Consider the following 82786-nt stretch of genomic DNA (forward strand, 5'->3'; position numbering starts at 1 on the left):
GGAAAGAGGTGAACGCACCGAGCGCCACCGGCAAGCCATCCAGCGGGTTCTTCACCACCAGGCCGACGCCGTTGGCGGCGATCAGCAGCAGAAACAGCCCGATGCCGATGCCGGTGCCATGCGCCACGCCCATCGGCAGGTTGCGCAGGATCCAGGCGCGGATGCCGGTGACCGAGATAATGGTAAACAGCACGCCCATCAGGAACACCGCGCCCAGCGCCACCGGAATGCTGATGTGCTGGCCCAGCACCAGGCTGAAGGCGGTAAAGGCGGTCAACGAGATCGCACAGCCGATGGCCATCGGCAGGTTAGCCCACAGCCCCATCAACAGCGACCCCAGACCGGCCACCAGGCAGGTGGAGACAAACACCGCCGCCGGCGGGAAACCCGCTTTGCCCAGCATGCTCGGCACCACAATCACCGAGTACACCATCGCCAGGAAGGTGGTCAGCCCCGCCACCACCTCCTGACGCACGCTGCTGCCGCGCGCGGAAATTTTAAAATAGCCATCAAGCCCGCCGGTTGGTTTTGCGGCGTGGTTCGCTTGAGAGTTCGACATAGGTTACTTCCCCTGTGTTTCATGAATCGGCCCGTCACAGCAGGCCTGTAATCTCGCCCGCGCCCGATCGCCACGTAATCGTTTACGTCACGTTCCGCATCCCTGCCCTTATGCCACACCGCCAACGGCGATGCGCACCCAGGCAAACGTTTAACTCGCAGCGCGCGGTACGGGTGATTTATGGTGGTTTATTCAAGGCAAACGATTATCCTGCCTTCCCTAGCGTCTAATCAACTAAAGATCGCGGCAATTTATGCAGAAAACGGCGGGAATGGCTTCTGCGCGAAAAGACGGGGCGATCCGGCGCCCCTGCCGACCTGCTTCACGGCGAGCTTATTGCGCCTGCACCGCCGCGGGATCCATATACATCAATTCCCAGATATGGCCGTCCAGGTCCTGAAATCCGTGGCCGTACATCACGCCATAGTCCCGCGGCGGATGATAGGTATTGCCGCCGCCGGCGATTGCCTTGCGCACCAGTTCGTCCACCGCCGCCCGGCTGGGTTGCGACAGGCACACCAACACTTCGGTGGCCTGTTTGGCGTCGCCGATCGGGTTCGGGGTAAACATCCTGAATTTGTCGTGGGTCAGCAGCATCACGTAAATCGTGTCGCTGACCACCATGCAGGCGGCGGTATCGTCGGTAAATTGCGGGTTGAAGCTGAAGCCAAGCTGGGTGAAAAACGCCATTGAGGCGGGCAGATCGCGTACGGGCAGGTTAACGAAGATTTGCGTAGCCATGGGCTACCTCCGATGAAGAATGACCCCATCGAGTATAGCCCATCCGCTTAACTCAGCAGGTCGTAAGGACCGCCCTGCTCCAATGCCCGCTGGTAGGCGGGCCGGGCGTGAATGCGCTGCAGGAAGCCGCGCAGTTTCGGGCAATCATCCAACGCGCCGCGCGCCGCCATCGCCTCCAGCGGGAAGCTCATCTGAATATCCGCCGCGCTGAAGTCGTTGCCAACGAACCAGCTGCCCTTATTCAGGTGCTGTTCGAGGAATTCGCAGTGCGGCGCGATCTGCTTGTCGAGGTATTCCCGCTGCACGCCTTTGCCGATCGCACCGGCCACCGGCCGCAGCAGCCAGGGGATCGGCGGCTGGCCGAGACGGCTGAACACCAGCTTCATCACCAACAGCGGCATCAGCGATCCTTCGGCGTAGTGCAGCCAGTAGCGGTATTGCTGACGCGCGTGGAAGTCGGTTGGCATAAACATGCCCTGTGCGTCGTAGGCTTCCTGCAAGTATTCGATAATGGCGCCGGATTCCGCCAGCGTCAGATCGCCATCGACGATCACCGGCGATTTGCCCAACGGGTGGATCTTTTTCAGCGCCGGCGGCGCCAGCATGGTGTTGGGATCGCGCTCGTAGCGCTGCACCTGATAGGGCACGCCCAGCTCTTCCAGAAACCACAGAATGCGCTGCGACCGCGAGTGATTGAGATGATGAACGATGATCATGACGACGCTCCTGTCCGCTGCCACACCAGTTCGCCAACCTGCACGCCGTTGCCGAGCTGCAGCGGCACCGTGCGCAACGTCAGCCGATCAGCGTTAAAGGCGTAAAAACGCACCTGACGGCTGCCTATCCAATTGGGGAACGAGCAGCCTTCAACCTGATGCACCACCCGTTGCTCGCTTTCTTCCACCTGATAACGGCCGAAGTAGCAAATCATATTGATGAAGGCGGCACGGATCTCCCGCTCGGATCCCTGCGCCAAATCGTCGGCGACGAAACGCGGCCGCACGGCGCTGTATAGCTGCGCCGCCATCGTGCCGTTGGCCTCATAGTGGATGCGCCCCAACACCTGCTCGCCCAGCGGGTAATTCAGCTCGCCGTTCTGGTTTTTGAACGCCGACGACACCAACGCCCAACTGCCGATAAACGCATTCATCGTCATGACGCTTCTCCGGTTAAGGATCGTCTGTAAAGGGTAGTGGCGATTGTTGCCCCGCGCCAGCGGATGAAAAATAATCAATTTATTTGACAGAGATACTCAAAACTCTCCGATTTTTTATTCACATCCGGTGCACTAGTATTTAACACATCGAGAGACAACGGGCTCTCACCTAACAAACACTCTGAGGAACGTATCATGAAAAACGTCAAAATTTTTGCAACCGCTGCGCTGCTGGCTACCGCTTCTTTCGCTACCTTCGCCGCTGACCTGCCTTCCAGCCAACCTGCTGCAGACGCCCAGAAGATCGGCGTCGTCACCGTGAGCGGCGCCGCTAACCTGAGCGCGCTGGAAAGCGAACTGGCCAGCAAAGCCGCCGCGTCGGGCGCCAGCGCCTACCGCATCGTCGCCGCCGGTGGTCAGAACAAACTGTACGGCACCGCAGAAATCTTCAACTGATCGTCGGACAGCCAACCGACGGAAGAAAGAAGCCCCGCAAGGGGCTTTTCTCGTTTTAGCGGGCGTCGAAGCGCGCCGCCAACTTCTGCAGGCGGAACTGTTCGGTGATGAAATCGACAAACACCCGGGTTTTGGTCGGTAAGAATTTGGTGGTGGGAAAATAGAGATACACGCTGCCGCGATCGACATACCAGCCCGGCAGAACCCGCACCAGACGGCCGTTTTCCAGATAAGGCGCCGCATTCGGCATGCCGATCAGCGCGATGCCCAATCCCATTTCCGCCGCCCGCGCCGCCGCTTCCGGTTCATTGACCGTCATGCTGACCGTCATCCCCGGCGCACGCTGCTCATTCTGGGCATTTCGCAGCGGCTGGTGGCGAATGCGCCCGGTCTGCGGCGAACGGATGAAAATCCCGGCGTGTTGCGCCAGTTGCTCCGGTTCCGTCAACGGCGGCCGCTGCCGCAAGTATTCTGCCGAAGCGACCAATACGCCATGCGCAGGCGCCAGCTCGCGAGCAATCATCCCCTGCGCCAACTCGATGCCGCCGCCCAGCGCAGCGTCAAAGTTCTCACCGATCAGATCCACCTGGCGATTGTCGAAATGCCAGTCCGGTACAATCGCCGGGTACTGCGTCAAAAACATCGGCAGCATCGGCAACACGAAGTGCAGGCCGAAGGCGGTGCCCATGCTGACCTTCAAGCCGCCGGCCGCCGCGCCGCCGCCGCTGCTCAACCCCTTCAATGCACACTGGATCGATTGCAACCCGCCGCTCACCTCACTGAGAAAACGCTCGCCTGCTTCGGTGAGGATCAACTTGCGGGTATTGCGTTGAAACAGCCGCACGCCGACCACCGCCTCCAGCCGGGTGACATTCTTGCTTACCGCCGCCGGGCTGAGGCCCAGCTTGCGGCCGGCGGCGGAGAAACTGCCGTTTTCCGCGCTGCTGACGAAGCACTCCAGATGTCCCAGCATGCTTTTTCCTTATGGATTTTAAACTAATGGTTTTAACTGATTATAGCTCTTTGTGGCTAGTGGCCGTGCAAGCGATCTCCGATACTGAATGCCGACACTTTACCCTCATCCACTCTGGAGAAATAACATGACCACAGCACTCCCACTGCAAGGCAAAGTCGCATTCGTTCAGGGCGGTTCCCGCGGCATCGGCGCCGCCATCGTGAAACGCTTGGCGAGCGAGGGCGCCGCCGTCGCCTTTACCTACGCCGCCTCGGCAGATCGCGCCGAAGCGGTGGCGAGCGCCGTTACCGCCGCCGGCGGCAAAGCCCTCGCCATCAAGGCCGACAGCGCCGATGCTGCGGCGTTGCAGCAGGCGGTTCGCCAGGCGGTGAGTCACTTCGGCAACTTGGATATTCTGGTGAACAACGCCGGGGTATTTACGCTGGGCGGCACCGAGGAACTGGCGCTGGACGACCTGGATCGCATGCTGGCGGTCAACGTACGCAGCGTATTCGTCGCCAGCCAGGAGGCGGCGCGCCACATGAACGACGGCGGCCGTATCATCCACATCGGCAGCACCAACGCCGAGCGCGTACCGTTCGGCGGCGCGGCGGTGTACGCGATGAGCAAATCGGCGCTGGTCGGGTTGACCAAGGGCATGGCGCGCGATCTCGGCCCACGCGGCATCACCGTCAATAACGTGCAGCCCGGCCCGGTGGACACCGAAATGAACCCGGACGCCGGCGAGTTCGCCGATCAGCTCAAGCAGCTGATGGCGATCGGCCGTTACGGCAAAGATGAAGAAATCGCCGGTTTCGTCGCCTACCTGGCGGGCCCGCAGGCGGGTTATATCACCGGCGCTAGTCTGAGCATCGACGGCGGCTTCTCGGCGTAGCGCTCAAAGCCCCGCAAGGGGCTTTTTTTTCATTCGCTCCCCGACGAGCGCTTCTCACCTCGCACGGCATATTCGGCCTTGAAAGACAATAATAGAATTAGTTTATGCGCAAAAATGGAATAGTTTATTGACGATTCTGTTATTTATTCACCAGGCCGACGTCTTTATCCTTCGCTCCATCGTGTCGTACCGGACACCCTTATTTTTCGAACCTTCGAACACAGGATAAAGATATGAAAACCATGACCACCGTTATTTCACTCGCTCTGTTTTCCATGCTGTCGTTTAACGCCGCGGCAGAAAGCGTGACCGCAACCGGCAGAACACTGGATTCCACCGAAGCCCTCATCGCTAAAAAAGCGCAAGAAGCCGGCGCAAGCGGCTACAAAATTACCAGCGCCTACATGGGCAATTTCGTCACCATGAGTGCAGAACTGAAAAAATAATGCGTTTAGTGAATAACGCCGTGCATACGGCGTTATTCATTACCGCATGATTAAGGAAATCATCGCCGGGCGCCTTTTTAAAAATTACGCTAGCGTACCCAGTACACAGAAAAAATGAGCCGTTCCCTCACCGGTTATTATTCGGCGGCCTCACGCCGCCAATTTCCGGAGGCTCACTTTCATTCGCCCTGCAATACTCCGTTATAAGGATGAGTCACTGATGAAATCATTGTATCGCCTCTCCCTCTTGCTGCCCTTGCTGGCCGCAGTGCCCACGCACGCCGCAGAATCCGCCGCGCAGTCGTCAGACTGGTATCCTTCCGTTTACGGCGCAAAAGACGAAATCGGCGCGGCCAACCTGCTCACGCCTGAGGTCGTATTACAGTCCGTGCAGTTGGTAAAACAAGGCAAGACATTGCCATTGGCGGTGCCCGTCGATAAAGATTTCCCGGCGTTCCGCCACCGCAGCTTCCGCTTATATAATATTCAGCCTGGTCAGCAGGATGGTAAAACGCTTGGCCCAAATAAATTCACCTTTAATGATGAATTGGTGAATGCCTGGACCGGCGTCGGCACTCAGTTGAATGGCATTGGCCATATCGGCATCGACAATGTTTATTATAACGGCAATAAGGCGGCGGATTTCGTCACCGTAGATGGCGTGAAAAAATTGGGCGTGGAAAAAGTGCCGCCCATGGTCACACGCGGCGTCGTACTCGATATGACGGCTTATTATAATAAAGCGATCGTTCCGGGCGGCACCGAATTTTCCGTTGCGGATATTCAAGCGGTGCTTAAAAAGCAGGGCATCAGTTTACGCAAAGGCGACGTTGTCTTGTTCAATACCGGCTGGCTGGAGCTGATTGGCAAAGACAATAAAAAGTTCCTGGAAGTTGAACCGGGCATCGGCATGGAAGCGGCGAAATGGTTGGCCGACCAAGGCATCGTGGCCTTCGGCGGTGATACCTGGGCCTCCGAAGTTTACCCTAACCCGAAAAATGACGAAGAGTTCCCGGTCAACCAGTACCTGCTGGCCAAACGCGGCGTCTATAACCTGGAGCTGATCGACAGCCGCCCGCTGGTGCGCACGAAAACCTGGGAATTCCTGTTCGTGCTGGGGCAACCGCTGTATGTCGGTTCAACCCAGGTCAATATCAACCCGGTAGCAATTTACTGATTGGCGACACCGCCGCAGAAAATCAGCGGCTAACGAACACAAAAAACCCCGCCTGAGCGGGGTTTTTTTAGCGCTGTTGCCAGGCTTAGAACGGGATATCGTCGTCGAAATCCATTGGTGGTTCGTTGCTGGTCGCCGGTGCGCTGTTCTGCGCCGGGCGAGACTGCTGCTGGCCGCCGCTGAACTGGTTGCCGCCCTGTGGCTGCTGAGGCTGGCCCCAACCGCCCTGGCCGCCGGCAGATTGACCGGCCGGTGCACCGCCGCCCTGACGGCCGCCCAGCATCTGCATGGTGCCGCCGACGTTAACCACGATCTCGGTGGTGTAGCGATCCTGGCCGCTCTGATCCTGCCATTTACGGGTCTGCAGGGAGCCTTCGATGTAGACCTGAGAGCCTTTACGCAGGTATTCACCCGCCACTTCGGCCAGTTTGCCGAACAGCACAACGCGGTGCCACTCGGTCTTCTCTTTCTGTTCGCCGGTCGCCTTGTCACGCCAGCTTTCGGAGGTCGCCAGGGTAATGTTGGCCACTGCGCCGCCGTTCGGCATGTAACGGACTTCTGGATCCTGACCCAGATTCCCGACCAGAATTACTTTGTTTACGCCTCTGCTGGCCATGAGCACTTCTCCCGATGATTGATTTCTACACAGTATAAACGCGTCAGTTTACCACGCTGAGTACGAAACCACACCCGTGTTGATAAGTGCGAATTGCATTCCAGAATTGTCTTTTCGATCGACCTTGTTGCATTCGCATACTGGATATTCATTCAGGTTTTTTTGTGTCATAATTATGCGTTTCGACCTGGCTGTGCCGGTTTTTTGCGAGATCCATCACAAAATCCCCCGCAAAAATCGCGACAGGCGCGGTGTATCATCAAGACGGGAAGTGTAAATGGACAATATCGAAGTTCGTGGTGCTCGAACCCATAATCTGAAAAACATCAACCTGATCATCCCGCGTGACAAACTGATCGTCGTCACCGGCCTGTCCGGTTCCGGCAAGTCTTCGCTGGCTTTCGATACGCTGTATGCCGAAGGGCAGCGGCGTTATGTCGAATCACTCTCTGCCTATGCGCGCCAGTTCCTGTCGCTGATGGAAAAACCGGACGTCGATCATATCGAAGGCCTGTCGCCGGCGATCTCCATCGAGCAGAAATCCACCTCGCACAACCCGCGCTCCACGGTCGGCACCATTACCGAGATCCATGACTACCTGCGCCTGCTGTTCGCCCGCGTCGGCGAGCCGCGCTGCCCGGATCACCATGTGCCGCTGGCGGCGCAGACCGTCAGCCAGATGGTCGACAACGTGCTGAGCCAGCCGGAAGGCAAGCGCCTGATGCTGCTGGCGCCGGTGGTGAAAGACCGCAAGGGCGAGCACACCAAAACGCTGGAAAACCTGGCCGCCCAGGGCTATATCCGCGCGCGCATCGACGGCGAAGTGTGCGATCTGTCCGATCCGCCGAAGCTGGAGCTGCAGAAGAAACACACCATCGAAGTGGTGGTCGATCGCTTCAAGGTGCGCGACGACATGGCGCAGCGCCTGGCCGAATCGTTCGAAACCGCGCTGGAGCTGTCCGGCGGCACCGCGGTGGTGGCGGATATGGACGACGAAAAAGCGGACGAGCTGCTGTTCTCCGCCAACTTCGCCTGCCCGATCTGCGGCTACAGCATGCGCGAGCTGGAACCGCGCCTGTTTTCCTTCAACAACCCGGCCGGCGCCTGCCCGACCTGCGACGGCCTGGGCGTGCAGCAGTTCTTCGATCCGGATCGCGTGGTGCAAAACCCCGAGCTGTCGCTGGCCGGCGGCGCGATCCGCGGCTGGGATCGCCGCAACTTCTATTACTTCCAGATGCTGCGCTCGCTGGCGGAGCACTATGAGTTCGACGTCGAAGCGCCATTCAACACCCTGAGCGCCAACGTGCAGAAGGCGGTGCTGAGCGGCTCCGGCAAAGAGTCGATCGAGTTCAAATACATCAACGATCGCGGTGATACCACCGTGCGCCGCCATCCGTTCGAAGGCGTGCTGCACAACATGGAGCGCCGCTATAAAGAGACCGAGTCCAGCGCGGTGCGCGAAGAGCTGGCGAAGTTCATCAGCAACCGGCCGTGCGCCTCGTGCCACGGCACTCGCCTGCGTGAAGAAGCGCGCAACGTGTTTGTCGAAGACACCACGCTGCCGGAGATCTCCGATCTGAGCATCGGCCATGCGATGACCTTCTTCCAGAACATGAAGCTCAGCGGCCAGCGCGCCAAAATCGCCGAGAAAGTGCTGAAAGAGATCGGCGACCGCCTGAAATTCCTGGTGAACGTCGGCCTGAACTACCTGTCACTGTCTCGCTCGGCGGAAACGCTCTCCGGCGGCGAAGCGCAGCGTATCCGCCTCGCCAGCCAGATTGGCGCCGGCCTGGTGGGCGTGATGTACGTGCTGGATGAGCCGTCGATCGGCCTGCACCAGCGCGACAACGAGCGCCTGCTGGAAACGCTGATCCACCTGCGCAACCTCGGCAACACGGTGATCGTGGTGGAGCATGACGAAGACGCCATCCGCGCCGCCGATCACGTGATCGACATCGGCCCCGGCGCCGGCGTACACGGCGGCCAGGTGGTGGCGGAAGGCACCGTCGACGACATCATGGCGCAGCCGGAATCGCTGACCGGCCAGTTCCTCAGTGGCAAGCGCGAGATCGCCATCCCCGCGCAGCGCGTGCAGGCCGATCCGACCAAGGTGCTGAAGCTGAGCGGCGCGCGCGGCAACAACCTGAAAGACGTGACGCTGACGCTGCCGGTCGGTCTGTTTACCTGCATCACCGGCGTGTCCGGCTCCGGCAAATCGACGCTGATCAACGATACGCTGTTCCCGATCGCCCAGCGCCAGCTCAACGGCGCCACCATCGCCGAACCGGCGCCGTTCCGCGAAGTGACCGGCCTGGAACATTTCGACAAGGTGATCGACATCGATCAGAGCCCGATCGGCCGCACACCGCGCTCCAACCCGGCCACCTACACCGGTATCTTCACCCCGGTGCGCGAGCTGTTCGCCGGCGTGCCGGAATCGCGCAGCCGCGGTTACACGCCGGGCCGCTTCAGCTTCAACGTCAAGGGCGGGCGCTGTGAAGCCTGCCAGGGCGACGGGGTGATCAAGGTCGAGATGCACTTCCTGCCGGACATCTACGTGCCGTGCGACCAGTGCAAGGGCAAACGTTATAACCGCGAAACGCTGGAAGTGAAGTACAAGGGCAAGAGCATCCACGAAGTGCTGGAGATGACCATCGAAGAAGCGCGCGATTTCTTCGACGCGGTGCCGGCGCTGGCGCGCAAGCTGCAGACCCTGATGGATGTCGGCCTGTCCTACATCCGCCTCGGCCAGTCGGCCACCACGCTCTCCGGCGGTGAAGCGCAGCGCGTCAAGCTGGCGCGCGAACTGTCGAAGCGCGGCACCGGCCAAACGCTGTATATCCTCGACGAACCGACCACCGGTCTGCACTTCGCCGATATCCAACAGCTGCTGGCGGTGCTGCATCAGCTGCGCGATCAGGGCAACACCATCGTGGTCATCGAGCATAACCTGGATGTGATCAAGACCGCCGACTGGATCGTCGATCTGGGGCCGGAAGGCGGCAGCGGCGGTGGCGAGATCCTGGTCGCCGGCACGCCGGAAACGGTCGCCGACTGCGAGCAATCGCACACCGCACGCTTCCTGAAGCCGCTGTTGAACCAGTAATGTCGCCGGCGTGCGGGCCGTCGTTCAGGCGGTCCGCACGCTGCCCCGTTTCCCCGCAATCGAACAGAAACAGGCAAGATTTCGACATTTTCAGGCATTTCCCTCCGCGCTCACCGCTTCTATCATCAATGTTCCCTCGGCGGCCGCCCTGTCTGATTCAGGCCGCGTCTCGCCGGCACTTCGCTGCCGGTCAAACGTTGTCCCCCCTACATTGATAACTGGAGCGACCATGAACATTACCCATGCCTATGCCGCGCATGACGCGAAGTCTGCGCTGGTGCCTTTCGATTACCAGCCGCGCGCCCTGCGCGACCACGATGTGCAAATTCAGGTGTTGTTCTGCGGCGTCTGCCACTCGGATCTGCACCAGGCGCGCAATGAATGGAGCAATACGATTTACCCGGTGGTGCCGGGCCACGAAATCGTCGGCCGCGTTAGCGCCGTCGGCGACCATGTCTCGCGTTACCGGATCGGCGATCTGGTCGGCGTCGGTTGCATGGTGGATTCCTGCCGCAGCTGCCCGAGCTGCGATGAGGGGCTGGAACAGTATTGCGAGAACGGCTTTACCGGCACCTATAACGGCCAGGATCGCCACACCGGCGCCGTGACCTACGGCGGCTACTCCACCAATCTGGTGGTGGATCAGGACTTCGTGCTGCGCGTGCCGGAAAACCTCGATCCGGCCGGCGTCGCGCCGCTGCTGTGCGCCGGCATCACCACCTATTCGCCGCTGCGCCAGTGGGGCGCGGGGCCAGGCAAAAAGGTCGGCATCGTCGGGCTCGGCGGGCTGGGGCACATGGGCGTCAAACTGGCGCGGGCGATGGGCGCGCATGTGGTGCTGTTCACCACCTCGCCGTCGAAAATCGAAGACGCCAAGCGCCTCGGCGCCCATGAAGTGGTGATTTCGCGCAACCCGGATGAGATGGCGCAGCACGTCAACAGCTTCGACTTCATCCTCAACACGGTAGCGGCTCAGCACGATCTGAACCCGTTTCTCAACTTGCTGCGCCGCGACGGCACCCTGACGCTGGTCGGCGCGCCGGAGCACGATCATCCGTCACCGCAGGTGTTCAACCTGATCATGAAGCGCCGCCGCATCGCCGGTTCGCTGATCGGCGGCATCGCGGAAACGCAAGAGATGCTGGACTTCTGCGGGCAGCACGGCATCACGTCGGATATCGAGCTGATCCCGATGCAGCAAATTAATGAGGCCTATGAACGCATGCTGAAAAGCGACGTGAAGTACCGCTTCGTGGTGGATATCGACTCGCTGCGCGCCTGATGACGGCGGGCGCCCGGCGGCGCCCGTTTTTTTATAGCTGCTTGATGATCCTGGCCGGGTTGCCGCCCACCACGCAATTGGCCGGCACGTCTTTGGTCACCACCGCGCCGGAGGCCACGACCGCATTATCGCCGATGGTCACTCCCGGATTGATCACCGCGCGCCCGCCGATCCACACGTTGTCGCCAATCCTGACACTCTTACCGAACTCCGCCCCGCCGACGCGAGTCTCGGCGTCCAGCGGATGGGTGGCGGTATAGATATGCACGCCCGGCGCCAGCAGGCAGTTGTCGCCGATATGCACCTCGCATACGTCGAGGATCACGCAGTCGAAGTTGGCATAGAAGTTCTTGCCGAGATAGATGTTATAGCCGTAGTCGCAGCGGAAGGTCGGCTCGATGGTGCCGCCCTGATAGCGGCCCAGCAACTCACCCAGCCATTGTTTGCGCAGCTCGCCCTCTTCCGGCGAAGAGTAGTTATAGCGATGCGTTAGCTGGCGTGCGCGCCGGCGTTCGCTGCGCAGCAGTTCATCGCCGGCGTCGTACAGTTCCCCGGCGATCATCTTGCGCTTTTCTTCGCTCATGGCCATGTCGGCCTCCTTCATCCGCGTGTCTTGAATGCCCAAGCGTAGCTGTTTTAGTGCCGCAATAAAAAGGGAACGTTCCCAAACCCAGGTCGCGATCACGCTTTAACATGAAAAAAACAGAAGAAAAACGGGCGGCGCCGCCGCCCGGCAATCAGGCACGCAGTTCCTGGCGCACGTGTTCGGGCAGGCCGTCCACCACCAGCTGATAGGAGCTGTCGATCAGCGTGTAAAACTGCGAGTTCGGCAGATTGCCGTCGAGAAACACCGTATTCCAGTGCGCCTTGTTCAGACCGTCGCAGGCGACGATCTCCGGATGGTGTTCACGCAGGCTTTCCGCCAGCTCCGGGCTGGACTTGACCGCCAGCGCCGGCCGCCCTTCGACCTCGCACACCATGGCGAACATCACGTCGCCCACCTTGATCTGGCTGGCCTGCCACTGGTTCTGGTCGCTCTGCTCCGCGCCCGGCTTCGCCATGCAGTACTCCAGCAATGCGCTGTTATTCATTGGGTTATTCCCCCTGTAACGTGGCCACAATACGGCGTGCTCCGCCGTGGATGCGGTGCTCTCCCAGCCAGATGCCCTGCCATGTGCCCAACATCAGCCGCCCGTGCCTGACGGGCAGCGTCAAGGAAGCGCCCAGCAGCGAGGATTTGATGTGCGCCGGCATGTCGTCCGGCCCTTCGTAGTCATGCTGATAGGGTGCGTTTTCCGGCACCTGACGCAGGAAATGCTGCTCCATATCGGCTCGCACCGTGGGATCGCAGTTCTCGTTGAGCGTCAGCGAGGCCGAGGTGTGCTGCAGCAACAGATGCAGCAGGCCGGTTTGCAGGCGGTGTAAGTGGGTTAACTGGTTGACTATCTCGTCGGTAACCAGATGAAAGCCACGCGCTTTTGCGCTGAGGATTAGCGTTTGCTGATGCCACATGAGTGAGCGCCCCTCAATCAGTATATTCTCTCTCCGGTTTGCGGCAACTTCGGCGGCGCGCCGGCAATAAAAAAGGAGCGATATCGCTATCGCTCCCGATCAACGTCCGTTCAGACTAACAGGCGTTACTGCACCGCGGCAAACGCCTCGGCCACCTGACGCACGTTGTTGTGGTTCAGGCCGGCCACGCACATGCGGCCGCTGTGGATCAGGTAGACGCCGAACTCTTCACGCAAGCGATCGACCTGCGCCGCGCTGAAGCCGGTGTAGCTGAACATGCCGCGCTGCGCCAACAGGTAATCAAAGTTGCGCTGCGGCAGCGCGCTCTTCAGGGTGTCCACCAGCGCGTGACGCATCTCGAGAATGCGGCTGCGCATGCTCTCCACCTCGTCCAGCCACTGGGTTTTGAGCTGGGCGTCGTTCAGCACCTTGGCCACCAGCTGCGCGCCGAAGTTCGGCGGGCTTGAGTAGTTGCGGCGCACGGTGGCCTTCAGCTGGCCCAGCACGCGCCCGGCCGCCTCTTCGCTTTCGCACACCACCGACAGGCCGCCGACGCGCTCGCCGTACAGCGAGAAGATCTTCGAGAACGAGTTGCTCACCAGGCACGGCAAACCGGCCGCCGCGATGGCGCGAATGGCGTAGGCGTCCTGCTCCATGCCGCCGCCGAAGCCCTGATAGGCGATGTCGAGGAACGGAATGATTTCACGTTCGGCGATCACCTTGACCACTTCATCCCACTGGGCGGGGGTCAGGTCGGAACCGGTCGGGTTGTGGCAGCATGGGTGCAGCAGCGCGATGCTGTGCTTCGGCAGCTGTTTCAGCGCGGCGAGCATGGCGTCGAACTTCACGCCCAGGCTTTCGCTGTCGAAATACGGATAGGTATTCACTTTAAAACCGGCGCCGCTGAAGATGGCGACGTGGTTTTCCCAGGTCGGATCGCTGACCCACACCTGCGAATCCGGGAAATAGCTTTTCAGGAAGTCGGCGCCCACTTTCAACGCGCCGGAACCGCCGACGGTCTGAATGGTGGCGATGCGCCCCTGCTGCAACATCGGGTGCTGCGCGCCGAACAGCAGCTGCTGGATGGCGGAACGGTAAGACTGCAGCCCTTCCATCGGCAGGTATACCGAGGCGCCATGCTCGACGCTGTTCAACTGCGCTTGCGCCGCGGCGACCGCCCGCATCTGCGGAATGATGCCCTGCGCATCGTAGTACAGGCCGATGCTCAGGTTCACCTTGTGCGCGCGCGGGTCTTGTTTGAATTTTTCCATCAGCGACAGAATGGGATCGCCGGCATAGGCGTCAACGTTCTGGAACACGGGGTTTTTCTCCTGGTTTATTGTGGTTTTGGGCACAGCGTTACGTTCCTAATATAGACGGAAAAGCGCATTCGGTTTTAGCTTTATCTCGCCACCGGCAATAAACCGTTTTCCTTGATGCGATTGAGCACCACCGCCGTTTTGATATGCGCCACGCTTTTGTGCGGCGACAGCGTCTGGCTGATGAATTCGCTCAGCGCCGGCAGGTCCGCCACCGCCACTTTGAGCAGGTAATCGGCGTCGCCGGTGGTCTTGTAAGCGTCCAGGATCGCGTCCACTTCCTCCAGCATCTGATGAAAGCTGTCGATCTGCTCCTGCGCGTGCGTGATCAGGCTGACTTCGATCAGCCCCACCAGCCCCAGGCCGACCGCCTCTGGCGCCAGCCGCGCGTGGTAACCGCGGATCAGCTGCGCCTGCTCCAGGCTGATGCGCCGCCGCGAACATTGGGAGGCGGAGAGCCCCACCAGCTCGCTCAGCTCCTGATTGGTCAGACGGCCGTTGGCCTGTAACAGCGTCAGGATTTTCATATCAAAATCGTCAATGTTGTACATAGCCACCTGTAAACTGTGTTAATAAATGTTGACGTTACAGCCTACCAGTTTTTTTACCGTTGCCGACGTCACACCCTGGCGCTTAAATCGCGTACAGCAGCAACGCCCGGCGTTTTCTCCGGTAAGCGGCATAAAAAACGGCTAACTCATGCAGGCAAACGACAATTAACGGCGAAGTAACGCATAAAACCACGAATGTATAAAAAGGACGCCAGATGAAAAAGTTACTCCCTCTCGCGCTGCTGCTCGCCGCCGGCAGCGCCGGCGCACAATCCCACCTGGACAAAGTGCTGCAGCAAAAGACCCTGGAGGTCTGCACCACCGGCGACTACAAGCCCTACACCTTCCTCAAGGAAGACGGCGGCTATGAAGGCATCGATATCGACATGGCGGAATCGCTGGCGAAGAGCCTGGGCGCCAAGGTGAAGTGGGTGAAAACCAGCTGGAAAACCCTGACGCCGGACTTCGTCTCCGGCAAGTGCGACATCGCCATGGGCGGCATCTCCGTCACGCTGGAGCGACAAAAACAGGTGTTCTTCGCCGACAAGCTGGATACCGACGGCAAAATTCCGCTGGTGCGCTGCACCGACGTGAAGAAATACCGCACGATAGAACAGATCAACAAACCGTCGGTGCGCCTGCTGGAACCGGCGGGCGGCACCAACGAAGCCTTCGTGCACGCCTATCTGCCAAAAGCCAAGCTGACGCTGACGCACGACAACATGAGCATTTTCCAGCAGCTGGTGGATCGCAAGGCGGACGTGATGATCACCGACGCCTCCGAGGCACTGTATCAGCAGAAGCGTTATCCGAAGCTGTGCGCGGTGAATCCGACCAAGCCGATGCAGTACGGCGAGAAGGCTTACATGCTGCCGCGCGACGATCTGAGCTGGAAACTGTATGTGGATCAGTGGCTGCACCTGGCCAAGGCGACCGGCGAGTATCAGAAAATTATCGACAAGTGGTTGGCGGTAAAGAAGTAACGCGCTGAGAAACGGGGCCGACGCGCGTCGGCCCCTGCGGCGCATCAGTCGCCGATGTATTCCATCGCCACGCGCTGCGTGAGCTTGGTGATCAGTTCATAAGCGCTGATGCCGGTACAGGCGGCGATACGCTCGACCGGCAACGCCGGCCCCCACAGCACTGCTTCATCCCCCACCTTATCGGCGGCGTCCGGCCCGAGATCGACCGAAATCATGTCCATCGATACCCGGCCGACGATCGGCACTTCGCGGCCGTTAATCAGGATCGGCGTGCCGGTCGGCGCGCTGCGCGGGTAACCGTCGCCGTACCCCATCGCCACCACGCCAAGACGAGTATCGCGCGGGCTGATCCAGGTGCCGCCATAGCCCACCGCTTCGCCGGCCTGGTGCTCGCGCACCGCGATCAGGCTGGATTTCAGGGTCATCGCCGGCAGCAGGCCATGCCCGGCGCCGCTGCCGTTATCCAGCGGCGAGACGCCGTACAGAATGATGCCGGGACGCACCCACTCGTTGTGGGCGTCCGGCCACAGCAGCGTGCCGCCGGAGGCGGCGACCGAGCGCTGGCCCGGTTTGCCACGCGCGAACTGCTCGAAGCAGGCGATCTGTTTCAGGGTGGCGTCGGACTCCGGCTCATCGGCGCGGCTGAAGTGGCTCATGATATTGACTGGCTGCGCCACGTTGCGGCAGGCGCACAGGCGCTGATAAAACGCCTCCGCCTGCTCGGGGCGCACCCCCAGCCGATGCATGCCGGTATCGAGCTTCATCCACACCGGCACCGGACGCGCCAGCTCGGCCTGCTCCAGCGCTTCGAGCTGTTCGATGCTGTGCACCGCGGTTTCGATGTTGTTCGCCACCAGCACCGGCAGGTCTTCGGCGCTGAAGAAGCCTTCCAGCAGCAGGATCGGTTTGACGATGCCGCCGGAGCGCAGCATCAGCGCCTCGCCGATGCGCGCCACGCCGTAGCAGTCGGCGTCTTGCAGGGTATGTGCTGTTTCCAGCAGGCCATGTCCATAAGCGTTTGCTTTCACAACGGCAATCAGGCGGCTTTGCGGCGCCTGGCGGCGCACCTGTTGCAGATTATGTCGCAGAGCGCGGCGGTCGATTACAGCGGTTGCCGCTTTCATTTCAGTTCCTTAGCTGATTATTCGTCATCGTATTGTGGCCCCGCGTAGTTATCGAAACGCGACCACTGGCCGTTAAAGGTAAGGCGCACGGTGCCGATCGGGCCGTTACGCTGCTTACCGATAATAATTTCCGCGATCCCTTTCAGATCGCTGTTCTCGTGATACACCTCATCACGATAGATGAACATAATCAGGTCGGCATCCTGCTCGATAGAGCCGGATTCACGCAGATCGGAGTTGACCGGGCGTTTGTCGGCGCGCTGCTCCAGGCTGCGGTTCAACTGCGACAGCGCCACCACCGGCACCTGCAGCTCTTTCGCCAGCGCCTTCAGCGAGCGCGAAATCTCGGCGATCTCCAGCGTACGGTTGTCGGACAGGGCCGGCACGCGCATCAGCTGCAGGTAGTCGATCATGATCAGGCTAAGCCCGTCGTGCTCGCGGAAAATACGCCGCGCGCGCGAGCGCACTTCGGTCGGCGTCAGGCCGGAGGAGTCGTCGATGTACATGTTGCGCTTCTCCAGCAGGATGCCCATGGTGCTGGAAATGCGCGCCCAGTCCTCATCGTCGAGCTGGCCGGTACGGATGCGCGTCTGATCCACGCGCGACAGCGACGCCAGCATACGCATCATGATCTGCTCGCCGGGCATCTCCAGGCTGAAGATCAGCACCGGTTTTTCCTGGGTCATCGCGGCGTTCTCGCACAGGTTCATGGCGAAGGTGGTTTTCCCCATCGATGGACGGGCGGCGACGATGATCAGATCGGACTTTTGCATGCCCGCGGTTTTCTTGTTGAGGTCCTGATAACCGGTATCGACCCCGGTCACGCCGTCGTGCGGCTGCTGATACAGCTGCTCGATACGCGACACGGTGTCTTCCAGGATGCGTTCGATGCCCTTCGGGCCTTCGTCTTTGCTGGCGCGGTTCTCGGCGATTTGGAATACGCGGGATTCCGCCAGATCGAGCAGGTCTTCGCTGCTGCGCCCCTGCGGATCGTAGCCGGCGTCGGCGATCTCGTTAGCCACCGAGATCATTTCGCGTACCACCGCGCGCTCGCGCACGATGTCGGCGTAGGCGCCGATGTTGGCGGCGCTCGGGGTGTTTTTCGACAGCTCGGCCAGGTAGGCGAAGCCGCCGACCGAGTCCAGCTCGCCCTTCTGTTCGAGCGATTCAGACAGGGTGATGAGGTCGATAGGCTTGCTCATCTCCAGCAGACGCTGCATCTCGGTAAAGATCAGGCGATGCGGGCGGCTGAAGAAGTCGTTGGCGACCACACGCTCCGCCACGTTGTCCCAACGCTCGTTATCCAGCATCAAACCGCCCAACACCGACTGCTCGGCCTCCAGCGAGTGCGGCGGCATCTTCAGCCCTTCCATCTGACGATCTCTGGAACGCTCTCTGGTTTCGTCCGCGTTTGTTTTGTTGGTTGGTTTTTTTCCTGCCATGAAACGTAGTCTTTATCCGGTTGCGAATGAAGGATCTTGACGCGAGAGTATACGTGATTTTTGCGTCATAACCGATGCAAAAAAGGTATTGAATCCCGCACGGGTGAACTGGATCTCCGATACTAAAAAGAATAGGGTGAAATCAGACACTCAAACGAGGTAACGATATGGCCAAGCGCATTCAGTTTTCCGCCACCGGCGGGCCGGAAGTCTTGCAATACGTTGATTTTACACCGCTCGATCCCGCCGCCGGCGAAGTGCAGATCGAGAACAAGGCGATCGGCATCAACTACATCGACACCTATGTGCGCAGCGGGCTGTACGCGCCGCCCAGCCTGCCGAGCGGCCTCGGCACCGAGGCGGCCGGCGTGGTGGTCAAGGTCGGCGCCGGGGTCAGCGCGATCAAACCGGGCGACCGGGTGGTGTATGCGCAGTCGTCGCTCGGCGCCTACAGCGAAGTCCACAATGTGCCGGAAGAAAAAGTGGCGCTGCTGCCGCACAACCTCAGCTTTGAGCAGGGCGCCGCTTCTTTCCTGAAAGGGCTGACGGTGCATTACCTGCTGCGCCAGACCCACGACGTGCAACCGGGTGAAGTGTTCCTGTTCCATGCCGCCGCCGGCGGGGTTGGGCTGATCGCCTGCCAATGGGCCAAAGCGCTGGGCGCGCGCCTGATCGGCAGCGTCGGCTCCGACGAGAAGGCCGCGCTGGCGAAACAGGCCGGCGCCTGGGCCACCATCAACTACCACAAAGAGGATATCGCCCAGCGGGTGGCCGAGCTGACGCACGGCGAGAAGGTTGGCGTGGTGTACGATTCGGTGGGGCAAAGCACCTGGCAGGCCTCGCTCAACAGCCTGAAGCGGCGCGGCCTGATGGTCAGCTTCGGCAACGCCTCCGGCCCGGTGACGGGAGTCGATCTGGCGCTGCTGAATCAGAAGGGCTCGCTGTACGTCACCCGCCCTTCCCTTAACGGTTACATCACCAACCGCGCCGAGCTGCAGTACGCCAGCAATGAGCTGTTCTCGCTGATCGGCAGCGGCGCCATTCGGGTGGAAGTGAGAGACGAGCAGAAATTCGCGCTGGCCGACGCCCAGCGTGCGCACCAGGTGCTGGAAAGCCGCAGCACCAGCGGTTCCAGCCTGCTGATCCCCTGATAGCAGCCAAAGAAAAGGGCTCCTTGCGGAGCCCTTTCTGTTACTGCGTTTTGTAGGGGTAGAGCAGAGTCCGCCAGAGACAGGGGTTGCTTTAGCAACACGAATTTTAGGTGTCTCTCACGGTGATGAAATGGGTCGCATCACTGCATCGACCAACATCCTAACAGCCCCGTCCGGCAAAAAACACGCTTTATGTGCCACATCGCCGGGGAAAACTGCCAAGCTGTGATCGCTGCCGCATTAGCGTGGCGGGCAGTTATGCAAGTTTCATCGCGACTGACTGATTATTCAGCAAAAAATCAGTAACGCCTGACCTGGGGTTTCTGCATTGAACGGTAAATCCATACCCCAACCACCGCCAAAATCAGCCACGGCAGCAGCTTGATGACCACCGCGAATAACCCGCCCAACAACATGAACGCCGCCGCCGCCAACAGCGCAGCGAAGATCCCCAGCAGCGAGATGCCGGTCACCATCAGCATCACCACAAAGCCAATGAGAAAGAAGATTTCCAACATGATTGCTCCTTTGCAATGCAACGTATCTGCAGAGTGAATTACAAGAAGCGTGCCAGAATGGCGGAAGGGCTAACCTATTGAAAAAATGGGGAAGGCATCCGGCAATGCGCCGAATGCCTGGTGAAAAAGACTAACTGTTGGTCAAATTTTTTCGGCTACGCCATTTCGACACGCGGCTGGCGCACCAACGCCAGCGCCTGCTCCACCACCCGCGCATCGGCGCCCGGCTTGTGGGCGTTCTCGCTCAGATGGCGACGCCACTGGCGCGCGCCCGGCACGCCCTGGAACAGACCGAGGATGTGGCGAGTAATGTGGCCGAGATAGGTGCCGTTGGACAGCTCGCGCTCAATATACGGATACAGCGCTTCGACGATCGCCACGCTGTCCGGCACCGCGGTCTGCGCGCCGAACAGTTCGCTGTCGACCCGCGCCAGGATGCCCGGATTCTGGTACGCCTCGCGCCCCATCATCACGCCGTCCAGATGCTGCAAGTGCTGTTGCGCCTCTTCCAGCGTTTTCACCCCGCCGTTGATGGCGATGGTCAGCGCCGGGAAATCCCGCTTCAGCTGATAAACGCGCGGGTAGTCCAGCGGCGGCACTTCGCGGTTCTCTTTCGGGCTGAGGCCGGAGAGCCAGGCTTTGCGAGCGTGGATGGTGAACATGTCGCACTCGCCACGCCCGGCGACGGTCTGGATAAAGTCGCACAGGAAAGCGTAGCTGTCCTGATCGTCGATGCCGATGCGGGTCTTCACCGTCACCGGAATCGATACGACGTCGCGCATCGCCTTGATGCAGTCGGCGACCAGCGTCGCCTGCCCCATCAGGCAGGCGCCGAACATACCGTTTTGCACCCGATCGGACGGACAGCCGACGTTGAGGTTAATCTCGTCATAACCGCGCTGCTCCGCCAGTTTGGCGCAGTGCGCCAGCGCGGCCGGATCGCTGCCGCCCAGCTGCAGCGCCACCGGATGCTCTTCTTCGCTGTAGGCCAGATAGTCGCCCTTGCCGTGGATGATCGCGCCGGTGGTCACCATTTCGGTGTACAACAGCGTTTCCTTGGTCAGCAGGCGGTGGAAGTAACGGCAATGACGATCGGTCCAGTCGAGCATTGGCGCGATGGAGAAACGATTGGCGGCGTAGGTTGGGGCGTGGTTGTCTTTCGTCATGCTGAGTTACTGGCTACCTGAGTCTGTCTGGGTTCAACGAACGGCGCGCGGCCGCAAACGGCTATTATAACGACAATCGACGCCGTTGGGAAAACCGCCTTGCCGGTGGCGTAAATAAGCGGGAGTAAGGCGAATAAATTCACTCGTTCAGGTGTTATCTCATTACGGGCGCGCACGGCGCCTCTGCCTTGAGGACACAACCATGAACAGCTTCATTAAACGCCTGCTGGCATCGGCCATTGCCGGCTGCCTGCTGTTTTCCGGCGCGGCGCTGGCGATGGGCGGCGACGGCAGCGGCCAAACCCCGCCGACCTGTCCGAAAGGCCAGGTTTACGACAGTAAAACCCAGACCTGCACGGTGGATAAAGGCAGCAAAGTCGACGACGCCGACCGCACTAACTATGCCTATGCACTGGCGAAAAGCGGCCGCTATCAGGAAGCGATCGATATGCTCAACACGCTGCAAAATCCCAACACCGCCGTCGCACTGAATTATCGCGGCTACGCCACGCGCAAACTGGGCCGCACCGATGAGGGTATCGGCTATTATTTAAAATCAGTGGCCCTCGATCCGAAATACCCCAAAGTGCGCGAGTACCTGGGGGAAGCCTATATGCTGAAAGGGCGGCCCGACCTGGCGCGCCAACAGCTGCAGGTGATCCAGTCGCTGTGCGGCACTGGGTGCGAGGAGTACCGAGATTTGGCGGCAGCCATCGACCACCATCCGGAATCTTGATCCGACGCGCCTGCGGAGGTGACTATCAGCGGCGATGCGATACGCGATGAACTCGGCCACTATCTCTCCCGCCTGTGGCGCTATGCGCTGGTGCTTTCGCACCGGCGGGATGTCGCCGACGACCTGGTGCAGGCAACCTGCGTGCGTGCGCTGGAGCGCGCCGCGCAATTCACCCCCGGTTCACACCTGGATCGCTGGTTGTTTGCCATCTTGCACTCTATTTGGCTCAATGAAGTTCGCGCCCAGCATCGTCGTCAGGGGCAAGGCTGCATGGCGGCGGAAGAGCTTGGCGATGCGGACAACGGTGAACAGCCGGTCTGGCTCAATGAAGTGATGCGGCGCGTAAGCCGGTTGCCGGCGGCCCAGCGCAACGCGCTGTTTCTGGTGTATGTCGAAGGGCTGTCCTACCGGGAAGCGGCGAAAGTGCTGGCGGTGCCAATCGGCACCGTCATGAGCCGCCTGGCGGCCGCACGCCAGGCCTTGGCCGATGACCACCAGTTGCCAAACGACGATTCGCACCGTAAGAAGCCCCCTCCTCCGCCCTTGCCCCGCACTCGCCGATAAACCGCTGGCCGCCGATTCGTGTTAAGCGGCCTATTCCAACGCGCGGATAACCCGGCACGGCTGCCCCAGCGCCAGCACATTGGCCGGAATGTCGCCGGTGACGATGCTGCCCGCACCGATAGTCGTGCCATCGCCGATGGTCACTCCCGGCAGGATCACCACGTTGCCGCCGATCCACACGTTGCTGCCGATAGACACCGGCTGCGCCGAGGTGCGGAAAGGAAAAGCCGGGTCACCGGTAAAGCGTTCACCGGCCTTCAGCGGATGACTCGGCGTGTAGATTTGTACGTTGGGGCCGATCAGCGTGTTGTCGCCGATGGTGATGGTGTTGCAGTCGAGGAACACCGCATTGACGTTGATAAAACAGTTTTTACCGATGCGGACATGCTGCCCGTAGTCGCACCAGAATGGCGTTTCGATCCAGCTCGCCTCACCCCAGTTGCCGAACAGCTCGCCGAGCAGGCGATTTTTCTCGTCCGCCTGATGCGAGTCCAGCGCCCCCAGGCTTTTGGTCAACGCCCTCGCCCGATGGTACAGGGCGATCAGTTCTTCATCGCGGCTGTTGTATTCCAGGCCGCTTAACAGCTTCTCTCTTTCCGTCATCACACAGGGCTCCTGCTCATCACGCGAGTGAAAGGCGTTATACCGCTCTCGCCCGCTGCTCTCCAGCGCTAAAACCGGCAACGTTGATCTACCGCCCGGCGGAGGGGAAAAGTTGTGATGCATCTCTCTTTTAGCGCACTCAGCGCGCCTTTCTCTGCGCTATCCTCAGGGGAAAAGGGGGCAACTCTCGGCGATTCGCCGTAATCATGGTAAAATCGGCTTTTTTACGTACCGGGATATTTGCGATGAACTCAACCACCCAGGAAAAGCTGCTGGCGCAGGCGGAACGCCTCTGCCAGCAACGCAATGTGCGATTGACGCCGCAACGGCTGGAAGTGCTGCGTCTGATGACTCAGCAACCCGGTGCAATCAGCGCTTATGACCTGCTCGATCTGCTGCGCGTCGCCGAACCGCAGGCCAAGCCACCGACGGTCTACCGCGCGCTGGATTTTCTGCTGGAGCAAGGGTTTATCCATAGGGTGGAGTCCGCCAACAGCTACGTGCTGTGCCACCATTTCGAACAGCCGATGCATACGTCCGCGCTGTTTATCTGCGATCGCTGCGGCCAGGTGACCGAACGCACCACCGAAGGCGTGGAGGAAACGCTGCAGAAGCTGGCGCAGGAGGCCGGATTTGCGCTGCGGCACAGCGTGGTGGAAGCGCACGGCCTGTGCGCCGGTTGCGTTGAAGTTGAAGCTTGTGACAGCAAGCATGACTGCGCCGAACACGATCACAGCATCGCCATCAAGAAGAAGTAAGACGAAGTCAGGTACTTCCCTGTACCTGCGGCCGGGGCGCCAGAGGATGGGGCGACGCCGGCCTGCGCTGTTGCCGGCCGCCGTCAGTGGCGGCCCTGCGTGTTACCAGCGGTGTTTGGTGTGATCTTCCCAGGCCTTCACCTCTTTTTCGGCCGCCTCTTTCTGGTAACCGTAGCGCTCCTGGATTTTGCCGACCAGCTGTTCGCGTTTCCCTTCGATGACCGTCAGATCGTCATCGGTCAGCTTGCCCCATTTCTCTTTCACTTTGCCTTTCAGCTGCTTCCAGTTACCGTCGGCTTGATCTTTATTCATAGTCTCTCCGTTAACCTGTGGTGAATCAGTGATCCCTGTTGCCGGCCGGGGTTAACCAGAAGTTTTTCTGGCTGATGCTTCCTTCACCTTAAGAAGCACCGCTCCCCTTCATTTACCAGCCACATGATTCATTCTAGTTAAACATGGAAATAAAAAAGCCAATATGCAGAATAAAAAACCATTAACAAACAAAATAAAAACAAAAAACGCTAACAAACAACGAACTAACGCGAACAGACCAGGGCTGAAAACATGTAAGCAAACATGATCAAAATCATAAGAAAAACTAACCATTAACCCAACAACACGTCCGGTTTAATGGGCAGTAAACCAGCTGCCGCGCACCTGGTGACGGTGCCAAATCCAGCCCAACGCCAGACCGCGCAGCGCCAGAAACACCGCCAGCGCCAGCCAGAGGCCGTGGTTGCCAAGCAGCGGCACGCTGAACAGCGCCAAACCGTATCCCGCAGCGGCCACCGCCATGCTGTTGCGCATCTCGGCACCGCGCGTGGCGCCGATAAACATGCCGTCCAGCAAATAGCACCACACCCCAACCAGCGGCAGAATGACCTGCCAGGGTAAATAATGGGCGGCCAACGCACGCAGTTCCGGCAAAGAGGTCAAGGCTGCCACGATCTGCTGGCCGGTAACGGCATACGCCAGGCCGAAGGCCAACGCGACCAGCCCTGCCTGCCTGCAGGCCGCGTGCCACACCTTGCGCAGTTGGCTGTCGTCCCGGGCGCCGTAGGCGTGGCCCGAATGAGCCTCCACCGCATAAGCGAAACCGTCGAGCGCATAGGCGGTGAACGTCAGCAGATTCATCAATACCGCATTGACCGCCACCACCTCGCTTCCCAGGCGAGCGCCGAAAATGGTCAACGACGCAAAGCACAGTTGCAGCAACAATGAGCGCAGCATGATGTCGCGGTTGAGCGCCAGCAGGCGACGCAGATCGCCACGCCAGGCCTGGCGCAGCATCTGCAGGGTAATACCGCGCAGGCGCATCACCCGCCACGCCAACCACAGGCCGAGCAGCAGCGTAGCGTATTCGGCGATGGCGGTTGCCGCCGCCGCCCCCCGCACGTTCCAGCCCAGGCCCATCACCAGCCAGATATCCAGCACGATGTTCAGCAGGTTGCCGACGATCAGCAGGATCACCGGCGCCCGCACGTACTGTACGCCAAGCAGCCAGCCCAGCAGCACCAGGTTGGCCAGCGCCGCCGGGGCGCTTAACCAGCGGATCTCAAGAAAACGCCGCGCCTGTTCCAGCACCTCGCCATCTCCACCGACGATCCGCAGCGCCAGTTCGATCAGCGGATAACGCAGCAGGACGATCGCCGCGCCGCCCAACAGCGCCAGCAGCAACGGTTGCATAAAGGCGCGCGCCAGCGCCTGCGGATTCTGTGCCCCCAGCGCTTGCGCCGCCAGACCGGTGGTGCTCATGCGCAGGAACAGCAGCAGCATGAACAGGAAGCTGGTCGCCACCGCGCCGATCGCGACGCCCCCCAGGTAGATCGGGCTGTCGAGGTGGCCGATCACCGCGGTGTCCACCAGCCCGAGCAGCGGCACGGTAATATTGGAGAAGATCATCGGCAGGGCGAGGCGCCACAGGGCTTTATCGGTGTCGCTGGTGAAAGCGGAAATCAGGCGCATGATGGGATGTTCCTGTGACTGAGTGACAAAGGGCGAAGTCAGAAACAAAAACGCCCCAAAACAGGGGCGATTGATACAGGGAGCGGCGGTGATGGCGCGGCGATTAAATCCAGTCGCCGTTGCGGATCACGCCGACCGCCAGCCCTTCGATAGTGAAATTCTGCTGACGCAGATCGACCACGATCGGTTGGAATTCGTTGTTCTCCGGCAGCAGTTCAACCACGTTGCCGTGCTTTTTCAAGCGCTTGACCGTCACTTCGTCTTCGATCCGCGCGACCACGACCTGGCCGTTGCGCACGTCTTGCGTTTTGTGCACCGCCAGCAGATCGCCGTCCAGAATGCCGATGTCGCGCATTGACATGCCGTTCACCCGCAGCAGGAAATCGGCGCTCGGTTTAAACAGGGAAGGATCCACCTGGTAGTGCCCTTCGATGTGCTGCTGCGCCAGCAGCGGCTCGCCGGCGGCGACGCGGCCGATCAGCGGCAGCCCTTCTTCTTCTTCCATCAGCAGACGGATACCGCGCGAGGCACCGGAGACGATTTCGATCACGCCTTTGCGTGCCAGCGCCTTCAGGTGCTCTTCGGCGGCGTTAGGCGAACGGAACCCCAGACGCATCGCGATCTCGGCACGCGTTGGCGGCATGCCCGTTTGCGAAATGTGCTCGCGAATCAGATCGTAGACCTCTTGCTGTCTGGTAGTTAGTGCTTTCATTCCGCCCCCTGTTTGTTTATACAGTCTTGCTGTGAGTATATACAGGTAAGCGCGGATTGGGAACCGAAGAATAAATAAAAATCAGTCAGTAGGCGCTTTTCGTCAGCCGAAATGCTGCCATAAGACCGTGCCCCAAACGAACAGCGCCAGCACGATCGCCAGCGACACCGCCGCCGATCCCATGTCCTTGGCCCGCCCGGACAGCTCGTGATGTTCGCTGCCGATGCGATCCACCACCGCCTCGATCGCGCTGTTCAGGATCTCGACGATCATCACCAGCGCTACCGATCCGATCAATAAAATGCGCGCTATCGCACCCACATCCAGCCAGACAGCCAGTATGATAGCCAGAAGGGTGACCACCAGTTCCTGGCGGAAAGCCGCTTCGTGCTGCCAGGCGGCGGATAGCCCTTTATAAGAATAGCCGGCGGCCTTGATGATGCGGGTCAGTCCGGTTGCTTGGTTTGCCATGTTTTCGTGCCTTTCTCAGAGGTCGGTCATAATAAAAAGAGTCTAGAACAGTCCGCGCTGACGGCTCTCGGTTTTCGAACACCACAGATCTGCTACCCGGTTTCTGGTATGCTTGCGGCGCATTGCTAACAAGAGGCTTCACGTTGTTATGTCAGGTTGGCGTAAAATTTATTATAAAATATTGAATTTACCACTTAAATTGTTGGTAAGAAGTAAGGTCATCCCTTCAGATCCGGTTACCGAGCTAGGGTTGGATCCCTCACGGCCGATTTTGTATGTTTTACCTTACAATTCCAAGGCGGATTTGCTGACGCTGCGCACCCAGTGCCTGGCGCAGGATCTGCCCGATCCGCTCAACTCGCTGGAGATCGACGGCACCGTGCTGCCGAGCTACGTGTTCATTCACGACGGCCCGCGCGTATTCCGCTATTACACCCCAAAAGAAGAGTCGGTAAAGCTGTTCCACGACTATCTGGACCTGCATCGCAGCAACCCGGATCTCGACATTCAAATGCTGCCGGTTTCGGTGATGTTCGGCCGTTCGCCGGGCCGCGAAGGCCACGGCACGCCGCACCTGCGTCTGTTGAACGGCGTGCAGAAATTCTTCGCCGTGCTGTGGCTCGGCCGCGACAGCTTCGTGCGTTTCTCCAACACCGTGTCGCTGCGCCGCATGGCTACCGAACACGGCACGGATAAAACCATCGCGCAGAAACTGGCGCGCGTGGCGCGCATGCACTTCTCGCGTCAGCGCCTGGCCGCGGTGGGCCCGAGTCTGCCGGCCCGTCAGGATCTGTTCAACAAGCTGTTGGCGTCCAAAGCGATCGAAAAAGCGGTCGAGGACGAAGCGCGCAGCAAGAAGATCTCGCACGAGAAGGCCCAGCAGAACGCCATCGCGCTGATGGAAGAGATCGCCGCCGACTTCTCCTACGAAACCGTGCGCCTGTCCGACCGCGTGCTGAGCTGGACCTGGAACCGGCTGTATCAGGGCATCAACGTCACCAACGCCGAGCGCGTGCGCCAGCTGGCGCAGGACGGCCACGAGATCGTCTACGTGCCCTGCCACCGCAGCCACATGGACTATCTGCTGCTGTCGTACGTGCTGTATCACCAGGGCCTGGTGCCGCCGCACATCGCTGCGGGCATCAACCTCAACTTCTGGCCGGCGGGCCCGATCTTCCGTCGCCTGGGCGCGTTCTTCATCCGCCGCACCTTTAAAGGCAACAAGCTGTATTCGACGGTGTTCCGCGAATACCTCGGCGAGCTGTTCACCCGCGGTTACTCGGTGGAATATTTCGTGGAAGGCGGCCGTTCCCGCACCGGGCGCTTGCTGGAGCCGAAGACCGGCACCCTGTCGATGACCATCCAGGCGATGCTGCGCGGCGGCACCCGTCCGATCACGCTGGTGCCGATTTACATCGGTTACGAACACGTGATGGAAGTGGGTACCTACGCCAAAGAGCTGCGCGGCGCCACCAAGGAAAAAGAGAGCCTGCCGCAGATGCTGCGCGGCCTGCGCAAGCTGCGCAACCTGGGCCAGGGATACGTCAACTTCGGCGAACCGCTGCCATTGACGGCTTACCTCAACCAGAACGTGCCGCAGTGGCGCGAATCGATCGATCCGATCGAAGCTCAGCGTCCAAGTTGGCTAACGCCGACGGTCAACGATCTGGCCGGCCAGATCATGGTGCGCATCAACAATGCCGCCGCAGCCAACGCCATGAACCTGTGTTCCACCGCGCTGCTGGCCTCGCGTCAGCGTTCGCTGACCCGCGAGCAGCTGGTCGAGCAGCTCGAGTGCTACCTGCAGCTGATGCGCAACGCGCCTTACGCGCGTGACGTCACCGTGCCGACGCAAACGCCGGATGAGCTGCTGGATCACGCGCTGAACATGAACAAGTTCGAGGTGGAGAAGGACAGCATCGGCGACATCATCATCCTGCCGCGCGAGCAGGCGGTGCTGATGACCTATTACCGCAACAACATCCACCATCTGCTGGTGTTGCCGTCGCTGATCGCCAGCATCGTGATGCATCATCGCCGGGTGTCGCGCGCCGAGCTGCTGCGCCAGATCGGCATGATCTACCCGATGCTGAAAGCCGAGCTGTTCCTGCATAACGACAAGGAACAGCTGCCGGAGGTGCTGCGGCCGATGATCGACGAGCTGATCCGTCAACAGCTGATCTGCGACAAAGGCGACGATCTGGTGCTCAACCCGGCGCGCATTCGCCCGCTGCAGCTGCTGGCCGCCGGGGTGCGCGAAACCCTGCAACGCTACGCCATCACCATGTCGATCCTCAGCGCCAACCCGAGCATCAACCGCGGCGCGCTGGAGAAAGAGAGCCGCATCATGGCGCAGCGTCTATCGGTGCTGCACGGCATCAACGCGCCGGAGTTCTTCGACAAGGCGGTGTTCTCCACCCTGGTGGCGACGCTGCGTGAAGAAGGCTACATCAACGACAGCGGCGATGCGATCCGCGAGCACACCCTCGAGGTGTACAGCATGCTGAGCGATCTGATCACGCCGGAAATCAAGCTGACCATCGAAAGCGTCAACATGCCGGAAGAGACCAACGCTCTGCCGCAAACCGATGCGCAAGAAGAGAAAGACGAGTGATTTCGCCCGGCGCGGAAACACAAAAGGCACCCCTTGGGGTGCCTTTTTTCTTGCTGCAGGAAACCGTTACGCCGGCAGATAGCTCAGCGCGATGCCGATAAACACCACCAGCCCGACATAGTTGTTCTGCAGAAAGGCCTTGAAGCAGGCGTCGCGCTCGCGCCCGGCGATCTGCTTCTGCTGGTGAATGAACAGTGCGCCCGCCAGCAGCAGCGACCAGTAAAACGCGCCGCCGAGCTGCGCCAGATAACCGACCCACACCAGCAGCAGCAACGTCGCGAACTGCAACAGCCCGACGATCAGCTTGTCATAACGCCCGAACAGGATAGCGGTGGACTTGATGCCGATTTTCAGATCATCGTCGCGATCGACCATCGCATACAGCGTGTCATAGGCCACCGTCCAGCAGATGTTCGCCAGCAGCAGCAGCCAGCAGCTGAGCGGCAGCGATTCGCTGACCGCCGCATAGCCCATCGGAATGCCCCAACCGAACGCGGCGCCCAGCACGAACTGCGGCAGGTTGGTCACCCGCTTCATGAACGGATACACCCAGGCCAGCGCCAGCGCCGCCAGCGACAGCCAGATGGTCATCGCATTCAGCGTCAACACCAGGCAGAACGAGATCAGCACCAGCACCACGAACAGCACCTTGGCCTCTTTCGCGCTCACCCGGCCGCTCGGCATCGGCCGCCCGGCGGTGCGTTTCACGTAGCCGTCCACCGCGCGATCGGCATAGTCATTCACCACGCAGCCGGCGGCGCGCATCAGGAACACGCCGAGCACGAACACCAGCAAAATCGACAGCGGCGGCACGCCTTTTCCGGCCAGCCACAGTGCCCACAGCGTCGGCCACAACAGCAACAGCGTGCCAATCGGTTTATCAATGCGCATCAAATGGCTGTAAGCCCGCCATTTACTTTGAGTCACGCTTCCCTCCAACGTCTTGCTCTCCTCTCTTATGCGGGGACCGCTGAATACAGCGGCGAAGCCGGTAAAAACAGTTCGGTCAGCAGCAGCGGCTTGCCCGCCAGCCGCAACCGTGAACGACGCGCCCACAGCGCATCCTGTCGGCCGATATGGATATAGTCGCGGGTCAGATCGCCACTGCTGAACAAATAGCGCCCCAGCGGCAGCGTCCCCAGATCCACCAGCGCCTGGTCGGGGCCGGTCAGCGTATGTTCCGGGATCACCGTGCGCCCCAGCAGCCAGGGCTGGCCGTCGCCCAGCAGCACCACTTCGCGCAGCCAGTAGCGCGGGCTGTCGGGCAGGTGGTTCGCCTCGTCGCCCAGCGCCTCGCGCGTGACGAAGCATTCGCGCTGCGGTTCAACGCGCACCTGGGCGCAATGGCGTTCAAATCGGCGGGTCATGGAGCCTAACTCCATCAGCCAGTCGCTGACGGCGGCGGGCGCCGGAGGATCCTGTTCGGATAACCACTCCAGCGGCGGCAGGATGGAATCCCTGATGCCAGACATTGCTTTACTCCTCGCCTGAACCGCAGCCGGTACGGCGCGCCAGACGATACAAACTGTTAACAGGCCCCCATTGTAGCGCAGAAATGCGAAAGCGGCAGGCTGATTCGTGGCGAAAACGGCAGGTCAATCGGCCGGAAAAACCGGGGTTCTGTCATCTTTTTGCCATCCGCATTCTCTATCTTCATTTCCCGGCGTGCTGACGATTCTGTGATCGCCCGCAAAGTTTCAGCTTCCTCGCGTTGTGTTATCTACGCGCGTAGATACCCTGATACGGCAGCGTTGAATCGCCATGCGTCCGACATGATTTGTCGGCACACCTTTGTTGCCGGCACCAGGGAAACCATCTTTAACCGCGCCCCTCCAGGCGCAGAACAAAAGAGGATAGCACTGCCATGAGCGAAACAACGCTTGCCCCTTCACAGACCGCCGACGCCGCGCTGGCGGCCGATGAACGCCTGGCAACCAAAGAGGGGCGCAGCCAATTTTGGCGCGCCACCTTCTCCTGCTGGCTCGGCACCGCCATGGAATACGTCGACTTCGCGCTGTACGGCCTGGCGGCCGGCATGGTGTTCGGCGACGTGTTCTTCCCCGAAGCCACGCCGCTGGTGGCGTTGCTGGCCAGCTTCGCCACCTACTCCGTCGGCTTCGTCGCACGGCCGATCGGTGCGCTGGTGTTCGGCTGGATCGGCGATCGCAAAGGCCGCCGCGTGGTGCTGATCACCACCGTGGCGCTGATGGGCCTCTCCACCACATTGATCGGCCTGATCCCGCCCTATGCGCAAATCGGCGTCTGGGCGCCCGCCTGCCTGGTGATCCTGCGCTTCGCGCAGGGGTTCGGCGCCGGCGCGGAGCTGTCCGGCGGGGCGGTGATGCTGGCGGAATACGCGCCGGCCAAGCGGCGCGGGCTGGTGGCGTCGATCATCGCCATCGGCTCCAACAGCGGTACCCTGCTGGCGTCGCTGGTGTGGCTGCTGGTATTGCAGCTCGACAAGGAAGACCTGATGAGCTGGGGCTGGCGCATTCCGTTTCTCGCCAGCATCCTGATCGCCGGCGTGGCGCTGTATCTGCGCCGCCACGTGCGGGAAACGCCGGTGTTCGAACGCGAGCTGCAGCAAAACCACCAGCGCATGCTGGACGCCGCCCAGGCCGCGCCGGATACGCGCAGCTACCTGCAGCGCACCAAGGCGTTCTGGGTGATGCTCGGCCTGCGCATCGGCGAAAACGGCCCCTCCTACCTGTGTCAGGGCTTTATCGTCGGCTACGTCGCCAAGGTGCTGATGGTCGATAAATCGGTGCCGGCGCTGGCGGTGCTGATCGCCTCACTGTGCGGTTTTCTGGTGATCCCGCTGGCCGGCTGGCTCTCCGATCGCTTCGGCCGCCGCATCACCTACCGGTGGTTCTGCCTGCTGCTGGTGCTGTACGCTTTCCCGGCGTTCTGGCTGCTCGACAGCCGTGAGCCGGCGATCGTCATCTCGGTGATCGTAGTCGGCATGTGCATCGCATCGCTGGGGATCTTCGGCGTGCAGGCGGCCTACGGCGTCGAACTGTTCGGCGTGAAGAACCGCTACTCCAAAATGGCGTTCGCCAAGGAGCTCGGGTCGATCCTCTCCGGCGGCACCGCGCCGCTGATCGCCACCGCGCTGCTGTCCGGTTTCGGTCACTGGTGGCCTGTCGCCTGCTATTTTGTTGTAATGGCGGCCATCGGCTTAATCACCACCTTCTTTGCTCCCGAAACCCGCGGCCGCGATCTCAACCTGCCGCAGGATGCCGCGTAGCGGGAAGGCGAACAGGACCTCAATTTGGATAATCACTCCGCGCGCCGCGTTACCCGCGCCGACGTGGCTCGCATAGCGGGCACCTCCGTCGCCGTGGTCAGCTACGTGATCAACAACGGCCCGCGCCCGGTGGCGGAAGCCACCCGGCTGCGCGTGCTGGCGGCGATCGAGCAGACCGGCTACCGGCCGAACGACATCGCGCGAGCGCTGGCCTCCGGCAGCACGCAAACCTATGGGCTGGTGGTGCCGGATATTTCCAACCCGTTCTTCGCCACGCTGGCGCGGGCGCTGCAGCAGGAAGCCTTCAGCCGCGGCCGCGTGCTGCTGCTGGGCGACGCCGGCGACGACCGGCAGCGCGAATATGAGCTGATCAACAACCTGCTGCGCCGCCAGGTCGACGGCCTGCTGTACACCAGCGTCGATCGCCATCCGTGGTTCGATCTGATCCGCGCCTCCGGCACGCCCTGCGTGATGATTGACACCATCGACAGCCAGGCCGGCGTCTGCGCCATTCGCGTCGACGAGCGCGACGCCGCCTGCCAGGCGACCCGCCATCTGCTGCAGCACGGCTATCGCGACATCGGCATTTTTATCGGCCCGCTGACCATGCTCAACGCGCAGGATCGCCTGAACGGCTGGCGCGATGCGCTGCTGGAGGCGGGCATCGCGCCGCGCGACGAGTGGATTTTCGAGGTGCCCTACACCCGCCAGGGCGGTTACCAGGCCACACAACGCCTGGTGCGAGGCCCGCGTCCACGCGCCATTTTCACCTCTAATGAACAGCAGGCGCTCGGCTGCCTGTCGGCGCTGGCGGAGCATGGGCTGCGCGCGCCGGACGATCTGGCGCTGATCTGTTTTAACGGCACGCAGCAATCCGAATTCAGCGTGCCGCCGCTCAGCGCGGTCGAGCAGCCGATCGACGCCATGGCCAAGCGGGCCATCGCCATGCTGGCCGCCGGCGCCGCGCCCGCCGAGCTGCATGAATTCGCTTTTCAACTGCGCATCCGCCACTCATGCGGCTGTTAGCGGTTTTTCAGGACACCTTACTATGCGTTTAATCATTGATTGCGATCCCGGCAACGGCGTTCCCGGCGCCAACGTCGATGACGGTCTGGCGCTGGCCCTGGCGCTGGCGGCCAAACCGCAGCTGCAACTGGAGCTGATCAGCATCGTGGCCGGCAATACCCCGCGTGAAGTGGGCTTCGCCGTCGCCTCCGATCTGCTGGCGCAGAGCGGCTACCGGGTACCGGTCGCCCTCGGCGCGGCGCGCGCCCTGAGCGAACCGCCGGAGCCGTGGCGCGCCCATCTGGACCGCCCGATCGCCGATCCGCAGCTGGCGGCGCTGTGGCGCGACTTGCCCGCCCCCTCGCTGGCCAACGCGCCCGCACCGGACGCCGCCATCGCCATCGGCGAACTGATCTGCCGGCATCCCGGCGAGATCACGCTGGCGGCGATCGGCCCGCTGACCAACGTTGCGCACGCCATGCAGCTGTACCCGCAGATGGCACAGGCGGTGAAAGAGATCGTGATCATGGGCGGCGTGTTCAACGTCGAAGGATACATCAAGGACACCAATTTTGGTTTGGATCCGGAAGCGGCGCGGCTGGTGTTGAACAGCGGCGCCAATATCACGCTGGCGCCGCTGGACGTCACCACCCAGACCATGCTGACCCAGGCGGATCTGGCCGCGCTGACCCAGCCGGATACCCCGCTGTGCCGTTATTTGCGCGCCACCACGCAGCCGTGGATCGACTATTCGCGCCATACGCGGCGCCTGCCGGGCTGCTGGATCCATGATGCGCTGGTGATCGCCTGGCTGCTGGAACCGCAGTTGGTCACGACCGAAATGTTCCATGTGGATGTGGCGCTGGAAGGGGCGTTGACGCGCGGCAGCTCACGCCGTTGGCGGCCGGGCGGCCTGCGCCTGACGGTCGGTATGCCGCCGCCGCAGGGCAAGCCGGTGCGCATCATGCAGCAGGTGGACAACGCCCGTCTGCTGGCGTTGATCGGCGCAACGCTGGCGCGCGGATGAAAAAAGGTGCGCCAAGGCGCACCAATCATCGAGCCAGCATCGGCAGCGCCGGGTGTTACCCCTTGCCTTTAACGCTGCTGATAAACGTTTTACGCGCAGTGGTAGAGCCCAACTTCTCGGCCTCATTCATCAGCTTCAGCGCCTTGTCGATATCGCCCGCCTTCACCGCCTGCTTGATGCCGTTATTAAAGTAGCTTTCGGTATCGTTGAGCATCGGCTCCGCCGGTTTCTCCGGCGTCGGCATCGGTGCCGCCGCCGCTGCCGGGGTGCTCGACCCCACCACCACCGGCGCCACGCTCGGCGCAGGCTGCAGCATGCCGATCATCACGTTACCGGAGCCCTGTTCAGCGGTGACCTTAAGCTTCAGCGTACCGGTCGTCGCGTGGCCGGCGATCGGATCCGGGATATCCGGCACCGCGTTGCCCACCCCCTGCGCATAGGCCTTGGCCGGGTTGGTCAGCTGCGTAGTTTTCACCAAATCCTGGCGGGTGGTGTACACCAGCAGGTAAATCTGTTTTTGACCGAGCGCCGGCGTCAGCTTCAGCGTGCCTTCGAGACGATCGGAGGACATCGCCCCCGGCGGCTGGTAAGGAAAATAGCTGCTCGGGTAATATGCCGCCGGGCGCAGATGCTCGTCCAGCACCAGCACGCTCGGCGCGTACAGCGAATTGTTTTTGGCGAGGCTGCTCAGCGTCACTTCCAGCGAACCGCGATCGGCCGGCAGCGTATAGGCGGCGATCGCCCCCTGGATCTCGCCCTGATTGAGCTGCGGGCTGACGGCGTCGAGCTTCACCTCTTGCGACACCGGCGGCTGCAACGGCTGCCACGGCAGGCTTTGCAGCGTGGCGGCGCTGATGGCCGGCGCGACGGAAACGTTGGCCGGCGTATCGGCATTGGCCGCCAAAGGCGCGCCGACGGTCAGCGCCAGCGACAGGCAGAGTGACAGCAGATTCTTTTTCATCGTTATATCCTCTTTCAGCGCCGCGATGGATCAGGCAAGAGATCCGGCCGCGGCGAATGCGATTGGGGGAGAGCCTGCGGCCCTCCCCGTCCTGTCGTTACCACCAAATTTCCATCTGGGCGCCGAAGGTGACTTCGTCATCCTTGCCGCGGCTGAAGGTATGCATGCTGGTGTCGTTGTAAGCGGTGCCGGCGTTATACCCGGTATCATCGCCGGTGGCGTAACCCCACTTCTCATCCCACTTGGCGTAGGTGGCGAACAGGCGGATGGCCGGACGCGACCAGATGCTGTTGCCCGCCTGCCACTGCTGCGCCAGGGTCACTTTATACTGGCCGTTGCGATCGCCGGTGCGCTGGGATTTGACGTTGTCATAGCCGGCTTCCAGCAAGGTGCTCATGATCGGCGTCCATTTGTACATCGGGCGCACGCCCACGGTGTACCAAGTGGTGCCGTTGTTGTTGTCGCGGTCGATGTCCTGGAACATAGCGACGTACATCAGCGCCCATTGATCGTTGAAGTCGATGGCACCGTGATCCAGCACGCGGATCATCTTGCCGTTGTTATCGATGGTGGCGCCTTCGTTGCGGCCGTTGTTCTGTGAGGTCATCGAGTCGGTGGCGTACTGCAGCACGAACTTGTTGTAACCGTTCAGGATGCTCTGCGTGTGTTCCGCGGTGAACATCCAGCCGTCTTTGCTGGCACCGTCCGCCAGGCGGTAGTTATCCTGCGCATTGGCGCGGCCGTAGTCCACGCCCAGCTCCAGGGTGCCGCCCGGGTTCAGCTCCAGACCGGCCAGACGCAGGTCGAAAGTGTCGTTGACGGTCGGACGCTGTTTCCATTCGTTATCCAGATAGCCGTAAGAGCCGCCGGATTCGGAGTTGCGGGTCACGGCGGCGGACAGCTTGCCGAAGCCCAGATCGATGTTTTCCAGACCGGCGCCCGGGCCAGAGATATCCCAGTAGTAGAAGTCGATCATGTGGACGTCATGACGCTGATAGAAACGCTTACCGGCCCACAGCGTGGAGCCCGGCAGCCAGTCGATCAGGTTTTTACCCTGCACGTTGACTTCGCGGAAGCCCGGCGTCACGTCTTCCCAGTCGGAACGTTGCGAGACCGAATAGGCCAGGTTGGTGTCGAAATAGAAGCTCTTGTCGCCTTCTTTCCACACTTCCTGCCCCAGTTTCAGTTCGGCGTAGGTTTCACATTCGTTGCCGAGACGGTATTTGCTCGCGGCGCCGGTGGCCTTGAAGCACTGTTGCTCACCGCCGCTGCCGGTCCAGCCGATGCCGGAACGGGCGTAACCGTGAAAATCCACGGCCAGCGCCTGAGTAGAGAGAACACCGGCGGCGACAGCCAGTGCCAGAGGAAGTTTGCGCAGAGTAGTCATCATTATTCTCCTGTTATACCGACTTTGATGCTTTAAACGCCCGGCTCCTGGTGCAGCCGTTTACATGCCGTACCGTCTTCACGGAACAGGTGGCAACGATGAGGCGGCAGGCCGATGGCGAATGTGGCACCTTCTTCTACCAGCACCACGTCGTTCTGGCGGTACACCAGGTTTTGACGGATGGCCGGGATTTGGATGTGGATTTGCGTCTCGTTACCGAGCTGCTCCACCACCTGTACGTCGCCGGTAAGCCGCACTTCAGAGGCTTCGCCGGGCAGCAAATGTTCGGGGCGAATGCCCAGTGACAGGTTGGCGCCGGGCTGAACGCCCGCGCCTTCCACCGGCAGCCAGACCAGTTGACGGTTGGGCAGTTCGACCTGCACCTGTTGCGGCTGCGCAGCGGTCACCTTGACCGGCAGGAAGTTCATCTTCGGCGAGCCGATAAACCCGGCGACGAAGCGGTTGGCCGGGTAGTGGTACAGTTCCAGCGGCTTGCCGACCTGCGCCACGCGACCGGCGTCGAGCACCACGATCTTGTCGGCCAGCGTCATCGCTTCGACCTGATCGTGAGTGACGTAAATCATGGTGCGCTGCAGGCGCTTGTGCAGACGGGAGATCTCGATGCGCATCTGCACCCGCAGCGCGGCATCGAGGTTGGACAGCGGTTCGTCGAGCAGAAACACGTCCGGCTCGGCCACCAGCGTGCGGCCGATCGCCACGCGCTGACGCTGACCGCCGGACAGCGCCTTCGGCCGCCGATCGAGCAGGTGCGCCAGCTGCAGCACCTCGGAGACCTGGTTCACCCGTTGATTGATTTCCGCTTTCCTGGCGCCGGCCAGCTTCAGGCCGAACGACATGTTGTCCGCCACCGACAGGTGCGGATACAGCGCGTAGGACTGGAACACCATGCCGATGCCGCGCTCGGAAGGCGGCACCTCATTCATCCGTTTCTCGCCGATCAGCAGGTCGCCGGAGGTGATGTCCTCCAGCCCGGCGATCATGCGCAGCAGCGTCGATTTGCCGCAGCCCGACGGCCCGACAAACACCACAAACTCGCCGTCTTCGATGGTCAGATTGACGTCTTTGGAAATCACGGCCTCACCGAAGGCCTTATAAACGCTGCGCAGTGTCACGCTAGCCATGCGTTACTCCCCTGCTTTCGCAGTTAACATGTCGTGTGAAAATGGCGGAGGCAAAGCCCGCCAAAACCCATTGATGACCCTCTTGCTGCGCGCCGTGCTGCCATGCCAACGGCAAGGTCGCCTCAGACGGCGCGGCCGCCTGAGTATAAGGCTGCAGGTTTATCAGCGCTTCAAGGCATTGATCCTGATGGGTAATAAGTAAGCGCACCACGCCGTCCCGCTGGCTGACCGCGTTCAGCTCGCCGCGCTGGATGAGCGGCGAACGGCGCAGGGCCAACAGCGCCTGGCAGTAACGTAAGGTGGAGTGGCTGTCGTGCTGTTGGCGGCTGATGGCCAATGCGCGGTGTTCGATCGCCACCTGCTGATACCAGCTGATCTCCCCGGCGGTGACCTGTTCGGGGGCTTCATGCCACGGCATCGGCGTTTGCGCGCCGCGCGGATCCTGCAGGCCGGCGGCATGCGGCAGCCCCAGCTCTTCGCCCTGATACAGGCAGATCGGCGCCGGCAACATCGCCAACAGCGTCAAAAAGGCGGCGGCGGAACGCAGATCGCCTTGCCCCCAGCGGCTGACCACTCTTGGCTGCTCGGCGTCCCCGGTGCTCCACAGGCTGTCCGCCAACGTGGCGCGGCGGGCGTGCAACACCGCCGCCAGCTTCTCCGCGCTGAACGGCATCACGTCCAGCGCCAGCGCGCCGTGGGCGAACCGCTGCGGCGCGACGGCATTGCGAACGCGGTTGGCTTCATCGCCGTACCACAGCGTCAGCCCTTCGCCCGTCACCGTCGCCTCGGCCTTCGGCGCCAGCGTCTGCGGCAGCAACAGGCCGTCGATCGACAGCGCTTTCAGGTACGGCAGCGCCGCCAGCATGCCGTGCGCGTCGCCCACGCCGTCCCCGTTTCCGTCACGGAAACTGGCCGGATGGATCCGGTACAGGGTGGGCTGAGTGGCGATAGGCATTGACGACATAAATCCGGTATCCCTGCTGCGCGTGGCGTTAAAAATCGATGTGCCGATAGTGCGGGAGTCACCGGAAAGGGTAATCATCCGTAACAGGATTTTTCATGGGGGAGGAGGCGGGAGGATGAGAGAACGACCGCGGCGATGAGAAGTTCCGCGCTTAAGGCAAATCTGTGATCCGGCTGGCAAAAATCGCCCCCCTATTTTGTGCCTGACGCCACAGAATAGAGCACAACGTTAACTGGATCACACTCCTCATCTCAGGGGCGTAGAGGGGGGGAGGATGAGAATATGTCGCGTTGTGACCCACTATTACCGCGAAACGTCTCTCCTTGATTTATGTGCCCACAAAAAGAAGGACTGGATTATGACTCGCAGCATTACCCTCGCCCGCACGCTGGCGCTCTCGGCACTGGCCACCCTGGTGCTCTCTTCTTCCGCCTTCGCCAAGATTGAGGAAGGCAAACTGGTTATCTGGATCAATGGCGACAAGGGCTATAACGGCCTGGCGGAAGTCGGCAAGAAATTCGAAAAAGACACCGGCATCAAGGTCACCGTCGAGCACCCGGACAAACTGGAAGAAAAATACCCGCAGGTGGCCGCCACCGGCGACGGTCCTGACATCATTTTCTGGGCCCACGACCGCTTCGGCGGCTATGCGCAGTCCGGCCTGTTGGCCGAAATCCACCCGTCCAAAGCCTTCCAGGACAAGCTGTTCCCGTTCACCTGGGACGCCGTGCGCTATGACGGCAAGCTGATCGGCTACCCGATCGCCGTCGAAGCGCTATCGCTGATTTACAATAAAGACTTGGTCAAACAGCCGCCGAAAACCTGGGAAGAGATCCCGGCGCTGGACAAACAGCTGCGCGCCGCCGGCAAGAGCGCCATCATGTGGAACCTGCAGGAACCCTACTTCACCTGGCCTATCATCGCCGCCGACGGCGGTTATGCCTTCAAGTATGAAAACGGCAAATACAACATCAAGGATGTCGGCGTCGCCAACGCCGGTTCACAGGCCGGCCTGCAGTTCATCGTCGATCTGGTGAAAAACAAACACATCAACGCCGATACCGATTACTCGATCGCCGAGGCCGCGTTCAACAAAGGCCAGACCGCGATGACCATCAACGGGCCATGGGCCTGGAACAACATCGAGCAGAGCAAAATCAACTACGGTGTGACGCTGCTGCCGACCTTCAAAGGCAAACCGTCCAAGCCGTTCGTCGGCGTGCTGACCGCCGGCATCAACGCCGCCAGCCCGAATAAAGAGCTGGCGACCGAGTTCCTCGAGAACTATCTGCTGACCAACGAAGGGCTGGCGGACGTCAACAAAGACAAACCGCTGGGCGCGGTGGCGCTGAAGTCCTACCAGGAAGCGCTGGCCAAAGATCCGAAGATCGCCGCCACCATGCAGAACTCGCAAAACGGGGAGATCATGCCGAACATTCCGCAGATGAGCGCTTTCTGGTACGCCGAACGCAGTGCAGTGATCAACGCCGTCAGCGGCCGTCAGACGGTGAAAGCCGCGTTGGACGATGTGCAGACCCGTATCACCAAGTAACGACGTCGTGCGGGGCGCCGTGGCGCCCCGCCGTTGCTTCACAGAAAGGAACGCCCTATGCAATTCGCTCACGCCGGGACGCCCGCGCGTAAAAAATCGAAGTGGTGGCAAAGCGACGTGCTGAAATGGCTGGTGGTCGGCCTGTTCAGCCTGGTGACCTGCTACCTGATTGTGTTGATGTATGCACAGGGTGAATACCTGTTCGCCATCCTGACGCTGATCCTGGTCAGCGCCGGACTTTACGTCTTCGCCAACCGCCGCGCCTACGCCTGGCGCTATGTGTATCCCGGCGTCGCCGGCATGGGACTGTTCGTCCTGTTCCCGCTGATCTGCACCATCGCCATCGCCTTTACCAACTACAGTAGCACCAACCAGCTGACCTTTGAGCGCGCGCAATCGGTGCTGATGCAACGCCAGTTCCAGAGCGGCAAAACCTTCACCTTCGGCCTCTACCCGGCGGAAAATCAGCAATGGCGCCTGCAATTAACCTCGCCGGACAGTGAACAGCCGTTGATTTCCGAGCCTTTCCGCCTCGACGCCGCTGCGCCGCAAACCCTGACATTGACCACGCAGAGCGCCGCGCCGCAGGGCGAACGCGCCACGCTGCGGGTGATCACCCAGAACCGGCAAGCGCTGAGCCAGCTGGTGGCGCAACTGCCCGACGGCGGTGAATTGCGCATGAGCTCTCTTCGCCAATTCTCCGGCACCCGCCCGCTGTATGCGCTGGACAAAGACGGCAGCACGCTGACCAATAACCAGACCCAGGTGCGCTATCGGCCGAACGGCGACATCGGCTTCTATCAGGCGATCAACGCCGACGGCGGCTGGGCGCAGGAAACCCTGAGCCCCGGCTATACCGTCACCACCGGCTGGAAAAACTTCCTGCGGGTGCTGCAGGACGAGGGCATCAAGAAACCGTTCGTGTCGATCTTCATCTGGACCATCGTGTTCTCGGTAATGACGGTGATCCTCACCGTGGCGGTCGGCATGGTGTTGGCCTGCGTGGTGCAGTGGGAGGCGCTGAAAGGCAAGGCGATCTACCGCGTGCTGCTGATCCTGCCCTATGCGGTGCCGTCGTTCATCTCGATCCTTATCTTCAAAGGGTTGTTCAACCAGAGCTTCGGCGAAATCAACATGATGCTCAGCCATCTGTTCGGCATCAAACCCGCCTGGTTCAGCGATCCGCTCACCGCCAAGAGCATGATCCTGATCGTCAACACCTGGCTCGGCTACCCGTACATGATGATCCTGTGCATGGGGCTGCTGAAAGCGATCCCGGACGATCTGTACGAGGCCTCGGCGATGGATGGCGCCAACCCGTGGCAAAACTTCTTCCGCATCACCTTACCGCTGCTGATCAAGCCGCTGACGCCGCTGATGATCGCCAGCTTCGCCTTCAACTTTAACAACTTCGTGCTGATCCAGCTGCTGACCAACGGCGGCCCGGACATGATCGGCACCACCACGCCGGCCGGCTATACCGATCTGCTGGTCAGCTACACCTACCGCATCGCCTTCGAAGGCGGCGGCGGACAAGACTTCGGCCTGGCGGCCGCCATCGCCACGCTGATCTTCCTGCTGGTGGGCGCGCTGGCGATCCTGAATTTGAAAGCCAGCAAGATGAACTTCGATTAGGGAGAATAACGATGGCCATGGTTCAACCCAAATCCCAGCGCCTGCGCCTGTGGATCACCCATATCTTGATGCTGTGCTTTATCGCCCTGATCATGTTTCCGCTGCTGATGGTGGTCGCCATCTCGCTGCGCTCCGGCAACTTCGCCACCGGCAGCCTGATACCGGAAACCCTCTCCTGGGATCACTGGCGGCTGGCGCTCGGCTTCAGCGTCACCCACGCCGATGGCAGCGTGACGCCGCCGCCGTTCCCGGTGCTGCTGTGGCTGTGGAACTCAGTCAAAATCGCGGCGATCACCGCCATCGGTATCGTGACGCTGTCCACCACCTGTGCCTACGCCTTCGCCCGCATGCGTTTTCGCGGCAAGAGCACGCTGTTGAAAAGCATGCTGATCTTCCAGATGTTCCCGGCGGTGCTGTCGCTGGTGGCGCTGTACGCCCTGTTCGATCGCCTGGGCCAGTACATTCCGTTTATCGGCCTGAACACCCACGGCGGCGTGATTTTCGCCTACATGGGCGGCATTGCGCTGCACGTCTGGACTATCAAAGGCTATTTCGAAACCATCGACAATTCGCTGGAAGAAGCGGCGGCGCTGGATGGCGCCACGCCGTGGCAGGCGTTCCGTCTGGTGCTGTTGCCGCTGTCGGTGCCGATTCTGGCGGTGGTATTCATTCTGTCGTTTATTGCCGCCATCACCGAAGTGCCGGTGGCGTCGCTGCTGCTGCGCGATGTGAACAGCTACACGCTGGCGGTGGGGATGCAGCAATATCTCAACCCGCAGAACTACCTGTGGGGCGACTTCGCCGCCGCCGCGGTGCTATCGGCGATACCGATTACCGCCGTGTTCCTGCTGGCGCAGCGCTGGCTGGTGGGCGGCCTGACGGCCGGCGGCGTGAAGGGGTAATTTGTGCCGCTGCAGTGCGTTTGATGTTTTTCCTTATCTTTTACCCTATGGATTTCAAGTTACAGCTAGGCGACCAGCTCGCTAAGCCCAGGCGCTTACTTCAGTAAGTAACTGGGGTTAGCGAGTGCAGTCAACAACGCTGTCGCTTGAAAGACGACGGGTAATTATATCCTGTGTCTTTGGCGGCCTTTGGCCGCCATTTTTATCTCAGCTACTCCCGTTTCAGCCGATCGGTGTTAGCCAGATAGAGCGTCACCACCAGCACCAATATCGCCGCCGCGTAGATCAGGGTGTCGATGGGATTTTTGTGATCCACGATAATCAAACGAATAATCGCGGTAATGCCGATATAAATAAAATAGCGCAGCGGGAAATGATAACCCGACTCAAAATACTTGACGATCAAGGCGATAAATTCAAAGTACAGAAAATAAATCACAATGCCTTCAATCAACAGGTATGAAGAAGACTCTTCGTTGTTGATAAATAACACCTTCGCCAGGTGGAGGGTCTCCTTGACCAGAAACACCACCAGAATTGCCGCCAGCAGCAATAAGCCCACGTTCAGCACCCGCTGCAGCCCTTTCGCTATCATGATCGAACGCGACGTTTTTGCCATAAAACCTCTCCTGAATACCGCTTATATGATTCAACCGTGCCAATATAGGCATTGTCCTAAAAATTCCGCCCCTCGCGAAAGCACTTTAAACCCCATTTAATTCATCACGTTATAATAAGATGTTTCTGACTTATAGATTTGTAGCAAATCGAAATGTCAACTATCATGGGTCACAGAGATCTTTACATAAAACCAATAACCTCGAATTAACAAGGGAATTCTTTATGCGCGCTAAACTTAACGGACTGGTCGCTGCAGGCCTGTTTACCTGTGCATTGTCCGGCCACGCCGCCGGCCTGGTAGCCCCTGACAACGATCTGCGTAACGATCTCGCCTGGTTGTCTGACCGCGGCGTCATCAACGTCAGCCTGTCCACCTGGCCGCTGAGTCAGGAAGAGATCAGTTCCGTTATCGCGCAGGCCAAACCGGTCACCAATACCGAGAAAAACGTCATCGACCGCGTGCAACGCCGCGTTGACGCCCTGAAAGCCAACATCCGCGTCAGCGGTTACGCCTCGACCGATAAACCCGGCACCCCGCAGGGCTTCGGCCAAAACGAGTACGCCGACGATCGCCTGACCATCGGCGCCGGCGCCAACGGCGAGTTCTGGGACGTGCGTCTGCAGGGCTCGGTGGAAGGCGATCAGCGCGTCAGCGACGGTTCCAAATTCAACATGAACGGCTCCTACGGCGCAGTGAAGATCTGGAACCAATGGCTCTCCTTCGGCGAGGTCTCCCAGTGGTGGGGCCCGGGTTACGACGGCAGCCTGATCCGCTCCGACGCCGCGCGCCCGGTGGCCGGCTTTATGCTGCAGCGCGCCGACCAATCGCCGTTTGAAACCCCGTGGCTGTCGTGGATCGGCCGCTGGCAATACCAGCTGTCCGCCGGCCAGCTGTCGCAGTACGCTGCCGTACCGGACACCAAGCTGATCGGCGGTCGCCTGACCATGATGCCGACCGACTTCCTGGAGCTGGGCGCTTCACGCGTCATGATGTGGGGTGGTGATGGCCGTCCGCACTCCTGGAGTTCCTTCTGGGATGGCGTAACCGGTAACGATAACACCGGCGATCCGAAAAACGATCCGGGCAACCAGTTGGGCGGTTTTGACTTCAAACTCAAGCTGCAGCCGCTCATCGGCATGCCGGTCAGCCTTTATGGTCAGATCACCGGTGAAGATGAAGCAGGCATGTTGCCTTCGCATAATGCCTATATGCTGGGGCTTGAAGGCCATCCGGAATGGGGCCCGACCACCATCAACTGGCATATCGAAGGTTCTGATACCCGCTCTAACGGCAACGCCAACAACGTGATGTACAACCACTACATCTATCGGGGCGGTTACTACCAGCAAGGTTATCCGCTGGGCCACGCGATGGGCGGCGACGGCCAGATGCTGTCCGGTCGCGTGGAAATGGTGCTGGACGATGGCCAACGTTGGAGTACCCGCCTGGTGTACGCCAAGGTAAACCCGAACAACCAAACCATCAACCGGGCGTTCCCGCGTTCCGATACGCTGAAAGGCATTCAGCTCGGCTGGGGTTACAGCTTCGATTCTCAGGTTAAGTTCGATACCAGCCTGTGGTACACCGACAGCGATCACAGCACCGCCGACGACGTGGGTGCAGGCATCAGCTTCGAAGTGCCGATCAACCTGTAATTTGTTACAGACGTAAAAAAACCCGCCGCGGCGGGTTTTTTTATTGGCTTCAGCTCAGGCGCTTAGCGCCATTCCTTGAAGCGGTTGATCAGCGCATTGGTCGAGCTGTCATGGCTGCTGATTTTCTCGCTGCCCGCCAGCTCCGGCAGGATGCGGTTAGCCAGCTGTTTGCCCAGCTCTACGCCCCACTGATCGAAGGTGAAGATGTTCAGGATTGCGCCCTGGGTGAAGATCTTGTGCTCATACAACGCGATCAGGCTACCCAGGCTGAACGGGGTGATTTCGCGCAGCAGGATCGAGTTGGTCGGCCGGTTGCCTTCAAACACTTTGAACGGCGCCACGTGCTTGACCTGCTCAGGGGTTTTGCCCTGCGCCGCGAACTCGGCTTCCACCACTTCCAGCGATTTGCCAAACGCCAGCGCTTCGGTCTGAGCGAAGAAGTTGGACAGCAGTTTGGCGTGATGATCGCCCAGCGGGTTATGGCTGATGGCCGGCGCGATGAAATCGCACGGCACCAGCTTGGTGCCCTGGTGGATCAGCTGGTAGAACGCGTGCTGGCCGTTGGTGCCCGGCTCGCCCCAGATGATAGGGCCGGTCTGGTAATCCACCGGGTTGCCGTTGCGATCGACGTACTTGCCGTTGGATTCCATGTTGCCCTGCTGGAAGTAAGCGGCAAAACGGTGCATGTACTGATCGTACGGCAGAATGGCTTCGGTTTCGGCGCCGAAGAAGTTGTTGTACCAAATACCGATCAGCGCCAGCAGCACCGGCAGGTTTTTCTCCGCCGGCGTTTCGGCGAAGTGCTTGTCCATAGCGTGCGCGCCGCTCAACAGCTGCTCGAAGTTGTCATAACCGATGGACAGCGCGATCGACAGGCCGATCGCCGACCACAGGGAGTAACGGCCACCGACCCAGTCCCAGAATTCGAACATGTTGTCGGTATCGATGCCGAACTCGGCTACCGCTTTGCCGTTGGTGGACAGCGCGGCGAAGTGCTTGGCCACGTGCTGTTGATCGGCGGCGCTGCTCAGGAACCAGTCACGCGCGCTGTGGGCGTTGGTCATGGTTTCCTGAGTGGTGAAGGTTTTGGAGGCCACCAGGAACAGCGTGGTTTCCGGATTCAGCGGCTGCAGCGTTTCGGCGATGTGGGTGCCGTCGACGTTGGAGACGAAGTGCATGTTCAGGTGGTTTTTATAAGGGCGCAGCGCTTCGGTCACCATGTAAGGGCCGAGATCCGAACCGCCGATGCCGATGTTCACCACGTCGGTGATCGGCTTGCCGGTGTAGCCTTTCCACTCGCCGCCAATGACGCGCGCGCAGAACTGTTTGATCTTGGCCAATACCGCGTTCACTTCCGGCATGACGTCTTTGCCGTCGACCAGAATCGGGCTGTTGCTGCGGTTGCGCAGGGCAATGTGCAGCACCGCGCGATCTTCGGTGCGGTTGATCTTCTCACCGGCGAACATCGATTTGATGGCGCCTTGCAGATCGGTTTCTTTCGCCAGCGCCTGCAGCTTCTCCAGGGTTTCCTGCGTGATGCGGTTCTTGGAATAGTCCACCAACATTTGGTCGTTGAAGGTCGCGGAGAACCTGGAGAAACGATCGCTGTCCTGGGCGAACAGGTCGGCGATCCGTACGTCTTTCATCTGTGCATAATGTTGCTGCAGGGCTTGCCAAGCAGCGGTTTGACTAGGATTGATATTTTTCATAGCAACACTCTTAGGCTTGAGAATAAAAATGACGCGTTTGTCCGATTGTAGCCTGTTCGACTGTGATTATGATCGCTTTTCTTGCGATAGGCGCTAACTGTCAACGCATTGCCGCCTCGTTTCAGCTTTCACTCTATACTTTTGGCTAACGGCCTGTTATCGGGGTTGCCGAATTGTCATCAGGCTGTGTCATCGTCGTTTATTTCATCATTTGAAAGGGATCTCGCTTATGGAATTATCCGCCCCGCTCATGTTGGTGCTTATCGGCCTGGCGTCGCTGCTGGCGCAGTGGCTGGCCTGGTTGCTGCGCCTGCCGGCCATCTTGCCGCTGCTGCTGTTCGGCATCGTGCTCGGCCCGACGGTGCATCTGGTACAGCCGGATCTGCTGTTCGGCGACCTGCTGTTTCCGCTGGTGTCGCTGTCGGTGGCGATCATCCTGTTCGAGGGGGCGCTGACGCTGCGTTTCGAGGAGATACGCGGCCTCGGCGGCGTGGTGCGCAACCTGGTCACCGTCGGCATGCTGGTCACCTTTCTGGTCATCAGCCTCGCCAGTTGGTGGCTGCTGGATTTCCCGCCGGAGCTGGCGGCGTTGATCGGCGCGGTGACGGTGGTGACCGGGCCGACGGTGATCGCCCCGCTGATGCGCGTGGTGCGGCCGAACGCCAACATTAACCAGGTGCTGCGCTGGGAAGGGATCGTCATCGATCCGGTCGGCGCCATCTTCACCCTGCTGGTGTTCGAGTTCATCGTGCTGAAGCAGAATGCGGAATCCTATACCCACCTGTTTTGGACGCTGGGCGTGACCGCCGCCGTCGGCCTGATCGCCGGCGCGCTGTTCGGTTACCTGCTCGGCCTGGCGCTGCGCCGCGTCTGGCTGCCGCGCTACCTGCAGAACCTGGCGGTGCTGGCGATCATGCTGACCGCCTTCGGCGTTTCCAACGCCATCGCCGACGAATCCGGTTTGCTGACCGTCACGGTCATGGGTATCTGGCTGGCCAACATGCGCGACGTGGACACCAGCGATATTCTGGCGTTCAAAGAAGAGCTGTCGGCGATCCTGATCTCGGCGCTGTTCATCATTCTGGCGGCGCGGCTCGACATCCAGGCGCTGTGGAACATGGGCTGGCCGCTGCTCCTGTTGCTGCTGGCGGTGCAGTTCATCGCCCGGCCGCTGTGCATCGCGGTGTCGACCTGGCGCTCTTCCCTGCACTGGCGCGATCGGCTGCTGCTGTGCTGGATCGCCCCGCGCGGCATCGTGGCCGCGGCGGTCAGCTCGCTGTTCGCGCTGACGCTGCAGCGCAGCGGCTATCAGGGCGCCGACCGGCTGGTGACCGTGGTGTTCGCCATCATCATCGGCACCGTGGTGTTGCAAAGCCTGACCAGCGGCATGATGGCGCGCTGGCTGCGGGTGCAGCAGCAGAAACCGCGCGGCGTGCTGATCGTCGGCGCCAACAGCGTGGCGCGCATGCTGGCGCAGGCGCTGATCAAGCTGAACGTGCCGGTGATCGTCACCGACAGCAGCTGGGAATACTACCGTCAGGCGCGCATGGACGGCATTCCGGCCTACTATGGCCACGCCTACTCCGAACACGCCGAGAACTACCTCGATCTGAGCAATATCGCCCAGGTGCTGGCGCTGTCGCCCAATCGCCACCAGAACGCGCTGGCGGTCTACCACTTCGGCCATCTCTTCGGCGAAGATCACGTGTTCGCCATCCGTTCGGGGGCGCCGCTGAAAGGGCGCGGCGCCAGCGCGGAAAGTTCGCGTTTCCGCCGGCATGAAATTTTATTTAATCAGGAAGCCACCTACGGCCGCCTGAGCAGCCTGCTCGCCAGAGGGGCCACCATCAAGGCGACCAAATTGAACGAAAATTTCGGTTGGCTGGAGTATTTGGAGAAACATCAGGGCGTTATTCCGTTATTCAGCCAAAAGGAAGACGGTTCTCTGCAACCGATTGGCGCCGGTTCCACGCCCGCGATGCCCTGTACGCTTATCGCGCTGGTACAAGATGAAAATCCCTCACCGTCTGTACGTTGACAGAATGGCGATAACCGGCTATTCCTAACAGCCTACTTGCGCACCCGGTGCGCAAGCCAGAAGAGGCGCGTCGCCCAGGTAGAGTGTCAGAGGAGCCGTTTCTCCGTTGACGGCACCCGAGGGGGAGCGACGCCGAGGTAGGGTAATGGCCGGCCATTATCGTATCGACTACAGGGGCTGAATCCCCTGGGTTGTCACCAGGGGATCGCCCGCAGGGCGATCGACAAGGTGGGGCGCTTCTGGGTGTATCGTAGCCTGACCTCTACGCCTGCCCCCTGTTTACCGCTCTCCCCTTGTGCCAAGGCTATGGAATTACAGTGCCCCAAACGGGCATCCCTGACACGAGGTTTCTAGATGAACCAAGCAGCACCCCAGAATTCCACCGTGGTAGCCAAGTTCGGCGGCACCAGCGTCGCCGACTTTGAAGCCATGAACCGCAGTGCCGACGTCGTGCTGGCCAACCCGCAGGTCCGCCTGGTGGTGTTGTCCGCTTCGGCGGGCGTCACCAACCTGTTGGTCGCCCTGGCCGAGGGTTGCGAGGCCGACAAGCGCAATTACCAGCTTGATGAAATCCGGCGCATCCAGTACGCCATCCTCGATCGCCTCGCGGCGCCGGCGGTGATCCGCGACGAAATAGACCGCCTGCTGGAAAACATCGCCATGCTGTCGGAAGCCGCGTCGCTGGCCACCTCGACGGCGTTGACCGACGAACTGGTCAGCCATGGGGAGCTGATGTCCACCCTGTTGTTCGTTGAAATCCTGCGCGCCCGCAACGTGCAGGCTGAATGGTTCGACGTGCGCAAAGTGATGCGCACCGACGATCACTTCGGCCGCGCCGTGCCGGACAGCGCCGCGCTCAGCGAACTGGCCCGGGCGCAGTTGCAGCCGCGCCTGCAGGAAGCGCTGGTGGTCACCCAGGGCTTTATCGGCAGCGAGCCGAAGGGCCGCACCACCACGCTCGGCCGCGGCGGCAGCGACTATACCGCCGCGCTGCTCGGCGAGGCGCTCGGCGTCGGCCGGGTGGATATCTGGACCGACGTGCCGGGCATCTACACCACCGATCCGCGCGTGGTGCCGGCGGCCAAGCGCATCGACAAAATCGGTTTCGAAGAGGCGGCGGAAATGGCCACCTTCGGCGCTAAAGTGCTGCATCCGGCCACCCTGTTGCCGGCGGTGCGCAGCGATATTCCGGTGTTCGTCGGCTCCAGCAAGGATCCGGTGGCCGGCGGCACGCTGGTGTGCAACACCACCGAGAACCCGCCGCTGTTCCGCGCGCTGGCGCTGCGCCGCAAGCAAACGCTGCTGACGCTGCACAGCCTGAACATGCTGCACGCGCGCGGTTTCCTGGCCGAGGTGTTCAACATCCTGGCGCGCCATAATGTCTCCGTCGATCTGATCACCACTTCGGAAGTCAGCATCGCGCTGACCATGGACACCACCGGCGCCACCTCCGTCGGCGGCAGCCTGCTGACCACCTCACTGCTGACCGAACTGTCGTCGCTGTGCCGGGTGGAAGTGGAAGAAAACCTGGCGCTGGTGGCGATCATCGGCAACCAGCTGTCGCGCGCCTGCGGCGTGGGCAAAGAGGTGTTCGGCGTGCTCGATCCGTTCAATATCCGCCTGATCTGCTACGGCGCCAGCAGCTATAACCTGTGCTTCCTGGTGCCGGGCGAAGAAGCCGAGCAGGTGGTGCGTACCCTGCATCACAACCTGTTCGAATAAGTCATTATCCCTGATTGCGGGCGCAGCATGCTGCGCCCCTGTGTCTAAAAAATTCGTTCAAAACCTGCAGGGGTTCAGCATGTTGAGCCCGCAATAAAAACACAACCACATCCACCGTTCTCAATCTGGCTAAGGAAAACCTGCATGCTGGCACTACTCACGCGCTTATTCCCCCTCTGGGCGATACTGCTGTCCGTCGCCGCGTATTACACGCCGACCACCTTTACCGGTATCGGCCCCTACGTCAGCCCGCTGCTGATGCTGATCATGTTCGCCATGGGCGTCACGCTGCGGCTCGACGACTTCAAACGCGTGCTGGCGCGCCCCGGCCCGGTGGCGGCAGGCATCTTCCTGCATTATCTGATTATGCCGCTGGCGGCCTGGATCCTGGCGATGCTGTTCCGCATGCCGCCGGATCTGTCCGCCGGCATGGTGCTGGTGGGCAGCGTGGCCAGCGGCACCGCCTCCAACGTGATGATCTATCTGGCCAAGGGTGACGTGGCGCTGTCGGTGACCATCTCGGCGGTCTCGACGCTGGTGGGGGTGTTCGCCACGCCGCTGCTGACCCGTCTGTACGTCGACGCCGAGATCAGCGTCGATATCATGGGCATGCTGTTGAGCATTCTGCAGATTGTGGTGATCCCGATCGGCCTGGGCCTGATCGTCCACCATACCCTGACCAAGGCAGTGAAACGCATCGAGCCACTGTTGCCAGCGTTGTCGATGGTGTGCATTCTGGCGATCATCAGCGCGGTGGTGGCGGGCAGCCAAAGCCATATCGCTTCGGTCGGTCTGGTGGTGATCGTCGCGGTGATCCTGCACAACGGCATCGGTCTGCTGAGCGGCTATTGGGGCGGCAAATTGTTCGGCTTCGACGAGTCCACCTGCCGTACGCTGGCGATCGAAGTGGGCATGCAGAACTCCGGGTTGGCGGCCACACTGGGCAAAATCTACTTCTCGCCGCTGGCCGCGCTGCCAGGCGCGCTGTTCTCGGTCTGGCACAACCTTTCCGGTTCACTGCTGGCGGGTTATTGGTCCGGCCGCCCTATCAAGAAGAAATAAACCGCCTGTAGGGACGCAAACAATTGCGTCCCTTTTCTTTCCTGCGAAATTTCGTATTTCCCACTGGTCGGATTGTCATAATTCCCCTCATCCCCTATCATCCGTGAAAAATAAAAATTCAGATTCTTCCTATCCATGCCGATAATGTTGGCAAGAGGAAGAGACGCTCCACTTTTTTTAATTAATTAAGTCACCAGGGTTGCCCGCCATAAAAGAAGCAGCCTAATTATTATTTAGATATATACCCACCGTCTTATTTGCTGCGGCAAATCAAGATACCTCGCAATGTGCATGTCGCTCATTATTTCGGGCCGGCCGTCGGCCGCCCGTGGTTAACCTCATGGATTGGGCTGGCTGCCCCGGCGGCCTCTCAGAATGGATTACAATGATAAAAAAAATCACCGCATTGACACTGCTGGTCAGCACGGCCCTTTCCGCCGAAACCCTGCCGGACTCCCACATGATGATGGACATGTCGATGGGGGAGTCACGGCGCGCGTTGCAAGACAGCACGCGTGAAGTCAACCAGTTGATTGAGCAACGCCGCTACCAGCAGCTGAAGCAACAGCGCCTGCTGGCGGAACCGGAACCAGCCGCGCCCGCACTGCCGCAGTCCGCGCAGTGCCTGCCGATCGCCGGCGTTTATCTGCAGGGAGTCACCCTACTCTCGCCGGCCGATTTGTCGGCCCTGAGCGCGCTGCCGGAACAGTGCATCAGCAGCAACGATATCAATCGCCTGACCCGTGAATTAACGCGTCTTTATGTGCAAAAGGGCTATATCACCGCGCGCGTGCAAATTGTTCGCCCTAATTCACAAGGAGAATTGGGGTTAAGCGTGACGGAAGGATTTATCGAGAAAATAGAAGGCGGCGATCGCTGGGTCAACAGCCGTTTATTATTTCCGGGGCTGGAAGGCAAGCCGTTGAAATTAACCGAGCTCGATCAGGGATTGGATCAGGCCAACCGTTTGCAATCAAATACCACCAAGCTGGATATATTGCCCGGCCGTCAGGTTGGCGGTTCGGTTATTCGTTTGCGCAATCAGCATGCCAAGCCCTGGCTGATTACCGCCGGCACGGATAATTACGGCCAAAAAAGCACCGGCCGGTGGCTGGCGCGCGCCACTGCCACGTTGGACAGCCCGTTTGGCCTATCGGACTTTGTCAGCCTGAACGCCAACAGCACGCTGGAAAACCCGGCTCACCGCTATAATCGCGCCTACACCCTGCTCTATTCGCTGCCGTACGGCGCGTTCACCTTCAGCGGGTTCGCCAGCTTCTCGTCCTATGAAAACCACCAGCAGCTGCCGCACAACGTGGTCAAACTGCACGGCCAGACCCAACAGTACGGGCTGCGCAGCGACTACGTGTTTTATCGCGATCACGATCAGATAGACAGCCTGAGCGGCCAGCTGACCTACAAGCGCATCGACAACTACTTCGAAAGCGTGCGCCTTGAGGTCAGCAGCCCAACGCTGACCCTGGCCGAACTGAGCGCCAGCCACCTGCAAATTCTGCCCAATGGCGTGTTCAGCGCCAACCTCAGCGTCGAGCAGGGGATGCCGTGGCTGGGGGCCGGCCGCCACCCGAGTTCGGTGCACCTCGACAGCCAGTTCACCAAAGGCAAGCTGTTCGCCAACCTCAGCCAGCGCCTCCAGCTGGGTGACGCCACCTATCAGCTCAACAATCTGTTCTATGGCCAGTACAGCCGCGACCCGCTGCCCGGCGTGGAGTGGCTGAGCCTCACCGATCGCAGCGCCGTGCGCGGCTTCAGCCGCAGCACCCAGTCCGGCGACAACGGCTGGTATCTGCAAAATACGCTGTCGCGCAGTTTCAATCTGGGTGCCACCACGCTGACGCCGCGCCTCGGCGCCGACGTCGGCCGCATTCTGCCGCGTCAGGACAACTCGGGCTGGCGCAGCAGCGCCGGTATAAGCACCGGCGCCACGTTACGTTACCGCCAGGCGCTGGTCGATCTCGAGGTCAGCCGCGGCTGGATTTTGTCTAACCACGCTACGCCGGAAGATCCCGTTCAGGTGTTGGCCCGCTTTTCTTACACCTTTTAATCAACAGTTTTGCAGGACCCCACGGCAATATACGGAGATACATGGATGAAAAATAATAACTTCAGACTTTCGGCGGCAGGCAAACTGGCCGCCGCGCTGGCGATTATTCTCGCCGCTTCCGCCGGCGCCTACGCCGCAGAGATCGTTGCGGCCAACGGCGCCAACGGCCCCGGCGTCTCCACCGCCGCCACCGGCGCGCAGGTGGTCGATATCGTCGCGCCGAACGGCAACGGGCTGTCGCACAACCAATATCAGGACTTCAACGTCAACCAGCCCGGCGCGGTGCTGAACAACTCCCGCGAGGCGGGACTGTCGCAGCTGGCCGGCCAACTGGGCGCCAACCCCAATCTGGGCGGGCGCGAAGCCAGCGTGATCCTCAACGAAGTGATCGGCCGTAACCCGTCTCTGCTGCATGGCCAGCAAGAGATCTTCGGCATGGCGGCCGACTACGTGCTGGCCAACCCGAACGGCATCAGCTGTCAGGGCTGCGGATTCATCAATACCAGCCATTCCTCACTGGTGGTCGGCAACCCGCTGGTGGAAAACGGCGTGCTGCAGGGTTACAGCACCTTCGGCAACCGCAACACGCTGAGCCTCAATGGCACCCTGAACGCCGGCGGCGTACTGGATCTGATCGCGCCGAAGATCGACAGCCGCGGCGAAGTGATCGTGCAAGATTTCAAACATTCGAATGGTAAAGTGACCTCGGCGACGATCAACGCCATCAGCGGCCTTAACCGGGTAGCGCGCGACGGCACGGTGCAGGCCAGCCAACAGACGCCGACCGCGCTGGACAGTTACTACCTCGGCAGCATGCAGGCCGGGCGCATCAACATCATCAACACCGCGCAGGGCAGCGGCGTGAAGCTGGCCGGCTCGTTGAACGCCGGCGATGAACTCAAGGTGAAAGCCTATGATATCCGCAGCGAAAGCCGCATCGACGACGCCAGCAGCAACAAAAACGGCGGCGATAACTATCAAAATTACCGTGGCGGCATCTACGTCAACGATCGCAGCAGCAGCCAGAAGCTGACCCGCACCGAGCTGAAAGGCAAGAACATCAGCCTGGTGGCGGATAATCATGCGCACCTCACCGCCACCGATATCCGCGGCGAAGACATTACGCTGCAGGGCGGTAAGCTGACGCTCGACGGCCAGCAGCTGAAGCAGACGCAAGGCCATACCGACGATCGCTGGTTCTACTCCTGGCAATACGACGTCACCCGCGAACGCGAGCAGCTGCAGCAGGCGGGCAGCACCGTCGCCGCCAGCGGCAGCGCCAAACTCATCAGCACCCAGGAAGACGTGAAGCTGCTGGGCGCTAATGTCAGCGCCGACCGTGCGCTGAGCGTCAAAGCGGCGCGCGACGTACACCTTGCCGGGCTGGTGGAGAAGGATAAATCCAGCGAGCGCGGCTACCAGCGCAATCACACCTCCAGCCTGCGCACCGGCAGATGGAGCAGCAGCGACGAAAGCGAAAGCCTGAAGGCCAGCGAACTGCGCAGCCAGGGCGAACTGACGTTGAAAGCCGGTCGTAATGTCTCGACTCAGGGCGCCAAGATCCACGCCCAGCGCGATCTGACGATCGATGCAGATAGCCAGATCCAGGTCGGGGTGCAGAAAACCGCCAACGCCAAAGCGGTACGCGATGACAAAACCTCCTGGGGCGGCATCGGCGGCGGCGACAACAAAAACAACAGCAATCGCCGCGAGATCAGCCACGCTTCCGAGCTGACCAGCGGCGGCACCCTGCGCCTGAACGGTCAGCAAGGCGTCACCATTACCGGCAGCAAGGCGCGCGGCCAGAAAGGCGGCGAAGTCACCGCCACCCACGGCGGCCTGCGCATCGACAACGCGCTGAGCACCACCGTGGACAAAATCGACGCGCGCACCGGCACCGCCTTCAACATCACCAGCAGTTCGCACAAGGCCGACAACAGCTACCAGAGCAGCACCGCCAGCGAGCTGAAGTCCGACACCAACCTGACGCTGGTCAGCCACAAGGATGCCGACGTGATCGGCAGCCAGGTCGCCAGCGGCGGTGAGCTGAGCGTCGAGTCGAAGACCGGCAACATCAACGTCAAGGCGGCCGAGCGGCAGCAGAACATCGACGAGCAAAAGACCGCGCTCACCGTTAACGGCTACGCCAAAGAAGCCGGTGACAAGCAGTACCGCGCCGGTTTGCGCATCGAGCACACCCGCGACAGCGAGAAAACCACCCGCACCGAGAATAGCGCCTCAAGCCTCAGCGGCGGCAGCGTGAAGCTCAAGGCGGAGAAGGACGTGACCTTCAGCGGTTCTCAATTGGTCGCCGACAAAGGCGACGCCAGCGTCAGCGGCAACAAGGTTTCGTTCCTGGCGGCCGACGACAAAACGGCCTCAAACACCGAGCAAACCAAGATCGGCGGCGGTTTCTATTACACCGGCGGCATCGACAAACTCGGCAGCGGCGTGGAAGCCGGCTACGAGAACAGCAAAACCCAGACGCAAAGCAGCAAGGCGATCACCTCCGGCAGCGACGTCAAAGGCAACCTGACGATCAACGCCCGCGACAAGCTGATCCAGCAAGGCGCACAGCACCGCGTCGGCGGTGCCTATCAAGAAAACGCCGCCGGCGTCGATCACCTTGCCACTGCCGACACCGCCAGCACCACCACCACCAAAACCGACGTCGGCGTGAACATCGGCGCCAACGTCGATTACAGCGCCGTGACCCGTCCGGTCGAGCGCGCGGTCGGCAAGGCAGCCAAGCTGGACGCTACCGGCGTTATCAACGACATCGGCGGCATCGGCGCGCCTAACGTCGGCCTGGATATCGGCGCACAGGGCGGCAGCAGCGAAAAACACAGCAGCAGCTCGCAGGCGGTGGTCAGCTCGGTGAAAGCCGGCAGCATCGACATCAATGCCAAAGGCGAAGTGCGCGATCAGGGCACGCAGTACCAGGCGAGCAAAGGCGCGGTCAACCTGACGGCGGACAGCCACCGCAGCGAAGCCGCGGCAAACCGTCAGGACGAGCAGAGCCGCGACACCCGCGGCAGTGCCGGCGTGCGCGTCTACACCACCACCGGCAGCGATCTGACCGTGGACGCCAAGGGCGAAGGCGGCACCCAGCGCAGCAACAGCAGCGCCAGCCAGGCGGTGGCCGGCTCGATCGACGCGGCCAATGGCATCAACGTCAACGTGAAAAAAGACGCGGTCTATCAGGGTACCGCGCTGAACGGCGGCAGCGGTAAAACCGCCGTCAACGCCGGCGGCGATATCCGCTTCGATCAGGCCAGCGACAAACAGAGCGAGAACCACAGCGGCTTTAACGTCAAAGCGTCCGCCAAAGGCGGTTTCACCGCCGACAGCAAAAACTTCGGCGCCGGTTTCGGCGGCGGCACCAACAACGGTGAAAGCAGCAGCAGCACGGCGCAGGTCGGCAACGTCAACGGCCAGGGTGTGGAGCTGAAGGCGGGCCGCGATCTGACGCTGCAGGGCACCAACGTCAAGAGCCAGGGCGACGTCAGCCTGAACGCGGGCAACAAGGTCGCGCTGCAGGCGGCGGAAACGACCCAAACGCGTAAGGAAAGCAAGCTGTCCGGCAATATCGATCTGGGCGCCGGCAGCAGCGACAGCAAGGAAAAAACCGGCGGCAGCCTCTCCGCCGGCGGCGCCTTCGACATCGCCAAGGTCAATGAGACCGCGACCGAGCACCAGGGTGCTACTATCGCCTCAGACGGCAAGGTCACCCTGTCCGCCAACGGCAAAGGCGATGACGCGCTGCATCTGCAGGGGGCCAAAGTCAGCGGCGGCAGCGCCGCGCTCGAAGCGAAAAACGGCGGCATCCTGCTGGAATCCGCCAAGAACGAGCAGCATAAGGACAACTGGAATCTGGGCATCAAAGCCAACGCCAGAGGCGGTCAAACCTTCAACAAGGACGCAGGCGGCAAGGTCGATCCGAACACCGGCAAAGACACCCACACGCTGGGCGCAGGTCTGAAAGTCGGCGTGGAGCAGCAGGATAAAACCACCCACGCCAACACCGGCATCACCGCGGGCGACGTGGCGCTCAACAGCGGCAAAGACACCCGCCTTGCCGGCGCGCGCGTCGACGCCGACAGCGCACAGGGCAAGGTGGGCGGCGATCTGCGCGTTGAAAGCCGCAAAGACGTCGAGACAGGCGTGAAGGTGGATGTGGATGCCGGTCTGAGCCACAGCAACGATCCGGGCAGTAGCATCACCTCCAAGCTGTCGAAGGTCGGCACGCCGCGCTACGCCGGTAAAGTGAAAGAGAAACTGGAAGCCGGGGTGAACAAAGTGGCCGACGCCACCACCGACAAGTACAACAGCGTGGCGCGTCGCCTCGATCCGCAGCAGGATACCACCGGTGCAGTCAGCTTCAGCAAGGCTGACGGCAAAGTCACGCTGCCGGAAACGCCGGCCGGCGAAAAACCGCAGGGCCCACTGTGGGATCGCGGCGCACGCACCGTCGGCGGCGCGGTGAAAGACAGCATCACCGGTCCGGCCGGTCGCCAGGGGCACCTCAAGGTCAATGCCGACGTGGTGAACAACAATGCGGTCGGCGAGCAGTCGGCGATTGCCGGTAAGCACGGCGTGGGGCTGCAGGTCGGCGGCCAAACCCAACTGACCGGCGGCGAAATCCGCAGCCAGCAGGGCAAGGTGGAACTGGGCGGTAGCCAGGTCAGCCAGCAGGACGTCAGCGGCCAGCGCTATCAAGGCGGCGGCCGCGTCGATGCGGCGGCCACGGTAGGTGGACTGTTAGGCGGCGCGGCGAAGCAAAGCGTCGACGGCAACGTGCCGTTCGCCAGCGGCCATGCCTCAACTCAGCAGGCGGACGCCAAAGCCGGCGTGTTCAGCGGCAAATAACGCTCTCCCCTACGCAACGCCCCCGGTTTTCCGGGGGCGTTTTTTTACAGCGTGCTTGGGGTGTCTTCCCAGTCGCGATCGTCGTCTTTCGCATCCTGATCCAACACGTTGTAGGCCACGGCGCAAAACAGCGAGTTCAGGCGCTTCATGTCCCCCAACAATCCCAAATGCAGCGAACTGGTCTCGATGCTCTGCACGTTTTGCTGATGTAAACGATCGACGTGCGCGTGCGCATAGCGGCGATCCAGAATGCGGAAGCGGTGCTTGGAACGGCGCAGGCGTTTGGCGCTGGTGACGTCGCCGGACAGGAACACCGACAGCCCCAGACGCAGGTTGCCGATCAGCCGTTCGTGCAACCCGTCCAGTTCCGCCAATCCTTCCGCCGAGAAGGCGCGGCGCGCGGCGTGCGATTTGGCGCCCACGTCGCCGGCCATGCGCTCGATGATGTCGCCCGCCTGTTCCAGGTTGAGCGCCATTTCGATGATTTCCGCCCAGCGGCGCGAATCTTCCTCGCCCAGATCTTCCTTCTGGATCTGCGCCAGATACAGCTTGATGGCGGTGTACAGCACGTCGACGTCATCGTCGAGTCGCCGCACCTCTTTATCCACGCCTTGCTTACCGTGCAGCACTTCGCGCTGCAGGATCATCATGTGTTCCACCACGTCGCCCATGCGCAGCGTTTCGCGCGCCGCGTTGGCCAGCGCCAGCGTCGGCGTATCCAGCGCACTGGCGTCCAGATGACGCGGCCGCATGCGCGGGTCGTCGGCCGCCACGTCGACGATCAGCCGTTCGCACAGCGTCGCCATCGGCCCGGCCAGCGGGATCATCACCAGACAACGGATCAGGTTGTAGAACACGTGGAAATAGATCACCAGCTCTTCGCTGCCGCCCGGCAGCTGAGCCATCACATCCGCCAGATAGGAGATGAACGGCAACACCAGGATGCAGCCCACCAATTTGAACAGCAGGCTGCCTAGCGCCACGCGCCGCCCGGCGGCGTTCTGGCCGCTGGCGTTGATCATCGCCAGCAGGCCGCTGCCGAGGTTGGCGCCGATCACCAGACAGAGCGCCACCTTCAGCGAAATCACGCCGGTAGCGGTCAGGGTGGCGGTCAGCAGCACCGCGGCCAGGCTGGAATAGCTGACGATGGCGAACAGCGCGCCGGTCAGGGCGTCCAGCATCACATCGCCGGTCAGCGACGAGAACAGCACTTTCACCCCTGCCGCCTGGGTGATCGGCGTGGCGGCGGCCACGATCAGTTCCAGCGCCAGCACGATCAGCCCCAGACCGATCAAGACGCGCCCGATCTGGCCGATCCGCATCTGTTTGCGGCTGAGGAACAGGAAGACGCCGACCAGGATCAGCAGCGGCGACAGCCAGGAAAGATCGAAGGTCAGCACGCGCGCCATCAGCGCGGTGCCGACGTCGGCGCCGAGCATGATCACCAGCGCAGGCGCCAGCCCCACCAGCCCCTGCGCGACGAAAGAGGTCACCAGCAGCGCGGTGGCGTTGCTGCTTTGCACCAGCGCGGTCACGCCGATGCCAGAAACGAACGCCAGCGGTTTTTTCTCAACGCTGTCGCTCAACACGCGCCGCAGATTGGCGCCGTAAACCCGCATGATCCCGGTGCGCACGATGTGGGTGCCCCACACCAACAGCGCCACGGACGAAAGCAGGTGAAGAAGGGTCAGCACGGAAGATACGCTCCATTAACGCCCGGCCAAAGGAGGCTGATACCCGATGCCTGTCACGCGACGCAGAGAGGCGAGCCAAAGGATGACGGGTACAGCGCGCGGTCCCGCCTGCCGGGCGTGGGTCTGGCAGGACAGCGGGCGGGCGGCAGACCGCAGAAGAGAAGGGTTAAGGCGGCGGTGGGAGAGCCCCGGCGCCGCGCTGCGAAGTCATGCAACTTCCCGCAATACAACAGGTTCCAAGTGTAGCCCAATTTCCGCGCCGTCGGGCCGCAGATCGGCCACCGAACGGTTGAGCACGTCAACCAGCAACTCTACCTCACGAACCTGAATCCGATAGCGTACCACATTCCCGAGCAAACTGTGGCCCAGGATCACCCCGCCGATCCCCTGTCCGGCCGGCAACAGGCCGATCGATTCGGGACGGATCGCCACCTTGCCGGCATAACTGCGCCCGGTCAGCCGGCCGGCCTGTTCGGCGCTCAGCAGGTTATAGTTGCCGATAAAACCGGCGGCGAAAGCGTCCGCCGGCTGGGTATACAGGGTTTCCGCATCGCCGCTCTGCACGATCTGCCCCTTGTTCATCAGGACGATGCGATCCGACAGGGTCAGCGCCTCTTCCTGATCGTGAGTGACGAAGATCGCCGTCAGGTTCAGCTCGCGCTGAATGCGCCGAATTTGCTCACGCAGGTGTTTGCGGATGCGCGCGTCCAGCGCCGACAGCGGTTCGTCGAGCAGCAGCAGACGCGGGCGAGTGACCAGCGATCGCGCCAACGCCACGCGCTGACACTGGCCGCCCGACAGCTGATGCGGATAGCGCTTCGCCAGATCGCTCAGCTCCACCAGCGCCAGCACCTCCTGCACCCGCTGGCCGATCTGCCCGGCCGCCAGCTTCTGCATTTTCAGGCCGAAGGCCACGTTGCCTTCCACCGTCATATTGGGAAACAGCGCATAACTTTGGAACACCATGCCGATGCCGCGCTTTTGCGGCGCCAGCGGCACCAGATCCTGACCCTGCAGCAAAATATGCCCGCTGTCGACCGGGGTCAGGCCGGCCAGACAGCGCAGCAGCGTCGATTTGCCGCAGCCGCTCGGCCCCAGCAGGGTGACGAACTCCCCCTCTTCGGCGGTGAAATCGATATCCTGAAACACCTGAGTCTGGCCATAGTGTTTGTTCAAACGGGTGACGTTGAGATAAGCCATCGGGTTAGCCCTTGTTTTTATTCAGCAGGTTCGCCAGCCAGGTGACGAGCAGCACCACGGCGAAATAAGAGATGACCAGCGCGCTGGTAAAGTGCCCGCTGCCGTTGCGCATATTGAACAGATAGACCTGCAGCGTTTCATACTGGCTGCCCACCAGCAGGTTGGCGAACACGAACTCGCCGATCAGGAACGAAAACGACAGCAGCACGGCGATCGTTCCGCCCTTGCGCAGGTTCGGCAGCACCACCCACAGCGCCGCCTGCCAGGTGCTGGCGCCGAGCAGGTGCGCGGCGTCCATCAGATCGCGCAGGTTAATCGCCTGCATGTTGTTGCTGATGGCCCGGTAGATAAACGGCAGCGCGATGGTGAAATAACAGCCCACCAAAATCCAGGGAGTGCCGAGCAGCGGCAGCGGATCGGCGGCGAACAGCTGCATCAGCCCCACCGCCGACACCACCGGCGGCACGGCGAACGGCAGCAGAATCAGCACATTCATTACCGCGTCAAGCCTAGGGAAGTAGTAAGCGATTACAAACATCGCCGGCAGGATCACCACCACCGACAGCAGCAGCGTGCCGAAGCAGATCAGCAGCGAGTGCCACAGCGCCTGCAAAAAGCGCGGGTCGCTCCACAGCGCCGTCAGCCACTTCAGGGTAAAGCCGTCCGGTAAAATGGTGGCGCCCCACTGGGTGGCCAGCGCGTAAATCAGCGTCGCCGCCAGCGGCAGCAGCAGGATCAACAGCAGCAGGCCGGTCACCGTGCGGTGGTACAAGCGTTCAACACGCGACATGAGCATTCTCCAGCCGGTTATGAGCGCGCATTGAGGTAGCTCCTGCGCAGCATCCATTGGTGGATCACCGTGATAAACGCCATCATCACCACCAGCAGCATCGCCAGCGCGCTGGCCAGGTTCGGATCGAGGGAGATGTCCCCCGCCACCAGCGCCGAGATGCGGATCGGGATCACGTTGAAGTTGCCGGTGGTCAGCGCATACACCGTGGCGTAGGCGCCCAGCGCGTTGGCCAGCAGGATAACGAAGGTGCCCATCAGCGCCGGCGCCAGCACCGGCAGGCCGATATGCCGCCAGTAGCGCCAGGGGCCGGCGCCGAGCAGCGCCGCCGATTCGCGCCAGTCGGCGCGCAGCGCGTCGAATGCCGGATACAGCAGCAGCACCCCGAGCGGGATCTGGAAGTAGGTATACAGCACGATCAGGCCGCTCTTCGAATAGAGGTTGAAGCTCTCCATCAGGCCGTATTTGCGCAGCAGCAACGTCAGGCAACCGTTCAGCCCCAGCAGAATGACGAAGGCGAACGCCAGCGGCACCCCGGCGAAGTTGCTGGTCATGTTGGTGAACGACATCACGAAGTCATGAAACCGGGTCTGGCCGAGCTGGCGCAGTGAGTAACTGCCAACTAACGCGATCAGCAAGCCGTAGACGCTCGACCACAGCGAGATCTCCAGCGAGAACTGAAACGCCTGCAGGTAGAACGGCGAGGTGAGGATATCGACATAGTTGCCCCAGCCCCAGCCGCTGGTCTCGCTGAAAAAGCTGTGAATGGCGATCCACACCAGCGGGGCGATCTGAAACGCGCCGAACAGCACGATAAACGGCAGCAGGCACAGTGCGGCGATCCATTTGGTTTTGCTGTTCATCGCGCATCCTGCGCCAGCAACGCCCGGCAGCGCTGCTTGTCGTGCGGCGCCTGCAGCAGATCGCAAATCGTGCCGCAGAGCTCGGTTTGCTGCGGATCGGCGTCATCCAGGCTGAAGCCCGCGCCGAACACGAACAGCGGCACCTGGCGCTCTTCCGGCAACACCCCGCCGTGGCTGCGATCGTCGTTCATGCCGTGGTCGGCGGTGACCAGCACCTGATAACCGGCCGCCAGCCACTCGGGCAGATAGCGCGACAACGAGCCGTCGGCGCGCCGCGCCGCGTTGCGGTACTGCGGCGAAGAGAGGCCGAAGCGGTGCCCGGCGTCGTCGATGTTCATCGGATGGATCAGCAAGAAGTCCGGCTGATGACGCTGGCGCAGGCTTTCGGCGTCGTCGAACAGATGGCTGTCGGGATAGCCGTCGTCGTAATAGAAATGCCCGTGCTGAATCGGCAGCTCGGGGGCGTCGGTATGGCGGTCGCGCGCGGCGTCGAACGGCGTGCGGTTATACAATTCGCTGAACCAATGATACGCGGCGGCGGCGGTGGTCAGCCCGGCGGCGCGCGCATAATGAAACACGCTTTGTTGATGAGAAAGGCGCGAGACGTGGTTATGCACCACGCCGCTCTCCACCGGCGTGATGCCGGTGAGGATGCATTCATACAGCGGCCGGGAGAGCGAGGGCAACTCGCTCTCCAGCAGGTACAACCGCCCGCGTCCCGCCGCGCATTCGGCCTGCAGATAACCCATGGCGTCGTGCGCCACCCGGTAGTTGAGGCCGTCCAGCAGCACGAGGATCGTTTTCATGGTGCGTTAACTCACTGCTGCATAAACATAATGACGTTTTCCTGCCACAGGCGCGGCAGCGCTTTGGCGCTCTGTTCCCAGGCCGCCGGATCGGCGATCGGGTGCGCGTTCTTGTACTGCTCGGCCGGCAGCAGCTTGGCCTTGACGTCGTCCGGCAGCGTCAGATGTTCGGCGCGGATCGGGCGGGCATAGCCGCGCGCCAGGTTGATCTGACCGGCGTCGGAGAAGATGTATTCGCGCGCCAGCTTGGCGGCATTCGGGTGCTTGGCGTATTTGTTGATGATGGTGGTGTAGCCGGAAGTGATCGAACCGTCCGACGGGATCAGCACTTCAAAGCGGGTTTTGTCGATCTGATCGCGGTAGTTCAGGCCGTTAAAGTCCCATACCACGCCAACCTGCACTTCCCCCTTCTCCAGCGACGCGATCACCGGGTTACTCAGGCTCAGGCGGCCGGCCTTGGCCAGCTTGCCGAAGAATTCCAGGCCCGGCTTGAGGTTTTTCTCGTTGCCGCCCATCGCGTAAGTGGCGGCCAGCACGCCGCTGGCCGCCTGCGACGCAGTGCCGACGTCGCCGATGGTGACCTGATAGCTGCCCTTGAGCAGATCGGCCCAGCTGTGCGGGATGTCTTTCACCTGCTGCTTGTTGATGATGAAGGCGATGGTGCCGGTGTAAGCCAGCGCCCAGTGGCCATCTTTGTCTTTCGCCCACTCCGGCACCTGATCCCAGGTGGAGGGTTTGTACGGCTGCGTTACACCCTTCTGCACCGCCACCGGGCCGAAGGCCGCGCCGACGTCACCGATGTCCGCCGTGGCGTTGTTCTTTTCCGCATCGAATTTGGCGATCTCCTGCGCAGAGCTCATGTCGGTATCGACATGCTTCAGGCCGTATTTGCTCAACAGATCTTGCCAGGTGCCTTTCCAGTTGGCCCAGCTGTCCGGCATGCCGACGCTGTTGACTTCGCCTTCTTTTTTAGCGGCCTGCTCCAGCGCCGCCAGATCGGTATCCGCGGCCCAGCTCATCTGGCTGGATAACACGATGGCACTGGTTAACACAGAAGCGCACAAACGTTTCATAACTGATGCTCCAGGTGGTAGTGTGGGGATGGCTGGACTAGTCCAGCAAGGACCAAACCAATCTAACGGACGAATGTGATAATTATATGTCAGCTTAAAAAAGCGACAGTTTTATCACCCATTGCAACGGCGAAAACGCGACGCTGGTCTACCTTAAAGGCCAAACGCACTGAAACGGGACACCCGCTGTATGAGTGAAGCACCGACGACCGTCGCCACCATCTGCCAAACGCTGCACGCCCGCATCACCGCCGGCGAATTCGCCGTGGGTGGCAAGCTGCCCTCCGAGCGCGCCCTGAGCGAACAGTTCGCCACCACCCGCATTACCCTGCAGGAGGCGCTCGGCCAGTTGGAGGCGCAGGGCGTCATTTACCGCCAGGTGCGGCGCGGCTGGTTTATCTCGCCGCCACGTCTGATCTATAACCCGTTGCAGCGCAGCCATTTTCACGCCATGGCGCAGCAACAGGGGCGCGCCGCCCATACCGAAGCGATCGACAGTGCGCTCGTCACGCTTGACGCGCCGCTGGCCGGCCGCCTGGCGCTGCCCTCCGGCGCCGAGGCCTATCGCATTCGCCGGCTGCGCTACATCGACGGGCGCGCGGTGCTGTACTGCGAGCACTACCTCAATCCGGCCTATTTCCCCGGTATTCTGGACGAAGATCTGACCCAGTCACTGACCGCGCTGTACGCCGCACGCTACGGCATTCACTACGGCCGGGTACGTTTCGACATGCTGCCCACCCTGCTGCCACAACAGGCCGCCGCCATGCTGAAGGTGACCTACGGCAGCCCGGCGCTGTTCATTACGCGGGTGAATCGCGATCAACATGACCGGGTGATCGATTGCGACCTGGAGTATTGGCGGTACGACGCGCTGCACATCGATGTGGAAGCGCTGTAAATGACAAGGGCGCATCGCTGCGCCCTTAAAGAGGAAGGTCAGTCGGCGTCGTAGCCGAGGTTTGGCGCCAGCCAGCGCTCGACCTCGCTCACGCTCATCCCTTTACGCGCCGCATAGTCTTCCACCTGATCGCGCTGGATCTGCGCCACCGCGAAGTACTTGCTCTCAGGATGGCTGAAGTACCAGCCGGACACCGCCGCCCCCGGCCACATGGCGAAGGACTCCGTCAGTTCCATGCCGGTGTGGCGGTTGACGTCCAGCAGCTGCCAGATGGTCGCTTTTTCGGTGTGCTCCGGGCAGGCCGGGTAGCCCGGCGCCGGCCGGATGCCCTGATAGTTTTCGCGGATCAGTTCTTCGTTGCTCAGGTTCTCGTCGGCGGCATAACCCCAGTGCAACTTGCGCACCTGTTCATGCAGGTATTCGGCGAAGGCCTCCGCCAGACGATCCGCCAGCGCCTTGACCATGATTTTGTTGTAATCGTCGTGCTGTGCGTCGTACGCCGCCGCCAGCGCGTCCTCCTCCAGCCCGCCGGTCACCGCGAAGGCACCGAAGTAGTCGGCCTTGCCGCTGTTTTTCGGTGCCACGAAGTCCGCCAGGCAGTAGTTCGGGAAGTCGGTTTTTTCCGTCTGCTGGCGCAGATGGCGGCTCACCGCCAGCACCTCGCCGCGCTGTTCGTCGCGGTACACTTCCACGTCGTCGCCGACGCGGTTGGCCGGGAACAGGCCGTAAACGCCGCGCGGGTTGAGGCTGCGCTCGGCGGCCAACCGATCCAGCATCTGATTGGCGTCGTGGAACAGGCGCTTGGCCTCTTCCCCCACCACCTCGTCTTCCAGGATGCGCGGGTATTTGCCCGCCAGCGACCAGGTCATGAAGAACGGCGTCCAGTCGATATAATGGCGCAGCGTCTCGATGCCGGCCGACACTGGGAATACGCCAAGCTGCCGTGGCGCCGGCGGCTGATAGTCGGCCCAGTCCAGCGCCATGGCGTTGGCGCGCGCCTTGTGCAAATCGACCGGCGGCGTGCGCGGTTTTTTGCGCGCGTGCTGAATGCGCACCGTCTCATACTCTTTGCGGGTGCGCGCCACAAACTCGTCGCGCTGGGTGGCGGACAGCAGCGCCGACACCACGCCCACGGTGCGCGAGGCGTTTTGCACGTAGGTGGTCGGGCCGCTGTAGTTCTGCTCGATTTTCACCGCGGTGTGCGCCTTGGAGGTGGTGGCGCCGCCGATCAGCAGCGGCAGCGTAAAGCCCTGGCGCTCCATCTCTTTGGCCACGTTGACCATCTCGTCGAGCGACGGCGTGATCAGCCCCGACAGGCCGATGATGTCGACGTTCTCCTCGCGCGCGGTGCGCAGGATTTTCTCCGTCGGCACCATCACGCCAAGATCGACGATTTCATAGTTGTTGCACTGCAGCACCACGCCGACGATGTTCTTGCCGATGTCGTGCACGTCGCCCTTCACCGTCGCCAGCAGGATTTTCCCCGCGGAGGTGCCCTGCTGCTTGCTGGCCTCGATGTACGGTTCCAGGTAGGCCACCGCCTGCTTCATCACGCGGGCGGATTTCACCACCTGCGGCAGGAACATCTTGCCCTCGCCGAACAGATCGCCGACCACGTTCATCCCCGCCATCAGCGGCCCCTCGATCACTTCGATCGGGCGTTCGGCCTGCTGCCGCGCTTCTTCGGTGTCCAGCTCGATAAACTCGGTGATGCCCTTCACCAGCGAATATTCCAGCCGCTTTTCCACCGGCCAACCGCGCCACTCCGCCTGCTGCACCGCCGCTTCGCCGTCTTTGCTGCCGCGGTACTTTTCCGCCAGCTCCAGCAGGCGTTCGGTGCCGTCCTCGCGACGGTTGAGGATCACGTCTTCTACCGCCTCGCGCAGCTCGCCAGGCAGATCGTCGTAAATCGCCAGCTGCCCGGCGTTAACGATGCCCATGTCCATGCCGTTGCGAATGGCGTGATACAGGAACACCGCGTGGATCGCCTCGCGCACCGGATCGTTGCCGCGGAACGAGAACGACACGTTAGACACCCCGCCGGAGATCATCGCGTGCGGCAGGTGGGTTTTGATGTCGGCGCAGGCTTCGATAAAGTCGACGGCGTAGTTGTTGTGCTCTTCGATGCCGGTGGCGACGGCGAAGATGTTCGGGTCGAAAATGATGTCTTCCGGCGGGAAGCCGACGCGTTCGGTCAAAATTTTATAGGCGCGGCGACAGATCTCGAACTTGCGCTCGCGCGTGTCCGCCTGGCCCACTTCGTCGAACGCCATCACCACCACCGCGGCGCCGTAGCGGCGCACCAGCCGGGCATGGTGGATAAAGGCCTCTTCGCCCTCCTTCATCGAGATCGAGTTGACGATGCCCTTGCCCTGAATGCACTTCAGGCCTTTCTCGATAACGGACCACTTGGAGGAGTCGATCATGATCGGCACCCGGGCGATATCCGGCTCGCCGGCGATCAGGTTGAGGAAGCGCACCATCGCCGCTTCGGCGTCGAGCATCCCCTCGTCCATGTTGATATCGATGATCTGCGCGCCACTCTCGACCTGCTGGCGCGCCACGTCGAGCGCCTCGTTGTATTTCTCTTCTTTGATCAGGCGTTTGAAACGTGCCGAACCGGTGACGTTGGTGCGCTCGCCGACGTTGACGAACAGGGTGTTGGCGTCGATGGTCAGCGGTTCCAGACCGGCCAGGCGGCAGGCGACCGGGAGCTCCGGCAGCCGGCGCGGCGGCACGCCCTCAACCGCCTTGGCCATCGCGGCGATGTGTTCCGGCGTGGTGCCGCAGCAGCCGCCGATGATATTGAGGAAGCCGGCCTGCGCCCACTCCCCGACCTGGCGCGCCATCTCGGCCGCATCCAGATCGTACTCGCCGAAGGCGTTCGGCAAACCGGCGTTCGGGTGCGCGGTGACGTAGGTCTCCGAGATGCGCGCCAGCTCGGCGACGTACTGACGCAGCTCATCCGGCCCCAGGGCGCAGTTCAGGCCGAAGGTCAGCGGCTTGACATGGCGCAGCGAATTGTAAAACGCTTCGGTGGTCTGGCCGGACAGGGTGCGGCCGGAGGCGTCGGTGATGGTGCCGGAAATCATGATCGGCAGTTCCACCCCCAGCGCTTCGAATTCGGTTTCCACCGCAAAAGCGGCGGCCTTGGCATTCAGGGTGTCGAAGATGGTTTCGATCATGATCAGATCGACGCCGCCCTCCACCAGCGCGCGGGTCGATTCGCGGTAAGCCGCCACCAGTTCATCGAACGAGATGTTGCGGAACGCCGGATCGTTGACGTTCGGCGAGATGGACGCGGTGCGGTTGGTCGGCCCCAGCACCCCGGCGACGTAGCGCGGTTTTTCCGGCGTGCGCGCCGTCCATTCGTCGGCGCAGGCGCGCGCCAGGCAGGCGGCCTGATAGTTAATCTCGGCGGACAGCGACTCCATGTGGTAGTCGGCCATGGCGATGGAGGTGGAGTTGAAGGTATTGGTCTCAAGGATATCGGCGCCCGCCTCGAGATAGGCGTAATGAATGGCGGTGATCACTTCCGGCTTGGTCAGCACCAGCAGATCGTTATTGCCTTTCAGATCGCTGCGCCAGTCGGCGAAACGCTCACCGCGGAAATCACGCTCGTCCAGGCGATAGCTCTGGATCATGGTGCCCATGCCGCCGTCCAACACCAAAATGCGCTGCGCTAACTGGCGGCGCAGTTGTTCTACTCGATTCGTCACTGTAACCCCTTCCATTGCCATCCAGCCCATTGCTCAACTGCCGCAAAAACCAACGAGTCATCCTAGCACAGCTTGTAAGGACAAAGGGCCAGGCGACAATTGAGAGTTTTTCAGGTTGTGCGCCAACACCTCCGATGAGCTGACGGCGGCTTGCAATTCATCGACAAAAAACGAAAATGAATTCCATCATACGGAAAAAGGAATCTCACCCATGGCCCCCCCTGCTCCCGCCAAGCGCGGCAAGAAGCCCCGCGCAGCAGCCCCCGCCGCCAGTGCGGCAACCGGTCAGGTACAATCGTTGACCCGTGGCCTGAAACTGTTGGAATACATTTCGGAAGCCCAGGGCAACGTGGCCCTGACCGATCTGGCCCAGCAGGCCGGCCTGCCGAACTCCACCACTCACCGCCTGCTCACCACCATGCAGCAGCAGGGATTCGTGCGCCAGGTCGGCGATCTCGGCCTGTGGACCATCGGCTCGCACGCCTTTGTGGTTGGCAGCAGCTTCCTGCAAAGCCGCAACCTGCTGGCGATGGTGCATCCGACGCTGCGCCGCCTGATGGAAGAGTCCGGCGAAACCGTCAACCTGGCGGTGCTGGATACCAGCGAGTACCAGGCGATCATCATCGATCAGGTGCAGTGCACGGCGCTGATGCGCATGTCGGCGCCGATCGGCGGCAAACTGCCGATGCACGCCTCCGGCGCCGGCAAAGCGTTCCTCGCCACCCTGCCGGACGATCAGGTGACCAAACTGCTGCACAAGAAAGGCATGCACACCTACACGCCGCATACCCTGACGCCACATAACCTGAAAGAGGGGCTGGCGCAGATCCGCAAACAGGGCTTCTCCTTTGACGACGAAGAGCACGCGCTCGGCCTGCGCTGCGTGGCGGCCTGCATCTTCGACGAGCACCGCGAAGCCTTCGCCGCCATTTCCATCTCCGGCCCGGTGTCGCGCATCACCGACGATCGCGTGATCGAGCTGGGCGCGCTGGTGATCCACGCGGCGAAAGAGATCAGCCTGGCCTACGGCGGCGTGCGCTAATCCCGCTCATCCGAGGGGCGCCCAGTGCGCCCCTGCTCCCCTGCCATGCTCTGTTGTCAGCATGTAACAGGCTGTCGGCATCCTGTTTAGCGCACAGGAAAAAAGCTTGAAGCCGATCACAGTTAACGATCCTCACGGCGAAAGCCCATTGCAACCGCTCAAACTTCCCTCGACAATGTTACCGATAACATGTTACCGGTAACAATCAAAGTGAACGAAGGTAACGTCACCCGGTGTTTTGGAGCCAAGCCATGACCAACAATCAAAATCGCATTTACGTCGTTATGGGCGTTTCCGGCAGCGGCAAGTCCGCCGTCGCCGCCGCCGCGGCCCGCCAACTCTCCGCCGGCTTCCTCGACGGCGACTTCCTGCACCCGCGCAGCAACATCCTGAAGATGGCCGCCGGCGAAGCGTTGAACGACGACGATCGCGCGCCGTGGCTGGCCGCGCTCAACGACGCCGCCTTCGCCATGCAGCGCACCAACAACGTGTCGATCATCGTCTGTTCGGCGTTGAAAAAGCAGTATCGCGACCGCCTGCGCGCCGGCAACGGCAACCTGTCATTCATCTATCTGCACGGCGAGTTCCCGGTGATCGAATCCCGCCTGGCGGCGCGCAACGGCCACTTCTTCAAGCCGCAGATGCTGGTCACCCAGTTCGCCGCGCTGGAGCAGCCGGGCGCCGACGAGAACGACGTGATGGCGATCGACATCAATCAGCCGCTGGACGCGGTGATCGCCGATACCGTACGCCATATCCAGAGCTTCCTGCCGCAGGACGTGTGCGCGTGAGTACTGTAACGCTGGTCGGTACCGCAGTCGGCTCGGTTTTACTGCTGTTATTCCTGGTGATGAAGGCGCGCATGCACGCCTTCGTCGCGCTGATGCTGGTGTCCATCGCCGCCGGCATTTTCTCCGGCATGCCGCTGGAACACATCGCCGACACCATGCAAAAAGGCATGGGCGACACGCTGGGCTTCCTGGCGATCGTGGTGGCGCTCGGGGCGATGTTCGGCAAGATCCTGCATGAGGTCGGCGCGCTCGACCAAATTGCGGCGCAATTGCTGAAACGATTCGGACAAAGCAAGGCGCACTACGCGCTCGGCATCGCCGGGCTGATCTGCGCGCTGCCGCTGTTCTTCGACGTGGCGGTGGTGCTGCTGATCGGCATCGTGTTCGCCGTGGCGCGCCGCACCGACGGCAATATCGTCAAGCTGGCGATCCCGCTGTTCGCCGGCGTGGCCGCCGCCGCCTCCTTCCTGCTGCCGGGGCCGGTGCCGATGCTGCTGGCGTCGCAGATGAAGGCCGATTTCGGCTGGATGATCGCCATCGGCCTGGTGGCGGCGGTGATCGGCATGCTGATCGCCGGCCCGCTGTACGGCAGCTTTATCAGCCGTTTCGTCAACTGGCCGATGCCGCCGGAAGAGAATGAGCCGACGTTGACCAAGGGCAATCTGCCGTCGTTCGGCTTCAGCCTGGCGCTGGTGCTGTGCCCGCTGGTGCTGGTCGGCATGAAAACCATCGGCGCGCGGCTGGTCACTCCAGGTTCACAGCTGCAGCAGTGGCTGGAGTTTATCGGCCACCCGTTCACCGCCATCCTGCTGGCCTGCCTGATCGTGATTTACGGTCTGGCGAAACCGCGCGGCATGAGCAACGAACAGACGCTGGCCATCTGCTCCGCCGCGGTGCAGCCGGCCGGGATCATCCTGCTGATGACCGGCGCCGGCGGGGTGTTCAAGCAGATCCTGGTGGATTCCGGCGTCGGGCCGGCGCTGGGTGACGCCATGATCGGCGCCGGCCTGCCGATCGCCGTGGCCGCCTTTGCGTTGTCCGCCATGGTGCGGGTGATCCAGGGCTCGGCCACCGTCGCCTGCCTGACCACCGTCGGCCTGGTGCTGCCGGTCACCAGCCAGCTCGGGCTCAGCGGTGGGCAACTGGCCGCGCTGGCCATCTGCATCGCCGGCGGATCCATCGTGCTGAGCCACGTCAACGACGCCGGCTTCTGGCTGTTCGGCAAATTCACCGGCGCCAACGAACTGCAAACGCTGAAAACCTGGACGGTGATGGAAACCATTCTGGGCAGCGTCGGCGGCGCCATCGGCATGATTGCATTCACGATGTTTTAAATCCTAAATCGCCCCCGGCCTTGCACACCAGGGCTGCAAATCACCCCCGGGGGCACCGCCACAGGCGGCGACTATAACAACAGCAATGTGAGGAAGGCATGATTAATCCAACCTTGTCCCGTGTCACACAGCGCATCATCGACCGTTCCCAGGACAGCCGCGCCGCCTATCTGGCGCGTATCGAGGCGGCCCGCTCCCAAACCGTCCACCGCGCGCAGCTCGCCTGCGGCAACCTGGCCCACGGTTTCGCCGCCTGTCAGCCCGATGACAAGGCGTCGCTGAAAAACATGGTGCGCAGCGATATCGCCATCATCACCGCCTACAACGACATGCTGTCGGCCCACCAGCCGTACGAACATTACCCACAGCGGCTGAAACAGGCGCTGAAGGCGGTGGGCGCCGTGGGCCAGGTGGCCGGCGGCGTGCCGGCGATGTGCGACGGCGTGACGCAGGGGCAGGACGGCATGGAGCTGTCGCTGATGAGCCGCGACGTGATCGCCATGTCGGCCGCCGTCGGGCTGTCGCACAATATGTTCGACGGCGCGCTGTTCCTCGGCATCTGCGACAAGATCGTGCCGGGGCTGGTGATGGCCGCCCTCTCCTTCGGCCACCTGCCCACGCTGTTCGTGCCGGCCGGCCCGATGAGCAGCGGCCTGCCGAACAAGGAAAAAGTGCGCGTGCGCCAGCTGTACGCCGAGGGCAAGGCCGACCGTTTGGCGCTGTTGGAGGCCGAGGCGGCCTCTTATCACGGCATCGGCACCTGCACCTTCTACGGCACCGCCAACACCAACCAGATGGTGATGGAAGTGATGGGTCTGCATCTGCCGGGCGCCTCCTTCGTCCATCCTGACACGCCGCTGCGCGACGCGCTGAACGACGCCGCCGCGCGCCAGGTGACCCGACTGACCGATACCGCCGGCAACTACCTGCCGATCGGCCGCCTGGTGGACGAGAAAGTGGTGGTGAACGGCATCGTCTCGCTGCTGGCGACCGGCGGCTCCACCAACCTGACCATGCATCTGGTGGCGATGGCGCGCGCGGCGGGCATCATCATCACCTGGGACGATTTCTCGGAGCTGTCGGAGGCGGTGCCGCTGCTGTGCCGCATCTACCCGAACGGTCCGGCCGACATCAACCAATTCCAGGCCGCCGGCGGCGTGCCGCTGGTGGTGCGCGAGCTGCTGCAACACGGCCTGCTGCACGAAGACGTGCACACCGTGGCCGGTTTCGGCCTGCGCCGCTACACCCAGGAACCGTGGCTGGACAACGGCCAATTGGTATGGCGCGAAGGCGTGGCCGGCTCGCTCGACGCCAGCGTGATCGCCAGCGTGGCCCAGCCGTTCGAACATCACGGCGGCACCAAAGTGATGGCCGGCAATCTGGGCCGCGCGGTGATGAAAACCTCGGCGGTGCCCGCCGACAACCAGATCATCGAAGCGCCGGCGGTAGTGTTCGACAGCCAGCACGATATCGTGCCGGCGTTCGAAGCCGGCAAGCTGGATCGCGATTGCGTGGTGGTGGTGCGCTTCCAGGGGCCGCAGGCCAACGGCATGCCGGAGCTGCACAAGCTGATGCCGCCGCTGGGCGTGTTGATGGATCGCGGCTTCAAAGTGGCGCTGGTGACCGACGGCCGCCTGTCCGGCGCCTCCGGCAAGGTGCCTTCCGCCATTCACGTCACCCCGGAAGCCTATACCGGCGGCCTGCTGGCGAAAGTGCGCGACGGCGATCCGATCCGCGTCAACGGCCGCAGCGGCGAGCTGCAGGTGCTGGTCGACGCCGACGAGTTGGCGCGGCGCACGCCTTGCCAACCCGATCTGAGCGCCGAACACATCGGCTGCGGCCGCGAGCTGTTCGGCGCGCTGCGCAGCCAGCTGTCCGGTGCCGAACAGGGCGCCTGCTGCATCAAATTTTAATCGATAGCCTGGCCGCATCGCCGCCTGGCGGCGGCCACAGAGGAGAACGTCAGCATGAACAAGTGGACAACAAGCGCCGAGCAGATCCTGACGGCGGGGCCGGTGGTGCCGGTCATCGTGATCAACAAGCTGGAACATGCGGTGCCGTTGGCGAAAGCGCTGGTCGCCGGCGGCGTGCGGGTGCTGGAGGTGACGCTGCGCACCGCCTGCGCCATGGACGCCATTCGCGCCATCGCCCAAGAGGTGCCGGAAGCGATCATCGGCGCCGGTACGGTGATCAATCCGCAGCAGCTGCGGGAAGTGACCGAAGCCGGTGCGCAGTTCGCCATCAGCCCAGGCCTGACCGACGAGCTGCTCAAAGCCGCCACCGCCGGTTCCATTCCCTTGATCCCGGGCATCAGCACCGTTTCCGAACTGATGCAGGGCATGGATTACGGCCTGCGCGAGTTTAAATTCTTCCCGGCGGAAGCCAACGGCGGCGTAAAAGCGCTGCAGGCGATCGGCGGCCCGTTCCCGCAGGTGCGCTTCTGCCCGACCGGCGGCATCTCACCGGACAACTACCGCAGCTATCTGGCGCTGAAAAGCGTGCTGTGCATCGGCGGCTCCTGGCTGGTGCCGGCGGACGCGCTCGAAAGCGGCGACTACGCGCGCATCACTGAACTGGCGCGCGCCGCCGTCGCGGGCGCCGAGGCCTGATTTACATCGCAGCGGTGGCGGCCGGCAGCGCCGCCCCGCTGCGCTGGCTGAACCGCTGCTTCTTGCGATAAGCGAATACGTCTTCCACATGCCCTTCGCGGATGCGCTGCTGCAATCCGCGCCAATACTCCGCGGTAAACAGATCGCTGTGCAGCTCTTCAAACACCTGCCGAATGCGCCGATCGCCGCACAGAAAGTGGCGGAACTCTTCCGGGAACACGTCATTGGGCGCGATGCTGTACCACGGCTCGCTGGCCAACTCATCTTCCGGATAACGCGGCGGCGGGATATCGCGGAAGTTGACCTCGGTCATGTAGCAAATCTCGTCGTAGTCGTAGAACACCACCCGCCCGTGGCGCGTCACGCCAAAGTTCTTGAACAGCATGTCGCCGGGGAAGATATTGGCGGCGGCCAGCTGTTTGATGGCATTGCCGTACTCTTCAATCGCATCGCGCATCTGCTGGTCGTTGGCCTGCTCCAGATACAGATTCAGCGGGGTCATGCGCCGTTCCATATACAGGTGCTTAATCACGATGCGATCGCCGAGATCTTCCAGTTTGCCCGGCACTTCGCGCCGCAGCTCCGCCAACAGTTCCGGGCTGAGGCGCGCCTTGTCGACGACGAAATTCTCGTACTCCTGGGTATCCGCCATACGCCCGACGCGATCGTGCTCTTTCACCAGCTGATAGCAGGCCATCACCTGCGCCTGCGTCACCTCTTTTTGCGGGGCGAATTCGTCCTTGATCACTTTAAACACCCGATCGAAGGACGGCAGGGTAAACACCAGCATCACCATGCCCTTCACCCCCGGCGCGATGATGAACTGCTCCTGCGACTGCGCCATAAAGGTCAGGTATTCGCGGTAGCATTCAGTTTTGCCGTGCTTCTGGCAGCCGATCGCCATGTACAGCTCGGCGGTGGTCTTGCCCGGCAGGATCTCGCGCAGCCATTCCACCATCGCCGCCGGCAGCGGCGCGTAGACCATGAAATAAGAACGGGCGAAGCCGAAGACGATGCTGGCCTCGGCCTTACCGGTCAGGCAGGCATCGATAAACAGCGCGCCCGATTCGCTGTGGTGGATCGGCAGCAAGAACGGATAAACGCCGTCGGCCAGGCGCAGCTTGCCGACCAGCCAGGCGGCCTTGTTGCGGTAAAACAGTTCGTTGGCGATCTGAAAGGTCGCGCCCGCCAGCTGCTGTGCGCTGAAGGTGCGTTGCAGCGCTTGCGTGATATAGCGGATATCGCGCGTCAAATCCTCCCACGGCAACCGCAGCGGCAGATCGCTCAGCACGCTGCGCAGCATCGCCGGCAGATCGCCATTGGGGGTGAAATCGCGCGCCAGCGGACGCGGAATGTCGCGAAAGCGCCGTTCCGGCTGCGAACTGAACACGAACAGCTTGTCCGGCGTCAGATCGCGATGCTTGAACAACCGACAGTAGACCGAGTTAAAGAAGCTTTCGGCGATCTCGAAACGCGGGTAGTCCGGCAGCAGGTCGATATAGACCGCTTTGACCCGGCTGGGGAAGTCGGCGTCGAAATATTTCTGCCCGGTGATGCATTTGAGCTGCTCCACCACCAGGCCGACGTGATGGTCGTACAGATGGATGCGCTTTTTCATCGCCTGCTGCACCGCCGGCCAGTCCGCCTGCTCGAAGCGCTGCTGCGCGCCGGCGGTCACCTCCAGAAAGCGGCCGTACTGCGCATCGAAGCCCTGCAGGATCGTCTGTGCGATCAACAACTCCAGTTTTGCCGCCATCCTTACCCCCCGCCAGAAAAAGAAGCCTGCGCATGCAGGCTCCGGGTGAAACGTCTTCAAGCTTGCCGCATCAGAACTGCTGTTCTTCCGTCGAACCGGTCAGCGCGGTGACCGAAGAGGCGCCGCCCTGAATGATGGTGGTGACCTTGTCGAAGTAGCCGGTGCCCACCTCCTGCTGGTGCGACGCGAAGGTGTAACCGCGATCCACCGCGGCGAACTCCGCCTGCTGCACCTTCTCGACGTAGTGTTTCATGCCCTCGCCCTGCGCATAGGCGTGCGCCAGGTCGAACATGTTGAACCACATGCTGTGGATGCCCGCCAGCGTGATGAACTGATACTTGTAGCCCATGTCCGACAGCGCCTGCTGGAAGCGAGCGATGGTCTGATCGTCGAGGTTCTTCTTCCAGTTGAACGACGGCGAGCAGTTGTAGGCCAGCAGCTTGCCCGGGTATTTGGCGTGAATGGCGTCGGCGAAGCGCTGAGCGGCATCCAGATCCGGCGTTGAGGTTTCGCACCACACCATATCGGCGTAAGGGGCATAGGCCAGACCGCGGCTGATCGCCTGCTCGACGCCGGCATGGGTGCGGAAGAAGCCTTCCGCCGTGCGCTCGCCGGTGACGAAGGCGCTGTCATACGGATCGCAATCGGACGTCAGCAGGTCGGCCGCATCGGCGTCGGTACGGGCGATCACCAGCGTCGGCACGCCGAGCACGTCGGCCGCCAGGCGCGCGGCGACCAGTTTCTGGATCGCTTCCTGTGTCGGCACCAGCACTTTGCCGCCCATATGGCCGCATTTCTTCACCGCCGCCAGCTGATCTTCGAAGTGCACCCCGGCGGCCCCGGCGGTAATCATCGCTTTCATCAGCTCAAAGGCGTTCAATACGCCGCCGAAGCCGGCTTCCGCATCAGCGACGATCGGCAGGAAATAATCGGTGTAGCCTTTGCTGCCCGGCTCAATCTGGTTCGCCCATTGGATCTGATCGGCGCGCCGGAAGGTGTTGTTGATGCGCTCGACCACCTTCGGCACCGAGTCCACCGGATACAGCGACTGGTCAGGGTACATGGCCGCCGCGCTGTTGGCGTCGGCCGCCACCTGCCAGCCGGACAGGTAGATAGCCTCGACGCCGGCTTTGGCCTGCTGCAGCGCCTGGCCACCGGTCAGCGCGCCCAGGCAGTTCACGTAGCCTTTGCGCGCCTTGCCGTTCAGCAACGCCCACAGTTTGGCGGCGCCGTTTTGCGCCAGGGTACATTCCGGGTTGACCGAACCGCGCAGGTTGATCACGTCTTCGGCGCTGTAAGGGCGGGTGATGCCTTCCCAACGGGCCGATTTCCATTCCTGTTCCAGCTGCTGGATCTGTTGAGAGCGAGAGGTAGACATAATTTTTATCCTTTCAGTCATGTAGGGTTGATTGGGAAAGTTCAGGCCAGCAGCTCATAGCCGGGCAACGTCAGGAAATCGATTAATTCATCTTGCGTGGTGATGCGCTCCATCAGGCGCGCCGCCTCTTCGAACCGGCCGGCGTTAAAGCGCGCTTCCCCTACTTCTTCACGCACCACCAACATCTCTTCTTGCAACATCTGGCGGAACAGTGCCTTGGTGACCGGGCGCCCGTCGTTCAGGCTCTTCTCGTGGTGGATCCACTGCCAGATAGAGGTACGGGAGATCTCCGCCGTCGCGGCATCTTCCATCAACCCATAGATAGGCACGCAGCCGTTGCCGGAGATCCAGGCTTCGATGTACTGCACCGCCACGCGGATATTGGCGCGCATCCCCGCTTCGGTGCGTTCGCCGTCGCATGGTTCCAACAGCTGCGCGGCGCTGATTGGCGCATCCTGCTCACGCATCACGTCCAGCTGATTCTGGCGATCGCCCAATGCCTTGCCGAACACCTCCATCACCGTGTCCGCCAGCCCCGGGTGCGCCACCCAGGTGCCATCGTGGCCATTGTTGGCCTCCAGCTCTTTGTCCGCCCGTACCTTGTTCAGCACCCAGGCGTTTTTCTCAGCGTCTTTGCTCGGGATAAACGCCGCCATGCCGCCCATGGCGAAGGCACCGCGCTTATGACAGGTTTTGATCAACAGACGTGAATAGGCGCTGAGGAAAGGTTTCTCCATGGTCACCGACTGACGATCAGGCAGCACGCGATCGCCGTGGTTCTTCAGCGTTTTGATGTAGCTGAAGATGTAATCCCAGCGGCCACAGTTCAGGCCGACGATGTGATCGCGCAGGTGATAGAGGATCTCGTCCATCTGGAACACCGCCGGCAGGGTTTCGATCAGCACGGTCGCCTTGATGGTGCCGCGCGGTAGATCGAAACGATCCTCGGTAAAGCTGAAGACATCGCTCCACCAGGCCGCTTCTTCCCAGGACTGGGTTTTCGGCAGGTAGAAATACGGGCCGCTGCCCTTGGCCAACAGCTGGCGATAGTTGTGATAAAAATACAGCGCGAAATCGAACAGGCCGCCGGGAATGGCTTCATCACGCCACAGCACGTGTTTTTCCGGCAAATGCAGGCCGCGGACACGAGCGATCAACACCGCCGGATTCGGTTTCAGCTGGTAGATCTTGCCGGCTTCATTGGTGTAGGAAATGGTGCCGTTAACCGCATCGTGCAGGTTGATTTGACCATCGATGACTTTGTCCCAGCTTGGCGCCAGGGAGTCTTCGAAGTCCGCCATAAATACTTTTACGTTGGCGTTCAACGCATTGATCACCATCTTGCGTTCTACCGGCCCGGTGATTTCGACCCGGCGATCGCGCAGGTCTTGCGGAATGCCGCGGATCTGCCAGTCGCTTTCACGAATGGAATTGGTTTCCGAAATAAATCCAGGCAGCTCGCCGCGATCGATATTTTGCTGCCAGCTGGCACGCGCCGCCAGCAGCTCATTGCGCCGCGGCGTGAATTTCGCCACCAGTTCCGCCAGGAATTCAACCGCTTCATCCGTTAATACCTGCCGCTCCGCAGCGGCGAAACCCTGGGTAAACCTTAACTCCGTGCCTGCTATCTGTTGCGTCATGACCTTGCTCCTTCCCATCATTGCGCCCGAGCGACCGGCGCATTTTCATCAGAAATCACTGTGGATCAGGGCGGATGAAACGATCCTAAACTGGTCAGATCTCATCCCGATAGCTCTAAGAATACTCAACAAAAAATAAAAATCAAAAACCATTTCCATTTTATTATTAAATATTTTATTAACACTTTATTATCAATTAGTTAGAACAAATAACATAACCAACAGGTAAGGAAACCGGTTCCAATAGAATCGCGAAGACAAGCTAACGCGCTGTTGGCCAATGGTTTTTTAGGAAAAGTGGCGGGTAAAAAGAGGATCGTACAGAGGATCAACAGCGCGGCGGCCTCGATTCAGCCGCCGGCAGGCAGAAAAGATCAGTCGAGAGTCGGATTCATATGGCGCAGATCGTAAGGCGTGATCTGGTAGACGTAATAGTTGAGCCAATTGGAAAATAGCAGGTGGCCATGGCTGCGCCAGGTGGCTTTCGGTGTCAGTGCGGGGTTGTCATCGGGGAAGTAGTTGAGCGGTACGGCAGGATCGAGGCCAGCTTCGTTGTCGCGACAATACTCCCCGGCCAGGGTCAGGGCATCATACTCAGGATGGCCGGTGACAAACGCCAGGCGCTTATCCCTGCTGGCGAACAGGTAGGCGCCGGCCTGCTCGGATTCGGCCAGAATATCCAGGTCGGTATATTGGCGAATCACCTCGGTCGGGAAATCGGCATAACGTGAATGCGGCGCCAGGAAGCTTTCGTCGAAGCCGCGCGTCAGCAACGCATGCTGCTGCAGCGTTTGGTGCGGATAAACGCCGGAGAGCTTCACTTCGCGCGTCATCTTGGGAATGCCGTACAGGATGTTCAACGCCGCTTGTACCGCCCAGCATACGAACAGCGTGGAGGTGACGTGGTTTTTGGCCCAGTCAATGACCCGCTCGATCTGCGGCCAGTAGGCAACATCGCAGAAATCAACCAGCCCCAGCGGCGCGCCGGTGACGATCAGGCCATCGAAGTTCTCATTCTGGATATCCTCGAAGTCGCAGTAGAAGTTGTTCAGATGCTCGGCCGGCGTGTTCTTCGATTCGCGGCTGTCGATGCGCAGCAGCTGGATATCAATCTGCAACGGCGAGTTGGACAACAGACGCAGAAACTGGTTTTCCGTTTCGATCTTCTTTGGCATCAGGTTGAGGATCAGCACTTTCAGCGGCCTGATTTCCTGTGTTTTTGCCCGCGAGGATGTCATCACGAAGACATTCTCACCGCGCAAGAAATTGACCGCAGGTAACTCATCAGGAACACGAATCGGCATTGCTTAATCCTCACACATCCATTTATACGTTTAGACTTCTAGATGCCCGAAGATAGCGTTTTTTTTCGTCGCTGTCGAGCATTCAGCGGAAAGGTGAAAATGTTTCATTGCGCGGCCTGCGCCGGGATATAAGCAGAGAGAGTAAAGCGGATGAAAAGCAAAAAGGCCATCCTTTCGGATGGCCTCTTGGCTTATTTGATGCTTGGCAGTGTCCTACAGTATTCGTCTCATCCTGAGACTCTCCCCTGCGGGGCCGCCGCAAGCGGCGTTAAGGCCCGTTCCCGACGGGCCTTTCGCATGCCCATGCTCGAGCAGAACACCAAATAACAGACAAAACAAAAAGCCCCATGCTTTCGCATGAGGCTTGTTGTTTTATTTGATGCTTGGCAGTGTCCTACTCTCGCATGGGGAGACCCCACACTACCATCGGCGCTACGGCGTTTCACTTCTGAGTTCGGCATGGGGTCAGGTGGGACCACCGCGCTATTGCCGCCAAGCAAATTCTTTTTTCTGCCGAACTTCTAAACCCACTTTAAATAAAGTGGTGCTGATACCCAGAGTCGAACTGGGGACCTCACCCTTACCAAGGGTGCGCTCTACCAACTGAGCCATATCAGCACGCTTAATTTGATGCCTGGCAGTGTCCTACTCTCGCATGGGGAGACCCCACACTACCATCGGCGCTACGGCGTTTCACTTCTGAGTTCGGCATGGGGTCAGGTGGGACCACCGCGCTATTGCCGC

The 82786-nt window shown here is 61.3% G+C and carries 69 protein-coding genes, 1 tRNA gene, 2 rRNA genes and 1 riboswitch (1 of these 73 running past the window's edge); of the genes, 30 read left to right on the forward strand and 42 right to left on the reverse strand.

Features of this window, described 5'->3' with window-relative positions:
* The 4 genes from ACJ8QF_RS17665 to ACJ8QF_RS17680 form a co-directional block, all read right to left on the reverse strand.
* Positions 1 to 559, reverse strand: partial view of an NCS2 family permease gene (locus ACJ8QF_RS17665; protein WP_004936819.1) — the 5' end (the start) only. The gene continues 803 nt to the left of window position 1, outside the view; the window shows 559 of its 1362 coding nt (coding positions 1-559); the start codon lies at positions 557 to 559; the stop codon falls past the left edge of the window.
* Between the two features lie 333 nt (positions 560 to 892).
* A complete protein-coding gene (locus ACJ8QF_RS17670) occupies positions 893 to 1300 on the reverse strand; it encodes a VOC family protein (RefSeq protein ID WP_015379207.1) in 408 nt (135 codons plus the stop codon).
* A 47-nt stretch (positions 1301 to 1347) separates the two neighbouring features.
* Positions 1348 to 2016 carry a glutathione S-transferase family protein gene (locus ACJ8QF_RS17675; protein WP_004936814.1) on the reverse strand — a complete coding sequence of 223 codons (669 nt, stop codon included), beginning with the start codon at positions 2014 to 2016 and terminating at the stop codon, positions 1348 to 1350.
* Positions 2013 to 2456, reverse strand: a complete 444-nt coding sequence (locus ACJ8QF_RS17680) for a lipocalin-like domain-containing protein (RefSeq protein ID WP_265261111.1) — start codon at positions 2454 to 2456, stop codon at positions 2013 to 2015. The genes ACJ8QF_RS17675 and ACJ8QF_RS17680 overlap by 4 nt, the downstream gene beginning before the upstream one ends.
* A 195-nt stretch (positions 2457 to 2651) precedes the next feature.
* On the opposite strand from ACJ8QF_RS17680, the gene bhsA reads away from it, so the two are divergent.
* Complete coding sequence (bhsA, locus tag ACJ8QF_RS17685) at positions 2652 to 2912, forward strand: multiple stress resistance protein BhsA (protein WP_004936809.1); 261 nt, start codon at positions 2652 to 2654, stop codon at positions 2910 to 2912.
* Between the two features lie 55 nt (positions 2913 to 2967).
* Here bhsA and ACJ8QF_RS17690 read toward each other — a convergent pair whose 3' ends face one another.
* Positions 2968 to 3885 carry a LysR family transcriptional regulator gene (locus ACJ8QF_RS17690; protein WP_286093622.1) on the reverse strand — a complete coding sequence of 306 codons (918 nt, stop codon included), beginning with the start codon at positions 3883 to 3885 and terminating at the stop codon, positions 2968 to 2970.
* Positions 3886 to 4012: 127 nt separating this feature from the next.
* Between ACJ8QF_RS17690 and ACJ8QF_RS17695 the strand changes: the two genes are divergently transcribed.
* The 3 genes from ACJ8QF_RS17695 to ACJ8QF_RS17705 all read left to right on the forward strand — a co-directional run bounded on the left by ACJ8QF_RS17695 (position 4013) and on the right by ACJ8QF_RS17705 (position 6385).
* Complete coding sequence (locus ACJ8QF_RS17695) at positions 4013 to 4762, forward strand: 3-oxoacyl-ACP reductase family protein (RefSeq protein ID WP_004936803.1); 750 nt, start codon at positions 4013 to 4015, stop codon at positions 4760 to 4762.
* A 233-nt stretch (positions 4763 to 4995) separates the two neighbouring features.
* Positions 4996 to 5208: a DUF1471 domain-containing protein gene (locus tag ACJ8QF_RS17700; protein ID WP_004936800.1), complete on the forward strand. Its 213-nt coding sequence runs from the start codon at positions 4996 to 4998 to the stop codon at positions 5206 to 5208.
* A 220-nt stretch (positions 5209 to 5428) separates the two neighbouring features.
* Positions 5429 to 6385: a cyclase family protein gene (locus tag ACJ8QF_RS17705; protein ID WP_049189118.1), complete on the forward strand. Its 957-nt coding sequence runs from the start codon at positions 5429 to 5431 to the stop codon at positions 6383 to 6385.
* An 85-nt stretch (positions 6386 to 6470) separates the two neighbouring features.
* Here ACJ8QF_RS17705 and ssb1 read toward each other — a convergent pair whose 3' ends face one another.
* Positions 6471 to 7001: a single-stranded DNA-binding protein SSB1 gene (ssb1, locus tag ACJ8QF_RS17710; protein WP_004936793.1), complete on the reverse strand. Its 531-nt coding sequence runs from the start codon at positions 6999 to 7001 to the stop codon at positions 6471 to 6473.
* 277 nt (positions 7002 to 7278) lie between these two features.
* Here ssb1 and uvrA point away from each other — a divergent pair, with 277 nt between their 5' ends.
* Together uvrA and ACJ8QF_RS17720 are read left to right on the forward strand one after the other, a co-directional pair.
* Positions 7279 to 10107: an excinuclease ABC subunit UvrA gene (uvrA, locus tag ACJ8QF_RS17715; protein WP_265261114.1), complete on the forward strand. Its 2829-nt coding sequence runs from the start codon at positions 7279 to 7281 to the stop codon at positions 10105 to 10107.
* Positions 10108 to 10336: 229 nt separating this feature from the next.
* Positions 10337 to 11389 carry an NAD(P)-dependent alcohol dehydrogenase gene (locus ACJ8QF_RS17720; RefSeq protein ID WP_004936787.1) on the forward strand — a complete coding sequence of 351 codons (1053 nt, stop codon included), beginning with the start codon at positions 10337 to 10339 and terminating at the stop codon, positions 11387 to 11389.
* Positions 11390 to 11420: 31 nt separating this feature from the next.
* Here ACJ8QF_RS17720 and maa read toward each other — a convergent pair whose 3' ends face one another.
* The 5 genes from maa to ACJ8QF_RS17745 all read right to left on the reverse strand — a co-directional run bounded on the left by maa (position 11421) and on the right by ACJ8QF_RS17745 (position 14771).
* A complete protein-coding gene (maa, locus tag ACJ8QF_RS17725; RefSeq protein WP_131165453.1) occupies positions 11421 to 11978 on the reverse strand; it encodes a maltose O-acetyltransferase in 558 nt (185 codons plus the stop codon).
* Positions 11979 to 12126: 148 nt separating this feature from the next.
* Entirely contained in the window at positions 12127 to 12480 is a 354-nt protein-coding gene (locus ACJ8QF_RS17730; RefSeq protein ID WP_004936783.1) for an MmcQ/YjbR family DNA-binding protein, read from the reverse strand.
* 4 nt (positions 12481 to 12484) lie between these two features.
* Positions 12485 to 12901 carry a secondary thiamine-phosphate synthase enzyme YjbQ gene (locus tag ACJ8QF_RS17735; RefSeq protein ID WP_004936779.1) on the reverse strand — a complete coding sequence of 139 codons (417 nt, stop codon included), beginning with the start codon at positions 12899 to 12901 and terminating at the stop codon, positions 12485 to 12487.
* A gap of 125 nt (positions 12902 to 13026) precedes the next feature.
* The gene (locus ACJ8QF_RS17740) at positions 13027 to 14220 is read right to left on the reverse strand and encodes an amino acid aminotransferase (protein ID WP_286093623.1); all 1194 of its coding nucleotides are present in this window, start codon (positions 14218 to 14220) and stop codon (positions 13027 to 13029) included.
* Between the two features lie 83 nt (positions 14221 to 14303).
* Positions 14304 to 14771 carry an Lrp/AsnC family transcriptional regulator gene (locus ACJ8QF_RS17745; protein WP_004936775.1) on the reverse strand — a complete coding sequence of 156 codons (468 nt, stop codon included), beginning with the start codon at positions 14769 to 14771 and terminating at the stop codon, positions 14304 to 14306.
* Positions 14772 to 14986: 215 nt separating this feature from the next.
* Here ACJ8QF_RS17745 and ACJ8QF_RS17750 point away from each other — a divergent pair, with 215 nt between their 5' ends.
* On the forward strand, positions 14987 to 15754 hold the full coding sequence (locus ACJ8QF_RS17750) for a transporter substrate-binding domain-containing protein (protein ID WP_015379217.1): 768 nt from the start codon (positions 14987 to 14989) through the stop codon (positions 15752 to 15754).
* Positions 15755 to 15798: 44 nt separating this feature from the next.
* Here the strand turns inward: ACJ8QF_RS17750 and alr are convergent, their stop codons facing one another.
* Together alr and dnaB are read right to left on the reverse strand one after the other, a co-directional pair.
* Positions 15799 to 16878: an alanine racemase gene (alr, locus tag ACJ8QF_RS17755; protein ID WP_197753610.1), complete on the reverse strand. Its 1080-nt coding sequence runs from the start codon at positions 16876 to 16878 to the stop codon at positions 15799 to 15801.
* 17 nt (positions 16879 to 16895) lie between these two features.
* On the reverse strand, positions 16896 to 18320 hold the full coding sequence (gene dnaB / locus ACJ8QF_RS17760; protein WP_025160134.1) for a replicative DNA helicase: 1425 nt from the start codon (positions 18318 to 18320) through the stop codon (positions 16896 to 16898).
* 167 nt (positions 18321 to 18487) lie between these two features.
* Here dnaB and ACJ8QF_RS17765 point away from each other — a divergent pair, with 167 nt between their 5' ends.
* Entirely contained in the window at positions 18488 to 19471 is a 984-nt protein-coding gene (locus ACJ8QF_RS17765) for a quinone oxidoreductase (protein ID WP_004936764.1), read from the forward strand.
* A 299-nt stretch (positions 19472 to 19770) separates the two neighbouring features.
* Here the strand turns inward: ACJ8QF_RS17765 and pspG are convergent, their stop codons facing one another.
* Together pspG and dusA are read right to left on the reverse strand one after the other, a co-directional pair.
* Positions 19771 to 19989 (reverse strand): envelope stress response protein PspG, encoded by a 219-nt coding sequence (gene pspG / locus ACJ8QF_RS17770; protein WP_004936761.1) that lies wholly within the window; start codon positions 19987 to 19989, stop codon positions 19771 to 19773.
* A gap of 155 nt (positions 19990 to 20144) precedes the next feature.
* The gene (gene dusA / locus ACJ8QF_RS17775; protein ID WP_019453217.1) at positions 20145 to 21155 is read right to left on the reverse strand and encodes a tRNA dihydrouridine(20/20a) synthase DusA; all 1011 of its coding nucleotides are present in this window, start codon (positions 21153 to 21155) and stop codon (positions 20145 to 20147) included.
* Positions 21156 to 21357: 202 nt separating this feature from the next.
* Here dusA and ACJ8QF_RS17780 point away from each other — a divergent pair, with 202 nt between their 5' ends.
* Positions 21358 to 21891: a tetratricopeptide repeat protein gene (locus ACJ8QF_RS17780; RefSeq protein ID WP_131165455.1), complete on the forward strand. Its 534-nt coding sequence runs from the start codon at positions 21358 to 21360 to the stop codon at positions 21889 to 21891.
* An 18-nt stretch (positions 21892 to 21909) separates the two neighbouring features.
* Positions 21910 to 22455 (forward strand): RNA polymerase sigma factor, encoded by a 546-nt coding sequence (locus ACJ8QF_RS17785; protein ID WP_442537730.1) that lies wholly within the window; start codon positions 21910 to 21912, stop codon positions 22453 to 22455.
* Positions 22456 to 22485: 30 nt separating this feature from the next.
* Here the strand turns inward: ACJ8QF_RS17785 and ACJ8QF_RS17790 are convergent, their stop codons facing one another.
* Complete coding sequence (locus tag ACJ8QF_RS17790) at positions 22486 to 23058, reverse strand: sugar O-acetyltransferase (protein WP_004936750.1); 573 nt, start codon at positions 23056 to 23058, stop codon at positions 22486 to 22488.
* 245 nt (positions 23059 to 23303) lie between these two features.
* Between ACJ8QF_RS17790 and zur the strand changes: the two genes are divergently transcribed.
* Complete coding sequence (zur, locus tag ACJ8QF_RS17795; protein ID WP_015379223.1) at positions 23304 to 23816, forward strand: zinc uptake transcriptional repressor Zur; 513 nt, start codon at positions 23304 to 23306, stop codon at positions 23814 to 23816.
* Positions 23817 to 23918: 102 nt separating this feature from the next.
* Here the strand turns inward: zur and ACJ8QF_RS17800 are convergent, their stop codons facing one another.
* The 4 genes from ACJ8QF_RS17800 to ACJ8QF_RS17815 all read right to left on the reverse strand — a co-directional run bounded on the left by ACJ8QF_RS17800 (position 23919) and on the right by ACJ8QF_RS17815 (position 26964).
* A complete protein-coding gene (locus ACJ8QF_RS17800; RefSeq protein ID WP_004936743.1) occupies positions 23919 to 24128 on the reverse strand; it encodes a CsbD family protein in 210 nt (69 codons plus the stop codon).
* A gap of 315 nt (positions 24129 to 24443) precedes the next feature.
* Positions 24444 to 25781 (reverse strand): MATE family efflux transporter DinF, encoded by a 1338-nt coding sequence (dinF, locus tag ACJ8QF_RS17805; protein WP_033631971.1) that lies wholly within the window; start codon positions 25779 to 25781, stop codon positions 24444 to 24446.
* A gap of 103 nt (positions 25782 to 25884) precedes the next feature.
* The gene (gene lexA / locus ACJ8QF_RS17810; protein ID WP_004936736.1) at positions 25885 to 26493 is read right to left on the reverse strand and encodes a transcriptional repressor LexA; all 609 of its coding nucleotides are present in this window, start codon (positions 26491 to 26493) and stop codon (positions 25885 to 25887) included.
* Positions 26494 to 26595: 102 nt separating this feature from the next.
* Entirely contained in the window at positions 26596 to 26964 is a 369-nt protein-coding gene (locus ACJ8QF_RS17815; protein ID WP_015379225.1) for a diacylglycerol kinase, read from the reverse strand.
* 148 nt (positions 26965 to 27112) lie between these two features.
* Here ACJ8QF_RS17815 and plsB point away from each other — a divergent pair, with 148 nt between their 5' ends.
* On the forward strand, positions 27113 to 29578 hold the full coding sequence (plsB, locus tag ACJ8QF_RS17820; RefSeq protein ID WP_099982352.1) for a glycerol-3-phosphate 1-O-acyltransferase PlsB: 2466 nt from the start codon (positions 27113 to 27115) through the stop codon (positions 29576 to 29578).
* A 66-nt stretch (positions 29579 to 29644) separates the two neighbouring features.
* On the opposite strand, the gene ubiA is transcribed toward plsB, so the two are convergent.
* Complete coding sequence (ubiA, locus tag ACJ8QF_RS17825) at positions 29645 to 30517, reverse strand: 4-hydroxybenzoate octaprenyltransferase (RefSeq protein WP_004936728.1); 873 nt, start codon at positions 30515 to 30517, stop codon at positions 29645 to 29647.
* A 17-nt stretch (positions 30518 to 30534) separates the two neighbouring features.
* Positions 30535 to 31050: a chorismate lyase gene (gene ubiC / locus ACJ8QF_RS17830; RefSeq protein ID WP_015379228.1), complete on the reverse strand. Its 516-nt coding sequence runs from the start codon at positions 31048 to 31050 to the stop codon at positions 30535 to 30537.
* 392 nt (positions 31051 to 31442) lie between these two features.
* Here ubiC and ACJ8QF_RS17835 point away from each other — a divergent pair, with 392 nt between their 5' ends.
* The 3 genes from ACJ8QF_RS17835 to ACJ8QF_RS17845 are packed head-to-tail and all read left to right on the forward strand — an operon-like array spanning position 31443 to position 34857.
* Entirely contained in the window at positions 31443 to 32825 is a 1383-nt protein-coding gene (locus ACJ8QF_RS17835; RefSeq protein WP_015379229.1) for an MFS transporter, read from the forward strand.
* Positions 32826 to 32849: 24 nt separating this feature from the next.
* On the forward strand, positions 32850 to 33851 hold the full coding sequence (locus tag ACJ8QF_RS17840) for a LacI family DNA-binding transcriptional regulator (protein WP_154871706.1): 1002 nt from the start codon (positions 32850 to 32852) through the stop codon (positions 33849 to 33851).
* Positions 33852 to 33873: 22 nt separating this feature from the next.
* On the forward strand, positions 33874 to 34857 hold the full coding sequence (locus tag ACJ8QF_RS17845; RefSeq protein WP_088381960.1) for a nucleoside hydrolase: 984 nt from the start codon (positions 33874 to 33876) through the stop codon (positions 34855 to 34857).
* 55 nt (positions 34858 to 34912) lie between these two features.
* Here ACJ8QF_RS17845 and malM read toward each other — a convergent pair whose 3' ends face one another.
* The 4 genes from malM to ACJ8QF_RS17865 form a co-directional block, all read right to left on the reverse strand.
* Positions 34913 to 35818, reverse strand: a complete 906-nt coding sequence (malM, locus tag ACJ8QF_RS17850; protein ID WP_131165459.1) for a maltose operon protein MalM — start codon at positions 35816 to 35818, stop codon at positions 34913 to 34915.
* A gap of 97 nt (positions 35819 to 35915) precedes the next feature.
* Positions 35916 to 37205, reverse strand: coding sequence for a maltoporin (locus ACJ8QF_RS17855; RefSeq protein ID WP_015379233.1), 1290 nt, complete (start codon positions 37203 to 37205; stop codon positions 35916 to 35918).
* A gap of 32 nt (positions 37206 to 37237) precedes the next feature.
* Positions 37238 to 38347: a maltose/maltodextrin ABC transporter ATP-binding protein MalK gene (malK, locus tag ACJ8QF_RS17860; protein ID WP_004936708.1), complete on the reverse strand. Its 1110-nt coding sequence runs from the start codon at positions 38345 to 38347 to the stop codon at positions 37238 to 37240.
* Positions 38340 to 39311, reverse strand: a complete 972-nt coding sequence (locus tag ACJ8QF_RS17865; RefSeq protein ID WP_440484531.1) for an alpha-amylase family glycosyl hydrolase — start codon at positions 39309 to 39311, stop codon at positions 38340 to 38342. The genes malK and ACJ8QF_RS17865 overlap by 8 nt, the downstream gene beginning before the upstream one ends.
* Before the next feature lie 358 nt (positions 39312 to 39669).
* Between ACJ8QF_RS17865 and malE the strand changes: the two genes are divergently transcribed.
* The 3 genes from malE to malG are packed head-to-tail and all read left to right on the forward strand — an operon-like array spanning position 39670 to position 43400.
* Positions 39670 to 40863, forward strand: coding sequence for a maltose/maltodextrin ABC transporter substrate-binding protein MalE (gene malE, locus ACJ8QF_RS17870; protein ID WP_033631965.1), 1194 nt, complete (start codon positions 39670 to 39672; stop codon positions 40861 to 40863).
* 57 nt (positions 40864 to 40920) lie between these two features.
* Positions 40921 to 42498 (forward strand): maltose ABC transporter permease MalF, encoded by a 1578-nt coding sequence (gene malF / locus ACJ8QF_RS17875; RefSeq protein WP_131165461.1) that lies wholly within the window; start codon positions 40921 to 40923, stop codon positions 42496 to 42498.
* 11 nt (positions 42499 to 42509) lie between these two features.
* Complete coding sequence (gene malG, locus ACJ8QF_RS17880) at positions 42510 to 43400, forward strand: maltose ABC transporter permease MalG (RefSeq protein WP_021505147.1); 891 nt, start codon at positions 42510 to 42512, stop codon at positions 43398 to 43400.
* Between the two features lie 211 nt (positions 43401 to 43611).
* Here malG and psiE read toward each other — a convergent pair whose 3' ends face one another.
* A complete protein-coding gene (gene psiE / locus ACJ8QF_RS17885; protein ID WP_004936694.1) occupies positions 43612 to 44019 on the reverse strand; it encodes a phosphate-starvation-inducible protein PsiE in 408 nt (135 codons plus the stop codon).
* Positions 44020 to 44243: 224 nt separating this feature from the next.
* Here psiE and ACJ8QF_RS17890 point away from each other — a divergent pair, with 224 nt between their 5' ends.
* Positions 44244 to 45677 (forward strand): capsule assembly Wzi family protein, encoded by a 1434-nt coding sequence (locus tag ACJ8QF_RS17890; protein ID WP_004936691.1) that lies wholly within the window; start codon positions 44244 to 44246, stop codon positions 45675 to 45677.
* Positions 45678 to 45739: 62 nt separating this feature from the next.
* Here the strand turns inward: ACJ8QF_RS17890 and pgi are convergent, their stop codons facing one another.
* On the reverse strand, positions 45740 to 47386 hold the full coding sequence (gene pgi, locus ACJ8QF_RS17895) for a glucose-6-phosphate isomerase (RefSeq protein ID WP_033639258.1): 1647 nt from the start codon (positions 47384 to 47386) through the stop codon (positions 45740 to 45742).
* A 229-nt stretch (positions 47387 to 47615) separates the two neighbouring features.
* Here pgi and ACJ8QF_RS17900 point away from each other — a divergent pair, with 229 nt between their 5' ends.
* The 5 genes from ACJ8QF_RS17900 to ACJ8QF_RS17920 all read left to right on the forward strand — a co-directional run bounded on the left by ACJ8QF_RS17900 (position 47616) and on the right by ACJ8QF_RS17920 (position 59142).
* The gene (locus tag ACJ8QF_RS17900; protein WP_004936687.1) at positions 47616 to 49424 is read left to right on the forward strand and encodes a cation:proton antiporter; all 1809 of its coding nucleotides are present in this window, start codon (positions 47616 to 47618) and stop codon (positions 49422 to 49424) included.
* 52 nt (positions 49425 to 49476) lie between these two features.
* Positions 49477 to 49671: riboswitch (Lysine riboswitch) on the forward strand.
* A gap of 107 nt (positions 49672 to 49778) precedes the next feature.
* Positions 49779 to 51146 (forward strand): lysine-sensitive aspartokinase 3, encoded by a 1368-nt coding sequence (lysC, locus tag ACJ8QF_RS17905; protein WP_440484529.1) that lies wholly within the window; start codon positions 49779 to 49781, stop codon positions 51144 to 51146.
* 144 nt (positions 51147 to 51290) lie between these two features.
* Positions 51291 to 52208 (forward strand): ketopantoate/pantoate/pantothenate transporter PanS, encoded by a 918-nt coding sequence (gene panS, locus ACJ8QF_RS17910; protein WP_033636223.1) that lies wholly within the window; start codon positions 51291 to 51293, stop codon positions 52206 to 52208.
* A 385-nt stretch (positions 52209 to 52593) separates the two neighbouring features.
* Entirely contained in the window at positions 52594 to 54273 is a 1680-nt protein-coding gene (locus ACJ8QF_RS17915) for a ShlB/FhaC/HecB family hemolysin secretion/activation protein (protein WP_004936682.1), read from the forward strand.
* A gap of 45 nt (positions 54274 to 54318) precedes the next feature.
* Positions 54319 to 59142 carry a hemagglutinin repeat-containing protein gene (locus ACJ8QF_RS17920; RefSeq protein WP_442537731.1) on the forward strand — a complete coding sequence of 1608 codons (4824 nt, stop codon included), beginning with the start codon at positions 54319 to 54321 and terminating at the stop codon, positions 59140 to 59142.
* A 44-nt stretch (positions 59143 to 59186) separates the two neighbouring features.
* Here ACJ8QF_RS17920 and ACJ8QF_RS17925 read toward each other — a convergent pair whose 3' ends face one another.
* The 6 genes from ACJ8QF_RS17925 to ACJ8QF_RS17950 all read right to left on the reverse strand — a co-directional run bounded on the left by ACJ8QF_RS17925 (position 59187) and on the right by ACJ8QF_RS17950 (position 65568).
* Positions 59187 to 60836, reverse strand: coding sequence for a Na/Pi cotransporter family protein (locus ACJ8QF_RS17925; protein WP_442537732.1), 1650 nt, complete (start codon positions 60834 to 60836; stop codon positions 59187 to 59189).
* Positions 60837 to 61043: 207 nt separating this feature from the next.
* Positions 61044 to 62036, reverse strand: a complete 993-nt coding sequence (locus tag ACJ8QF_RS17930) for an ABC transporter ATP-binding protein (RefSeq protein WP_004936671.1) — start codon at positions 62034 to 62036, stop codon at positions 61044 to 61046.
* 4 nt (positions 62037 to 62040) lie between these two features.
* Positions 62041 to 62826 (reverse strand): ABC transporter permease, encoded by a 786-nt coding sequence (locus tag ACJ8QF_RS17935; RefSeq protein ID WP_004936668.1) that lies wholly within the window; start codon positions 62824 to 62826, stop codon positions 62041 to 62043.
* 17 nt (positions 62827 to 62843) lie between these two features.
* A complete protein-coding gene (locus tag ACJ8QF_RS17940) occupies positions 62844 to 63689 on the reverse strand; it encodes an ABC transporter permease (protein WP_004936665.1) in 846 nt (281 codons plus the stop codon).
* A complete protein-coding gene (locus ACJ8QF_RS17945) occupies positions 63686 to 64495 on the reverse strand; it encodes an alkaline phosphatase family protein (protein WP_442537733.1) in 810 nt (269 codons plus the stop codon). The genes ACJ8QF_RS17940 and ACJ8QF_RS17945 overlap by 4 nt, the downstream gene beginning before the upstream one ends.
* Before the next feature lie 11 nt (positions 64496 to 64506).
* Complete coding sequence (locus ACJ8QF_RS17950; RefSeq protein WP_033631954.1) at positions 64507 to 65568, reverse strand: ABC transporter substrate-binding protein; 1062 nt, start codon at positions 65566 to 65568, stop codon at positions 64507 to 64509.
* 190 nt (positions 65569 to 65758) lie between these two features.
* On the opposite strand from ACJ8QF_RS17950, the gene ACJ8QF_RS17955 reads away from it, so the two are divergent.
* Positions 65759 to 66469: a UTRA domain-containing protein gene (locus ACJ8QF_RS17955; RefSeq protein ID WP_019453247.1), complete on the forward strand. Its 711-nt coding sequence runs from the start codon at positions 65759 to 65761 to the stop codon at positions 66467 to 66469.
* A 38-nt stretch (positions 66470 to 66507) separates the two neighbouring features.
* Here the strand turns inward: ACJ8QF_RS17955 and metH are convergent, their stop codons facing one another.
* On the reverse strand, positions 66508 to 70203 hold the full coding sequence (metH, locus tag ACJ8QF_RS17960) for a methionine synthase (RefSeq protein WP_154871713.1): 3696 nt from the start codon (positions 70201 to 70203) through the stop codon (positions 66508 to 66510).
* Positions 70204 to 70399: 196 nt separating this feature from the next.
* On the opposite strand from metH, the gene iclR reads away from it, so the two are divergent.
* The 5 genes from iclR to ACJ8QF_RS17985 all read left to right on the forward strand — a co-directional run bounded on the left by iclR (position 70400) and on the right by ACJ8QF_RS17985 (position 75964).
* On the forward strand, positions 70400 to 71230 hold the full coding sequence (gene iclR, locus ACJ8QF_RS17965; RefSeq protein WP_060453156.1) for a glyoxylate bypass operon transcriptional repressor IclR: 831 nt from the start codon (positions 70400 to 70402) through the stop codon (positions 71228 to 71230).
* A 251-nt stretch (positions 71231 to 71481) separates the two neighbouring features.
* Entirely contained in the window at positions 71482 to 72021 is a 540-nt protein-coding gene (gene gntK / locus ACJ8QF_RS17970) for a gluconokinase (protein WP_004936645.1), read from the forward strand.
* Complete coding sequence (gene gntU, locus ACJ8QF_RS17975) at positions 72018 to 73355, forward strand: gluconate transporter (protein ID WP_015379253.1); 1338 nt, start codon at positions 72018 to 72020, stop codon at positions 73353 to 73355. The genes gntK and gntU overlap by 4 nt, the downstream gene beginning before the upstream one ends.
* 98 nt (positions 73356 to 73453) lie before the next feature.
* Positions 73454 to 75268, forward strand: a complete 1815-nt coding sequence (gene edd, locus ACJ8QF_RS17980) for a phosphogluconate dehydratase (RefSeq protein ID WP_154871715.1) — start codon at positions 73454 to 73456, stop codon at positions 75266 to 75268.
* Positions 75269 to 75322: 54 nt separating this feature from the next.
* Entirely contained in the window at positions 75323 to 75964 is a 642-nt protein-coding gene (locus ACJ8QF_RS17985; RefSeq protein ID WP_004936635.1) for a bifunctional 4-hydroxy-2-oxoglutarate aldolase/2-dehydro-3-deoxy-phosphogluconate aldolase, read from the forward strand.
* Position 75965: 1 nt separating this feature from the next.
* On the opposite strand, the gene aceK is transcribed toward ACJ8QF_RS17985, so the two are convergent.
* The 7 genes from aceK to rrf (ACJ8QF_RS18020) all read right to left on the reverse strand — a co-directional run.
* Complete coding sequence (aceK, locus tag ACJ8QF_RS17990) at positions 75966 to 77720, reverse strand: bifunctional isocitrate dehydrogenase kinase/phosphatase (RefSeq protein ID WP_004936632.1); 1755 nt, start codon at positions 77718 to 77720, stop codon at positions 75966 to 75968.
* Positions 77721 to 77790: 70 nt separating this feature from the next.
* The gene (gene aceA, locus ACJ8QF_RS17995; protein ID WP_004936630.1) at positions 77791 to 79098 is read right to left on the reverse strand and encodes an isocitrate lyase; all 1308 of its coding nucleotides are present in this window, start codon (positions 79096 to 79098) and stop codon (positions 77791 to 77793) included.
* Positions 79099 to 79139: 41 nt separating this feature from the next.
* The gene (aceB, locus tag ACJ8QF_RS18000; RefSeq protein ID WP_442537734.1) at positions 79140 to 80738 is read right to left on the reverse strand and encodes a malate synthase A; all 1599 of its coding nucleotides are present in this window, start codon (positions 80736 to 80738) and stop codon (positions 79140 to 79142) included.
* 374 nt (positions 80739 to 81112) lie between these two features.
* Positions 81113 to 82042 (reverse strand): homoserine O-acetyltransferase MetA, encoded by a 930-nt coding sequence (metA, locus tag ACJ8QF_RS18005; RefSeq protein ID WP_004936623.1) that lies wholly within the window; start codon positions 82040 to 82042, stop codon positions 81113 to 81115.
* A gap of 381 nt (positions 82043 to 82423) precedes the next feature.
* Positions 82424 to 82539: ribosomal RNA gene (gene rrf, locus ACJ8QF_RS18010) — 5S ribosomal RNA — on the reverse strand.
* 45 nt (positions 82540 to 82584) lie between these two features.
* Positions 82585 to 82660, reverse strand: a tRNA-Thr gene (locus tag ACJ8QF_RS18015).
* A 14-nt stretch (positions 82661 to 82674) separates the two neighbouring features.
* Positions 82675 to 82786, reverse strand: a 5S ribosomal RNA gene (rrf, locus tag ACJ8QF_RS18020); the annotation flags it as partial.

The sequence above is a fragment of the Serratia sp. CY81684 genome, assembly GCF_052166595.1.
GTDB lineage: Bacteria > Pseudomonadota > Gammaproteobacteria > Enterobacterales > Enterobacteriaceae > Serratia > Serratia nematodiphila.

Coding starts and splice junctions, on each gene's coding strand:
- ACJ8QF_RS17670 (WP_015379207.1), bottom strand. CDS start 1,300: ATGGCTACGCAAATCTTCGTTAACCTGCCCGTACGCGATCTGCCCGCC.
- ACJ8QF_RS17675 (WP_004936814.1), bottom strand. CDS start 2,016: ATGATCATCGTTCATCATCTCAATCACTCGCGGTCGCAGCGCATTCTG.
- ACJ8QF_RS17680 (WP_265261111.1), bottom strand. CDS start 2,456: ATGACGATGAATGCGTTTATCGGCAGTTGGGCGTTGGTGTCGTCGGCG.
- bhsA (WP_004936809.1), top strand. CDS start 2,652: ATGAAAAACGTCAAAATTTTTGCAACCGCTGCGCTGCTGGCTACCGCT.
- ACJ8QF_RS17690 (WP_286093622.1), bottom strand. CDS start 3,885: ATGCTGGGACATCTGGAGTGCTTCGTCAGCAGCGCGGAAAACGGCAGT.
- ACJ8QF_RS17695 (WP_004936803.1), top strand. CDS start 4,013: ATGACCACAGCACTCCCACTGCAAGGCAAAGTCGCATTCGTTCAGGGC.
- ACJ8QF_RS17700 (WP_004936800.1), top strand. CDS start 4,996: ATGAAAACCATGACCACCGTTATTTCACTCGCTCTGTTTTCCATGCTG.
- ACJ8QF_RS17705 (WP_049189118.1), top strand. CDS start 5,429: ATGAAATCATTGTATCGCCTCTCCCTCTTGCTGCCCTTGCTGGCCGCA.
- ssb1 (WP_004936793.1), bottom strand. CDS start 7,001: ATGGCCAGCAGAGGCGTAAACAAAGTAATTCTGGTCGGGAATCTGGGT.
- uvrA (WP_265261114.1), top strand. CDS start 7,279: ATGGACAATATCGAAGTTCGTGGTGCTCGAACCCATAATCTGAAAAAC.
- ACJ8QF_RS17720 (WP_004936787.1), top strand. CDS start 10,337: ATGAACATTACCCATGCCTATGCCGCGCATGACGCGAAGTCTGCGCTG.
- maa (WP_131165453.1), bottom strand. CDS start 11,978: ATGGCCATGAGCGAAGAAAAGCGCAAGATGATCGCCGGGGAACTGTAC.
- ACJ8QF_RS17730 (WP_004936783.1), bottom strand. CDS start 12,480: ATGAATAACAGCGCATTGCTGGAGTACTGCATGGCGAAGCCGGGCGCG.
- ACJ8QF_RS17735 (WP_004936779.1), bottom strand. CDS start 12,901: ATGTGGCATCAGCAAACGCTAATCCTCAGCGCAAAAGCGCGTGGCTTT.
- ACJ8QF_RS17745 (WP_004936775.1), bottom strand. CDS start 14,771: ATGTACAACATTGACGATTTTGATATGAAAATCCTGACGCTGTTACAG.
- ACJ8QF_RS17750 (WP_015379217.1), top strand. CDS start 14,987: ATGAAAAAGTTACTCCCTCTCGCGCTGCTGCTCGCCGCCGGCAGCGCC.
- alr (WP_197753610.1), bottom strand. CDS start 16,878: ATGAAAGCGGCAACCGCTGTAATCGACCGCCGCGCTCTGCGACATAAT.
- dnaB (WP_025160134.1), bottom strand. CDS start 18,320: ATGGCAGGAAAAAAACCAACCAACAAAACAAACGCGGACGAAACCAGA.
- ACJ8QF_RS17765 (WP_004936764.1), top strand. CDS start 18,488: ATGGCCAAGCGCATTCAGTTTTCCGCCACCGGCGGGCCGGAAGTCTTG.
- pspG (WP_004936761.1), bottom strand. CDS start 19,989: ATGTTGGAAATCTTCTTTCTCATTGGCTTTGTGGTGATGCTGATGGTG.
- dusA (WP_019453217.1), bottom strand. CDS start 21,155: ATGACGAAAGACAACCACGCCCCAACCTACGCCGCCAATCGTTTCTCC.
- ACJ8QF_RS17780 (WP_131165455.1), top strand. CDS start 21,358: ATGAACAGCTTCATTAAACGCCTGCTGGCATCGGCCATTGCCGGCTGC.
- ACJ8QF_RS17790 (WP_004936750.1), bottom strand. CDS start 23,058: ATGACGGAAAGAGAGAAGCTGTTAAGCGGCCTGGAATACAACAGCCGC.
- zur (WP_015379223.1), top strand. CDS start 23,304: ATGAACTCAACCACCCAGGAAAAGCTGCTGGCGCAGGCGGAACGCCTC.
- ACJ8QF_RS17800 (WP_004936743.1), bottom strand. CDS start 24,128: ATGAATAAAGATCAAGCCGACGGTAACTGGAAGCAGCTGAAAGGCAAA.
- dinF (WP_033631971.1), bottom strand. CDS start 25,781: ATGCGCCTGATTTCCGCTTTCACCAGCGACACCGATAAAGCCCTGTGG.
- lexA (WP_004936736.1), bottom strand. CDS start 26,493: ATGAAAGCACTAACTACCAGACAGCAAGAGGTCTACGATCTGATTCGC.
- ACJ8QF_RS17815 (WP_015379225.1), bottom strand. CDS start 26,964: ATGGCAAACCAAGCAACCGGACTGACCCGCATCATCAAGGCCGCCGGC.
- plsB (WP_099982352.1), top strand. CDS start 27,113: ATGTCAGGTTGGCGTAAAATTTATTATAAAATATTGAATTTACCACTT.
- ubiC (WP_015379228.1), bottom strand. CDS start 31,050: ATGTCTGGCATCAGGGATTCCATCCTGCCGCCGCTGGAGTGGTTATCC.
- ACJ8QF_RS17835 (WP_015379229.1), top strand. CDS start 31,443: ATGAGCGAAACAACGCTTGCCCCTTCACAGACCGCCGACGCCGCGCTG.
- ACJ8QF_RS17845 (WP_088381960.1), top strand. CDS start 33,874: ATGCGTTTAATCATTGATTGCGATCCCGGCAACGGCGTTCCCGGCGCC.
- malM (WP_131165459.1), bottom strand. CDS start 35,818: ATGAAAAAGAATCTGCTGTCACTCTGCCTGTCGCTGGCGCTGACCGTC.
- ACJ8QF_RS17855 (WP_015379233.1), bottom strand. CDS start 37,205: ATGACTACTCTGCGCAAACTTCCTCTGGCACTGGCTGTCGCCGCCGGT.
- malK (WP_004936708.1), bottom strand. CDS start 38,347: ATGGCTAGCGTGACACTGCGCAGCGTTTATAAGGCCTTCGGTGAGGCC.
- ACJ8QF_RS17865 (WP_440484531.1), bottom strand. CDS start 39,311: ATGTCGTCAATGCCTATCGCCACTCAGCCCACCCTGTACCGGATCCAT.
- malE (WP_033631965.1), top strand. CDS start 39,670: ATGACTCGCAGCATTACCCTCGCCCGCACGCTGGCGCTCTCGGCACTG.
- malF (WP_131165461.1), top strand. CDS start 40,921: ATGCAATTCGCTCACGCCGGGACGCCCGCGCGTAAAAAATCGAAGTGG.
- malG (WP_021505147.1), top strand. CDS start 42,510: ATGGCCATGGTTCAACCCAAATCCCAGCGCCTGCGCCTGTGGATCACC.
- psiE (WP_004936694.1), bottom strand. CDS start 44,019: ATGGCAAAAACGTCGCGTTCGATCATGATAGCGAAAGGGCTGCAGCGG.
- ACJ8QF_RS17890 (WP_004936691.1), top strand. CDS start 44,244: ATGCGCGCTAAACTTAACGGACTGGTCGCTGCAGGCCTGTTTACCTGT.
- pgi (WP_033639258.1), bottom strand. CDS start 47,386: ATGAAAAATATCAATCCTAGTCAAACCGCTGCTTGGCAAGCCCTGCAG.
- ACJ8QF_RS17900 (WP_004936687.1), top strand. CDS start 47,616: ATGGAATTATCCGCCCCGCTCATGTTGGTGCTTATCGGCCTGGCGTCG.
- lysC (WP_440484529.1), top strand. CDS start 49,779: ATGAACCAAGCAGCACCCCAGAATTCCACCGTGGTAGCCAAGTTCGGC.
- panS (WP_033636223.1), top strand. CDS start 51,291: ATGCTGGCACTACTCACGCGCTTATTCCCCCTCTGGGCGATACTGCTG.
- ACJ8QF_RS17915 (WP_004936682.1), top strand. CDS start 52,594: ATGATAAAAAAAATCACCGCATTGACACTGCTGGTCAGCACGGCCCTT.
- ACJ8QF_RS17920 (WP_442537731.1), top strand. CDS start 54,319: ATGAAAAATAATAACTTCAGACTTTCGGCGGCAGGCAAACTGGCCGCC.
- ACJ8QF_RS17930 (WP_004936671.1), bottom strand. CDS start 62,036: ATGGCTTATCTCAACGTCACCCGTTTGAACAAACACTATGGCCAGACT.
- ACJ8QF_RS17935 (WP_004936668.1), bottom strand. CDS start 62,826: ATGTCGCGTGTTGAACGCTTGTACCACCGCACGGTGACCGGCCTGCTG.
- ACJ8QF_RS17940 (WP_004936665.1), bottom strand. CDS start 63,689: ATGAACAGCAAAACCAAATGGATCGCCGCACTGTGCCTGCTGCCGTTT.
- ACJ8QF_RS17945 (WP_442537733.1), bottom strand. CDS start 64,495: ATGAAAACGATCCTCGTGCTGCTGGACGGCCTCAACTACCGGGTGGCG.
- ACJ8QF_RS17950 (WP_033631954.1), bottom strand. CDS start 65,568: ATGAAACGTTTGTGCGCTTCTGTGTTAACCAGTGCCATCGTGTTATCC.
- ACJ8QF_RS17955 (WP_019453247.1), top strand. CDS start 65,759: ATGAGTGAAGCACCGACGACCGTCGCCACCATCTGCCAAACGCTGCAC.
- metH (WP_154871713.1), bottom strand. CDS start 70,203: ATGGAAGGGGTTACAGTGACGAATCGAGTAGAACAACTGCGCCGCCAG.
- iclR (WP_060453156.1), top strand. CDS start 70,400: ATGGCCCCCCCTGCTCCCGCCAAGCGCGGCAAGAAGCCCCGCGCAGCA.
- gntK (WP_004936645.1), top strand. CDS start 71,482: ATGACCAACAATCAAAATCGCATTTACGTCGTTATGGGCGTTTCCGGC.
- edd (WP_154871715.1), top strand. CDS start 73,454: ATGATTAATCCAACCTTGTCCCGTGTCACACAGCGCATCATCGACCGT.
- ACJ8QF_RS17985 (WP_004936635.1), top strand. CDS start 75,323: ATGAACAAGTGGACAACAAGCGCCGAGCAGATCCTGACGGCGGGGCCG.
- aceK (WP_004936632.1), bottom strand. CDS start 77,720: ATGGCGGCAAAACTGGAGTTGTTGATCGCACAGACGATCCTGCAGGGC.
- aceA (WP_004936630.1), bottom strand. CDS start 79,098: ATGTCTACCTCTCGCTCTCAACAGATCCAGCAGCTGGAACAGGAATGG.
- aceB (WP_442537734.1), bottom strand. CDS start 80,738: ATGACGCAACAGATAGCAGGCACGGAGTTAAGGTTTACCCAGGGTTTC.
- metA (WP_004936623.1), bottom strand. CDS start 82,042: ATGCCGATTCGTGTTCCTGATGAGTTACCTGCGGTCAATTTCTTGCGC.